Annotated in this window: 117 protein-coding genes, 1 tRNA gene, 1 other RNA gene and 1 pseudogene (1 of these 120 running past the window's edge); 41 read left to right on the forward strand and 79 right to left on the reverse strand. The window is 68.9% G+C overall.

The window, feature by feature from the left end; all coding sequences use genetic code 11:
* Positions 1-506: 506 nt before the first annotated feature.
* On the reverse strand, positions 507-1,253 hold the full coding sequence (locus ABZW60_RS08480; RefSeq protein WP_355475095.1) for an SDR family oxidoreductase: 747 nt from the start codon (positions 1,251-1,253) through the stop codon (positions 507-509).
* Positions 1,254-1,355: 102 nt separating this feature from the next.
* On the opposite strand from ABZW60_RS08480, the gene ABZW60_RS08485 reads away from it, so the two are divergent.
* Positions 1,356-1,628: a helix-turn-helix transcriptional regulator gene (locus ABZW60_RS08485; RefSeq protein WP_355475096.1), complete on the forward strand. Its 273-nt coding sequence runs from the start codon at positions 1,356-1,358 to the stop codon at positions 1,626-1,628.
* A 12-nt stretch (positions 1,629-1,640) separates the two neighbouring features.
* Positions 1,641-2,210, forward strand: a complete 570-nt coding sequence (locus ABZW60_RS08490) for a hypothetical protein (protein WP_355475097.1) — start codon at positions 1,641-1,643, stop codon at positions 2,208-2,210.
* On the opposite strand, the gene ABZW60_RS08495 is transcribed toward ABZW60_RS08490, so the two are convergent.
* Positions 2,159-3,049 (reverse strand): hypothetical protein, encoded by an 891-nt coding sequence (locus ABZW60_RS08495; protein ID WP_355475098.1) that lies wholly within the window; start codon positions 3,047-3,049, stop codon positions 2,159-2,161. The genes ABZW60_RS08490 and ABZW60_RS08495 overlap by 52 nt on opposite strands.
* A complete protein-coding gene (locus tag ABZW60_RS08500; RefSeq protein ID WP_355475099.1) occupies positions 3,049-4,020 on the reverse strand; it encodes a hypothetical protein in 972 nt (323 codons plus the stop codon). Before ABZW60_RS08500 ends, ABZW60_RS08495 begins: the two co-directional genes overlap by 1 nt.
* Positions 4,021-4,169: 149 nt before the next feature.
* Between ABZW60_RS08500 and ABZW60_RS08505 the strand changes: the two genes are divergently transcribed.
* Positions 4,170-6,071: a CocE/NonD family hydrolase gene (locus ABZW60_RS08505; RefSeq protein WP_355475100.1), complete on the forward strand. Its 1,902-nt coding sequence runs from the start codon at positions 4,170-4,172 to the stop codon at positions 6,069-6,071.
* 126 nt (positions 6,072-6,197) lie between these two features.
* Here ABZW60_RS08505 and ABZW60_RS08510 read toward each other — a convergent pair whose 3' ends face one another.
* The 14 genes from ABZW60_RS08510 to ABZW60_RS08575 form a co-directional block, all read right to left on the reverse strand.
* Complete coding sequence (locus ABZW60_RS08510; protein WP_355475101.1) at positions 6,198-7,343, reverse strand: glycosyltransferase; 1,146 nt, start codon at positions 7,341-7,343, stop codon at positions 6,198-6,200.
* 12 nt (positions 7,344-7,355) lie between these two features.
* Entirely contained in the window at positions 7,356-9,980 is a 2,625-nt protein-coding gene (locus ABZW60_RS08515) for a glycosyltransferase (RefSeq protein ID WP_355475102.1), read from the reverse strand.
* Positions 9,977-11,278, reverse strand: coding sequence for a nucleotide sugar dehydrogenase (locus tag ABZW60_RS08520; protein ID WP_355475103.1), 1,302 nt, complete (start codon positions 11,276-11,278; stop codon positions 9,977-9,979). The genes ABZW60_RS08515 and ABZW60_RS08520 overlap by 4 nt, the downstream gene beginning before the upstream one ends.
* 25 nt (positions 11,279-11,303) lie before the next feature.
* Positions 11,304-12,368: an acyltransferase gene (locus ABZW60_RS08525; protein ID WP_355475104.1), complete on the reverse strand. Its 1,065-nt coding sequence runs from the start codon at positions 12,366-12,368 to the stop codon at positions 11,304-11,306.
* A gap of 145 nt (positions 12,369-12,513) precedes the next feature.
* Positions 12,514-13,566: a UDP-N-acetylglucosamine 2-epimerase (non-hydrolyzing) gene (gene wecB, locus ABZW60_RS08530; protein WP_355475105.1), complete on the reverse strand. Its 1,053-nt coding sequence runs from the start codon at positions 13,564-13,566 to the stop codon at positions 12,514-12,516.
* 2 nt (positions 13,567-13,568) lie between these two features.
* Positions 13,569-14,570 (reverse strand): Gfo/Idh/MocA family oxidoreductase, encoded by a 1,002-nt coding sequence (locus ABZW60_RS08535; protein WP_131292813.1) that lies wholly within the window; start codon positions 14,568-14,570, stop codon positions 13,569-13,571.
* Between the two features lie 2 nt (positions 14,571-14,572).
* Entirely contained in the window at positions 14,573-15,664 is a 1,092-nt protein-coding gene (locus ABZW60_RS08540; protein WP_355475861.1) for a DegT/DnrJ/EryC1/StrS family aminotransferase, read from the reverse strand.
* Complete coding sequence (locus tag ABZW60_RS08545; RefSeq protein ID WP_355475863.1) at positions 15,661-16,296, reverse strand: acyltransferase; 636 nt, start codon at positions 16,294-16,296, stop codon at positions 15,661-15,663. The genes ABZW60_RS08540 and ABZW60_RS08545 overlap by 4 nt, the downstream gene beginning before the upstream one ends.
* The gene (locus tag ABZW60_RS08550) at positions 16,269-17,450 is read right to left on the reverse strand and encodes a hypothetical protein (RefSeq protein WP_355475106.1); all 1,182 of its coding nucleotides are present in this window, start codon (positions 17,448-17,450) and stop codon (positions 16,269-16,271) included. Before ABZW60_RS08550 ends, ABZW60_RS08545 begins: the two co-directional genes overlap by 28 nt.
* 17 nt (positions 17,451-17,467) lie before the next feature.
* A complete protein-coding gene (locus tag ABZW60_RS08555; RefSeq protein ID WP_355475107.1) occupies positions 17,468-18,286 on the reverse strand; it encodes a hypothetical protein in 819 nt (272 codons plus the stop codon).
* Positions 18,283-19,605, reverse strand: a complete 1,323-nt coding sequence (locus tag ABZW60_RS08560) for a glycosyltransferase (RefSeq protein WP_355475108.1) — start codon at positions 19,603-19,605, stop codon at positions 18,283-18,285. Before ABZW60_RS08560 ends, ABZW60_RS08555 begins: the two co-directional genes overlap by 4 nt.
* Complete coding sequence (locus tag ABZW60_RS08565) at positions 19,602-20,696, reverse strand: glycosyltransferase (RefSeq protein ID WP_355475109.1); 1,095 nt, start codon at positions 20,694-20,696, stop codon at positions 19,602-19,604. The genes ABZW60_RS08560 and ABZW60_RS08565 overlap by 4 nt, the downstream gene beginning before the upstream one ends.
* Before the next feature lie 3 nt (positions 20,697-20,699).
* Entirely contained in the window at positions 20,700-21,488 is a 789-nt protein-coding gene (locus ABZW60_RS08570) for an ABC transporter ATP-binding protein (protein ID WP_355475110.1), read from the reverse strand.
* Between the two features lie 16 nt (positions 21,489-21,504).
* Positions 21,505-22,371, reverse strand: a complete 867-nt coding sequence (locus ABZW60_RS08575) for an ABC transporter permease (protein WP_355475111.1) — start codon at positions 22,369-22,371, stop codon at positions 21,505-21,507.
* Positions 22,372-23,557: 1,186 nt separating this feature from the next.
* On the opposite strand from ABZW60_RS08575, the gene ABZW60_RS08580 reads away from it, so the two are divergent.
* The gene (locus ABZW60_RS08580; RefSeq protein WP_355475112.1) at positions 23,558-24,547 is read left to right on the forward strand and encodes a helix-turn-helix domain-containing protein; all 990 of its coding nucleotides are present in this window, start codon (positions 23,558-23,560) and stop codon (positions 24,545-24,547) included.
* 52 nt (positions 24,548-24,599) lie between these two features.
* On the opposite strand, the gene ABZW60_RS08585 is transcribed toward ABZW60_RS08580, so the two are convergent.
* Positions 24,600-25,706: an aspartate-semialdehyde dehydrogenase gene (locus ABZW60_RS08585; RefSeq protein ID WP_355475113.1), complete on the reverse strand. Its 1,107-nt coding sequence runs from the start codon at positions 25,704-25,706 to the stop codon at positions 24,600-24,602.
* The gene (locus ABZW60_RS08590; protein WP_355475114.1) at positions 25,703-26,971 is read right to left on the reverse strand and encodes an aspartate kinase; all 1,269 of its coding nucleotides are present in this window, start codon (positions 26,969-26,971) and stop codon (positions 25,703-25,705) included. Before ABZW60_RS08590 ends, ABZW60_RS08585 begins: the two co-directional genes overlap by 4 nt.
* 230 nt (positions 26,972-27,201) lie before the next feature.
* Here ABZW60_RS08590 and ABZW60_RS08595 point away from each other — a divergent pair, with 230 nt between their 5' ends.
* The gene (locus ABZW60_RS08595) at positions 27,202-27,522 is read left to right on the forward strand and encodes a metalloregulator ArsR/SmtB family transcription factor (RefSeq protein WP_355475115.1); all 321 of its coding nucleotides are present in this window, start codon (positions 27,202-27,204) and stop codon (positions 27,520-27,522) included.
* A 31-nt stretch (positions 27,523-27,553) separates the two neighbouring features.
* Complete coding sequence (locus ABZW60_RS08600; RefSeq protein WP_355475116.1) at positions 27,554-28,135, forward strand: dihydrofolate reductase family protein; 582 nt, start codon at positions 27,554-27,556, stop codon at positions 28,133-28,135.
* Here ABZW60_RS08600 and ABZW60_RS08605 read toward each other — a convergent pair.
* Positions 28,018-29,229: an MFS transporter gene (locus ABZW60_RS08605; RefSeq protein ID WP_355475117.1), complete on the reverse strand. Its 1,212-nt coding sequence runs from the start codon at positions 29,227-29,229 to the stop codon at positions 28,018-28,020. The genes ABZW60_RS08600 and ABZW60_RS08605 overlap by 118 nt on opposite strands.
* Before the next feature lie 81 nt (positions 29,230-29,310).
* Between ABZW60_RS08605 and dinB the strand changes: the two genes are divergently transcribed.
* On the forward strand, positions 29,311-30,507 hold the full coding sequence (dinB, locus tag ABZW60_RS08610) for a DNA polymerase IV (RefSeq protein ID WP_355475118.1): 1,197 nt from the start codon (positions 29,311-29,313) through the stop codon (positions 30,505-30,507).
* Here the strand turns inward: dinB and ABZW60_RS08615 are convergent.
* From ABZW60_RS08615 to ABZW60_RS08640, 6 genes are all read right to left on the reverse strand, one after another.
* Complete coding sequence (locus tag ABZW60_RS08615) at positions 30,504-31,931, reverse strand: serine/threonine-protein kinase (RefSeq protein WP_355475119.1); 1,428 nt, start codon at positions 31,929-31,931, stop codon at positions 30,504-30,506. The genes dinB and ABZW60_RS08615 overlap by 4 nt on opposite strands.
* Before the next feature lie 21 nt (positions 31,932-31,952).
* Positions 31,953-32,606 (reverse strand): hypothetical protein, encoded by a 654-nt coding sequence (locus ABZW60_RS08620; RefSeq protein ID WP_355475120.1) that lies wholly within the window; start codon positions 32,604-32,606, stop codon positions 31,953-31,955.
* Between the two features lie 79 nt (positions 32,607-32,685).
* Positions 32,686-33,330 (reverse strand): DUF5063 domain-containing protein, encoded by a 645-nt coding sequence (locus ABZW60_RS08625; RefSeq protein ID WP_355475121.1) that lies wholly within the window; start codon positions 33,328-33,330, stop codon positions 32,686-32,688.
* Positions 33,323-33,922: a recombination mediator RecR gene (gene recR / locus ABZW60_RS08630; RefSeq protein ID WP_132149383.1), complete on the reverse strand. Its 600-nt coding sequence runs from the start codon at positions 33,920-33,922 to the stop codon at positions 33,323-33,325. The genes ABZW60_RS08625 and recR overlap by 8 nt, the downstream gene beginning before the upstream one ends.
* Position 33,923: 1 nt before the next feature.
* Positions 33,924-34,619, reverse strand: coding sequence for a YbaB/EbfC family nucleoid-associated protein (locus tag ABZW60_RS08635; protein WP_355475122.1), 696 nt, complete (start codon positions 34,617-34,619; stop codon positions 33,924-33,926).
* Positions 34,620-34,867: 248 nt separating this feature from the next.
* Positions 34,868-37,819, reverse strand: a complete 2,952-nt coding sequence (locus ABZW60_RS08640) for a DNA polymerase III subunit gamma and tau (protein WP_355475123.1) — start codon at positions 37,817-37,819, stop codon at positions 34,868-34,870.
* Between the two features lie 71 nt (positions 37,820-37,890).
* Here ABZW60_RS08640 and ABZW60_RS08645 point away from each other — a divergent pair, with 71 nt between their 5' ends.
* Positions 37,891-38,706 carry a nucleotidyltransferase domain-containing protein gene (locus ABZW60_RS08645; protein WP_355475124.1) on the forward strand — a complete coding sequence of 272 codons (816 nt, stop codon included), beginning with the start codon at positions 37,891-37,893 and terminating at the stop codon, positions 38,704-38,706.
* Positions 38,707-38,755: 49 nt separating this feature from the next.
* Here the strand turns inward: ABZW60_RS08645 and ABZW60_RS08650 are convergent, their stop codons facing one another.
* Positions 38,756-40,381 (reverse strand): long-chain fatty acid--CoA ligase, encoded by a 1,626-nt coding sequence (locus ABZW60_RS08650; protein ID WP_355475125.1) that lies wholly within the window; start codon positions 40,379-40,381, stop codon positions 38,756-38,758.
* Positions 40,382-40,545: 164 nt separating this feature from the next.
* On the opposite strand from ABZW60_RS08650, the gene ABZW60_RS08655 reads away from it, so the two are divergent.
* From ABZW60_RS08655 to ABZW60_RS08665, 3 genes are read left to right on the forward strand one after another with little or no spacing between them, the layout of a single operon-like run.
* Positions 40,546-41,022, forward strand: a complete 477-nt coding sequence (locus ABZW60_RS08655) for a MarR family transcriptional regulator (protein ID WP_355475126.1) — start codon at positions 40,546-40,548, stop codon at positions 41,020-41,022.
* 2 nt (positions 41,023-41,024) lie between these two features.
* The gene (locus ABZW60_RS08660) at positions 41,025-41,429 is read left to right on the forward strand and encodes an SRPBCC family protein (RefSeq protein ID WP_355475127.1); all 405 of its coding nucleotides are present in this window, start codon (positions 41,025-41,027) and stop codon (positions 41,427-41,429) included.
* A gap of 25 nt (positions 41,430-41,454) precedes the next feature.
* Positions 41,455-42,303 carry an alpha/beta hydrolase gene (locus tag ABZW60_RS08665; RefSeq protein ID WP_355475128.1) on the forward strand — a complete coding sequence of 283 codons (849 nt, stop codon included), beginning with the start codon at positions 41,455-41,457 and terminating at the stop codon, positions 42,301-42,303.
* Here ABZW60_RS08665 and nadE read toward each other — a convergent pair.
* A complete protein-coding gene (gene nadE, locus ABZW60_RS08670; protein ID WP_355475129.1) occupies positions 42,296-43,114 on the reverse strand; it encodes an ammonia-dependent NAD(+) synthetase in 819 nt (272 codons plus the stop codon). The genes ABZW60_RS08665 and nadE overlap by 8 nt on opposite strands.
* 47 nt (positions 43,115-43,161) lie before the next feature.
* An RNA gene (gene ffs / locus ABZW60_RS08675) (signal recognition particle sRNA small type) lies at positions 43,162-43,258 on the reverse strand.
* Positions 43,259-43,370: 112 nt separating this feature from the next.
* On the opposite strand from ffs, the gene ABZW60_RS08680 reads away from it, so the two are divergent.
* Positions 43,371-43,706, forward strand: coding sequence for a DUF3140 domain-containing protein (locus ABZW60_RS08680; protein ID WP_355475130.1), 336 nt, complete (start codon positions 43,371-43,373; stop codon positions 43,704-43,706).
* A gap of 46 nt (positions 43,707-43,752) precedes the next feature.
* Entirely contained in the window at positions 43,753-44,568 is an 816-nt protein-coding gene (locus ABZW60_RS08685; protein ID WP_355475131.1) for a TIGR03620 family F420-dependent LLM class oxidoreductase, read from the forward strand.
* Here ABZW60_RS08685 and ABZW60_RS08690 read toward each other — a convergent pair.
* The 3 genes from ABZW60_RS08690 to ABZW60_RS08700 all read right to left on the reverse strand — a co-directional run bounded on the left by ABZW60_RS08690 (position 44,545) and on the right by ABZW60_RS08700 (position 46,087).
* A complete protein-coding gene (locus ABZW60_RS08690) occupies positions 44,545-44,934 on the reverse strand; it encodes a GNAT family N-acetyltransferase (RefSeq protein WP_355475132.1) in 390 nt (129 codons plus the stop codon). The genes ABZW60_RS08685 and ABZW60_RS08690 overlap by 24 nt on opposite strands.
* A 239-nt stretch (positions 44,935-45,173) precedes the next feature.
* Entirely contained in the window at positions 45,174-45,581 is a 408-nt protein-coding gene (locus ABZW60_RS08695) for a hypothetical protein (RefSeq protein ID WP_355475133.1), read from the reverse strand.
* Entirely contained in the window at positions 45,578-46,087 is a 510-nt protein-coding gene (locus ABZW60_RS08700) for a sigma-70 family RNA polymerase sigma factor (protein WP_355475134.1), read from the reverse strand. Before ABZW60_RS08700 ends, ABZW60_RS08695 begins: the two co-directional genes overlap by 4 nt.
* Positions 46,088-46,183: 96 nt before the next feature.
* Here ABZW60_RS08700 and ABZW60_RS08705 point away from each other — a divergent pair.
* Positions 46,184-46,271 (forward strand) — tRNA-Ser (locus tag ABZW60_RS08705).
* A gap of 136 nt (positions 46,272-46,407) precedes the next feature.
* Here ABZW60_RS08705 and ABZW60_RS08710 read toward each other — a convergent pair.
* The 14 genes and pseudogenes from ABZW60_RS08710 to ABZW60_RS08775 form a co-directional block, all read right to left on the reverse strand.
* Entirely contained in the window at positions 46,408-47,703 is a 1,296-nt protein-coding gene (locus ABZW60_RS08710; RefSeq protein ID WP_355475135.1) for a site-specific integrase, read from the reverse strand.
* Positions 47,704-47,715: 12 nt separating this feature from the next.
* Complete coding sequence (locus ABZW60_RS08715) at positions 47,716-47,943, reverse strand: helix-turn-helix domain-containing protein (protein WP_355475136.1); 228 nt, start codon at positions 47,941-47,943, stop codon at positions 47,716-47,718.
* A gap of 38 nt (positions 47,944-47,981) precedes the next feature.
* On the reverse strand, positions 47,982-49,334 hold the full coding sequence (locus ABZW60_RS08720) for a DUF3631 domain-containing protein (protein ID WP_355475137.1): 1,353 nt from the start codon (positions 49,332-49,334) through the stop codon (positions 47,982-47,984).
* Positions 49,331-50,212 carry a bifunctional DNA primase/polymerase gene (locus tag ABZW60_RS08725; RefSeq protein WP_355475138.1) on the reverse strand — a complete coding sequence of 294 codons (882 nt, stop codon included), beginning with the start codon at positions 50,210-50,212 and terminating at the stop codon, positions 49,331-49,333. The genes ABZW60_RS08720 and ABZW60_RS08725 overlap by 4 nt, the downstream gene beginning before the upstream one ends.
* Entirely contained in the window at positions 50,209-50,451 is a 243-nt protein-coding gene (locus ABZW60_RS08730) for a hypothetical protein (RefSeq protein WP_355475139.1), read from the reverse strand. Before ABZW60_RS08730 ends, ABZW60_RS08725 begins: the two co-directional genes overlap by 4 nt.
* A gap of 24 nt (positions 50,452-50,475) precedes the next feature.
* Positions 50,476-50,910 carry an RRQRL motif-containing zinc-binding protein gene (locus ABZW60_RS08735; protein WP_355475140.1) on the reverse strand — a complete coding sequence of 145 codons (435 nt, stop codon included), beginning with the start codon at positions 50,908-50,910 and terminating at the stop codon, positions 50,476-50,478.
* Entirely contained in the window at positions 50,907-51,215 is a 309-nt protein-coding gene (locus ABZW60_RS08740) for a DNA cytosine methyltransferase (protein WP_355475865.1), read from the reverse strand. Before ABZW60_RS08740 ends, ABZW60_RS08735 begins: the two co-directional genes overlap by 4 nt.
* Positions 51,216-51,422: 207 nt before the next feature.
* Positions 51,423-51,911 (reverse strand): annotated as a pseudogene (dcm, locus tag ABZW60_RS08745) (DNA (cytosine-5-)-methyltransferase); the annotation flags it as partial.
* A gap of 16 nt (positions 51,912-51,927) precedes the next feature.
* Entirely contained in the window at positions 51,928-52,254 is a 327-nt protein-coding gene (locus ABZW60_RS08750; RefSeq protein WP_355475141.1) for a hypothetical protein, read from the reverse strand.
* 248 nt (positions 52,255-52,502) lie between these two features.
* A complete protein-coding gene (locus tag ABZW60_RS08755; RefSeq protein ID WP_355475142.1) occupies positions 52,503-54,770 on the reverse strand; it encodes a cell division protein FtsK in 2,268 nt (755 codons plus the stop codon).
* Between the two features lie 20 nt (positions 54,771-54,790).
* Positions 54,791-55,786, reverse strand: coding sequence for a hypothetical protein (locus ABZW60_RS08760; RefSeq protein WP_355475143.1), 996 nt, complete (start codon positions 55,784-55,786; stop codon positions 54,791-54,793).
* Positions 55,783-56,019: a hypothetical protein gene (locus ABZW60_RS08765; protein ID WP_355475144.1), complete on the reverse strand. Its 237-nt coding sequence runs from the start codon at positions 56,017-56,019 to the stop codon at positions 55,783-55,785. Before ABZW60_RS08765 ends, ABZW60_RS08760 begins: the two co-directional genes overlap by 4 nt.
* Positions 56,019-56,660 (reverse strand): Pycsar system effector family protein, encoded by a 642-nt coding sequence (locus ABZW60_RS08770; protein ID WP_355475145.1) that lies wholly within the window; start codon positions 56,658-56,660, stop codon positions 56,019-56,021. The genes ABZW60_RS08765 and ABZW60_RS08770 overlap by 1 nt, the downstream gene beginning before the upstream one ends.
* Positions 56,657-56,905 carry a DUF6284 family protein gene (locus ABZW60_RS08775; RefSeq protein ID WP_355475146.1) on the reverse strand — a complete coding sequence of 83 codons (249 nt, stop codon included), beginning with the start codon at positions 56,903-56,905 and terminating at the stop codon, positions 56,657-56,659. Before ABZW60_RS08775 ends, ABZW60_RS08770 begins: the two co-directional genes overlap by 4 nt.
* Before the next feature lie 197 nt (positions 56,906-57,102).
* Here ABZW60_RS08775 and ABZW60_RS08780 point away from each other — a divergent pair, with 197 nt between their 5' ends.
* The 3 genes from ABZW60_RS08780 to ABZW60_RS08790 all read left to right on the forward strand — a co-directional run bounded on the left by ABZW60_RS08780 (position 57,103) and on the right by ABZW60_RS08790 (position 59,938).
* On the forward strand, positions 57,103-57,957 hold the full coding sequence (locus ABZW60_RS08780) for a winged helix-turn-helix domain-containing protein (protein ID WP_355475147.1): 855 nt from the start codon (positions 57,103-57,105) through the stop codon (positions 57,955-57,957).
* Positions 57,954-58,631, forward strand: coding sequence for an HAD family phosphatase (locus ABZW60_RS08785; protein WP_355475148.1), 678 nt, complete (start codon positions 57,954-57,956; stop codon positions 58,629-58,631). The genes ABZW60_RS08780 and ABZW60_RS08785 overlap by 4 nt, the downstream gene beginning before the upstream one ends.
* A 257-nt stretch (positions 58,632-58,888) precedes the next feature.
* Positions 58,889-59,938, forward strand: a complete 1,050-nt coding sequence (locus ABZW60_RS08790) for an LPO_1073/Vpar_1526 family protein (RefSeq protein WP_355475149.1) — start codon at positions 58,889-58,891, stop codon at positions 59,936-59,938.
* A 162-nt stretch (positions 59,939-60,100) separates the two neighbouring features.
* On the opposite strand, the gene ABZW60_RS08795 is transcribed toward ABZW60_RS08790, so the two are convergent.
* From ABZW60_RS08795 to ABZW60_RS08805, 3 genes are all read right to left on the reverse strand, one after another.
* Positions 60,101-60,499 carry a hypothetical protein gene (locus tag ABZW60_RS08795; protein ID WP_355475150.1) on the reverse strand — a complete coding sequence of 133 codons (399 nt, stop codon included), beginning with the start codon at positions 60,497-60,499 and terminating at the stop codon, positions 60,101-60,103.
* A gap of 209 nt (positions 60,500-60,708) precedes the next feature.
* Positions 60,709-61,098 (reverse strand): hypothetical protein, encoded by a 390-nt coding sequence (locus ABZW60_RS08800; protein WP_355475151.1) that lies wholly within the window; start codon positions 61,096-61,098, stop codon positions 60,709-60,711.
* A complete protein-coding gene (locus ABZW60_RS08805) occupies positions 61,095-63,131 on the reverse strand; it encodes a hypothetical protein (RefSeq protein WP_355475152.1) in 2,037 nt (678 codons plus the stop codon). The genes ABZW60_RS08800 and ABZW60_RS08805 overlap by 4 nt, the downstream gene beginning before the upstream one ends.
* A 1,014-nt stretch (positions 63,132-64,145) precedes the next feature.
* On the opposite strand from ABZW60_RS08805, the gene ABZW60_RS08810 reads away from it, so the two are divergent.
* Positions 64,146-64,628: a hypothetical protein gene (locus ABZW60_RS08810; protein WP_355475153.1), complete on the forward strand. Its 483-nt coding sequence runs from the start codon at positions 64,146-64,148 to the stop codon at positions 64,626-64,628.
* 321 nt (positions 64,629-64,949) lie between these two features.
* A complete protein-coding gene (locus ABZW60_RS08815; RefSeq protein ID WP_355475154.1) occupies positions 64,950-65,336 on the forward strand; it encodes a hypothetical protein in 387 nt (128 codons plus the stop codon).
* Between the two features lie 247 nt (positions 65,337-65,583).
* On the opposite strand, the gene ABZW60_RS08820 is transcribed toward ABZW60_RS08815, so the two are convergent.
* Positions 65,584-66,534 (reverse strand): CHRD domain-containing protein, encoded by a 951-nt coding sequence (locus tag ABZW60_RS08820; RefSeq protein ID WP_355475155.1) that lies wholly within the window; start codon positions 66,532-66,534, stop codon positions 65,584-65,586.
* Between the two features lie 253 nt (positions 66,535-66,787).
* Between ABZW60_RS08820 and ABZW60_RS08825 the strand changes: the two genes are divergently transcribed.
* The gene (locus ABZW60_RS08825) at positions 66,788-66,979 is read left to right on the forward strand and encodes a hypothetical protein (protein ID WP_355475156.1); all 192 of its coding nucleotides are present in this window, start codon (positions 66,788-66,790) and stop codon (positions 66,977-66,979) included.
* A 166-nt stretch (positions 66,980-67,145) separates the two neighbouring features.
* A complete protein-coding gene (locus ABZW60_RS08830; RefSeq protein WP_355475157.1) occupies positions 67,146-67,640 on the forward strand; it encodes a hypothetical protein in 495 nt (164 codons plus the stop codon).
* 54 nt (positions 67,641-67,694) lie between these two features.
* Here ABZW60_RS08830 and ABZW60_RS08835 read toward each other — a convergent pair whose 3' ends face one another.
* Positions 67,695-68,321 (reverse strand): TetR/AcrR family transcriptional regulator, encoded by a 627-nt coding sequence (locus tag ABZW60_RS08835; protein ID WP_355475158.1) that lies wholly within the window; start codon positions 68,319-68,321, stop codon positions 67,695-67,697.
* Between the two features lie 63 nt (positions 68,322-68,384).
* Here ABZW60_RS08835 and ABZW60_RS08840 point away from each other — a divergent pair, with 63 nt between their 5' ends.
* Together ABZW60_RS08840 and ABZW60_RS08845 are read left to right on the forward strand one after the other, a co-directional pair.
* Positions 68,385-69,065 (forward strand): molybdopterin-dependent oxidoreductase, encoded by a 681-nt coding sequence (locus ABZW60_RS08840; RefSeq protein ID WP_355475159.1) that lies wholly within the window; start codon positions 68,385-68,387, stop codon positions 69,063-69,065.
* Positions 69,062-69,670, forward strand: coding sequence for a DUF2867 domain-containing protein (locus ABZW60_RS08845; RefSeq protein WP_355475160.1), 609 nt, complete (start codon positions 69,062-69,064; stop codon positions 69,668-69,670). The genes ABZW60_RS08840 and ABZW60_RS08845 overlap by 4 nt, the downstream gene beginning before the upstream one ends.
* A gap of 54 nt (positions 69,671-69,724) precedes the next feature.
* On the opposite strand, the gene ABZW60_RS08850 is transcribed toward ABZW60_RS08845, so the two are convergent.
* The 3 genes from ABZW60_RS08850 to ABZW60_RS08860 are packed head-to-tail and all read right to left on the reverse strand — an operon-like array spanning position 69,725 to position 72,024.
* Positions 69,725-70,564 (reverse strand): aminoglycoside phosphotransferase family protein, encoded by an 840-nt coding sequence (locus tag ABZW60_RS08850; protein WP_355475161.1) that lies wholly within the window; start codon positions 70,562-70,564, stop codon positions 69,725-69,727.
* A gap of 18 nt (positions 70,565-70,582) precedes the next feature.
* A complete protein-coding gene (locus tag ABZW60_RS08855; RefSeq protein ID WP_355475162.1) occupies positions 70,583-71,230 on the reverse strand; it encodes a response regulator transcription factor in 648 nt (215 codons plus the stop codon).
* Positions 71,227-72,024: a histidine kinase gene (locus ABZW60_RS08860; RefSeq protein ID WP_355475163.1), complete on the reverse strand. Its 798-nt coding sequence runs from the start codon at positions 72,022-72,024 to the stop codon at positions 71,227-71,229. The genes ABZW60_RS08855 and ABZW60_RS08860 overlap by 4 nt, the downstream gene beginning before the upstream one ends.
* 108 nt (positions 72,025-72,132) lie before the next feature.
* Here ABZW60_RS08860 and ABZW60_RS08865 point away from each other — a divergent pair, with 108 nt between their 5' ends.
* From ABZW60_RS08865 to ABZW60_RS08880, 4 genes are read left to right on the forward strand one after another with little or no spacing between them, the layout of a single operon-like run.
* Positions 72,133-72,834 carry an ABC transporter ATP-binding protein gene (locus ABZW60_RS08865; RefSeq protein ID WP_355475164.1) on the forward strand — a complete coding sequence of 234 codons (702 nt, stop codon included), beginning with the start codon at positions 72,133-72,135 and terminating at the stop codon, positions 72,832-72,834.
* Positions 72,831-75,149, forward strand: a complete 2,319-nt coding sequence (locus ABZW60_RS08870; RefSeq protein ID WP_355475165.1) for an FtsX-like permease family protein — start codon at positions 72,831-72,833, stop codon at positions 75,147-75,149. Before ABZW60_RS08865 ends, ABZW60_RS08870 begins: the two co-directional genes overlap by 4 nt.
* A 16-nt stretch (positions 75,150-75,165) precedes the next feature.
* Positions 75,166-75,633 carry a nucleotidyltransferase family protein gene (locus tag ABZW60_RS08875; protein WP_355475166.1) on the forward strand — a complete coding sequence of 156 codons (468 nt, stop codon included), beginning with the start codon at positions 75,166-75,168 and terminating at the stop codon, positions 75,631-75,633.
* An 8-nt stretch (positions 75,634-75,641) separates the two neighbouring features.
* Entirely contained in the window at positions 75,642-76,397 is a 756-nt protein-coding gene (locus ABZW60_RS08880; protein ID WP_355475167.1) for a class I SAM-dependent methyltransferase, read from the forward strand.
* Here ABZW60_RS08880 and ABZW60_RS08885 read toward each other — a convergent pair.
* Positions 76,392-77,237, reverse strand: coding sequence for a nitroreductase/quinone reductase family protein (locus ABZW60_RS08885; RefSeq protein ID WP_355475168.1), 846 nt, complete (start codon positions 77,235-77,237; stop codon positions 76,392-76,394). The two genes, ABZW60_RS08880 and ABZW60_RS08885, sit on opposite strands and share 6 nt — an antisense overlap.
* Positions 77,238-77,343: 106 nt before the next feature.
* Between ABZW60_RS08885 and ABZW60_RS08890 the strand changes: the two genes are divergently transcribed.
* Positions 77,344-77,880 carry a TetR/AcrR family transcriptional regulator gene (locus ABZW60_RS08890; RefSeq protein ID WP_355475169.1) on the forward strand — a complete coding sequence of 179 codons (537 nt, stop codon included), beginning with the start codon at positions 77,344-77,346 and terminating at the stop codon, positions 77,878-77,880.
* Between the two features lie 224 nt (positions 77,881-78,104).
* Here ABZW60_RS08890 and ABZW60_RS08895 read toward each other — a convergent pair whose 3' ends face one another.
* From ABZW60_RS08895 to ABZW60_RS08925, 7 genes are all read right to left on the reverse strand, one after another.
* A complete protein-coding gene (locus ABZW60_RS08895) occupies positions 78,105-79,007 on the reverse strand; it encodes a carbohydrate ABC transporter permease (RefSeq protein ID WP_355475170.1) in 903 nt (300 codons plus the stop codon).
* Entirely contained in the window at positions 79,000-79,938 is a 939-nt protein-coding gene (locus ABZW60_RS08900) for a sugar ABC transporter permease (protein ID WP_355475171.1), read from the reverse strand. Before ABZW60_RS08900 ends, ABZW60_RS08895 begins: the two co-directional genes overlap by 8 nt.
* On the reverse strand, positions 79,935-81,209 hold the full coding sequence (locus tag ABZW60_RS08905) for an extracellular solute-binding protein (RefSeq protein WP_355475172.1): 1,275 nt from the start codon (positions 81,207-81,209) through the stop codon (positions 79,935-79,937). The genes ABZW60_RS08900 and ABZW60_RS08905 overlap by 4 nt, the downstream gene beginning before the upstream one ends.
* A gap of 160 nt (positions 81,210-81,369) precedes the next feature.
* Positions 81,370-82,623: a hypothetical protein gene (locus tag ABZW60_RS08910; protein ID WP_355475173.1), complete on the reverse strand. Its 1,254-nt coding sequence runs from the start codon at positions 82,621-82,623 to the stop codon at positions 81,370-81,372.
* Positions 82,620-83,030 carry a hypothetical protein gene (locus ABZW60_RS08915; RefSeq protein ID WP_355475174.1) on the reverse strand — a complete coding sequence of 137 codons (411 nt, stop codon included), beginning with the start codon at positions 83,028-83,030 and terminating at the stop codon, positions 82,620-82,622. Before ABZW60_RS08915 ends, ABZW60_RS08910 begins: the two co-directional genes overlap by 4 nt.
* A 99-nt stretch (positions 83,031-83,129) precedes the next feature.
* Positions 83,130-83,321, reverse strand: coding sequence for a hypothetical protein (locus tag ABZW60_RS08920; protein WP_355475175.1), 192 nt, complete (start codon positions 83,319-83,321; stop codon positions 83,130-83,132).
* A 9-nt stretch (positions 83,322-83,330) separates the two neighbouring features.
* Positions 83,331-84,386, reverse strand: coding sequence for a substrate-binding domain-containing protein (locus ABZW60_RS08925; protein WP_355475176.1), 1,056 nt, complete (start codon positions 84,384-84,386; stop codon positions 83,331-83,333).
* Positions 84,387-84,462: 76 nt separating this feature from the next.
* Between ABZW60_RS08925 and ABZW60_RS08930 the strand changes: the two genes are divergently transcribed.
* On the forward strand, positions 84,463-85,080 hold the full coding sequence (locus ABZW60_RS08930) for a DUF624 domain-containing protein (RefSeq protein ID WP_355475177.1): 618 nt from the start codon (positions 84,463-84,465) through the stop codon (positions 85,078-85,080).
* A 60-nt stretch (positions 85,081-85,140) separates the two neighbouring features.
* The gene (locus ABZW60_RS08935; RefSeq protein ID WP_355475178.1) at positions 85,141-86,628 is read left to right on the forward strand and encodes a DHA2 family efflux MFS transporter permease subunit; all 1,488 of its coding nucleotides are present in this window, start codon (positions 85,141-85,143) and stop codon (positions 86,626-86,628) included.
* Positions 86,629-86,634: 6 nt separating this feature from the next.
* Here ABZW60_RS08935 and ABZW60_RS08940 read toward each other — a convergent pair whose 3' ends face one another.
* Positions 86,635-87,051, reverse strand: coding sequence for a hypothetical protein (locus ABZW60_RS08940; protein WP_355475179.1), 417 nt, complete (start codon positions 87,049-87,051; stop codon positions 86,635-86,637).
* Between the two features lie 153 nt (positions 87,052-87,204).
* On the opposite strand from ABZW60_RS08940, the gene ABZW60_RS08945 reads away from it, so the two are divergent.
* Both ABZW60_RS08945 and ABZW60_RS08950 read left to right on the forward strand, forming a co-directional pair.
* Positions 87,205-89,691 (forward strand): Tex family protein, encoded by a 2,487-nt coding sequence (locus ABZW60_RS08945; RefSeq protein ID WP_355475180.1) that lies wholly within the window; start codon positions 87,205-87,207, stop codon positions 89,689-89,691.
* A 58-nt stretch (positions 89,692-89,749) separates the two neighbouring features.
* Entirely contained in the window at positions 89,750-90,295 is a 546-nt protein-coding gene (locus ABZW60_RS08950) for a dihydrofolate reductase family protein (RefSeq protein ID WP_355475181.1), read from the forward strand.
* On the opposite strand, the gene ABZW60_RS08955 is transcribed toward ABZW60_RS08950, so the two are convergent.
* Together ABZW60_RS08955 and ABZW60_RS08960 are read right to left on the reverse strand one after the other, a co-directional pair.
* On the reverse strand, positions 90,271-90,477 hold the full coding sequence (locus ABZW60_RS08955) for a heavy metal-associated domain-containing protein (protein ID WP_355475182.1): 207 nt from the start codon (positions 90,475-90,477) through the stop codon (positions 90,271-90,273). The genes ABZW60_RS08950 and ABZW60_RS08955 overlap by 25 nt on opposite strands.
* Complete coding sequence (locus tag ABZW60_RS08960; protein WP_355475183.1) at positions 90,474-90,803, reverse strand: nuclear transport factor 2 family protein; 330 nt, start codon at positions 90,801-90,803, stop codon at positions 90,474-90,476. The genes ABZW60_RS08955 and ABZW60_RS08960 overlap by 4 nt, the downstream gene beginning before the upstream one ends.
* A 105-nt stretch (positions 90,804-90,908) precedes the next feature.
* Between ABZW60_RS08960 and ABZW60_RS08965 the strand changes: the two genes are divergently transcribed.
* Positions 90,909-91,328: a TetR/AcrR family transcriptional regulator gene (locus tag ABZW60_RS08965; protein ID WP_355475886.1), complete on the forward strand. Its 420-nt coding sequence runs from the start codon at positions 90,909-90,911 to the stop codon at positions 91,326-91,328.
* A 5-nt stretch (positions 91,329-91,333) separates the two neighbouring features.
* Here the strand turns inward: ABZW60_RS08965 and ABZW60_RS08970 are convergent, their stop codons facing one another.
* The gene (locus ABZW60_RS08970) at positions 91,334-91,987 is read right to left on the reverse strand and encodes a GNAT family N-acetyltransferase (RefSeq protein ID WP_355475184.1); all 654 of its coding nucleotides are present in this window, start codon (positions 91,985-91,987) and stop codon (positions 91,334-91,336) included.
* Positions 91,988-92,152: 165 nt separating this feature from the next.
* Positions 92,153-92,557, reverse strand: a complete 405-nt coding sequence (locus ABZW60_RS08975; protein WP_355475185.1) for a helix-turn-helix transcriptional regulator — start codon at positions 92,555-92,557, stop codon at positions 92,153-92,155.
* A gap of 62 nt (positions 92,558-92,619) precedes the next feature.
* Here ABZW60_RS08975 and ABZW60_RS08980 point away from each other — a divergent pair, with 62 nt between their 5' ends.
* From ABZW60_RS08980 to ABZW60_RS08990, 3 genes are all read left to right on the forward strand, one after another.
* Entirely contained in the window at positions 92,620-93,816 is a 1,197-nt protein-coding gene (locus ABZW60_RS08980) for an MFS transporter (protein ID WP_355475186.1), read from the forward strand.
* Positions 93,817-94,093: 277 nt separating this feature from the next.
* Positions 94,094-94,288 (forward strand): hypothetical protein, encoded by a 195-nt coding sequence (locus tag ABZW60_RS08985; RefSeq protein WP_355475187.1) that lies wholly within the window; start codon positions 94,094-94,096, stop codon positions 94,286-94,288.
* The gene (locus ABZW60_RS08990; protein WP_355475188.1) at positions 94,285-94,620 is read left to right on the forward strand and encodes a hypothetical protein; all 336 of its coding nucleotides are present in this window, start codon (positions 94,285-94,287) and stop codon (positions 94,618-94,620) included. Before ABZW60_RS08985 ends, ABZW60_RS08990 begins: the two co-directional genes overlap by 4 nt.
* A gap of 146 nt (positions 94,621-94,766) precedes the next feature.
* Here the strand turns inward: ABZW60_RS08990 and ABZW60_RS08995 are convergent, their stop codons facing one another.
* Both ABZW60_RS08995 and ABZW60_RS09000 read right to left on the reverse strand, forming a co-directional pair.
* The gene (locus ABZW60_RS08995; RefSeq protein WP_355475189.1) at positions 94,767-95,519 is read right to left on the reverse strand and encodes a hypothetical protein; all 753 of its coding nucleotides are present in this window, start codon (positions 95,517-95,519) and stop codon (positions 94,767-94,769) included.
* Positions 95,520-95,932: 413 nt separating this feature from the next.
* Positions 95,933-96,733 (reverse strand): methyltransferase domain-containing protein, encoded by an 801-nt coding sequence (locus ABZW60_RS09000; RefSeq protein ID WP_355475190.1) that lies wholly within the window; start codon positions 96,731-96,733, stop codon positions 95,933-95,935.
* 78 nt (positions 96,734-96,811) lie between these two features.
* Here ABZW60_RS09000 and ABZW60_RS09005 point away from each other — a divergent pair, with 78 nt between their 5' ends.
* Positions 96,812-97,675 (forward strand): aminoglycoside phosphotransferase family protein, encoded by an 864-nt coding sequence (locus ABZW60_RS09005; RefSeq protein WP_355475191.1) that lies wholly within the window; start codon positions 96,812-96,814, stop codon positions 97,673-97,675.
* Here the strand turns inward: ABZW60_RS09005 and ABZW60_RS09010 are convergent.
* The 4 genes from ABZW60_RS09010 to ABZW60_RS09025 form a co-directional block, all read right to left on the reverse strand.
* On the reverse strand, positions 97,656-98,393 hold the full coding sequence (locus ABZW60_RS09010) for a phytanoyl-CoA dioxygenase family protein (RefSeq protein WP_355475192.1): 738 nt from the start codon (positions 98,391-98,393) through the stop codon (positions 97,656-97,658). The genes ABZW60_RS09005 and ABZW60_RS09010 overlap by 20 nt on opposite strands.
* Positions 98,394-98,433: 40 nt before the next feature.
* On the reverse strand, positions 98,434-98,646 hold the full coding sequence (locus ABZW60_RS09015) for an alpha/beta hydrolase (RefSeq protein WP_355475193.1): 213 nt from the start codon (positions 98,644-98,646) through the stop codon (positions 98,434-98,436).
* Positions 98,622-99,863 carry an alpha/beta fold hydrolase gene (locus tag ABZW60_RS09020; protein ID WP_355475194.1) on the reverse strand — a complete coding sequence of 414 codons (1,242 nt, stop codon included), beginning with the start codon at positions 99,861-99,863 and terminating at the stop codon, positions 98,622-98,624. The genes ABZW60_RS09015 and ABZW60_RS09020 overlap by 25 nt, the downstream gene beginning before the upstream one ends.
* 87 nt (positions 99,864-99,950) lie before the next feature.
* Entirely contained in the window at positions 99,951-100,313 is a 363-nt protein-coding gene (locus ABZW60_RS09025) for a nuclear transport factor 2 family protein (RefSeq protein ID WP_355475195.1), read from the reverse strand.
* A gap of 113 nt (positions 100,314-100,426) precedes the next feature.
* Here ABZW60_RS09025 and ABZW60_RS09030 point away from each other — a divergent pair, with 113 nt between their 5' ends.
* Complete coding sequence (locus tag ABZW60_RS09030; protein ID WP_355475196.1) at positions 100,427-101,221, forward strand: helix-turn-helix transcriptional regulator; 795 nt, start codon at positions 100,427-100,429, stop codon at positions 101,219-101,221.
* A complete protein-coding gene (locus ABZW60_RS09035) occupies positions 101,218-101,721 on the forward strand; it encodes a DinB family protein (RefSeq protein WP_355475197.1) in 504 nt (167 codons plus the stop codon). The genes ABZW60_RS09030 and ABZW60_RS09035 overlap by 4 nt, the downstream gene beginning before the upstream one ends.
* Positions 101,722-101,757: 36 nt before the next feature.
* Here ABZW60_RS09035 and ABZW60_RS09040 read toward each other — a convergent pair whose 3' ends face one another.
* Positions 101,758-102,789, reverse strand: a complete 1,032-nt coding sequence (locus ABZW60_RS09040) for a hypothetical protein (protein WP_355475198.1) — start codon at positions 102,787-102,789, stop codon at positions 101,758-101,760.
* Positions 102,789-103,304 carry a SigE family RNA polymerase sigma factor gene (locus ABZW60_RS09045; RefSeq protein ID WP_355475199.1) on the reverse strand — a complete coding sequence of 172 codons (516 nt, stop codon included), beginning with the start codon at positions 103,302-103,304 and terminating at the stop codon, positions 102,789-102,791. Before ABZW60_RS09045 ends, ABZW60_RS09040 begins: the two co-directional genes overlap by 1 nt.
* A 156-nt stretch (positions 103,305-103,460) precedes the next feature.
* Between ABZW60_RS09045 and ABZW60_RS09050 the strand changes: the two genes are divergently transcribed.
* Together ABZW60_RS09050 and ABZW60_RS09055 are read left to right on the forward strand one after the other, a co-directional pair.
* Positions 103,461-104,660: a hypothetical protein gene (locus ABZW60_RS09050; protein ID WP_355475200.1), complete on the forward strand. Its 1,200-nt coding sequence runs from the start codon at positions 103,461-103,463 to the stop codon at positions 104,658-104,660.
* 85 nt (positions 104,661-104,745) lie between these two features.
* Positions 104,746-105,459 carry a hypothetical protein gene (locus tag ABZW60_RS09055; RefSeq protein WP_355475201.1) on the forward strand — a complete coding sequence of 238 codons (714 nt, stop codon included), beginning with the start codon at positions 104,746-104,748 and terminating at the stop codon, positions 105,457-105,459.
* A gap of 57 nt (positions 105,460-105,516) precedes the next feature.
* Here ABZW60_RS09055 and ABZW60_RS09060 read toward each other — a convergent pair whose 3' ends face one another.
* From ABZW60_RS09060 to ABZW60_RS09075, 4 genes are all read right to left on the reverse strand, one after another.
* Positions 105,517-105,981 carry a hypothetical protein gene (locus ABZW60_RS09060; protein WP_355475202.1) on the reverse strand — a complete coding sequence of 155 codons (465 nt, stop codon included), beginning with the start codon at positions 105,979-105,981 and terminating at the stop codon, positions 105,517-105,519.
* On the reverse strand, positions 105,978-106,502 hold the full coding sequence (locus ABZW60_RS09065; RefSeq protein WP_355475203.1) for a SigE family RNA polymerase sigma factor: 525 nt from the start codon (positions 106,500-106,502) through the stop codon (positions 105,978-105,980). Before ABZW60_RS09065 ends, ABZW60_RS09060 begins: the two co-directional genes overlap by 4 nt.
* A gap of 21 nt (positions 106,503-106,523) precedes the next feature.
* Positions 106,524-107,864, reverse strand: a complete 1,341-nt coding sequence (locus ABZW60_RS09070) for a GGDEF domain-containing protein (RefSeq protein WP_355475204.1) — start codon at positions 107,862-107,864, stop codon at positions 106,524-106,526.
* Positions 107,865-108,020: 156 nt separating this feature from the next.
* Positions 108,021-109,482, reverse strand: partial view of a helicase HerA-like domain-containing protein gene (locus ABZW60_RS09075; protein ID WP_355475205.1) — the 3' portion only. It continues 86 nt past the right edge of the window; only the last 1,462 of its 1,548 coding nucleotides appear in the window; the start codon falls outside the window, past its right edge; it ends in the stop codon at positions 108,021-108,023.

A 109,482-nucleotide genomic window follows, 5' to 3' on the forward strand; every position in this document is an offset into this window, starting at 1 on the left:
CCGCCGGCGGAGCCAGCCCAAAAAGACAGCCACGCCGAAGGCGTGACCGCTCGCCAGCCAACCAGCCCGACCACCACCTGCCGCACCGACATGCCCCGCACACCACACCACCCGAGCACACACCACGCCGCCGGCGGAGCCAGCCCAAAAAGACAGCCACGCCGAAGGCGTGACCGCTCGCCAGCCAACCAGCCCGACCACCACCTGCCGCACCGACATGCCCCACGCACCACACCACCCGAGCACACACCACGCCGCCGGCGGAGCCGGCCCAAAAAGACAGCCACGCCGAAGGCGTGAGCGATCGCCAGGCAACCAGCCCGACCACGACCTGCCACCCCACGACCGCATTCCCCGCGCACCACACCAGCTGCGCGCCTGGCAGGGCTGGGTGATTGTCTGCACGTCGACAGGTAGTGCACCGGTGAGACGCTGTACGCAGGGGCGGGCTCACGCTCAGGTGTACTACCCGACCGACCGACACCTCCTGTCGAGCTGCACGCCGGCTAGTTCTCTCTCGACGGTTGGATGATGAGGTGGGGGAGGTTTACCTCGCGGGGGCGGCTGGTGACGTAGGCGATCAGGTCGGCGACCTCTGTGGGTGGGACGGCGGGCAGGGCGGACCGGAGGTCGTTGACCATCGACTGGAGGTCGGGCGGGAAGCTGTCGGCGAGTTCGGTGCCGTCGATCATGCCGGGTTCGAGGTCGGTGACGCGGATGCCGTCGGCGGACAGTTCGGCGCGGAGGGTTCGGGTCAGGTGGCTCACGGCGGCCTTCGACGCGCCGTACACAGCCATCCCGGGGTTGATCCGCTCGCCCGCCAGCGACGACACGTTGATCAGGTCGGTCGTGCGCGTCGCCGCTGACCGACGCAGTGCCGGCAGGAACGCGTGGGTGACGTTGATGACGCCGGTGAGATTGACGTCGACCGTACGCCGCCACGCGTCGACCGGCCCGTCCGCGAACGGGATCACGTCCATGACCCCCGCATTGTTCACCAGCAGGTCGACGTCGCCCAGCCGGTCCTGCACCAGCGCCGCAGCCTCGGCGACGGCCTGCTCGGAGGTGACATCGGCCGGTACGACGAGCGCCGTGCCGCCGGCCTCGGCGATCTCCGCGGCGAGCTTCTCCAGCCGGTCACGGCGCCGCGCCAGCAGTGCGACGGACGCTCCGTCGGCGGCGAGACGAGTGGCGACGGCGGCGCCGATCCCGCTGGCGGCGCCGGTGACGAGTGCGATGCGTGAGGTTGTCATGGCTCAACATTCGTCCGCACAGCGCGGGCTCAGAAGATCCGCTTCGACCATAGGTCTGGCAGTACCACCCAGTCGTTCGGAGCGCTCAGCGATACTGGTGCGGTGAGCGCGCGACCGCAACTGGGAGACTTCCTGCAGAGCCGCCGGGCCCGGGTCCGGCCGGAGGACGTCGGGCTGCGATCCGGTCACGACCGACGGGTCGCCGGGCTACGCCGCGAAGAGGTCGCGCTGCTGGCGAACGTCAGCGTCGACTACTACATCCGCCTGGAGCAGGGCCGCGCCGGCAACCCGTCCACCGCCGTACTGACCGCGGTCGCCGATGCGCTGCGGCTGGACCGGGCCGAGCGGGATCACCTGCGTCAGCTCGCCTGCTAGGCGCCACCCCCGGTGCCGCCGGCAACCGCCGTACGGCCGCAGCTGAAGGCGATGATCGACGCGATGCACGACCTGCCCGCGATCGTCGTCGACCGGCTCGGCAACGTACTCGCCTGGAACGCCGCGGCGCTGGATGTCGTCGCGGACTTCGAGGGCTCGGCTCACCGGAACCTGGCGCGCCTGTACTTCCTCGACCCCAGCTCGCGGGAGTACTACGCCGATTGGCAGACCGTGGCGCAAGACGCGGTCGCACTCCTCCAGCGGGCCTCGGCGGAGTACGCCGACGACGCGGAGCTCACCGACCTGGTCGACGAGCTCCGCACCGCCAGCCCCGACTTCGAGCGGTTCTGGACCTCCCAGAACGTCCAGAACCGCGCCCACTGCCCCAAATCCCTGAACCACCCATCCGGCGGCCGGCTGACCTTCAGCCTGGAATCACTACAACTCCCCGGCGACGACGCCCAGTACGTCGTCACCTACACGCCCGCCGACCCGACGACCACAGCCTGGCTGGCCGACCGCAGCTGGGTTCAGTCGCCGTTGGCGGTGTCGAGGTCGGGGCGGGAGACCCAGCGGAAGTAGACGGGGTCGGCGAAGGTGGCCGGGACCTTTCCGCGGGACTGGATCAGCGTGGACAGGCCGTTCGCATGCCCGACGGCGTACAGGTAGGCGGTCTTGGTGTCGCTGTCGATGCCCAGCAGGAGCGTGCTGTTGCGGCCACACGATGCCGCGGACAGGGTCTCGAAGGTCTGCCAGGTTCGCGTTCGGATCGGGGTCACGATCGGCTTGGCGGTGCCGGCGGGGATCCGGATCGTGTAGAGCGCCCCGCCGCGCGTGTTGGCGAGGAACGTGTCGTACGTCGTCGTCTTCGCGATCAGCGTCATCGACTTCACCGCCGCGAAGCAGGCGTACGAGCCGGCGGCCCGCCACGTCCCGTTGTCGATCCGCCAGCGCAGGAGCGTGCCGTCGTTCCGGAGGGCGTACGCCGCCTCGCGGTGGACCTTGCCCGGGTACGGCTCCTGGTACTGCGACACCTCGAGTGCCCGGAAGCCGCTCCAGCCGCCGCCGACCCGGCGGAGTATCGGCTCGTCGACGATCTGCCCGTTGGACGTCACATAGACGCTCCAGTAGAGCGCGTCGCCGATCACGACATACCCACCGCGTTGCATCCCCTGCGGCGCCGGCTCCTCGCTCTGGCGCGCACTGAACCGGACCTGCCCGGGCCAGTACACGATCGGCGCCTGATCGTTCACAATGCTCGTCGGCACCGTCGCCTGCACGCCGACCTTCCCATGCGCACCTGACGCGGTGACAGACCCCTGCCACACGGTGCAGACCTCACTTGCGGCCTGAGCGTGCGTCGGGACCAGCGCGGCCAGGGCCAGCCCGGCCGCCGCTGTCAATCCTGCTGCTCTTCTCATCAGTCACCGTTCGCGACGTCGTAGACGGGGATCGGGACCCAGCGGAAGTCGACCGGGTCGTCGAACGTCCCGGGGACCTCGCCGCGCGACTGGATCACCGTCGACAGGCCGTTCGCGTGCCCGACGGCGTACAGGTAGCCCTTCTTGGTGTCCTTGTCGATGCCGAGCAGCAGCGTGCCGTACCGACCGCAGCCCATCGCCGACAGCGTCTCGAAGCCCTGCCAGCTCCGGGTCCGGACGGGCTTGACGATCGGCTTCGCCGAGCCGACCGTGAGCCGGATCGTGTACAACGCCCCACCCCGCGTGTTGGCCAGGAAGGTGTCGTACGTCGGGGTCTTCGCGATCAGCGTCATCGTCTTGACCGCGGACAGGCCCGCGAACGACCCGGTCGATCGCCAGACGCCCTTGTCGCTGACGGTCCAGCGGTACAGGACGTCGCCCTTCAACCCGTACGCGGCGTTGCGGTAGATCTTGTTGTCCGGGCTCTGATACTCCGCAGCCTCCAGGAACCTGAACGTGCTCCAGCCGCCGCCGACCCGCGTCAGCGAGACCGGACCGTCGGTGGTCCCGTCCTCGTACCCGGTGTAGCCGCTGAAGTAGAGCGCGTCGCCGATCACGAGGTACCCGTAGCGGTCGGTCCCGGAGATGTTCGGCTCGATGGTCTGCCGGGCGCTCAACCGGACCTGTCCGGGCTTGTACACCTTGGGCGTCTGCCAGTCGTTCGGCACCTGCGGCGGAACGGTGGCGGTCGGGTCCTTGAAGTGGTGCGAACCGTCGGCGGTGACGCCGCCCTGCCAGACGAAACAGGCCTGGGCCTGCGCGGCGGTGATCGTCCTGCTCGTGCCGGGCACCTTCGCGCCGGGCTTGGTCGGGTCGGGCTTGGCCGATCCCTGGGCGTGTGCGGCGGCCGGCGTCAACGCGGTGAGCGCGAGCACGGCGGCCCCGGCAAGGGCAGTGAGTCGTGGATTCATGTCGCCCCCTCTCACCAGGCTTGATACGAGGCGGACACAGAAAGTTGCGGGCGAAGTATTACCCGTGTTGTTCACGAAAGGTGAGCGCGCGAGTGAGTTCTGTGCACAGAATGGAGTCTCACCTACCGCCCATAGGGGGAGATCCACGTATGCGCAGAACTCGGTTACGTGCCGGGACCGCCCTGGTGATCGCGGCCGTGCTGGCTCCGGTCGCCTCGCTCACCGCGGTCGCCGGCCCGACCGCCGTACCTTCCAGGCCCTTCGTCCAGGGCACCGAGACGGTGCCCGCCTACGACTACGACAACGCGATCCGCGAGCGGGTACAGGTCGACGTACCGCAGCTCGACGGGGACGCGAACGGGATCACCGACCAGATCACCGTGGACATCATCCGGCCGGGCGAGGCGGCCCAGGCCGGGATCGACGTACCGGTGATCATCCAGGCCTCGCCGTACTACGCGGGCGACCCGTCGAGCTACTTCGACGGGAACGGCGTCCGGCAGGTGTACGGGAGCTGGCTGGACAACTACTTCGTGCCGCGCGGGTACGCCGTCGCGTTCGTCGACATGCCCGGCACCTTCCGCTCCACCGGGTGCAGCGACGTCGGCGCCGACCTCGAGGTGCTCGGCACCAAGGCGGTCATCGACTGGCTGAACAACCGCACCACCGGACACAAGGCGGACGGCAGCGCCGCGACGGCCGACTGGTCGACCGGCAAGGCCGGCATGATCGGGGTGTCCTGGAACGGGACGATCGCGAACTCGGTCGCGAGCACCGGCGTCCGCGGGCTGGAGACGATCGTGCCGATCGCGGCGATCTCCAGCTGGTACGACTACACCCGCGGGTTCGGTGTGCCGTTCTACGACGAGTACATGGGCTTCCTGCACGACTACGTCAGCAACGACGCGTCCCCGCGGTGCGTCGAGATGACGAACGAGATCGAGCAGGACTCCGACACCCGGACGGGGTCCTACAGCAGGTGGTGGGACCCGCGGAACTACCGGCTCGACGCGTCGAAGGTCCGGGCGAGCGTGTACGTCGTGCACGGGCTCGGCGACGAGAACGTCAAGACCCGGCAGTTCGGCGAGTGGTGGGACGAGCTCGCGAAGCGGGACGTGCCGCGGAAGATCTTCCTGCACCAGGGCGTGCACCTGGACGGGTTCAGCTTCCGCGACGAGTGGGTCGGGAAGCTGCACCCCTGGTTCGACTACTGGCTGCAGGGGCTGAAGAACGGTGTGATGGACACGCCGCAGGCCACCATCCAGCGCGAGGACGGGTCGTTCGTGGACGAGGCGACGTGGCCGGCCGCGGGCGCGAAGCAGACGGCGCTCAAGCTCAGCAACCTGTCCGGCGCGAGCGGGCCGGTGAGCTTCACCGGGACCGACAAGGAGTCTTTGGACACTGTCGTCCTGGATCCAACCGCTGCCCGGACGGATCGGGCGGTGTTCCTCAGTGACGAGCTGAGCAAGGCGGTCCGGGTCAGCGGCACCGGGAAGGTGTCGGTGCGGGTCAAGGTCAACAAGGTTGCCGCAGGCATCAAAGCCCGGCTGGTCGACTACGGTACGGCGAACCGGTACGTGAACGTCACCAATGTGCCCGACACACGCGTGTGCTGGGGCGACGGGAACGCACTCGACACCGGGTGCTACGCGGACACGCAGATCAACACCGCGGTCTCCGACACGTCCGTGGTCGTACGAACGCTGGCGGACGTCGGGCACTACAAGTCCCCGTACACAAAGGAATCGCTGCGGTCGGACCGCTGGTACGACCTGTCGTTCGAGCTGAACGCGGACGACGTCGTGTTCGCCGCCGGCCACCGCCTCGGCCTGGTCCTGACAGTCGAGCCCGACAACCCGTCCGTACCGTTCACCGGCGCGACGATCACCCTCGACCCGACGCGTTCCTCCCTCACCCTCCCCTTGACCAGCTACACCTCATCCCTCCAAACGGCCGAGCAAGCCCGAGTCCCCTCCACCCGTCTGGCCCAGCCGGAACCGGAGAAGGACCCGGTGGACCTGATGCGCCAGATGGTCGAAGCCTCCCGCTGACCACCGGTCGTTTGCGGGGTTGACCCCTGAGTTGGCCGGTTGCCCACTGAGATTCTCGGGAGGCAACCGTCCATCTTGGGGGTTGACCCCTGAGATGGACGGTGGACGGTGCGGGTGCGGGCGGCGTCAGCCGGCCAGGTCGGTGTAGGCGGCGACCAGGGTGGCGGCGTCGTGTTCCCAGTTGAGTTCTGTGGCGGCTGAGCGGACGCCGTCGGTGTAGGTGCTGTAGTTGTCGATCACCGAGCGGACAGCGGTGGTCAGGGACTGCGGGTTTCCGGGCTCGTACAGCCCGCCCAGCTTGTACTGGGTCACGACCGCGCGGAGTTCGGGGAGGTCGGCGGCGACCACGGGGACGCCGGCGCGGACGGCGTGGAAGAGTTTGTTCGGGAGCGCCAGGCGGTGGTTCTCGCAGGTGTTGGTCAACGTCACCAGCGAGATGCCGTACGAGCGCAGCGTGTCGTCGACCTCGTCGATCGGGCGTTCCGGGACGGTCTCGACAGGGCCGAGGTCCAAGCGGTAGTTGGGATCGACCGACCCCATCAGCACCGTACGGAACGGCGCCAGCTCGCGGGCAGCCGCGACAACGGTCGGCAGATCCCGACCCGCGCCAACACGTCCGGCGTACAGCAAGCCTTCAGGCTGCGCGGGAGCAGCTGGTACGTCGTCAGCGCGCGGGAACGTGTTCCGTACGACGCGCACGTCCTTCAGACCGCGCGACCGCAGCCGTGCGGCGATCCCGTCCGACACGGTGAAGACCACCCGCGCACGAGACGCCAGCGAGACCTCGTACCGCCGGCCGCGCGCACGCCACAGCGGCGTCGGCCGCCCGGGCAGTGCGCGGTCGAACCACAGCTCGTGGCTGTCGTACACGAGCTGTGCAGACCATCGGGAGGCGTACTCCGCGGCGAGCTCCAGCGTGTTGAAGTCGTGCGCGTGCACGACGTCCACCGGACCGGCCGCCGCCACCACCGGCGCCGCGGCGATCCGCCACTGCTTCTCGGTGCGCAACCGGTGCTCGGGCAGCAGCAACCACCGCCCGAACCGCTTCGCCAGCACCTTCGGACCGGTGTGCCCGTGCCCGACCGTCAGCCCGCCGTTGCCGGTCCGGAGACCGGACGAGCGCGAGACCGACTCCACCGTGATCCCGGGGCCCACGACGAAGCCCTCGGGAACGTCGCGGCCGATCACGTGCAGCGTGTGACCGGCCGCGGCGAGCGCTGTCGCCTCCCGCAGGATCCGCGAGTCCCCGGCGATCGGGGACTGCGCGATCATGAGAATCCGCACCTACTCGCTCTCGTCCTGTTCCGGCAGCTCGTTGTTCAGGAACGGCAGCAGCATCTCGACCGACTTCCGGCCGTCGTGCAGGTCGCGGACGAACGACGGGCCCGCGTCGGCGATCTTCCGGGCGGTGTCGCGCTCGGCGACCAGCCGCTCGATCACCTCGGCCAGGTCGTCCGGGTTCGCCTCGGCGATCGGCAGGTCGGTCGGCAGCAGGTCCCGGACCGGGTCCGCGATATGCCCGACGGTGACCCGGCCGGCCGCCATCGCCTCGCACGCGAACACGCCGTACGAGCCGAGCAGCAACTGGTCGACCACGATGTCGGCGCTCTTCACCATCTCGGCGAGCTCCGCATGCGGCACACCCTGGACGCGGTTGTACTTGATCAGCCCGCGCGCATCCAGATCGGTCAGCACCGGGTCGACGTACGCCGATCCCTTCAGCGCGGAGGCCGACGGCGCGTGCAGCACCACCGGGACCTCACGCTCGAGCACCGGCTGGGTCGACACGAAGCCCTCGACGTCGACGGCCAGCGGCAGCCAGATGCCGTTGTCGACGAACTCCAGCAGGTCCGGCGTGGTGACGAAGACCGGGCCTTTGTACCCCTCGAGGTGGTGCCGCATCAGGTTGTTCGCGGCCTGCAGGCGCACCGTCAGCTCGTCGTCCGGGTTGCGGAACGGCGAGTAGCGGTACTGCTCGCGGTGCAGGGCGGGATCGCGGATCTCCGACCCGTGGAACACCAGGCCGTGCTTGATCCCGGCCTGGTCCAGCATCGGGACGTCGGTCGTCCACATCTGCCCGCGCTGCTGACCGAACATCGGCCGGCCGGCCTCGAACAGCACGTGGGTGACCTCGCGCAACGCGTACGCCGTGAGCTCGAGCTGCCAGCGCAGGTCCGACCGGTACTGGCGGTAGGTGCCCGTGCGGTGCACGCGGAAGTCGAACGCCCCGCTGCCCGTGGTGAGCGACTCCGCCTTGACGTCCGGCACCTCGCGCTCCAGCGCGGTGGCCCACAGCCACGCCTGGCCGGCGCTGTTGACCGGCCCGAGCAGCAGGTGCCGCCCGGTCTTGGTGATCTTGCCGCCCGGCCGGGTGATCTCGAGCTGCCGCCCGGTCAGTTCGCCGTACAGCGCGCGCAGCTTGGTCGCCTGACCGGCCCAGGACACCTCCTGCTGGTACGCCGGGTCGGCGACCCGCTCGCGGTAGGAGTCCAGGTCGCCGAGGACCGTGCGGACCTTCGACGCCAGGTCGTGCGCGTCGGCCGCGGTGAAGACCTCGCCGATCCGGGTGCGGTCGACGAACTCCTTCATGCTCGGCATGTCGCTGACCACCACCGGCAGCCCTGCGAAGGCGTACTCGAACAGCTTGTTCGGCAGCGCCATCTCGTGGCTCGGGTAGCGCAAGATCGGGATCAGCCCGACGTCCGCGGTGCGCAGGAACGCGACCACCTCGTCCGGCTTCACCGGGTCCAGACAGTGCAGACGGTCCTGCACCTCCAGCTGCACGGCCTGCGCCTGCAGCTCGCGGACAGCGTCCGTCGCCACACCGGGAACACACACCACGGCCAGATGCGCGTCGGGCAGGTCCACCAGCGCCTGGACGGCGGTGTGGATGCCGCGCGCCCGCGTCACACCACCGCTGTAGACCAGCAGCGGTACATCGGAGGCCAGGCCGATCTGGCTGCGAATGTCGGACACCTCGACCGACACGTCAGCAGGGTTCGGCGTGTTCATCACCACGGTCGGCTCGTCGCGGAGATTGTGCTCGCGCCGCAACCGGGTCGCGATCGCCGGGCTGACGGTGATCACCCGGTCCGCCTGACCGATGTACTCGCGCTCGTGGTTGGCCCAGGCCGCGATCGACCGCCGGGTGCGGGCGCCGTACTGCGAGAGTCCGGCGACGTACTCGTGCGCGTCGTACACGACCTTCAGCGAGCGGCCGCGCAGCTTCGCCCGGCCGGCGGCGCGGGTCGCGACGCCGATCACGTGCATGTCGTGCGCGTGCACGACGTCAGGCTCGAGACGGTCGATCAGGTCGCCGAACGCGATCTCCAGGTCGAGCGCCTCCGGGTGCAGCTTGCGCCACGGCGCCGGCCACGGCAGCCGGTGCAGCACCCCGTCGTACGCCCGCCAGCTGAACTTGAACGGGACGTCCGCCTTGTTGCCGACACCCTTGCGCACCCAGGTCGCCCGCTCGGCGGCCTTCCAGCGGGCGCGACGAACCAGCCGGGTGGCGACTCCGGCCTTGAACTTGAGCGGATTCCCCTGGCCCGCCTTGGCCCGCGCGATCGCGTGCCCGGAGTCGGCCTTGAGCTCCTTGAGCTCGGCCGCGATCCGCTGGCTCCGCGCCACGTAGGTCGCGCGGTACCGGTACCCCACCATCGGCGGCCGCCAGTTGCGGCGCGCCGTCCGGCTTCGTTTCCGTTCCTCACGCAGTGCGAAAGGCACCGCCACCCGGACGATCAGCGCACCGTCGAGCATCTCCCTCGACGGGAGGCCGCTGGCCGAGACCCCGAGCACAGTCACCTCTGCTCCGGTCTCGGCCAGTGCTGCGGCCTCTTTGCGGACCCGGCTGTCGTTGGTGACGTCGTTGGCGACCATCATCACGACCCGCAGGCCGGCATCTGTCACTGGCTGACCGACCTTCCGATCACAATCCTCCGCACGCCCGCCCACTTGGCCGCGTCGGTGCGGTCCCGACCGTCGACGAGCACCTTCACACCCGGCAGGTCCGCCGGGCCCAGCTGCGCGTACTCCGCGTGGTCCGCCTGCAGGACTGCCGCGTCCACCGGCGCGCCCAGGGTGTACGGCGTGAAGCCGAGGCCCTTGAGCTCGTCGTCGGTGTACATCGGGTCGTGCACGGACACCTCGGCGCCGCGCGCCTTCAGCGCCTCCACGGCCGGGAAGACCCCGGAGAACGCCGTCTCCTTGACACCACCACGGTACGACGCGCCGAGCACGACGACCTTGGCGCCCTTGAGGTCGCCGAACGCGCCCTCGAGCAGACCGATGGTGTAGTCGGGCATACCGGCGTTCGCCTCGCGGGCGGCCCGGACGACGGTGGCGTCGGGGTCGGTGTACAGGTACAGCCGCGGGTAGACCGGGATGCAGTGCCCGCCGACCGCGATACCCGGCCGGTGGATGTGGCTGTACGGCTGCGAGTTCGACGCCTCGATGACGGCGTTCACGTCGATGCCGTTCTGGCCGGCGAACCGGGCGAACTGGTTCGCCAGGCCGATGTTCACGTCGCGGTAGGTGGTCTCGGCCAGCTTGGCCAGCTCGGCCGCCTCGGCCGAACCCAGGTCCCAGACGCCGTTCGCGCGCTCCAGGTCCGGGCGCTCGTCGAAGTCCAGCACGGCCTCGTAGAACGCGGTGGCGCGCTTCGCGCCCTCCTCGGACAGGCCGCCGACCAGCTTCGGGTACTTGCGCAGGTCCGCGAAGACCCGGCCGGTGAGCACCCGCTCCGGCGAGAACACCAGGTGGAAGTCGGTGCCCTCGGTCAGGCCGGAGATCTCCTCGATCATCGGCTTCCACCGGTTCCGGGTGGTGCCGACCGGGAGGGTGGTCTCGTAGCTGACCAGGGTGCCCGGGGTGAGGTGCTCGGCCAGCGAACGGGTCGCGTTCTCCATCCAGCCGAACTCCGGCTGACCGGTCTGCTCGTCCACGAACAGCGGCACGACCACGACGACGGCGTCGCTGTTCGGGATCGCGTCCGCGTAGTCCGTGGTCGCCCGCAGGCGGCCGTCGGCCACGGTCTCGGACAGCAGCTCCTGCAGGTGGGCCTCACCCGGGAACGGCTCCTGGCCGGCGTTCACCAGCTCGACGAACTTCTCGTTGATGTCGACGCCGACGACCTGATGGCCCTTGGCCGCGAACTGGACCGCCAGCGGCAGTCCGATCTTGCCTAAGGCAACTACACTGACACGCACAGCAACTCCACTAGGTAGTGATTCTTCATCGGGGGCCTCGGAGCTTCCGTTCCAGCGGGTGCTCGACGAACTCGTAGAGCAGCGCCGAGGCGAAGATCGAGAGGGCACAGACACCGGCGTACCAAGTCAGGTTGGACCAGCCGATCGGGCCGGCGATCCCGTGGTACTCCTTGATCGCATACATGATCGTGGCGTGCACCAGGTAGAACGCGTACGACCACTGGCCGAGCTTGACCAGCGGCTTGCTGCGCAGCAGCGACCGGCCGCCGCGCATGTCGCGGGCGGCGACCGCCAGGATCAGGAAGCCGTACAGGAAGGTGAGGATCTCCTTCTGGCACAGGCCCATGGTGATCGCGCCCGGGACCTTTGCCGGGTGCAAACCGGAGTAATAGAGCAGGTACAGGCCGCCGCCGGTGACCAGGAACGCGAACCACACCGGGATCCGCGGCTTCCAGCCGGAGCGCAGCGCGATCGCCAGACCGATGCCGAACAGGAACGCCACCGAGTGCAGGACCGGCTGCGGCAGCACCGGTACGGCGTCCTTGTAGTGGAACAGCGCCAGCCGGTACGCACCGCCCGCGACGACCACCGTGACGCACAACAGCAGGCCGCCGACGGTCTTCAGCCGCTGCGTGGCCCGCCAGACGAACGGGAAGTACGCGTAGAAGAACGCCTCCACCGACAGCGTCCAGCCGGCCGGGTTCCCGCCGTACAGGACGGTCGGGTTGTTCGACCAGCCCTGCAGTAGGAGCCCGGACAGCACCAGCACGGTCACCGAGACCGGCTTGATCCAGGACATCCCGGCCGGCGGCTCGAACCGGTAGAAGACGAAGATCGCCGCCACCAGCGTGAGGAAGTACAGCGGGAAGATCCGCGCGAACCGGCGCCGGTAGAAGGTGCTGATCTTCGTGCCCGGCCGGGACGACCAGGTGAGCACAAATCCGGACAGTACGAAGAAGAACGTGACGCCGGACGTACCGTACTTCAGGAATTTCCAGACCGGCAGCGGCGCCAGCTGGGTCATGTGGTGGCAGAACACGAAGAAGGCCGCCCACCAGCGCAGACCGGTGAGCGACTCGACTCGTGGCAACCTTCCACTGGGCGCGGCCGCCGGTGCGGCCTCCCCCGGGAAGGCACTGACCGGCGCGCCGGGAGGTGGGGTACCGACATCGGCCGACCCAGGGGCGTCCTGGGTCGGCGGAGTCTGGTTCTCTTCGGCGGCCTTTGTCATGTGGTTACTCCGCGAGAGTGGCGACGACACGCTCCGCAGCGTGCCCGTCGCCGTACGGCATCGGGCGGTCCCCCGTGGGCGCCGGCCGGGCGGCCAACTGGGGCAGCTTACTCACGTCGGATGTCAACACGTTCCATCCGTCGTCCAGCGTCTCGACCCATTCGGTCTCGGTGCGCAGCGTGGTGCACACCCGGCCGAGCAGGAAGGCCTCCTTCTGCAGGCCCCCGGAGTCGGTCACCACACCGGCCGAACCGAGCACGGCCTGGACCATCTCGGGGTAGGCCAGCGGCTCGCGGACGTGCAGCGAACCGTCGGGGCGCTCGAGCTTGATGCCGTGCTCGGCGCACTTCGCGACCAGGCGCGGGTGGGCGAGCAGCAGCACCGGCGTACCGGTCGCGGCGAGACCGTCGACGATCGCGGCCAGCCGCTCCGGGTCGTCGGTGTTCTCGGCCCGGTGGATCGTCGAGACGACGTACTCCCCGCGCTTGAACGGCCCGCCCAGCTCGTTGTCCTTGACAGCGTCGCGGACCCGGAAGCACACGTCGGTCATGACATCGCCGACCAGCCGCGACTTGCCCGCCAGACCCTCGGTGGCCAGGTGGTCCATCGCCACCTGGGTCGGGGCCAGCAGCAGGTCCGCCGCGTGGTCGGTGAGCACCCGGTTGTGCTCCTCCGGCATCAGCCGGTTGAAGGAGCGCAGCCCGGCCTCCAGGTGCGCCACCGGCAGGTGCATCTTCACCGCGGACAGCGCGCCGGCCAGGGTCGAGTTGGTGTCGCCGTACACCAGCACCCAGTCCGGCTTGTGCTCGTCCAGGACGGCGTCCATCGCGGCCAGCATCGCACCGGTCTGGACACCGTGGCTGCCGGACCCGACGCCCAGGTGGACGTCCGGGTCCGGGATCCGCAGGTCGGCGAAGAACACGTCGGACATGTTCTTGTCGTAGTGCTGGCCGGTGTGCACGATCACGTGCTGGTGCTCGGTGGCGGCAAAAGCCTCCGCCACCGGCGCCAGCTTCACGAACTGCGGGCGGGCACCGACAACGCTCAGAACCTTCATGACTACAGGGTCTCCCCGGCGACAGCGACAGTCCGGTCCTCGGTCGCCGACTGCAGAACGGCCTCGGCCACCCGAACGGTGGTCAGACCCTGCTGCAGCGTGACGATGTCCGCCTCCTTGCCGAGCACCGCGTCGCGGAACTGCTCGTGCTCGGTCTTCAGCGGCTCCGGCTTGCTGATCGCGTACCGGACCATGTCGCCCTCGCTGACACCACGGAAGTGCGCCACGTCGTCCCACGCGGTCTGCACGGTGCCGTTCGCGTGGAAGGTCAGGTCGGCGGTCAGGGTGTCGGCGATGAACGCGCCCTTCTCACCGGTGACGACGGTGAGCCGCTCCTTCATCGGGGACAGCCAGTTGACCAGGTGGCTGGTGACGGTGCCGTTGGCCAGCTTGCCGGTCACCGCGATCAGGTCCTCGTACTGCCGGCCGGACTTGTGGGCGCTCTGCGCGGCCACCGTGACGAACGGCGACTGGGTCACCCACGCGGTCAGGTCGATGTCGTGGGTGGCCAGGTCGAGCACCACGCCGACGTCGGCGATCCGGGCCGGGAACGGGCCCTGGCGGCGGGTGGTGATCTGGTAGATGTCGCCCAGCTCGCCGGCCTCCAGCCGCACCCGCAGCGCCTGCAGCGCCGGGTTGTACCGCTCGATGTGGCCGACCGCGCCGACCAGACCGGCCGCCTCGAACGCCTTCGCGATCTCGGTCGCCTCGGCCGAGGAGCCGGCCAGCGGCTTCTCGATCATCGCGTGCACGCCGGCCTCGGCCAGCGCCTTCGCGATCTCGGCGTGGTACTGCGTCGGTACGGCGACCATGCAGTAGTCGATCTTCTCGGCGATCAGCTGCTCGATGTTCTCGTGCACCGGACGGCCGCCGGCGACACCGAACTTGTCACCACCCGGGTCGGCGACCGCGACCAGGTCGACGCCCTCGAGGGACGCCAGGACCCGGGCGTGGTGCCGGCCCATCATGCCCAGGCCGATCAGGCCCGCACGCAGGTTCGCCATGCTCACGCACCCGCCTTCGCCACGGTGTTCACCGCGGCCACGATCCGGTTCAGGTCGTCCTCGGACAGCGAGGGGTGGACCGGCAGCGAGAGCACCTCGGCCGCGGCCTTCTCGGTCTCCGGCAGGTCCAGCTCACGCTGGAACGACGGGAGCCGGTGGTTCGGGATCGGGTAGTAGACGCCGCAGCCGACGCCGTACTCGGTCCGCAGCGCGTTCGCGAAGCCGTCGCGGTCCTCGGTCACCCGGATCGTGTACTGGTGGTACACGTGGGTCGCCTCGGCGGCCACCGCCGGGACGCCGACACCCTGCAGGTTCGCGTCCAGGAAGGCCGCGTTCTCCTGCCGCTGCTTGGTCCAGCCGCCGATCTTGGTGAGCTGCACCCGGCCGATCGCCGCGTGCAGGTCGGTCATCCGGTTGTTCAGGCCGACGACCTCGTTCTCGTACTGCTTGAGCATGCCCTGGTTGCGGAACAGCCGCATCCGGCGCTCGAGGTCGGCGTTCGCGACCGAGTTCATGCCGCCCTCACCGGACGTCATGTTCTTGGTCGGGTACAGGCTGAACATCGCGAACTCGCCGAAGGTACCGACGGGGGCGCCGTTCCAGGTGGCGCCGTGCGCCTGCGCGGCGTCCTCGTAGATCTGGATGCCGTGCTTGTCGGCGATCGCCTGCAGCGCGGTCATGTTCGCCGGGTGACCGAACAGGTGCACCGGCATGACGGCCTTGGTCTTCTCGGTGATCGCGGCCTCGACGGCGGCCGGGTCCAGGCAGAAGTACGTCGGCTCGATGTCGGCGAACACCGGGGTGGCGCCGGTCAGCGCGACGCTGTTCGCGGTGGCGGCGAAGGTGAAGGACGGGACGATGACCTCGTCACCCGGACCGACACCCGCGGCCAGCAGGCCCAGGTGCAGACCCGAGGTGCCCGAGTTGGTCGCGACGCACGCCCGGCCGGAGACCAGCGCTGCGCCGAACTCCTGCTCGAACGCCGCAACCTCGGGGCCCTGCGCCAGCATCCCGGACTGCATGACCCGGTCGACGGCTTCGCGCTCCTCCTTCCCGATGATCGGCTTCGCGGCCGGAATCGGCTGCACCATCAGTTCTCCTCCTGGTTTTCGTCGGCCGGCCGCAGCCGTCCGTCGGTTTCGATGTACATCTCGCCCGTGTTCGGGCACTTCCACTCGCCGTTCCCGACGTCGAGCAGCGGAACCCCGGCCTTGCCGACCCACTTGAGCCGGCGCGCCGGGACTCCGGCGACCAGCGCGAAGTCTGGCACGTCCTTGGTCACCACCGCACCCGCGGCGACGGTGGCCCAGCGGCCGATGGTGACCGGCGCCACGCACACGCTGCGCGCTCCGAGCGAGCAGCCTTCCTTCATCGTCACCCCGACCGGTTCCCAGTCGTGCCCGCTCTTCGGCGACCCGTCCGGGTTCACCGCGCGCGGGAAGTAGTCGTTGGTGAGCACCACGGCCGGGCCGATGAACACGCCGTCCTCGAGGGACGCGGGCTCGTACACCAGCGCGTAGTTCTGGATCTTGCAGTTGTCGCCCATCCGGACCCCGGTCCCGACGTAGGCGCCGCGGCCGACGATGCAGTTCTTGCCGAGGACCGCGTTCTCGCGGATCTGGGCCAGATGCCACACCGACGATCCGTCGCCGATCTGGGCGCTGTCGTCGACGTCGGCGGATGGCGCGATGCGGGACGTCACAGGGTCTCCTTCGGAATGAGCCAGCTTCTCAGTACTTCGGCCGAGCGGCGTCCGTCGTGCAACTCCGCCACGAACCCGGGGCCGGCGGCCGCCTCCTCGGCGGCGGCGTCACGATCAGCGACCAGACCGTCCACGACGTCACCCAGGGTGTCGGGATCCGCCTCCACGATCGGCACCTCTCGCCCGGCCAGACTACGCACCCGGTGGCGCACGGCGTCACCGACGTACGAAACCACGATGCGCCCGGCGGCCAGGGCCTCCGCCGCCGCCACGCCGTACAGGCCGATCCGGAGCTGGTCGACCACGATGTCGGCGTCGCCGATCACGCTCGGCATCCGCTCGTGCGGGACGCCGGTGATCCGCCGGTACTCGATCCGGCCGCTGTCGTGCAGCCGGGTGAGCACCTCGTCGATCTCCTGGGTGCCCTTGAGCTTCGCGTTCGACGGGACGTGCGCGACGACCGGCTTCGGGCCCGCGAACAACGGCCGCGAGGACTGCTGCCACGGCGCCGGGTCGATCGCGACCGGGAGCCAGGTGGCGTCCGGTACGTCCTCCAGCAGGTCGACCGTGGACACGAAGACCGGCAGCTGCAGCGACTCGACCAGCTCGGCGTGCCGGCGGGCCTGCGGCTCGAGGCGCTCGGTCAGCTCGTCACCCGGCGTGAACGGCGACCAGCGCTCGCGCTTGGCGTGCCGGCTCGGCAGCCGGATGTCGGAGCCGTGGAACAGCAGCGAGACGTCGATGCCCTTGTCCCGCATCGCCTCGATGTCGGCGGCCGCGTCCGAGTAGCCGCGGGCGCCGAACAGCGGACGCAGCGACTCGACCATCACGTGCGTGGAGTTCTCGATGACGTACTGCTGCTGGGCGCGCTGCCAGCGCGGCTGGCCGAACCACGCCAGCGGTACGCCGTAGTCGCTCTTGAACGCGAACTGGCCCTTGCGGTGCAAGGCGAACGAGACGGCGTCGACGTCCGGCAGGGTCTTCGCGGCCTGGGCCCAGGCGTGCCCCTGACCGGCGGAGTTGGTCGGACCGACCAGCATCCGCACCGGCGTCGTCGCTACCGGCGGGAACGCCGGCAGTTGCGCGTACGAGTACCGCAAGCCGCGCAGGCGCCGCCGGACCGCTCCCGCGGTCCGGGCCAACGGCGCCGGCAGGTGCCCGCGGATCGTACGCGTCACCGTCACTGTGTCACCCATTACGTAGTAGGTGCCTTCATCATGTCGAGCTCCCGGCGGGCGGCCGGCAGACCGAGCACCACCGGGGTGCTCGCCTTGCGCTGACCGAGGTTCCAGCCGGCCCAGATCGCGCCCGCGTCCAGCGCGATCACGACGTCGGCCTGGTCGATCGTCGTCAACACGTCACGACGGCTGAGCACACGCTCCCAGTAGGTCTTGCCGAGGTCCTTGCTCGCCCGGTTGCCCCGCAGGAACTTCACCGGCGCGGAGGTCTTAATTGCCTTCGGCAACATCCTCCCCGCCACCTTGCGCGCCCTCCGGGCACGCCACTCCACAGCCTTCACCACACGCTTGGCCCCAGTAGGCCGCGGCTTCGCCGCGGCAGCAGGGGTAGAGGCGGCGGCAGCGCCGGCGCTGGTGGCAGCGGCACCTGCCGCAGAACCGCCTGAACCGGCGTCAGCCGGGGAGCCGGCGGTGCCCGTGGACCCGGCGTCTGACGCGGAGCCCGCGGGACCGGCAGCGGCTACCTCGGCGGCTGCCGGGGCGATCTTTGCCTCGTCGGCTACGACGGCCTCGGGGGCCGCGACCGCCTCGGGGGCGATGACGGCGTCCGGGGCCTCGTCGGTGGACTCGGCCGGCTCGGGTTCGGGGGCCGGTTCGGCCGGCATGCGGCCGGGGCCGATCAGGGTGAAGGTGTTGACCTTGTCGGCCACCCACGCCGACGGCGCGACCCAGCCGACGACGTCGATGGTGATGTTCTGGTCGCCGAGGTCCTCCCGGACCTGGTCGAAGTACGTCGGCGGCAGCCGCCGCGTCGACAGCAGGACGACGTTGCTCATGCGACAGCTCCCTTCACACTCGCGGCCAGCGACTCGATCCGCGGATCCAGCTGCAGGTCCCGCCGGTACGACGCACCGAACTCCCGCGCCTTCGCCCGGATCCCTTCGTCCGCGGTCCGCGCCGCGTGCGCCGCCTCGACCAGCGCCGCCGCGATCGCCTCCGGCGTCACGTCCGCGACCGGGAACCACAACGGATGCCCGCGCAGTACGTCGGACGCCGCGTTCTCCGGGTCGTGCACCGACACCACCGGCAACCCGGTCGCGAGGTACTCGAACACCTTGCCGCTGGTCACGTACCGCCCCTTGCCCAGCATCAGCAGCTGCACGTCGAACTCGTCGTACGCCTTGGCGATCTCGGCCTTGCCGACCGGGCCCTCGTAACTGACACCGGCGTCGGCGGCGCTGTTGATCGTCGCGAGCATGTCGGCCCGCGGCTGCGCGTAGTACCCGAGGTAGCCGTGGATCTTCGCCTTCGCGCCGGCCAGCTCCTCGGACTGCTCCTTGGCGAGCTGCCAGCCCTGCACGAACTCCGTGAGCGGCACCTTCGGCGACACCGTCCCGACATACCCGAAGACGAGCGGCCGGTCGGTGACCGCGCCACGGTCCTGGGTGTCCGGCACCAGATCAGGGTCGAAGCCGTTGGCGACGGTGTGCATCTTGCCCGCGTGCGCCGGGTAGAGCTTCTCGTGCCATTCCTTGATCGGGTCGTTCACGAACCAGACCTCGCGAGCGGAATCGACCAGCTTCTTCTCCCACTTGGCCGCGCGGCTGTTGGGCTCGTGCAGCCGGTCGCCGGTGAAGACGTCCAGCAGCCACGCGTCGCGGTAGTCCATGACGTACGGCACCTGGAACTTCTTGTGCAGGTGGTACGCCGCGGTGAACGCGACGTGCGGGTTGGCGGTGGCGACGGTGAGGTCGACCTTGTGCGCCTTGTGGATGCGCTCCGCGGCCTTCTCGATCACCGAGCGCCAGGGTCCGTACCCGCTCTCCGGGAACGGGATCTGGTCCTGCTTGGTGCGCCACTTGCTCCACAGCTTCGGGTTCTGCGCCCGGCGCTTGGACCACTTGCGCAGGTCGGCCTCGAGGATCGGCCACTCGAACGGGACCCGGACGACCTCGACGGACGGGTCGACCCGCTCCTCGAGGGTCAGGTCCGCGCCGGTGAAGCGGAAGAACGTGTCGCGGTCGGCCGTCAGCACGGTCACCTTCCAGCCGAGCGCGGCGAACCGGTTGGCCGTGGCCAGGGCCCGGTAGACACCGCCGCCACGGCAGGGCGGGAAGCCCCAGGCGACGTACAACAGGTGTGGGCGGTCGGTCATGCAGTTCCTCTTAAGAGATTGAGAATCGCGTCGGCCAGGTCGTCGTAGGGCGTGTTCGTGGGCAGATGGTCGGCCGCCCACTGCAGCGCGTGGTCGCGCAGTTTCTCCAGCTCGCCGGGATCCGCGGACCAGCGCCGCAGGGTCTCGGACGCCTCCGCCACCGAGTCCACCAGTACTCCGCCACCGGACTCCTCGATCACCTTCGACTGCCGGGGCAGGCGGGTGGACAGCACGGGAAGGCCGCTGGCGAGGTACTCGTAGATCTTGGACGGCATCGCTTCCACGAACGCCGGGGTGGGCTGCAGCATCGCCAGGCCGGTCCAGGCGCCGTGCGCGATCCGCCAGGCGTCGGCGGGTGGCTGCCGCCCGTGCAGCCGGACCCGGCCGTCCAGGTCGGGCTGCGTGATCCGGGATTCGAGCCGGTCCCGGTCCGCCTGCGCGACCGGGCCGACCAGATCGAGAGACCAGTCCGGCGCCGCGGCGACGGTCTCGACCATGTCGAACAGACCCCGGCTGGCGCGCAGGTCCCCGACGTACACCGCGCGCGGTGTGCCGATCGGCGGGGACGGTGCCAGGAAGCCGTGGTCCGGGAGGTTCTGCACCACCAGGCGGTGCTTGGCCTGGTGCGGGGCGAGGTGCGAGTCGGCGACCACGGTGAGATCGGCGCCCGCGGCCAGCTTCGACCCCGCGCGGACGATCAGCCGGGCCGGCAGTCCCGCCGGCCCCTGCGCCCAGGCGCGGTCGGCCAGCAACCGCTCGTAGTCCTCGTGCACGTCGACGACGAACTTGCGCCGCCGCATCGTGGTGACCAGCCGGGTGACCGGGATCATGTCCGGGTCGACCGTCATCACCACCTTGGCCTTGGTCCGCCAGGGCAGGACGGCGGTCCGTGCCAGCCGCTGCACCATGTTGCCGCGCGGCCCGGCGTGCACCACCGCGCCGGCCGGTCCGCCGTCCGCATCACCGAGGCCCCACAGCTCGACCGTGAGGTCGCGGTGCTGCAGGGCCGCGGTGATCTTGTGCAGGCGCGCATCGGCCACGTCGTGGCCGGTCGTGATGATCCCCACGTCCGGCGCCGTGCTGCGTGACATTGGTCAGAGGTCCTCGAGTGAGACGGATTCCGCTTCGCCGACCTGCAGGAACTTGGTGTAGGCCTGGATGACCTCGTTGGGCTCGCCACGCATCATCAGCTTGCCCTTGTGCAGCCAGATGCAGTCGTTGCACAGCTCGCGGACGCTGCTCATCGCGTGGCTGACCAGGAACATGGTGCGGCTGTTGGTGACCAGCTCGCTCATCTTCGCCGCGGCCTTGGTCTTGAACGACGCGTCACCGGCGGACAGTGCCTCGTCGATCAGCAGGATGTCGGGGTCCATGTGCACCGCGACGGAGAACGCCAGCCGGCTGAACATGCCGGAGGAGTAGGTCCGCATCGGCATCTCCATGAAGTCACCGAGCTCGGCGAAGTCGGCGATCTCCTCGTACTTCGCCTCGATCTCCTTGCGGCTCAGCCCGGAGGCCAGACCGCCGAGGACGACGTTCTCCCGGCCCGACAGCGCCGCGTTGAAGCCGACGCCCAGGGCCAGCAGCGTGGACACCCGGCCGTGCACCTCGATCCGGCCCGACGTCGGCGGCAGGATGCCGGCGATCGACCGCATCAGCGTCGACTTGCCGGCGCCGTTCGCGCCGATGATGCCGATCGTGGTGCCGTGGTCGACGTCGAAGGACACGTTCTGGACGGCCTTGACCTCGCGCACCGCGCGCTCGCCGCGGCCGAGCCGGACGATCGCGCTCTTGAACGTCGGCACCCGCTCGAACGTGGTCCGGTAGGTGATCGAGACGTCCTGCACCTTGACGGCCGGAATGCCCGTCGGGGTCTTCTGCATGGGCTTCTTCTCGGTCTCAGAGACGGACAACGAACTCACGCTCCCTCGACATGAAGAACAACGAGCCGACCACGAAGGCCAGGATCGCCCAGAACCCGGCACCGGCCCACATCTGCCACTTCGGGATGTCGCCGCGGACCAGCAGGTCGGTCCAGCCGCCGATCAGCGAGTAGAGCGGGTTGTACTGGATGAAGCCCTTGAACTTCGCCGGGGCCTGCTCGGCGAACCACAGCACCGGCGACAGGTACAGCCAGATCCGCACGAAGTACGGCAGGAAGCTGGTGGTGTCGCGGAAGTAGACCTGCAGGGCCGCGAAGATCATGCCCATGCCGGCGGCGAACACCGTCAGCATGACCAGGAACGCCGGGGCCAGCAGCATCTGCCACTTCAGCGGCTGCCGCATCGCGATGTGGATGATCAGGTACACGACGAGGGTCGGCAGGAACCGGAAGAACGCCGTCCGCACCGCCGACAACGGCAGCAGCATCCGCGGGAACGACATGTTCATCAGCAGCTTGCCGCCGCCGACCACGCTGGCCGCACCGGCCGTCATCGCACCGGAGAAGTAATAGAAAGCGAAGAGACCGCCGCACATGTGCGCGAACCGCTCGGCCGCGTCCACCTTGGTGCTGCCGCCGGCGATGATGTCGACCAGCAGGTAGTACACCGCGGCCAGGAGCAGCGGGTTCAGCACCAGCCAGACCTGTCCGAAGAAGGTGTTCGTGTTGGCCGCCCGGATGTTCGTCCGGGACATCTCCGCCGCGAACTCCCGCCGCTGCCACAGCGCCTTGAAGTACGGGCGCAGTGCCGGCAGTCCGACCTTGTGTGGTTCGTACACGTGCACCGACGGGTTGAACTCCTCGTCGACGCTAGTCGCGTTCATTCAGGCGATGCCTCTCTCTGCCGGAAAGTTGGATCCACCATGGCCGATCACCTGGGTTTCGGCGGTTGCCGCCCGGGGTACGGCGACGTGCCACGCGGACCGGGAAGCAGAGTAGCGGATCGGCACGGACGCCGACGACACAGCGGTCCTCCTTAGTGAGCAACGACGTACGGACGGCTACCAAACGTCGTACCCCGCTGCGTCCACAACACCTGCGTCGTCCTTCGCCGATCGTTATCCGGAATATACATTTGACAGCCAGCGACGACCAAAACGCCTTGCGGGCAAGTCAAATCGCCGTCAATTCACGATGTACGACGCTACGCACCCGTGCCAAGTTGACGTGACCTGGCCCACCGGTCACGGGACAGCAGACGACGGGTGTTACGGGCGGGACCCCAGGAGACGCGTCCTGGCCGGGGCGAACCGGGCGGCGGACGTGACACGCAACATCACATCCGTGCTCCCCATGGACAGCCTCACCATCCATGGAGCACCCTTCGGCACCTCCTGGGGTTCCACCGTCGATCCGGGCCGCGGTCCGCGATGGGCGGATGCGGACACGACCGGATCGGTCGGCACGATGACCAGGGCGGCGGTCATCGCGCCTCGAGTCCGTCCCCAGACGTGCTGCGTACGCCGGCAGGTGCGCGCAGCAGGTGTGGGGACGGACCGGAGGCCGGGGAAGGACAGCGCACACCGGGATCCCGGCATGGACACCCGGGCGCTGGGGACGGCAGCCACGACGCGAGGGGCGGCGGTACACGGCGGAACCGGTCGCATCGGGCACTCCTCCTCATCGGCCTCACGATTGGAGATGCCACAGTTTGTACACCCTCCGGCACAGCGGGTGATGGCACGGAAGTGCGAGGGCACCGATGCGCCGGGATCGAGACCCAACCGAAACAGGCTCCGCTGACGAGACAGCCAACTCGGGCCAGAATTGGAACAGCAGCCCGGCGGCGCTCAGGTGGTCCGTCGCCGGGCTGCTGGACCTCAATTCTCGCTCACGACTGCGCGGAAATGGTGGCCAGATGGTGACACGGCACAAGAATGCTGACAGGACAACAAATATCGCTGCGTGTTTACGCGTCGACACGGACCGTGCCGACGGCGCTGGATCGCCCCGTCTACGCTGGAGGGGCGGTTGCGGACGGTGACAGCAGTCGGAAGGGAGGGAAGCGTCGTGAGTGCAACGGACACGGAGCGTGTCGGTCATCTGAGGGTGCTCGGGCTCAACGACGACGAGATCAGGGTCTACCAGCACCTGCTGCGGACCGGCCCCTCGTCGGTGAGCGAGCTGGACGACGCGGTCCCGGACCGGGAGCACTCGATCGATTCCGCTCTCGGCGGACTGGTGCAGGCCGGCCTGGCCCGCCGGTCCGGTTCGGACCACTCCCGGTACCTGCCGGTCCCGCCGGACGCGGGCCTGGAGGCGATGACGCTGCGCCGCGAGTCCGAGCTCAAGCAGGCCCGGATCGAGGTCCTGAACGCGTACGACGAGTTCCGCCGGACCGTGCACAACGAGTCGACGACGCACCTGATCGAGGTGGTCACCGGGAGCGCGATCGTCGAGCGGATCCACCAGATCAAGGGCGGCGTCCAGCGCGAGATCCTGGCCATCGACTCCCCGCCGTACTACATCGGCGGGCCGAACCAGGAGGAGATCGACCAGCTCAAGCGGGGTGTGTCCTACCGGGTCGTGTACTCGCCGGAGTCGGTCGAGGTGCCCGGGTACCTGACCGAGAACATCCTGCCGTGCGTGGAGGCGGGTGAGCAGGCGCGCGTGCTGCCCGACGTACCGGCGAAGCTGACGATCATCGACGGCTCGATCGCGTTCGTGTCGATGTCGGCGCGCGACACCGACGTGAACCGGTCGCTGCTGATCATCCGCCCGAGCAGCCTGCTGACCGCGCTGATCGGGATGTTCGAGCTGTGCTGGCGCAACGCGCTGCCGCTGCACGCGTCGGTAGGCGCCGAGGACGACCGCCTGGAGCCGATCGAACGTCGTCTCCTGGCCCTACTGGCCACCGGCGCCGCCGACGACACCATCGCCCGCACCCTGGGCATCAGCCGCCGCACCTTCTTCCGCTACCTGGAACGCCTGATGAACCGCACAGGCGCCAGCACCCGCTTCCAACTAGCCCTCCACGCCGCCCGCGAGAACTGGCTCTGAGAAGCGCAGAAGGGCCCGCACACCAGCGTGTGCGGGCCCATCTGCGTTCCGATCAGGCTTCGGCCGGGATGAACTCCTTGGCCACGACCTCGGCGATCTGGGCGGTGTTCAGTGCCGCGCCCTTGCGGAGGTTGTCGCCGCAGACGAACAGTTCCAGTGCGTTCGGGTCGTCGAGGGACTTGCGGATGCGGCCGACCCAGGTCGGGTCGGTGCCGACGACATCGGCCGGCGTCGGGAACTCGCCCTCGGCCGGATTGTCGAACAGCAGCACCCCGGGCGCGTCCCGCAGCACCTCCCGGGCCCCGTCTGCGTCGACCTCCTGCACGAACCGGGCGTGCACCGACAGCGAGTGCGTCGTGACGACCGGGACCCGCACACAGGTCGCGGACACCTTCAGATCCGGCAGGCCGAGGATCTTGCGGGACTCGTTGCGGACCTTCAGCTCCTCCGACGACCAGCCGTCGTCCTTGAGCGACCCGGCCCACGGTACGACGTTCAGCGCCAGCGGAGCCGGGAACGGGCCGAGGTCGTTGCCGACCAGCCGCCGCACGTCACCAGGCGTGCTGCCCAGCTCGCGATTCCCGGCGACCTTGGTGAGCTGGTCGTAGAGCGCGTCGATCCCGGACTGCCCAGCGCCGGACGCCGCCTGGTACGACGCCACCACGAGCTGCTCGAGCTCGTAGCGGTGGTGCAGCGCGCCCATCGCGACGATCATCGACAGCGTCGTGCAGTTCGGGTTGGCGATGATGCCCTTCGGCCGGTTCCGGGCCGCCTCGGCATTCACCTCCGGGACCACCAGCGGGACGTCCGGGTCCATCCGGAACGCGCCCGAGTTGTCCACCACGACGGCGCCCTTGGCGGCCGCGATCGGCGCCCACTGCGCCGACACCTCGTCCGGTACGTCGAACATCGCCACGTCGATCCCGTCGAAGGCGGCCTCGCTGAGCGCGACCACCTCGACCTCCTCGCCGCGGACCTGCAACAGCTTGCCCGCGGAGCGCTCGGAGGCGATCAGCCGGATCTCTCCCCAGACGTTCTGCCTGGTCGAGAGCAGGGTCAGCATCACCGACCCGACGGCCCCGGTCGCACCGACCACCGCCAGCGAAGGCAGGCCCTTCCGGTCCTCGATCGTGTTCTCCACAGCGCTCACAGGGGTCACCGTCCAGTTCCTCCGTACACGACAGCCTGGGTGTGCTCGTCGTCCAGATCGAATGCGGTGTGCGCCGCGGTCACGGCGGCGTCCACCAGGTTCTCGTCCACGACCACCGAGATCCGGATCTCCGAGGTGGAGATCATCTCGATGTTCACGCCGGCGTCGGCGAGCGCGGAGAAGAACTTCGCGGAAACGCCCGGGTGCGAGCGCATTCCGACTCCGACGACGGAGACCTTTCCGATCTGGTCGTCGTACAGCAACTGCTCGTAGCCCACCTCGTCCTTCATCCGCGCCAGCGCGGACATCGCCCGGGCGCCGTCGGCGCGGGGCAGCGTGAACGAGATGTCGGTCCGGTTCGTGGCGACCGCCGACACGTTCTGCACGATCATGTCGATGTTCGTGTCGGCACCGGCGACCGTCTCGAAGATCCGGGCCGCCTCGCCCGGCTTGTCGGGCACGCCGACCACTGTGATCTTTGCCTCGCCGCGGTCGTGGGCCACGCCGGAGATGATCGCCTGTTCCATCTGATCCAGTTCCTTCGCATCGACGACCCAGGTGCCTTCCTTCTGCGAGAAGGAGGAACGCACGTGGACGGGGACGTTGTAACGGCGCGCGTACTCGACGCAGCGCAGGTGCAGCACCTTGGCGCCGCAGGCGGCCATCTCGAGCATCTCCTCGTAGGAGATCCTCGAGATCTGCTTGGCGGCCGGCACGATCCGCGGGTCCGCGGTGAAGATGCCGTCCACGTCGGTGTAGATCTCGCAGTAGTCCGCCTCCAGCGCGGCGGCCAGCGCGACCGCGGTGGTGTCGGAGGCACCGCGGCCCATCGTGGTGATGTCCTTGGTGTCCTGGGCGACGCCCTGGAAACCGGCGACGATCGCGATGTGGCCCTCACCGAGCGCTTCCTCGATCCGGCCCGGCGTGATGTCGATGATCCGCGCGTTGCCGTGCGCGGAGGTGGTGATCACGCCGGCCTGCGAGCCGGTGAAGCTGCGTGCCTCGTACCCCAGGTTCGCGATCGCCATCGCCAGCAGCGCGGCCGAGATCCGCTCACCCGAGGTGAGCAGCATGTCGAGCTCGCGCGGCGGCGGCAGCGGAGAGACCTGCTGGGCCAGGTCCATCAGTTCGTCGGTGGTGTCGCCCATCGCGGAGATGACGACCACCACGTCGTTCCCGGCCTTCTTCGTCGCGACGATCCGTTGGGCCACGCGCTTGATGCAATCGGCGTCGGCGACCGAAGAACCGCCGTACTTGTGTACGACGCGTCCCACAGTGTTTCTCCTCAAACCACTGGTTGCGGTACGCCGTGCGGCGTTGCACCAGGCGTAGTCGATCGCCTCATTCTAGCCGTGACCTGACCGTTGCCTACCGGCTGACCAGCACCCGGTCCGGCCGTCCGGCCGATCGCGACCCCGGCCGGAAGGTTCCCCGGCCGGGGTCGGTACCGGCGGAAACCGTTCGGCCACTTGTTCATATAAGTCATCGCTGAAATACTTGGCCGGTGCACGCGTTCGACATCCTCGGCGATCCGGTCCGGCGCCGGATCCTGGAGCTGCTGGCCGACGGCGAGCTCCCGGCCGGCAGCATCGCCGGGACCATCGGCGCGGAGTTCGGCATCAGCCAGCCCGCCGTGTCCCAGCACCTGCGGGTGCTGCGCGACAACGGCTTCGCCACCGTGACCGTCGACGGGACCCGGAGGCTGTACGCCGTGGATCCCGAGCCGCTGCGCGAGATCGACACCTGGCTGGACCGGTACCGCGGGTTCTGGACCAACCGGCTCGACGCCCTGGAGACCGAACTGCAGCGCGGCCGCCGGACATAACCTTCGCGGCCCCGGCTGCATCAGAGTTGGTATGCGAAACATCGTGGCCAGGCTCTGCATGTCCGAGGACGGCGTCGTCGAGCGCCCCGAGCAATGGCTGCCGAACCTCGGCGACCTGATGCCCGCGAGCGGGACCGTGCTGTTCGGCCGCCGGACCTTCGAGCGGTACGCCGGTTCGCTCGGCGGACTCGAGCACACCCGGAACCTCGTGATCGGTTCACGCCCCGTCGTCGCCCGCGCGGGCACCGAGATGCTGCAGGGCGACACGCGCCGGGTGCTGACCGCGCTGAAGTCCGTCCCGGGCGAGGACCTGCAGGTGATCGGCAGCCTGATGCTCGTGCGTTCACTGATGCGGTGGCGCCTGGTCGACGAGATCTCGCTGCTGATCCACCCGGTCGCCGCGGGCCGGGGAATGATCCTGGACCGGCGCCACCTGCAGCTGATCTCGATGTGCGCCCGCGACGGCGGCGTCCTCGAGGCGAACTACCGCATGCGCTACGCCGCGACCGCCGTACCCTCGACGGCGCTCGTGTCGACCGGCCGGTGGGGCGGGACCCGGAGCAAGGACAGGGTCGCCAGTACGCCGAGAGCGGCTGCCAGGACCCACGCGTAGCGCACGCCGAACGCTTCGACCACGGCGCCGGCGACGGCCGAGCCGACCGCGGAGCCGACCATGCCGCCGCTCTGCGCCCAGCCGAAGATCTCGGTGTGCGCGGAGTTCGGCGTCAGTTCGCCGATGCGCTCGTACACGGCCGCGATCGTCGGCGCGATCAGGCAGCCGGCCGCGAACATCATGATCGCCAGCGCGACCACCGACGACGTCACGAAGACGCAGGCGGTGACCAGGACGGTGAGCGACAGCATCCGCCGCCAGACATAGGAGTCCCGGCCGCCGGGCAGGGCGCCGTTGACGATGCCGCCGGTCACGCTGCCGATCGCGGCGACCATCTCGAGGATGCCCGCGATCAGGCGGTTCCCGTGCTGGTCGGCGACCGCGACCATGCCGAGCGACATCGCTGCGAACCCCATGACGAGGCAGGCCCAGGCGATCAACAACGCCGCTCGGTGCTGATGGAACAGGAGCTGGCGCGCCGTCGGTCGTGGCTCGGCGTTCTCGTCGTGATGGGCCCTCGAGCGCTGGCTCAGCCCGAACCACCAGATGCTGGCAGCCGCCGCGATCGCACAGGCCAGGAGACCGGCGCGCGGACTGGCGAAACTGACGATCACGGCGCCGGTCATCGGGCCGAGCACGAACAGGAACTCCTGTGCGGTCGCGTCCAGCGAATAGACGGCCCGGAGCCGCGAGCCGTGCACGATCCGCGGCCAGTTGGCGCGCAGCGCCGAGGTGACCGGGGCCACGCAGCCGCCGGCGATGAGCGCCGCGACCGGGAGCAGCCGGTACCAGCTGTCCGGCAGCAACGCGACGACGGCCATCGAGACACCCCAGGCCATCCCGGTGCCGATCACGACGTTGCGTGCGCCTTTGCGGTCCGCCATCCGGGACCAGACGACGCTCGCGACCGCCGTACCGATCGAGTAGGCGCCCGCGACGACACCGGCCCAGCCGAAGTTGCCGGCCGCGTCCTTGGCCAGGAACGCGAGCGGGACCATCGTCGCCAGCACCGGCAGCCGCGCGACCAGGGCGGAGGCGAGCAACGCCATCACGCCCTGGGTCCTCCAGAGGTCGCGGTACGCGGTCAGGTCCATGGACCTCATTCTGTCCTGACATCGATGTCTGCCGCGTCAGGAATTCTCCCTATCTCATTTGTCGGCGGTCTATGCGAACATATGTTCGTGCCCGAGCTGGCGACGATCCTGCATGCCGACCTGGACGCGTTCTACGCGTCGGTCGAGCAACGGGACGACCCGCGCCTGCGCGGTCGCCCGGTGATCGTCGGCGCGGGCGTGGTCCTCGCCTGCAGCTACGAGGCCAAGGCGTACGGCGTGCGCACCGCGATGAACGGCGGACAGGCCCTGCGCCGCTGCCCGGGCGCGATCGTGGTCGAGCCGCGGATGTCGGCGTACTCCGAGGCCAGCAAGGCGGTGTTCAAGGTCTTCGAGGACACCACCCCGCTGGTCGAGGGCCTGTCGATCGACGAGGCGTTCCTCGATGTCGGCGGGTTGCGGAAGATCCGCGGGACGCCGGTGGAGATCGCTGTCCGGCTACGCGCCGAGGTGATGTCGCGGGTCGGGCTGCCGATCACGGTCGGCGTGGCGCGCACCAAGTTCCTGGCGAAGGTCGCGAGCGGCGTCGCCAAGCCGAACGGCCTGCTCGAGGTGGCGCCGGACCGGGAGCTGGACTTCCTGCATCCGCTGGACGTTTCGCGGTTGTGGGGCGTCGGCGAGGTGACCGCGGAGAAGCTGCGGACCCGCGGGCTGACCAAGGTCGGCGACGTCGCGATGCTGCCCGAGGCGGCGCTGGTCGCGATGCTCGGCCGGGCCTCCGGGCGGCACCTGCACGCGCTCGCGCACAACCGGGATCCGCGGCCGATCGAGGTCGGCCGGCGGCGGCGCTCGATCGGATCCCAACGAGCGCTGGGCCGCTCGCCGAAGTCACCCGCGACGCTGGACGCGGTGCTCGCGGGACTGGTCGACCGCGTCAGCCGGCGGATGCGGTCCGCCGGGCGCTCCGGCCGGACGGTGACGTTGCGGCTGCGCTTCGACGACTTCAGCCGCGCCACCCGGTCCCATACGTTGCCTCAAGCAACAGATCAGACGCGCGCGATCCTGATCACCGCCCGCGCGTTGCTGCGCACGGCACAGCCGCTGATCTCGACCCAGGGCCTCACCATGATCGGCATCTCGGTCGGCAACCTGGAGAACGAGGCCGCCCTGCAGTTGGCCCTCCCGTTCGACAAGGCCGCCAACAACGAGCTCGACAGCGCCCTCGACCAGGTCAAGGACAGGTTCGGCACCAACGCCATCACCCGCGGCATCCTCCTCGGCAAGTCCCCGGGACTCGAGATGCCGATGCTGCCCGACTAGTAGGACGTGTCGTGGATGCGGGCGGCGTACCAGTTGAGGGCGGCGCGGAGTTCGTTGACCTGGGTGCGGCGGCTGTTCTGGGACGCGCCGTGCGCGATCGGGTAGATCCGGAGACCGCCGTTGTGGCGGCGGGCGATCGGGAGCTGATTCTGGTGCGGCGACTCGAGCCAGGCGTCCAGCCACGGGCGCTTCATGTCACCGCCGATGCGCAGGCGCGTGACGCCGGACCACGGGACGGTGGCCTGCCGGCGCCTGCGGGTGACCGTCAGTCCGTCGGGTGACAGGCGCACGACGACCTTCGGCCGGAGGACGAGGAGCCAGTGCCGGACGGCGAAGTAGAGAAAGGTGAGCGAGATCAGGGCGGAGAGCGTCGACAGGACCGGGTGCAGGGCCTTCACCTGCGGGTCGGCGGGTATGAACGCGAGCCAGCCGAAGGTAGTGAGCGCGGCGAGAACACCCGGCCGCCTCCGGCTCGTAGTGAAGGTCGCACCTGCCACCTGAGGTGCAGCTGGGACGGGCGGTACAGGCAGGGGAACAGCCCCCGCCGGGCCACTCCGTGTGAACCTCTCCGGCACTCCCTCAGCTGGCATCACCTTGGTCGGCGAGGGCAGGCCGGGCGGCTGGTTGGTTGCGGGGCCGAGGGTGCGCAGTACTTCCGCCGGCGTCGGCCGTTGGGCGGGGTCGCGGGCCAGGCATCGCCGTACGACGTCGTGCAGCGGCCCGGGGAGCGGCGGGATGTGCGGCTGCTCGTTGACGATCCGGTGCAGCAACGACGCCGGGCTCCCGCTCGCGTACGGGCCGCGCCCTGACGCCGCGAACACCAGCACCGCACCGAGCGCGAACACGTCACTCGCCGGCCCGACCCCGGTGCCGGTGATCTGCTCCGGCGACAGGTACCCGGGCGTGCCGATCACCATCCCGGTCGCGGTCAGGCTCGCCTCCTCCAGCGCCCGCGCGATCCCGAAGTCGATCACCCGCGGCCCGTTGCCGCTCAGCACGATGTTCGACGGTTTGAGATCGCGATGCACCAGACCGCTCGCGTGGATCGCCGCCAGCGCCTCGGCCAGCCCGCTCGCCAGCGACCGCACCGCGTCCGGCGGCAACGGCCCGGACGTCTCGATCGCCTTCTGCAGCGTGGGTCCCGGGAGGTACTCGGTCGCCAGCCACGGCCGATCCGCCGACGGATCGGCGTCGACGACCGCCGCGGTGAAGGCACCGCTGACCCGCCGCGCCGCATCGATCTCCCGCGCGAACCGGGCCCGGAACCCCGAGTCGCCGGCGAGTTCGTCGCGCACCACCTTGACCGCGACCAGCCGCCCGCCGGGCGAGCGCGCGAGGTACACCGCACCCATCGCTCCACGGCCGAGCCGGCCCTGGATCGCGAACGGTCCGACCGCGGCCGGATCCTGCGCATGCGTTGTCATCGGGCGTCACGCTAACGCGCGTCAGGACCGCGGGTAACCGATCTCGGCGATCCCTTCCTTGAGATCGTCCAACCGCCGCTCGCGGTTCAGCGACGTGACGATGTACTCCGTCAGCGGCATCAGCGCGTACACATGCCGTACAGCCTCAAGATCCAGCGCGCGCTCGTAGTAGTCCTCGGCGAAGGTCAGGTAGGCCTCGGGCCGCCCGTCCGCCACCAGCTCGAACAACCAGTCCGCCCCGTCGGTGTCTACGTTGTGCACCGGGCCGCATCGCCAGGCCAAGTCCTTCGTCGTGCGCCAGAAACACACTGTCGCCTGCGGCACTCCGTTCGGTTCCGCGAACGCCTTGTCGTCCCGCGCCGAGTGGAAGACCTCTGGCACACCATCCAGCAAACCGGGCCAGAGCCTTCCCGTGCTCCACGGCGACATCGGCGACTCGTGGTCGAACCCGTACGCGAACGCACCGTCCGGCGAGAACACGATCGAGTACTCGTTCCCCGACCCGTCCCGCATCAACGCGGCCTCCTCCGTCGGCGACCAGCGCGCGTCGAAGGAGTAGAAGTTGAGGATGTCCTGGTCATCGTTCAGCACCAGGTCGAGCACCGCGAGCGCCCGGCTCACCCGCCGGACCGCACCGATCTCCGGTAGCCGCCGAATCACCTCGAAAACCGACACCGCAGCATTCAACCGGATCTACCCGGTCACGCCCAACGGCCGGTCGGGAAGCTGTGGACAACTACGCCCGAGGTTCGGATCAGCGGCGCTGAACCACTTCCTCGGCGACCTCGACCAGCTCGCGGTCGGTCGCCTCGGTCTCCGCGTCGTGCGCCGGCTCGAGCCGGTCGTGCGCGATCAGCGACTGGATCGCCCGCAGTACGGCGCTCGCCGCGGCGCCCCAGGTGGACACGTACGAGAACTGCCACCACCACAGCGCCTCGACGATCCGGCCGTCCTCGTAGTGCGCGAGGCCGTGCACCAGGTCGGTCGCGATCGCGGTCAGGTCGTCGGAGAGCCGGTTGACGGTGATCTCCGGCGGCGCGGCGTACGGGTCGAAGACCTCGGCGTACTCGTCCAGGCCCTCGAACAGCACCGCGAGCCGGTCCCGCATCGCATCCAGGTCCGGGTCCGGACCGGCGTCGCTCTCGAAGCGCTCCTCCGGCACGAAGTCCTCGAACGCGCCCAGCCGGCCGCCCGCGAGCAGCAGCTGGCTCACCTCGAGCAGCAGGTACGGCAGCGAGGCGAGGCCCTCGTCGACACCGTCCTCGTCCGGCTGCGCGGCGATGTCGCGCACCGAGATCAGGAAGCTCCGGACCTGGTCGGCGATCTGCTCCGCGAACTCGGTCAGGTCCTCGTTGTCGGTGCCCAAAGCGCGTTCCGCAATATCTGTTGGTTCAGTCATCGATCGATCGTCGCCCTTCAAATGCCCGTCCGAGAGTGACCTCGTCGGCGTACTCGAGGTCACCGCCTACTGGAAGTCCACTAGCCAATCGGGTGACGCGCAACCCCATGGGCCGCAGCAGGCGGCTCAGGTAGGTCGCGGTCGCCTCGCCTTCGAGGTTCGGATCGGTGGCCAGAATGATCTCGGTCACCTCACCGCTGGCGAGCCGCTGCATGAGTTCCTTGATCCGCAGCTCGTCCGGACCGATGCCCTCGATCGGCGAGATCGCCCCGCCGAGCACGTGGTACCGGCCGCGGAACTCGCGGGTGCGCTCGATGGCGACCACGTCCTTGGCCTCTTCGACCACGCAGATCAGGCTCAGGTCGCGGCGCGGGTCACGGCAGATCCGGCACTGCGTCTCCTCCGCGACATTGCCGCAGATCTCGCAGAACTTGACCTTCTCCTTCACCTGGACGAGCACGTGCGCGAGCCGCCGTACGTCGGTCTCGTCGGCCGCGAGCAGGTGGAACGCGATCCGCTGCGCGGACTTCGGCCCCACACCCGGCAGCCGCCCGAGCTCGTCGATGAGATCCTGAACGGCCCCCTCGTACACGTCAGCCCGGGTTCTGGCCGGACTCGCCGACCGCGCTCCCCGGGTTCACGAACCCGACCCCACCCCGACCGCTCTCACCCACACCACGACTGCCACCGGACACCTGCCCACCGCTCCCACCGAACGCCTGGCCCTCCGCGGACGCCTGCCCATCGCTCCCGCCGGACGCCTGCCCGCCGCTCTCGCTGGACGACTGTCCACCGTGGCTCTCGCCGCCGGACGGTTCACCGCCGCGGTCGTCGCCGGGTGCGCTCGCGGTGCCGTCGTCGCCGGGTCCGACCGCGGGCGGCGCACTGGGCAGCCCGAACCCGGCGGGCGCCGACTGCGCCGGCGCACCACCACCGAACCCGGGGAAACCACCCTCGCCGCCGAACGCACCACCCAGCCCACCGGCCAGCGGTCCCATCGCGGCGGCCGCAGCCTGCTTCGCGTTCTCCGAGGCATCCCGAACCGCGGCGACCACCAGGTCGGCCAGCGTCTCGGTGTCGTCCGGGTCGACGGCTTCCTTCTTGATGTTCAAGCTGAGCAGCTCACCCGTGCCGGACACCAGAGCAGTCACCAGCCCACCACCGGCCGACCCCTCGATCTCCTGACCTTCCAGGTCGGCCTGCGCTTCCATCAGCTGGTTCTGCATCGCCTGCGCCTGCGCGAGCAGGTCGGACATGTCGAAGCCCCCAGCACCGCCACCGTCGAACACCGCGATCTCCTCGTCCGAACCGCTCTCCCGAGCCCCGAGCTTGCCTGCCCGGCCAGCCGGCGAACACGCCGCCGACCACCGGAGCCTCAACACTAGCCGGTCGCCCGGACAACCCCGGGAACACCCAGAAACCGACCAGTCTCCCCATGGTTGCCCACAACCTTGTGGACAACCTTATCCACAGCCCTGTGGATTATGTGGACGGGGAGTGTGCAGGTCTGCGCCTGCGTGTGGACGGGACCTGTGGCTCAGTTCGGCTCTTCGGTGATGATCTGCGCACCGAGGGTCTCGCGCAGCAGATCGGTGTGCGAACGGGAGTCCTCTTCCAGGACCACATCGTCCTCACCGATCGAGTCGGCCTCTTCCTCGGGCGTCAGCGGTACGTCGGGAGCTGCCGCCGCGGACGCCTGCCGCGCCTGCTCGGCCGCAACAGCAGCCTCGGCCGCCCGCCGCTTGCTGGCCGCCTGCTCGCGACGATCCGCCACCGGCCGGGTCTGCTGCGGCACCGCCGGCTGACGCGCGATCGGCCCGTCCTCCCACGGATCTTCCGGAGGCACCTCGTACTCGTCCGGCGGCTCCTGCAAAGCCACTGCGGCGCCGGCCCCGTCGCTCCATTGCCCGGTCCGGAGGCCGGCCCCCGATCCGCCCGTTCCAGGACCGCCCGCTCGCGAACCTCCGGCGGAACCTGCTGTTCCAACGCCTGAGTCCGGGCCAGCCAGCTCGCCGACACCACCAGCCGAACTACCGGTAGCACCACCTGCGGCACCACCGGCCGCACCGGTGGTGGCGGTCGGCGATCCAGTTCCTGGTCCGCCGGCCGAGCCACCCGGTCCACCAGCGGTCGAGCCACCAGCCACCGAGCTACCTGAAGCACCCGAACCCGAGGCTTGCGACCCAGCCGCGCCGACGTCGCCGGCACCAGGACCAGCCGCGCCGACGTCGCCGGCACCAGAGCCAGCCGCGCCGGCTTTGCCGCCCAGGCCAACCGCGCCGCCGACACCCGGGGTGCTGCCGGGCTGGGTGCCAGAACCTCCAGGACCGGACCCGCCGGGCTGCGGACCTGAACCGCCCGAGTGCCCGGGGCCGCCGACCTGCGGACCTGGGCGGCCCGCGGAGCCGCCTCCGGCGCCCGGATCGGTCGACGGGTCGACGACGGCCTCGACACGCCGGTTGACGCCGATGGTGTCGATCATGGCCTGGCGAAGAATCTCGTCGCTGCCGGACCGCGCGAAGCTCTCTCGCGCACCGGCGTTGACCAGACCGAGCGTCAGCGTTTGGTCGTCGATCGCGATGACCTGCGCATTCTGACTCAACATGATCCAGGCGAATCGCCGCTGCGCCTTGACGGCCTCCAACACCTCAGGCCACAACCGCCGGATATCAGCCAGCCCAACAGCTCCAGCTGTCCCAGCCGAGGCCGCTACAGCCTGCCCACCTGACGCCGCCTGCCCAAGCGTGCCGGTCTGCCCGGGCTGCGCGGTTGAGCCGGGCTGCGCGCTTGAGCCGGGCTGCGCGCTTGAGCCGGGCTGCGCGGTTGAGCCGGACTGCGCGGTTGAGCCGGACTGCGCGGCCGAGGCGGCCGGGGCCGACGGTTCGTCGCCCCAGTCACCCGTACGCGCCCCACCGGCCGCTCGTCCGCCTACAGACGCGTCGCTCACACCCGTGAGCGCCGGGGACGAGTCGCCCTGTCCAGCGCTCCCTGCAGCGCCCTCGCGCACGGCAGGACCCCCAGCCACGGTCGCGGCGGTCTCAGCAGTGGCGCCTTCGTTGGCACGACTGCCAGTACCGCCCGAGCCGCCGGCGGGAGAACCCGGCCGAGCCGAGCCCTCTGAGGTGCCGGCTGGGGGTCCAGCGGGTGGCGGGGTGCTCGCGGCGGGCCGGTTGCCGCCGGCAGCCGCCCGAGCAGCTGCTCTGCTGGTAGCGGCAGCCGTCGGCGCGTCGCCGTACGAGTCCCCTACGGCGACACCCGACGTACCAGCGCCTCCAGCCGGACCAGCGGCGGGCGCGGACTCCGGCGTACCGCCTGGGACTCCGATGGCGAGGCGGCGTTCCATGCGGTCGAGGCGGGCCTGGATGCCGTTGGTGGAGTCGTCGGCGCCGGGGAGGAGGACCTTGGCGCAGATGAGTTCGAGCTGCAGGCGCGGGGCGGTCGCGCCGCGCATCTCCAGCAGACCCGCCGCAACGATGTCCGCGGCCCGTGTCAGCTCTGCCGGGCCGATCCCGGCGGCCTGTGTCTGCAGCCGCTCGGCCTGGTCATCGGCGGCCTCGATCAGACCGGACGTCACAGCAGTCGGCACGGCGGACAGCACGACGAGGTCCCGCAGCCGGCGCAGCAGGTCCTCGGCGAACCGCTTCGGGTCCTGGCCGGTCTCGATGACCTTCTCGACCGTCTCGAACACGGCCGCGCTGTCGTGCGCCGCGAACCCGTCCACGCACGCGTCGAGCAGCGAGTCGGGCGTGAACCCGAGCAACGCGACCGCCAGCTCGTACGTCACCCCGGCCGGGCCCGCTCCACCGATCAGCTGGTCGAGCACGCTCAGCGAGTCACGCACCGACCCGGCGCCGGCCCGCACGACCAGCGGCAACGCGGCGGACTCGATCGACACGCCCTCGGACTGGCACAGGGTCGCCATGTAGTCGGCGAGCACCTTCGGCGGCACCAGGCGGAACGGGTAGTGGTGCGTCCGGGACCGGATCGTCCCGATCACCTTGTCGGGCTCGGTGGTGGCGAAGATGAACTTGAGGTGCGGCGGCGGCTCCTCGACCAGCTTCAGCAGGGCGTTGAAGCCCTGCGTGGTCACCATGTGCGCCTCGTCGATGATGTAGATCTTGTAGCGGCTCTCGACGGGCGCGAAGAACGCCCGCTCGCGCAGGTCACGGGCGTCGTCCACACCACCGTGGGAGGCCGCGTCGATCTCGATCACGTCGATGCTGCCCGGCCCGCCGCGAGCGAGGTCGGTGCACGACTTGCACACCCCGCACGGCTCGGCGATCGGGCCTTTCTCACAGTTGATCGCCCGGGCGAGGATCCGGGCGCTGGTGGTCTTCCCACAGCCGCGCGGCCCGGAGAACAGGTAGGCGTGATTGACCCGGTTGTTGCTCAACGCGTTCCGCAGCGGTGCCGTGACATGGTCCTGCCCGATCACCTCCGCGAACGTCTCCGGGCGGTACCGGCGATACAAGGCAAGGGGCGCTTCCACGCGGCAACCCTAGCGCCGCCCGCGGACAATTCCCCGCCCCCGGGCCCGGCACGCGACCTAGGCTGGTGCGGGTGACGACTGGGGACGAGCGGCAGCAGACAGTGATCACGCGGGCGGGCGAGGTCCTGCGCGGCGACGAGCGGGTGCTGGGCGTGTACCTGATCGGCAGCTACGGGACGGGCGCCGCCGACCGGTTCAGCGACGTCGACGTACACCTCGTGGTGACCGACGACAGCATCGGGTGGTTCGAGGAGCACTGGGCCGACGTGCTGCGGGAGCTCGCCGGGCCGACCGTGCTGGCGGATCGGCTGCCGGGGCTGATCGGCGGTCTCGGGATCACGGCTGACTGGCTGCATGTGGATCTGATCGTGCACCCGCTGGCGTCGTTCGACCGGTTCCAGTACGACGGGGCGCGGGTGCTGTTCGACCGGGACGGCACGCTGTTCCCGGAGGGCGATATCGCACCTCGGGGCGGCCGGCCCGGTGAACCGTACTGGCCGGACCGCGCCGTGAACCTGTTCTTCTACTTCCTGGGCAACCTGGTCACGGTCCTCGGGCGGAACGAACGGGTCGTCGCCAACCAGGGCATCGGCGCCGTACGCGACCAACTCATCGCGCTGATGCTCGCCGAACGCGGCGTGCGCCGGACCAGCGGAGCCAAGCGCTTGAACGCACTCCTGTCCGACGAACAACGCACAGCCCTGGAGTCGATCCCAGCCGCCGGCACTGATCCGGCCGACATCATCGCGGCCAACCAGTACATCTGCCGTCAGTTCATCACCCGCGGCACCGCCCTGGCCAAACTCACCGGCAACCCCTGGCCCACCGCCTTCGTCGACGCGACCCTCGAGCACCTCCGGAACCACTTCCACACCAGCTTCGACTGACCACGGTCTCCGTGGGCACCAACCGCTGCGTGCCCACGGCAACAACTGCCTACTCCAGGTGGTACTTGGCGAAGCGGGTGCGAAGGTCCTTCTTCGAGAACTTGCCGACCGACGTCTTCGGGACCTCGTCGATGAACTCGACCGCGTCCGGCAGCCACCACTTCGCGACCAGCGGCTGGAGATACTCGAGGATCTCCTCGCTGGTCGCGCTCGTGCCCTCCTGCAGGACGACGCAGGCCAGCGGCCGCTCGTCCCACTTCGGATGCGGGACGCCGATCACCGCGGCCTCCTTCACCGCGGGATGCGCCATCAGCAGGTTTTCCAGCTCCACCGAGCTGATCCACTCGCCGCCGGACTTCACCAGGTCCTTGGTCCGGTCGACGATCCGCACCGACCCGAACTGGTCGATGGCGGCGACGTCGCCCGTCTTCATCCAGCCGTCCTCGGTGTTCAGCTGGGCGCCGTCGTCCGGTCGGTAGTACTCCGCCGCGATCCACGGGCCGCGGACCTGCAGCTCGCCGGTCACCTCGTCGTCCCACGGCAGTGGGGTGATCGACCCGGGCTCGACGATCCGGACCTCGACTCCGGGCAGCGGCAGGCCGGCCCGGGCCCGCAGGTGCGCCTGCTCCTCCTCGGGGAGGTCCGTGCTGCGCGAGGGAACGTGGGCCGCGGTCGCGACCGGGCTCGTCTCCGTCATGCCCCAGGCCTGGAGGATCGGCCGGCCGAGCTTGGCGCGGAACGCCTCCGACAGCGCCTCCGGCACCGCGGAGCCGCCGCACGGGATCCGCCGCAGCTTCGGCAACTCCACGCCGTCGAGCAGCGGCAGCAGCCCCTGCCAGATCGTCGGCACACCGGCGGACAGGGTGACCTCCTGCTCCTGGAGCAGTTTGAGGATCCCCTGCGGGCTCATGTCCGGGCCGGGGAACACCAGCGACGCGCCGGCCATCGGGGCCGCGTGCGCCAGGCCCCACGCGTTCGCGTGGAACATCGGCACGACCGGCATCACGGTGTCGGTCTCGGCGAGCCCGATCCCGGCGTTGGTCAGGACGCCGATCGAGTGCAGCCAGGTGGACCGGTGCGAGTAGACGACGCCCTTGGGGTTCCCCGTCGTGCCGCTCGTGTAGCACATCGCGGCGGCCTGGTTCTCGTCCTCGACGTGGAATTCCAACGGCTCCGCGCCGCTGAGCAACTCCTCGTAGTCGTGGAACCTCGGGTCGTCAGGGATCTCTGCCGCCGGCGCTCCCGCCGGCAGATCGTCCATCACGACGACATGGCGCAGCTGCGGCAGGCGCTCGAGCAACGGCAGGAACAGACCGAGCAGCGACCGGTCGACGAACACGACCTCGTCCTCGGCATGGTTCGCGATGTAGACGACCTGGTCCGGGAAGAGTCTGATGTTCAGCGTGTGCAGCACCCGGCCGGTGCAGGGGGCAGCGAAGTAGAGCTCGAGGTGACGCCCCGAGTTCCACGCGAAGGTCGCGACGCGGCCGTCGGGGCTGATCCCGAGCGTGTCGAGGACGCCGCCCAGGCGTCTGGTGCGCTCCGCCCACTCGCCGTACGTCATCTTCGTCGGCGCCGGACCGCCGGTGTAGACGGTCTTGTCCGGGTAGAACTGCTCGGCCCGGCGGAAGATCGTGTCGAGCGACAGCTGGTAACTCTGCATCAGACCCTTCATGAAGACACTGTGCCAGCCGCGGTGTCACCTTGACCATGACCTCAACCGGACTTTCTCCGGCACTCTTCCGGAACCCGGCCGGAATCGTCGCCTCCGGCAACAGCTCCGGAAAACAATCACGCCAAACAGATGACACGACATACGTGTCGTGTAATATATCTGCCATGAAGGTTGTCGAGGAGCTTCGCTATCTGGTGCTGGCGATCCAGCGCGAGGGCAATCGCCTGCTCGCCGCGGAGCTGCGGCCGCTCGGCATCACCCCTTCACAGGCAGAGGTTCTGCGAGTCCTTCGCGACCACGGCCCGATGACGCTCAACGCCCTCGGCGGGCTGCTCGTCTGCGAGACCGGCAACAGCCCGAGCCGGCTGGTCGACCGGCTCGTCGCGCAGGGCCTGGTGAAACGCGGCATCGACAAGGTCGACCGGCGCTACCTCACGCTGAGCCTGACCCCCCAGGGCCGCGCACTGCACCGCCGCATCATCACCGCGGAGAACCGGCTGCACCGCACCATGCACGACCGTCTCGCCGGCCAGGCGCTCGACGAGACGATCAGCACGCTCCGCTCGCTCGCCGACGCCTTCCCGACCGGGGCCGCCCTGGCCCGCCGCCGGGGTCCCGAACTCGCCCATCAGGAGAACTAGTCATGGAAAAGGCCACCGAGACCATCCACGCCGGCCAGGCAGCGATCCGGCAGGTGCTGCTCGACGCCCTCGGCCTGCCGGAGTGGAACGAGGCGTTCCTCGCCATCGACGGCCCCCGCGAGACCAACCCGGGGACCCGCTACGCGCTCCGCGTCCGGCCGGGCTTCTCCGGCGAGCTGCAGTACACGGTGGTCGAGGCGGACCGCGTCGAGATCGTCTGGCAGGTCCCCGGCTTCCGCGAGGTCGGCACGTGGACGATCGGGGCGGACAGCCGGGTCACCCACACGTTCGAGCAGTCGGGACCGCTCGCGACCGTCCTCCGCCCGGCGTACCGGAACATCGCCACTATCCGCCTGGCCCGCCTCGCCAACCGCGTCCGCCAGGTCCAGCTGGCCCACACCGCCTGAGCCCGGCGCGCACTACGCTCCGGCCATGCTGACGGAGGTGCGCGACACCAGGCTGTACGTCGACCAGCGCGGCCGTTCGGACGCACCGCCCCTGCTGTTCGTCCACGGCGGCCCGGGCGCGGGATCGTACGACTTCATGAGGTTCCAGGGCGACCGGCTCGCGCGCGACTTCCACCTGATCGGCGTCGACCAGCGCGGCGTACAGCGGTCAGACCCGCTCACTGGGCCGGTCAGCGAGCAGGACCTGATCGCTGACTACGAGGCGCTCCGTGAACAGCTCGGCATCGAGCAGTGGTCGCTGCTTGGCCACTCGTACGGCGGCCGCGTGGCCCTGCGGTACGCCGCGGCCCACCCGAGCTCGGTCAGCCGGGCGGTGTTCGAGAACCCCGCCTGGGACATGGTGCTCGCCACCGACACCCTGCTCCACGCTGCGCTGCCCCTGCTCCCGGGAGCCGAGCTCCCGCCCCACACCGGGCCGGCGACGAAGCAGATGTGGGACGAGCGGATCGCACTGCTCGCTCAGCTCGGCGACCGCCGCATGGAGATCTACCTCGGCCCGGACTCCCGAGACCTGCAGCTGCCGGCCGACACCGAGCTGCCCGCCGAGTGCCACCAACGCTCCGGGACGTTCTCAGCTGAGATCACCAAGTCAGCCAGCTTCGGCGAGACCGTCCTGCAGCAATTCGCGCAGCTCACACAGCCTGCTCTCTTGATCAAGGGCGAGTACGACCCGGCCACCAGTCCGCGAGAGATCGAGCTGTTCCGGTCCGACGTACCGAACGGCACCTATTACTACGCGACCGGCGCCGGCCACTTCGTACATGCCGAGCAGCCGGACCTCTTCGCCCGGCTGCTGACCGGGTTCCTCAGCTGAAGGCGAGGGGTACGGCGCGCTTGTGAGCGGTGCGGCGGTGGGTGGCGATGATCGTGGCGGCAGCCTTGTCGTCGACGTCGCGGCCCTCGAGGAAGTCGTCGATCTCGTCGTACGTCACGCCCAGCACCGCCTCGTCCGGCACGCCAGGGTTGTTCGTCTCCAGGTCGGCGGTCGGCACCTTGCCGGTGATCTCCGGTGAGGCGCCGAGCCATTCGCCGACCGCACGGACGCGGCGCTTGGTCAGGCCGGACAGCGGTGTCAGGTCGCAGGCGCCGTCGCCGTACTTGGTGAAGAAGCCCATCACTGCCTCGGCCGCGTGGTCCGTGCCGACCACGAGCCCGCCGCGGGCGCCGGCCACGAGGTACTGCGCGACCATGCGCTGGCGGGCCTTGATGTTGCCGACATGGAAGTCCTCACGGTCACCGAGCCCGCCGTGCCGCACAGCCTCGACCATGGCGTCAGTGGCCGGCTTCACGTCGACCACGAGGGTCTCGTCGGGCTTGATGAAGTCCAGCGAGCGCTGGGCGTCGGCCTCGTCGGCCTGCACGCCGTACGGCAGCCGCATCGCGACGAACGTCGCCTGACCGCCCTCCGACCGCACCCGCTCGACCGCGAGCTGGCACAGCCGGCCCGCCGTGGCGGAGTCGACCCCGCCGCTGATCCCGAGCACGTACGCCGTCGCGCCGGTCCGCCGGATCCGGTCGGCCAGGAACTCCACCCGCTGCTCGACCTCGCCGGCCACGTCGAACGCCGCGGGCACGTCCAGCTCGGCGATGATCAGTTCCTGCAGGTAACGGCTCTCGACGTTCATCGGTCTCCTTGGTCTCGGGAAGACGTCTCCGGGAGACCAAGCCTAGACATAAGGATTCCCCGCGCACCCGGAAGAGCTCACTTACCCTTGCTGCCTTCCGGCCCTGGGGGGATTGGGCGAGATACCGCCACGCGGGGAACCAGCCATGAGTGTACGGGATCACCTCACCACGTCCGAAATCCACCCGGCAGATGCGAGCGAGTGACTCTGATTTCAGGCCGGCTCCGTGGGTACCGCGCTGGGCGAGGAGGTAGTCATGGCCGAGAGCCGAGTCAACGACGAACTGTGGGACGAGTTCCACCACCTGGTGAACATGACGTCGAGGGAGCTCGAGGAGTGGCTGCGCACCGACGCCGCGGGCGAGGTGACCGAGCCGACGCCCGGCGAGACCGGGCACGAACTCGGCGAGCACGTCGTCCACGTCCTCGGCAAGCGGCGGGCCGATCTGACCGGTGACGACATCGCCGCGATGGAGCGTGTCGTCCGGCGGATCCGGCAGCAGCGCGGCGACGAGCCGGAGCCGACGGCAGGGGACGCGCACTGGCGGCACCGGCTGATGTCGGTCGGCCACGACCCGCTGCGAACGCTCTGAGCGAACATGGTGGCCGGCGGAGCGTCGGCGGGGCGAGACTTGTTTGGTGACGGATCATCGATTCGGGCCGTTCGGCATCACGACCGGGCTCGACAGCAGTGCGGAATCGATCGCGGCGGCCCGAGCGGCCGAGGAGTTCGGGTACCCGGTGATCTGGCTGTCCGGCGGGCCGCTGCCCGGGCTGCAGACGATCACCGACCTGGTGCACGCGACAACGACGATCAACTTCGTCAGCGGGATCCTGGCGGTCGTGAAGTACAGCGCGGCCGACGTCAGTGCGACGTACGCCGCGCTGCAGGCAGCCGCACCGGGACGGTTCACAGTCGGTCTGGGTGGAGCGCACGGCGCCAAGCCGATCGCCACGCTCAACGCGTACCTGGATCAGCTGGACGTGCCAGTGGAGCATCGCGTGCTTGCGGCGCTCGGTCCGAAGATGCTCAAGCTGGCTGCGGAGCGGTCGGCCGGTGCTTACCCGTTCCTGACTCGTGCGGAGTACTCCGCCGAGGCGCGGAAGGTCCTCGGTCCGGACAAGCTCCTGGCCGTCAGCCACCTTGTCGTACTGGAGACGGACGCGGACCGGGCTCGGGCGATCGCACGGGACACCATCGGCTTCTTCACGACGATCCCCGGGTACGCCAGCTCGCTCAAGCGGCAGGGGTTCAGCCAGAGCGACCTGTCTTCGCTGCCGGATCACATGGTCGACGCACTCGCCGCCTGGGGCAGTCCGGCAGGCATCAAAGCCAAGCTCACCGAGCACCTTGACGCCGGCGCCGACCACGTCGCGGTCAATGTGATCACCGGGGTGACCGGGCCGCAGCCGATTGAGCAGTGGCGTGCGCTAGCTCCTGCTCTGCTCGGGTAGCTGCTTCTCGTACAGGCGGGCGCTCGACTCCAGCTTGTCGTACCGGTACGGGCGTACCTCACCGGTCGGCTGGAACCCCTGCCGCTGCCAGAAGCCGGTGGCGACCTGTGCGTTCGTGTCGACGACAGCCAGCCGCATGGTGCGTACCTCGGGCCAGGTGCTCTCGACGTACCGCTGGACGAGTCCGTAGGTCGACCCGCCGTACCCGCGGCCCTGGTGATGCGAGTGGACCTCGAGGAGCCCGATGAACGCCGTGTGCTCGTTCGGGAACCCCCTGAGCAGATCGACAACGGCGACGAGTTGGCCGTCGTCGAACGCTCCCAGGACGATCTTCGACTCCGCCGGCAGACCCTCCGGGCGCATCATCAGCAGGCGTCTGACTCACCCGGTGGATAGCCCGTGATCCGCTCCGTGTACCCCGGATCGGACTCGATCAGCTCCTGCACCGCGTCGACGTCTGCATGGGTGACGGGGCGCAGCTCCATACTGTGGACCTTAGATGAGGAGCCCTACCACCAGCAGCACGCCTAGCAACGCCGCGAGCACCAGGCCGGTCCGCTTGGTCCCGAAACGTTTGAGGGCGATCGCCAACGGTCCGATCGGTTTCATCGTCGCTCCAGTCGTCTCTTCGCTCGATGGGTGAACAAGAGGTAGGCGACCGCCGCCAGTACGAACGGTGCGCCTAGTCCGATGTGGCCGGCGAGCGCGAGTCCGATCGCCAGCAGCACTGCGCAGCCGGAGGCGATCCAGCCGGCGATCACCTTGTCTTTGGCGAACAGGTGGCCGCGCTGGCGCAGTACATAGACCGCTCTGGCCATAACGGCGAGCCCTGCGAGTACGACGGCTGTGAAGCCGACCTGTGTCCGGACCGGCAGCCCGTCTTCAGTCAGCCAGAGCACAGCGACCAGTGCGACCACCGCACCGGCACCACTGAGCTGGACCACCGACCGGACGCGACGCCGGAGCGACAGGGCGTCGTTCAGACCCGCAATGGTGTCCTCCGCCGAGATCACGAGCCCGCCTCCTCTCTCAGCAGCCGGCGGGCCCGATGTAGACGGGACTTGACCGTCCCCACTGGTACGCCGAGCACCTCTGCGCACTCCTCCAGGCTGAGGTCCTCCAGGTGAAACAGCACCAACACCTCCCGCTCCATGACCGGCACCCCGCCGAGCAGCCGCCGTACGTCGACCCTGTCGACCACCTGATCCGCCGGGTCGGGCTCCTCGTCCACGTCGACGCGCGGCTGGTCGGCGTACCGCTGCCGCAGGTGGTTGACCACGCTGCGCCGGGCGATGGTGAACAGCCACGCCGCAAACCGCTCCGGCTCCTTGAGCCGCGGCAGCCCCCGTACGACGGCCAGCCAGACCTCCTGCGAGACGTCATCAGCCAGGTCGTCACGGCCGAGCATGTGCCGCACATACCCCCAGACAGCCTCGTGCCACCCCCGCACCAGCTCAGCAACCGCCTCCCGCTCCCCTACCTGAGCCCGCACCACCACAGCCACCCAACCCGACTCCACCCGCCACCTCCCTCACCCCCACAGTCGCCCCACACCCTCACCAGGTTCACGCCCCGATTTCGGATTCCCCTCCCCCCTTCGGTATCCTCTCGGCTTGGAGGATTCGCCTAGAGGCCTAGGGCGCACGCTTGGAAAGCGTGTTGGGGGCAACCCCTCACGAGTTCGAATCTCGTATCCTCCGCCAGTCTCCCGGGATTGAAGAAACCGCAGGTCAAGGCCTGGTTTCGGACTCCGGAGGCGTGAACTACAGAGGGGCCGGGCGCTCAGCGTCCGGCCCCTCTTCATGTCCCGGGGTCTCAACGAGGGTCTCAACAGCCCTCTCAGGCAGGCACGAGAACCCCGCCGGCCGCCTCGTCCGGGTCGTCGTCCTCCCCCTCATCCGTGGCCGCCCAGAGCAAGCCGCCGACGCGTTCGGCAATGTCCATCCGAACTGGCGCGGTGACGTGCTGATACCGCTTGACCATCGATGAGGAGGACCAGCCCATCACGTCCATGACGGCCCGCTCGGGCACACCGAGCAGCAGCAGAACCGTCGCGGCCGTGTGTCGGGCATCGTGCAATCGACCGTCACGAATCCCGGCCGCCGCCAGCATCGCTTTCCACTCCCGGTAGTCCATGTTCGGGCTCAGCGCTTCGCCGGTTCGCTTGGCGAACACCCACCCCTCGTCCTTCCAGAGCTGCCGGGCGAGCGTCCTTTCGGCAGCCTGCTCTTTCCAGTGCGCCTGCAGAATCTTCGTCAGCTCCTTCGGTAGGCCGATCGTCCGACGACCGGCCCGCGATTTCGTCGGCGCGGTGTCCAGCCGGGCTTTCTGGCGCTTCGGACAGAATCCGGGCTTTCGGCCGCACGGCTCCCCTTCACAGCCGTGCTTGTACTTCGGCCGATTCAGGCTCCGCCGTACCCGCAGAACTCCGGCCTTCATGTCGAGGTCCGACCACTTCAGCCCGAGCGCCTCGCCCTGGCGCAATCCGAGCGCCAAGGCGATTGCCCACCGCGCACTGTTCCGGTGCTTGTTCGCCTCGGCCAAGATCGCCTTGATCTCGTCCACGGTGTACGGCTCGATCTCGTCCTCTTCCTCCAGATCTAGGCGCGGCGGAATCGCCAACTCGGCAGGGTTGTCCGCTGTCAGAGCGCCGCGTTTCTCGGCTTCTCCCAGCGCTCTTCGAATGGTTCGGTGCGCCTGGTGAGCCGTCCCTGCTGCCGATCCGTTCTCCTGCATCTTCGTGTAGAAGCGTTCCAGGTGTTCGGGCAGCAACTTGTTCAGCTTGTGTGCTCCGAGACCGGGAATGAGGTGCACCCGCACGGCCACCTCATACGCTTCGTACGCGCCGTCTCGCAGCGTCGGCCGGGCGATCGTCAACCAATGCGTGAGCCAATCCGCAACCGTCCACTTCTTCGGCCCGCCCCGGCGAACCTTGCCGCTGTCGCGTTGTTTCTCCAGCTCCTTGACGCGGTTCACCACGTCTTCCTTACGCCTGCGCTTGACGTGCGGGCGGTCAGGCTTCCCGTTGTCCTTTACGCCCATCGTCACGCGGCCGTGCCAGTAACCGTCCGCGCCCAGGTAGATCGAGGACCGGCCGTCAGGGTTCTTGTGACGCTTCGCTTTCTCTTCGCTCATTGGCATTCCCTCCTAGGCGGCCTGTCGGCCGTCGCGGGCAGCAGCCCGGAGACGATCGATGTACTCGGTGATGCACTCGGCTGGGATTCGCCGTAGGCGACCGAGCGGTACAGATTCGAGTTCGCCGGACTTCAGCAGGGCGAACACGGTCGTCCGGCCGATGCCGAGCTGCTGCGCGGCCTGCTCCACGGTCAGCAACAGCGGCGCGGCGGTCGTGATCGAGTCTTCAGCGATGCTCATCGGGAAGAGATCTCCTTCAGTCAGTCGGTCGCGTTCGCTCATGCGCAGTTGGGGTGTACGTGAGTTCCGTCGTCGTTCGACAGGGGCTGTCGGCAACGGATGCAGATCGGCTTTCCGGGTTGGTGAGCGGGATCCGTCCCATCCGTCCCAAGCGTCCCTTCCCAGGTCAGAGCGGGGACGCTTTGTTCGTTGGGACGGATCGATCCGTCCCACGGGGTAGATCCGTCCCCGGCGTGACCTGCGATGGGACGCTTGGGACGCTTGGGACGGATCTCCCTCCCGGACTCATCGGCGGGCTCGATGTTGGGGCAGTACCGGGCCCATGCGTCCGCGAAATCGTCGCGGGCGTAGCCCTTGGACTGGGTGCCGTCTTCCCAGCGATGGTTCTTCGAGGAGATGTCGAATTCCCTCAGCAGGATCGCTAGCCGCCGAACGCTCAGACCTGTCGGGGCGGGCAGTTCCTGCCAGGGTGACTCGGCATCGGCTCGCAGCCGCTGGACAAGGACAGTTGACGGCAACGCGGCGGCGGCACCGAACGCGATTCGGCAGTCGCTCAGCAGCCGTACGGACTGCGAATCCTCGGTGGAGTCCTGCAGCTCGGCTAGCAGCGTCAGCGCTGCTGCACGGGCCGCTTGTGGCCAGGGACCGCCTGCCAGGTCGGCGACCGCGATCAGCGGTTCCCAGGTGTCCGCGGCACGGTCTTCCAGAGGCATGTCCGGTTCCGCGCTCGTCAGCTCGTCCAGGTGCTGGCTAGCCCAGATCCCGAGCCGGTCGCGGAGGTCTGCGAGTATCGGGCCGTCGCGGCGTACCCGGTAGGGCTGCACTTCCTCACCAGCCGCGCGGCGGCGCATGCGGATGACGGCGGCCCGGTCCTCGATCGTGTCGGGCATGACACCGATTCCCGCGAGTGCGGCCATGGCGAACGTCTCGATGTGGTCGACGCTGTTGGTGGCGGCGTCGTAGCGGATGGTCGGGCGGCCACGCTGATGACCGGCGTTCAGCAGTCCCCGTAGGGCTTCGTTGTCGCCCGCCTTGGGGCCAAAGATCGTGTCGGCCTCATCGATGAGCAGCGTGGGCGGGTTCGACGGCAACAGTCCGATGGACCGGTAGACGGCAGCCGGGGATGCGTTGGTGGTCATCAGCGGGCGGTGCACCATGCCGTCTGCCATATCCAGTAGCCGGGATTTGCCGCACCGCTTCTCGGGTCCACGGATCACGAGCCGGGGCGCGCAATTCCAGGCCGGTACGGCGTGCGTCGCGGCGATCCACAGCACCACCGCGGTCAACGCGGCCGGACTGGGCAGTACGACGTAGCGCCTGATCGTTGCGGCCACGTCCTCCAGCAGTTGCGCGCCGTCGATCTGCTCGGGTGCGGCGTCTGGGGTGGTCATGCGGCGATCCCTTCGTCATGGAAGCCACCGGTGATTGCGGCTCGAATGTCGCGGGCGGTCTGGTCGACCTGCTGTCCCACGTCGGTGAGTGCGGCGATCGCGTCGTCTCGGCTGATCGCACCGGCCGCGACCATCCGCGCAACGCCTCGTGCGGCGCCGTAGAGGGTGGTTCGGCGCTTGCCCTCGGGTGCGTTGCGTACGGCGTTGAGGGTGGAGGTGAGCAGGCTCTGCGGGTTCGAGATACCCCCCGTTCGGGTGGTCCGGATCGGCCCGGCTGGGCGAGTGGGGGTGTCGGCCGGCGCGGGCGGTAGGCAGGCGTCGATCAGCGCGAGGGGCATCTCGCTCGGTTCGCTCAACCGGTCGCCCCACTGGTAGGGCTGGTGGGTGCGGTGGTGGAGCGAGGGCGGGAGTACGACGTACCCGCCGTCAGCCTTCACGTCGATCCCGGCCCGGCCCGGCATCGGCCGGGACCCGATCTCGCGGCCGGGGTAGCGGTAGTACAGGTGCACTCCACCGGACCCGGTGCGGACCCAGAGCGTGCGGGGCACCAGCTGGTGCGCGACCAGCTCGGCAAGGCTGACGCTTCCGCCGTGTGCGGGGTCCACGTCGACCACGACCAGCCCGGAGACAGCGCCTGTCCGTACGGCGAGCTGTCCGGCCGGCACGGCAGTGACGATCTGTGCGACGCGTTCGGGGTCGGTGGTGGCTGCGTAGAACCCGTGGCAGGTCAGGTGCCCGCAGGTCGCCGGGTCGTGCGCGTCTCGCGGGCAGTCGTCGCAGTTGGCGACCGGCCGCTTGGAACGACCGAGCATGAACACCGGCCACCCCCGTCCGGCCGCGTCCAGCGCGGCAGTCAGGATCGCTACCGGGGCGTTCACTGGCTGCTCCACTGGTCGCCGGTCTTGGCGTGCTTCCACTTGGCGCGCGAGCTGCAGGCGGTGTGTGTCTTGCCGTCGCTGTCGCGGAACTTCACCCACCAACACGGCCGGTACTGGGCCTTGCCGTTCACCACGACCTGATCGATCCGGTAGCCCTTGTCCACCACGGTTCCCGTCGCGCATCCAGTGGTCAGGCAGAGCAGGACGGTCGCGATGACGGACGCAAAGAGTCGCTGCATCGGGTGGTCTCCTCTCGAGTTCGGTCAGGCCGCGGCCGGGTAGCCGGTCGGGTGGTTGGCGGCGTCGATGCAGTCAATGCAGCGGCCGTCAGAGGTGGGGATGCAGTAGCTCGCGACGGCCCCGCAGAGTCCGCAGGTACGGCGGGCCTGCATCGCCTTGTCCAGCGCGTTCAGCTGTGCCGGCGACGGCACGCGGGCCGGTCGGGCGAGGTCGAGCCGGTACAGCCACGCCCACCGCTTGCCGTTGCGCCAGACCAGCAGCGCGTACGGCTCCTGACCGCCCGGACACATCCGCATCGCCCGGAGCTGACGGCGGGTGGCGAGCCCGGCCGGGGCCCATCGGAACCGGAACACGGGGGTTCCGTGGTGGTCCCAACCGAGGGCCTGTTGGCCGTTCCACAGCTCGATCCATCGCGACGCGGCCGGGTGCAACGTGGCGCGGTCCAGTGCCGTGCTCATGCCGTCACCCCCGCGCCCGCGTTGGCGTGGTGTACGGCGTTGGTGCGGCGAGCGACCCACTCGAACACCGGGACGGCGACGCTGTTGCCGAGTTGGGCGTACCGGTCACGATCGGACTGTGGGATGCCGTGGGAGGTGGCGGTCCAGCCGTCCGGAAACCCTTGCAGACGTTCGGATTCCAGCGGGGTCAGCCGGCGCGGCCCGGTGTGGGACTGAACCACGTAGGTGACCATCGACGGGTCCTGTTTGTCGTTCCCGCCGTGGCTGACCAGCGAGTGCGCATGCGCCGGTGCCCAGGTCGTCATGCCGCCTCGGTCGGCTGTGTCGTCGCGGTCGCTGCGACCTGTTCCAGCGCCTCCCGCAGTGGCGGTGGCAGGTTGCGGCGTCGGCGCGCGGTGCGGGTGAGGATGCCCCGGCAGACGGTCGGGTTCAAGGAGTACGCGGACAGGTGCGGTCCGGTCTCCACAATGTCCAACAAGGACGAGGCGACGGCGTCGGTGGGGTACTCCGAAACCGCGACCGTCCAGTACCCGCCAGGCACTTTCCATCCCGAGCTCGGCCAGGTCCGCGAGGACACGTCCGAAGTCGCGGCCGTCGTTGACCGACAGAAGGCCAGGGACGTTTTCGCCGACGAACCAACGGGGACGAAGGTCCGCCAGCAGTCGCGCGACGTGCACCCACAAACCTGAGCGTGGGTCGTCCAGGCCGCCACGACGGCCGCGAGATGAGTTTCCTTGGCAGGGCCACCCGGCGGCGAGGACAGTACGGCCGGGAACAACTCCAACTGAGATGAGGTCATCAGCGGTCACCTTCGTGAGGTCTTCGAACAGATGCGTCGCGGGGAACCGGTCGGCCAGCACGCCACGTGCCCGCTGGTCGATCTCGACAGCGGCCACGGTGGGGATGCCGGCGCGGTGGAACCCGAGGTCGATGCCGCCGATTCCGGCGCACAGCGACACCAGATGCAGGGGCCCGGCGGCTTGCTCGACAGGTGCAGTCACGACGTTCTCCCTTCTGTCAGCGGTGCTTGTTGGTGTGGTTGAGCAGGCGGCGCCCGATGCGCTCGCGGCGACCGAGGCCCTTGCAGCGCGGGCAGTTGCGGAACGTCCGGCCGGACGGGGACCGGGACTTGCCGGACCCGTCGCAGCGGTCGCAGTTCGCGTACGGCCAAACCGCACACGCCAGCAGGTAAAGCCCGAGGATCACGAGTCCGCCGACGACCAGGACGGCGATCCGTTCGGTTTGACTGAGGGCGGCGGCCGCGGCGGTGTCGCCGAACCTGGCGAGCGCGGTGAGGATCAGCGCGGCCCCGCCAGCCACGACCGATTGGACAGAGTCAGCCATGATGATCACTTTCTGTAGTCGATTGCGGGTGTGACGGGCCGGGCCGACGACCCTGTGGGTGTCTGCCTGGTTCGGTGAGGTGGGACGGTTAGGTGCCGGGGATCGGGTTAGGTTCCTAACTCCGACCGCCCGACGGGGCTAATGTGGCCGTGACCTGCGGAAAGTTAGCGAGTGAGCCGAGTTAACCGGGGGCCGGAAACTGCTGGTCAGAGCCCGATTCCGGGCAGTTTCCGACCCTCGAACTGGGGCTAACTCGCCAGGCCGCCGGTCTCGCCTCCGCTCTCGTCCGCATCCCCGCCGCACTGCTCGCGGCGCACGATCGCGTCACGGACGGTTACCGGGTCGAGGGGGTAGCGGTTCCCCGTCGAGGGGACCTTGATGCCGTGCTCGCGCTCCAGCAGCTCCCGCAGCGCCTTGCCGGTCAGGCCCTGGTACGGCGTCCAGGTCGGCGCGTGCCGCTTGAGCAGGGCGGGCACGTCCGCGATCGGGCGCGGGTCGTCCCCAAGCACCTCATCGAGGTCTGCGAGCAGGTCGCGGGTCTCGATCGGCACCGGCTTGCTGTCCGGGATGGTCTTGCCGAGCTTGGCGATCGCGTCCAGGGACCGCTGGATCAGCGGCGTGACCTGATCATGGCCCTTGGCGACGTCGAGGTAGTACCACTGCAAGATCTCCGACCGTTCGCCGCTGAAGCCCTTGACGACAGCGGTGCCCTTGTCGGTGCCGGGGATCAGCTCGGTCGCCCGGTGGCCGGCCGCGTACGCGCCCTGACCCAACAGGGCGTCGTTGGCGACGTGGTCACCGACCGCGAACGCGATCCCGTTGGAACAGTTCCGGGTCACGTCCCGCGGCATCGAGTCCCGCGTGGGTGCCTGCGTAGACACGATCATGTGAATGCCGCGCTTGCGTCCGAGCTTCACGATCTCCACCAGCAGTTTCGAGATCTCCTTGCCGTAGGTGTCGTCGGTGATCGCCACGTGCGCCTCTTCGAGCAGGCAGATCAACGGGTGCAGCCCGACACTCGCGCTCGCGAGTTCACGGTTCACCGCGGGCTGCTCGTAGCGGATCAGCAGCTCACCGCGCCGCTGAACTTCTTCATGAACGTTCACGAGCTGGTCGCGGATAGCTTTCATGGAATCGTCGTCCGCGCCCATGATGTAGCTGGCGCATCGGGGCTTGAACACCTCGAAGTCGAAGTTCGTGTCTGGCACCCAGATCCGCAGTTCCGCGGTCGGGTCCAGCGCACACCCGGCCATGATCGCCCGCGCCGCGCTCGACTTGCCCTGACCCGGCATGCCGCCAGTCATCGTGTTGCGTTCCATGATCGGCGCGAGCAGCGCGTCACCGCGCAGCGTCTTCCCGGACGGGACACCCTTGAACACGTCCACCAGGCCACCGGACAGCAGCGGGTACTCACCCGCACCTTCGGCCAGCGCGCCCTTGTCCGCGATCCACACGTCCAGGATCCCGGCCTCGCTGCCGGTCGTCGGCCACACCTCCTTCGCCGCCCGATGCAGCCCCGTCGCGAGGTCGCCACGACGACGCGCGATCTTCTCGGCCGTGACACCGGCAGGCAGCCTCACCACCGCGTGCGTGCCGCGACCATCAACGCGGGCGGGGGTGATGAACTGGAGCTTCAGACCGGCTTTCAGATACTGCGTGATCGCCGGGATCCGCAGCGCCTCCAGCGCCCGCGCGATCGTGGTTTCATCGATCGCCGCGTCCCACTCCGCATCGGCGGTCGTGACCAGCCACGCCGGCGGCTCCGCGCGCCGCTTACCTTCCCGCCAGGCCGCGAGCACGATCAGGAACGGTGCCGCGATCGACAACGCCGACCACGCGAACGCACCCGCCGCGATCACGAGCCCGATCAGCGCGAAGAACCCCAACCACACTCCGGTGAACGAGCCGTGCCCGGTCATCTTCGTGAGGACCGCGATCACGAACACCAGCAGGGGCACCCCGATCGTCAACGCCACCGAGACCTTCAAGACACCCCACGCCAGCTTCGGCAGGTCCATCAGACGCCGATGCCGGCGGTCGGTCGCGGACTCCTTCCGGTCGGTCCACTGCTTCAGTTCCTCGCGGTCCCCGACCGCCTCGGCGGCCTTGATCTGGCGCCGGTAGACACCCATCGTGGACGCGTCCCACGCCCGCTTCGCCCACGACTCCAGACCCTGCACGACCGTGAACGACTCCCGCAGCACGGCCTTGCTCGCAGTCTTCGTGCGGTCATGCGTCGCGACCGTCTTCGACGCCCGCGCCACCACCTGTGTCGTCGTCACCGCACGCCGTACCAGCGCGCCACGATTGGCCAGACGCTGATCCAGCGCAGCCGACTCCTCGTCGGTCAGGATCTCACCCTCGATCACCTCGACGTCGACCACATCGTCGGTGGTGTCGACGCGTTCGGCGGACTCGTGAACGATGCCCTGCGCAACGTCCTGCACGTCGTCCTGTACCGAGTCCTGCGGGCGGTTGTCGTCGTTGTCGGGGTGAAGCTTGTGCACGTTGTCCATGCCTGCTCGCTCCTATCGATTCAGGCCGCGACCGGGGCGATCTCGCCCGCCGCGTCCGTGTCGTTCGAGGTGGCCTCAGAGGTGTGCTGCGGGGTGGTGGTCAGCTCGTCGCGGACAGCCGCGGCGACCTTCGCGGACAGGCCGGTTGAGCAACCGGTCGTGTGCCGCGCCCACGCCGGTGTGATCTCGTCGGCCGCCGTACCCGGCTCGATCGCAGCCAGGGCCTCGGTCACGTAGTCGGCCAGCAGCTTGCGGCCCTGCTTCGCGGGCTTGGCGGGCTTCCTGCGCGACCGGGAGGTCTTCGGCTTGGAGTCGGTGTCCGCAGCCGTCTCGGCGCGCTCTGCGGGGCTCTCCGGGCTGTCGCCAACCGCGGGCAGCTCAGGGGTCTCCGGGTCGGAGTCGCCCCGGTGAGATGCCCCCGCCGCGGTCGCCGCGCCAGCCAGGGCCGCGGTGCGTTCGGCGCGCAGCACGGCTTCGGTCAGCCGGTCCCGCAGGACCGGCGCGGTCTCGGCAGCGCAGAACACCAGCAGCGGCGGAACCGAATGCAGCACGATCCCGGCCACGTCCTTGTGCACGATCGAGGACCAGGTGTTCATCACATACGTGGCGGCGAACGCGAACCGCTTCGTCCACGCGATCCAGCCGGTGCCGTCAAAGACCTGATACCGGGCGGTGATCTGCTCGGCGCGCAGGACCGCGATCAGCACCAGCGACACCATCGGATCCAGCAGCCAGGCCGCGAACCACGGCAGCGACCACAACGCGGCGCCCTGCGCGGCGAACGCCTGAACGTTGACCATCGTGAACGCCAACCCGAGCACGATCCCGACCCACATGCAGCGGTCAACCTGCATACGGATCGACTCCACCCGCAGCGCCACCACGTCAGGGTGAATGGACAGCGCCCGCACCTGCGACGCCTCAGCGGCAGCCGTCCGCAGCCGCTCAACGCTGTTCGGCTTGGACCCGGCAGCCAGTGCCGGCGCGGTGGCCGGGGTTTGTACGGGCGCGGTCATCGCACGTCACCTCCGCCGAGCTGCGTAATGACCCACTCGCCCGCGTCCGGCAGCGTGTTGGCGGTGTGCAAGACGTGATCGCCGCGCCATACGATCCACGCCGTCCCGAGCGCTGTACGCGGCGAGACCACCTGCATCAGGTCGTAACCCGCGACCTTCCACCAGCCCAGATCGACCCGGACGAGATCCGGGAGGGGCATCTCGACAACCTGCGCAGTCATGAGCGCGGTCATCACGCACCCCCGCCCAGCAGCAGTGGCCAAACGATCAGGTTCGCACCCGCGATCGTGGCCAGCATCGAGACCTGCAACAGCCGGTGCTTCAGCCAGCTCAACCGGCTCAGCACGACCGCCTGAGCGCACACCGCGTCCACGGTGTCCTCGCTCGCGATCCGGGCCAGCAGACGTGCCGTGGACAGCTGCCGCACCGTGCCGAAGTACAGCAAACTTCCGCTGTTGTGCTTGGTCTTCCGAGCCCGCAGGACCGGAAGCACCACCGCGACTGCGAACATGAGCGCGATCACAAGCAGAACCGCGCCGATGGTTACGAACACACGCGCCGCCGTGCCGATCCGGTCCAGGTGGGTCAGGGTGAACACACCGGCCAGAACGGCGGTGTTCAGCGTGGTCACGAACGCGGCCTTCGTGTCGGCCTTGCCGATCGATCCGCCGACCTCGCCCAGGACCCGCCACGCCATATCGAGGCGGTCGGCGTCTTCGGCGTCACGGCCGTCGATCTGCGCGAGCGTCGCCTCAACCTGCGCCCGGCGCAGTCGCGCCGTCTCGGTCGCGTCCGATGATGCCCGGTCGGCGGCGTCCAGGCTGTCCAACGCCGCGTCGTACTGCTTGCCCCTGCCGGTCAGGTTGACGCTCATGCCGCGCCCTCCGACTCCGGGTCACGGTCGGCCAGCTCCCGGCCAACCTCCAACACCCGGCGCTCCGCACGCCGCTTCCTCCGCGTCACCAGCTCCGACGCGTTCGGGCCAGCCGTGATCACCGCGATCTGCGCATCCAAGAGGTCCAGCTCGGCCTCGATCAACGGCCACTCCGCCTCGATACCGGCCAGATCCGCAGCTGTCGGCTCCTCGCCGCTGACGGCCGTCAGGTGGATGATGCTCATGGGTTGTGCTCCTGTTCAGACGGTTAGTACGACCCAGGCGTCTCGGCGGGTGCCACCGCCGGGACGCCACCTGACTAGTCGGACTAGCCTGCCTAGCCAGGTTCCGGTAGACAGAAAGCTACATAGGCTGGCTAGTCAGGTCAAGCATCTGGACATGATTGCCCTAGCCTGCCTAGTCAGCTAGTACGATTGGCGGCATGGAGCAGCAGCTAGATCCGTCTGACCCGCGACCGCCGTTCAAGCAGGTCGCCAACGCTCTGCGCGCGGCGATCCTGACGAAGAAGGTGAAGGCGGGAGAAAAGCTCCCGTCTCAAAACGAGCTGGCGACGCAGTACGGCGTTGCTCGGATGACCATCCAGCAGGCGCTACGGATCTTGCGCGACGAGGGCCTGATCGTCTCTCGCGTCGGCAGCGGCGTGTACGTTCGCGAGCAGGCGGACCAGGCGGTCGGTCTGCGTCCGCACATCGAAAAGGCATTCGAGCAGGACGCCGTACGTATCGACTTCGCCGGACTGACCGGTGAAACGCTGCTTGGTGCCCTTGAGGAACCGATCGACCGCATTCGACGTGGCCGCCTGACTCCCCAGTCGATCAATATCCGCATGCTCCTGCCGGATCTCAATCAGCCGATTGCGGTGCCGTCGCGTGCTGGAGAAAATCCGGGGGATGATCCCAGCGTTAGGGCGCGCGTGGCAGGCATCGCGCACCGCTCAGCGGGAGAGATCATCCAATCTGTCCGCGAGCTCGGGGAACTGGGACTCGTCCCGAAAACCACAGTGGAAGCGCGTGTGGTTGTTGGGCTTCCGATGATGTTCAAGCTCTACGCACTGAACGATGAAGAGATCTTCTTCGGGTTCTACCCAGTCGTAGAGCGAGAGGTTGAGATCGAAGGAAAGACAGTCTCGATATTTGATGCCGTCGGCAAAGACACGGTCCTTTTTCACCACTCGACTAGCGACAACGACCAGGCCACAGGATCGCAGTACGTCGATCAGGCGAGGCGATGGTTCGAAAGTCTTTGGAGCACGCTTGGGCAGGTTCGTGAACTGTGACTGTTGATCCACTCAGGCAGTTGTTTGCATCGGCCGAAGCGGTCCTCTTCGACTTCGACGGGCCGATCTGCTCCGTGTTCGACGGATATCCTGCCCAGCGCATCACCGGCGAGCTTCGCGACTTGGCCGGCACTCATCCGCACGACCTAGACGAGGCACTGCGAAAGGCCTCCGGTCCTCACGAGTTGCTGCTGGCAGCCGCCGATGATCCGCAGCTCGCCACCCGGCTCGAGAAGGCTTTGCAGGCTGCCGAGCTGACAGCTGTGGAGTCGGCGCTGCCCACTCCAGGCGCGGCGGAGTCGCTAGCCGCCTGCCAGCGCAGCGGGAAGCTGGTCGCGATCGTGAGCAACAACTATGCCGAAGCCGTCATGCGCTACCTCGCCCGCACCGGCCTAGCTGACCAAGTGGCGCACGTCGAGGGACGCGATCCCTCGGACCCGACGCTGATGAAGCCCAGCCCGCACCTGATCGAGAACGCCACGAGAGCACTCAGGGTCCACACAGCCGCCTGCGTGTTCATCGGAGACCAGAGCAGCGACATAGAGGCAGGCAAGACAGCGGGCGCACACACGATCGGCTACGCCAACAAGCCCGGCAAGGCTGACGCCCTCGCGGTAGCTGGTGCCGAAGTGATCGTGCAGACAATGACCGAGGTGGCCGGCGCGCTGCAGTGATGTTCGGCCTACGCGACCTCCGGATCCTCTTGCAATCGATTGCTTGAGTGCAACCGGGGTCGGATCTGGCAGACTTTGGCCATGAAATGGCTAAGCGAGAACCTGCAATACGTCGTCCCAGTGATAGTCGGAATTCTGACGATCTTCGCGGGATTTAGGATCATCACTCGCCGTCAGAGACAAACCCAAACTGGCGGCGACAAGAGCCGCAACATCCAAGCCGGGCGTGACATCACGATCAGACGGGGCGATGAGGATTGAAAGACCAGTCACAGCACGGCGGCGATGACTCAGTCAACGTACAAGCGGGTGGAGCTGTCAATATCGAGATCCGAAGCGGTGTCACGGCCGCCGAGGTAACCGATATCGCACTGAGCATTGCCCGTGACAACATGGTGCAGCTTAGGGGTTACACGCAGGAACTCGTGGATGCTCGAATCGAGCACTTTGTCGATCTGTTCATCAAACGAATTAGCGAGCATCCGCGAGCCCACCTTGATGCCGTCAAAGATCCCGACGTCCAATATTCCTTACTCGTCGCCGAGAAGGAATATGCGCGCTCGGGTGACGGGCGCACCGCGGAACTATTGGTGGACTTGCTCGTCAATCGCTGCACCTTGGAGGAACGCGGCCTCCAAGCTCTCGTGCTCAATGAAGCGATCGACACTGTCGGCCGCCTGACAGCCCGACAGATTCGCACACTCACGGCCAGTTGGCTTGTCACGCGAGTCGTCGGACCACAGGTTGACGACGCAGCCACTTACTCTCAATGGTTGACCGAGTCAATAGGCCCATTCTTCGATATTGGGGAGCACATTTCTGAGTACCAACATCTTGCATTCCTTGGCTGCGTATCCTTCGACGGACCAAATCGGGCGATCGGCTATGTCGTTGGCCAACTCCACCCGTGGGCGTTTGCCAAAGGCTTCAATCGCGAAACCATAGTTCCATCGCTGAGGAGTTTCAACAGCCTATTCAAGCCTTGCGTCAACGATCCGAGTCTTCTGCAGGTTAATGTCGGGAAGCGCACCTCGCTGGATGAATTGGCTGAGCTGAACCGTCTCGACGTCAACGAGGCAGCCACATTGCGAAATCTCTTTACCTCGAACATCATGTCGGAGTGGGAGGTTCAGGAGAGATTGGTGGCTGCGCATCCGCCCGCCGACCAGTTCATCGAACGCTGGAACAACAGCAAGATGCTGCAGGTCAATGTGACTTCCGTGGGTCTCGCGATCGCCTATGCAAACTGGACGCGTTTGCTCCATGCAGGTGGGGAACTCTCGGTGTGGATACCAGAGAGCATCTAGAGGGCTCCAGGTGTTCCTGTCCCAGGCGAGACCAGTCTCCAGGGAGGGCCTGAAAGGCAACGAGGTACGGCGAGCCGTGCTTACGAGGCCGCCACCGGGTTCCACGGTTCAGTCCCGCTCGCGACGATCAAGAATGTAGTCCCTGGACTTGCTGACGCGGTGTCACGGGGCCGACGGTGGGCGTTCACAAAGACCCGCGGCAACGGCTGTCACCGTCGCATCGACGACGCCCGCGTCCAAGGCTCGATCGGCTGCGTCGCTGGCGGCTGCCTCAGCGCGATCGGGCAACGAATCCGCCGCGTAGCCGACGGCACAGGCAGTCAGAACTGCGCAGCTATTTACCAGCCCCTCAGGACTTTCGTGCTGCGAATCCTCGGCTCCATGATTTCTCATGACCCCTGTCAGGCAGTCGAGCGCCGCCTTGACGGTGGACTCGTCCTTGATCGATGGACAGGCCCTCAACGATCCCGCTTCCTCAACCCTGCCAACGACTTCCAACGCGCGTGGTAGGCAATATCGAAGCGTCCAATCCGCCCACATGTACCCGACCTCGTCTGTCATGATCGCAGCATAGCGATCAGGCAGAGCTTGGCTCCCTCATCGCCACGACCGGTTGTGCGCGTCCTAATCGAGCAAATGCCTGGCCGGTTTGCACCGCGCACAAACCGGACCGAGCGGCCACACCGCCGAGTCCCAGCCCTGGTCATAGGTTGCTGGAACTCGACGGCTGGATGGGCCAACGTAGGCCCCAGTTGCCCGCCGGGGTGGCGCTACGCGATGCGCCGGCCGCCTGGCACTCGCTGGCACCAGCGCGGAACGCCAAGGACGCGGGCGATCGCTCCTTCGATTCGTCGTACGTCGGACACCGGCAGATCGCGGCGAAGGGGCAACATCACCTGGCAGGTGAACCGCTCCTTCTTGTCGAGGTCCCTGAGGTGCTCACGGGTCCGGTCGCCGGCGTCCGACTTCGGCCGGTAGGCGCTACCGACGTAGTCGACGATGAAGCCGTTGGTGATCGGGTCTCGGTGGCCGAGTAGGTAGACCGCGATGGGCCAGCCGAAGGCCGAGCCGGCGCGGCGGATGGTAGGACTCGGATGATCGAGTGCCTTGCCTGCGACAGCGCAGAGATCGCGGTACCGCGGGGCGGTGAGTCGGGTCACTCGTCGTCCCCGTCGTCCCCGTCATCCTCGGCGTCCCACTCCTCTTCCTCGTCGAACGCCTCGTCGTCCTCGGCGTCGTCCTCGGCGCTGGCCTCGTCCTCGGCGTCGGGGAGTTCGTCCTCGTTGAAGCTCGCCAGCAGGTCGTCCTCCTTGACGTACCGCGCGTACAGCTTCGACAGGGTGTCAGGGAGCTTGTCGTAGACCTCCGCTGTGGTCATTCCGAGCTTGGCCATCAGCATGGCCCCGCTGGCATCCTTGGCGGCCACCATGTCCCGGAGGCTCGTCTGCGCGGCCACGAGGAGTTCGAGAAGACGCGCCTCGGTGGCCTTGTACTTGTCCTCCGGCGTCAGGTAGACCGTTGGCGCTTCCCCGGTCGAAGTCGACTCAGGCGTGGGGATGGTCCCGCCGGTGAACGCCAGCGCGCGCACACCCATGTTCCCGTTCTCCCACGCAGGCGAGAAATGGATCGGGTCCCCGTTCTTGTCGAACACCTGGGAACCTTCCACGTCGAACTTGCGCGGCCGTTCGAGGCGTTCGCCGTCGGCCCACGCCACCGCGTCAGCGAGGACGTTGACACCACCGGCGGTCTTCGCCAGCTCCTCGATCACCTTCTCCACGCTGCCACGGAGCGACGAGATGCCCTTCACCGTCGAACCCTGGTCACCCAGCAGAAGTCCCGAAGCGCACAGCGCCGGACCGCCGCGAGCCATGAGCTCGGCCAGCGCCGAGGACTCGAACACGCCAGCGAGGACGTCGTCCAGGCACGTCTTGCGGAGGGACTCGCTGTCCACGCCGGTGATGGTCCACATCTCCATCAGCCGGTCGGGCGTGAAAGCACGCATCAGAGAGCGTTCCGCGGAGTCGTCGGCCTTGTCGAACTGCCGCACGATCAACGGCCCGACGAGCTTGGCGCGCTTGACCTTGGTGAGGCGGGCCCCGTCTTCGGTGATGAGGAAGTCCCGAAGCAGACGGTCGTTCGCATCGTCGCACACGGCGTGAACCAGCTTGGCGGCGCGGATCGACGGCTTGCCATCGACGTCGGCGACGCGACCGAGGATCGCCTCGCCGTCCCCGGACGACATGCTCCCTTCCTTCATCAGCGTCAGGACGAACCGCTCACCGATGACGTTGCTCTGCGCAACCGCACTGAACGGCCGCGGCTGCACGTGGACGCTCTCCACGTAGTCGTTGATGATCGCCGGGAAGTTGTCGGTGATCGGGGTGACCATGTCGCCCTCGACGGCGGCAACCACGATCAGCGCCGGCATCATCGCCGCGCGCGCCGCGCCGAGCGCCTTCAGGGAGGTGGGCGTGGTCTCGAACCGCTCGATCAGACGCTCGTGGGTGTCCCGCAGGTGCTTCAGCGGCGACTCGCTGTGCTCGAGCGGGGCCCCGGGGTCGACCTCGGTCAGTTCGTGGCAGGCTTCGGCGCGAGTGCTGCCCTCCACCGTGTGCAGGAACCAGTGCTCCTTGACGGAGCCGTCAGTCGCCTTGACGTATGCGCGGGCGAGCACGACCACCGGCGGGTTCCAGATACCGCGCGGGTTGCGCGCGATCTGGGTAATCAGGTCCTGGGACCGGATCTCCTCGGCGCTCAGGCGCACGGCTGCTGTCATGTCCGCCAGCGACGCCGGATGGTAGTCGACGATTGCTGGCTTGTGGTGGCGACCGATCGGCCACGGCCGGGGGCGGGCACCCTTGGTGGAAGAGGTCTGGATCGCGTAGCGGCTACGTCCGTTTCCTCCGTCGCCGGAGACCAGCGAGGTCCACACCGGGGTCGGCTGAGCGAGCAGGATGTAACCGTCGGGGGTCTGGATCTCCTGCAGGTGACCGAGCGGCGACTTCGAGTCGATCTGAGTACGTACGTCGGCCGGGTCTACCATGGCGGCCGCCATGACGAACGCGGCGTCCGGCGGCAGGTTGAACGCGGTCTCGAACCGCTTCGCGGCGTTCTTGATCGCGGTGCCGTTGGCGATCTCCGGGAAGTCGATCGACTGGCCGGCGATCGTGAACGAAGTCGTGTTGTACGACATTGGACGAGTTTCCTCTCAAGCGGGTGACATGGCGCCAAATCCGGGCGCAGTCCGCGAGAACTCGTCCCAGGGGCCCTTCCAACAAGTGGCGTGGGTCCGATCCGGCGACCGAGCTAACTCAGGAGCCCACCTTGAGGTGTTCGGGCTGACGATCGAGGCCCGGCGGGACAGCCGCGTACGGCAGCTTCTCGTCGGGACTCGACCCAGAGGCCCACTCAGAAGTGGTCCCGACGAGGTCGGTCGTGGATCAGGGTACCAGTCGAATGACTGTCCGTGTCCAGCAAGATGGCCTGAGCGAGCCCATGCAGGGAGGGTCTCAAAGCGGGTCTCATCCGCCACCGTTCGGGACCGTTCACCGACGGCCGGGGCATCTCTGATCCTGGCTCCCGACGAGCTGCTGAACCTCTCTGAACAGTGAATTGCGGTCTTGGAAAGCGTGTTGGGGGCAACCCCTCACGAGTTCGAATCTCGTATCCTCCGCCACTCTCCGAGCGGCCGACCGACCAGCTTTCCACCTGGTCAGAGCAGCATTCGGCCGCGCAGAGGGAATGAAGTGAGAACGACCCGGCCGCATCAGCGACCGGGTCGTTCTCGTTCGTAGTCCCAACAGGCTCGCTCAGGCCGGTACTTTGACCCCTGCAGCTCAGCGCCGATCTGGAGAAGGTCTAAGACCGGCCCCGGTCAGACGCGCCTGGCCGGGGAAGGCGCGGAGCCAGCTGGACCGCTGACTCCGCGCACAATGCTGGCCCCTGAGTCCTGACGCGAGCATGGATCGAGGACAAGAAGCCCTCCGGCGCCGCACTCGCCCGGCACGCAGGCGTACGCCTTCCTCGGCCGCCTCTGGCGCCGCGACTGGGAGGCCGAGCTGGTCCCCGCATGACAGGCAAGACAAGGGCCGCGCGCGGTACGGGTGCGGTACGGGCAGAGAGATGGCAGCGACAACGCCTACCGTTCGGGACGCATTCAGCGGGCGGGCACGAGCCTGCTCGGGGGACATCTCGTTGGAGGGTATCGATGAAGGCAAGCATTCTGAGGGCCACGGTAGGGCTCGTAGCGGTGCTGGGCGGGTTGTTGGTCGCAAGTCCTGCGCAGGCAGCCGACGGAGCGGATTCTGTTCGCGTGCGCTACCCGAGTTGGACCTCCGTCAGTGGTGGGCTCGCCACCGCGAATCTCGACTTCGTCGGGCAGAAAACCGTCGTCTTTCGCAACTTCACGGTGCGCGACATTTGTCCCGGTGACGGCCGTCCGGTGCGGGCCTACATGACGATGTGGGGGACCAACGGAGTCCGCAGGACTTGGGCCTCCCCGAAAGCCGACACCAATGGCTGCGGCCCCAACGGCACGAACTTCGGGACTGTCACCCTCAAGACCAGCTTGACCGTGGCGCGAGCAGGCCTGACGGTGTGCGTCTACACAAACTCCGCCGGCAACCTGCGCTGTGTGTACAGCGGCGGCCGAGACAACCCGTACGTCAGCGCGCCGGGAACGGGCCGTTAGGCGGCCCGCTGTCTGAATAATCTGCAAGCCGTTCACACGCCTCAGCGGTGGAACACCGGGAAGGCTTGCGGGCCCCGAGAGCCGCTCTGACGGCGGCTAGGAACAGCTCAGAGCGCGGTTGTCGCTTGTGCGACCGGCCCTCTGATCGTTCAGGGTCTTAACGGGTCTCCACAGCCCCCTCAAGCCGACTCGGCAGAACCCTCACTTCCGTCCACGTGCGTTGACACGCCCGGGCCACCGGCGTAGGACGGTAGAAGGCCGGTCTGGTCGGAGGGGGGCTCCGAAATCACCAGCGGCACCTGTCGGGAGGGGGAGTAAGCCATGTTCAAGCGCATCTGCGCAGTATTCGGCACAGCGATCATCGCGATGACAGCCATCGCCACCACTGCGGCAGCCGACCCGAAAGGAGACATCATCCCGCTGAGGTGTGACAACGGACAGACGGTCGAAGTTGCAGTCAACGGCAATGGGGACTTCACGCCTGGTCATCTCGTGGGGGGTACCGCGGTCTATGTCGTGCAGTCCTTGGATGCGACCTTTACGTTCACCCCGCCAGGAGGGCCGACGGAGACCCAGCACTTCGTGAGGTCCAAGGCCAACCTCCACGGGGACCTCGTCAACTGCACCTTCGACTTCACCGATACGTCGCCAGAGGGGACCTTCCACGCATTCGGGACCGTCGTCGTCTTCATCACGCCGGCGTCATAACGAACGCGCTCCCTGAACGGAGAACAACGCTCGCGCACGAAGGCTGCGACGCAGCCTCGGTGATTGTTGCGCGCTGCCGCTCAATTAGTCGCTTCTCGTGTTTCAGCACTCGACCGAAGAGCGGCTGGAACACGAGGGTGGGCAGACCTGGCCCTGAGGACTCCCCCGGCACAAGCCGGGGCGGCTCCCTGGTCTGGGAGCCGCCTCGGAGTCGTTCCGTCTCGGTTGGGCCTTCAGATCGAACTGGCTAGCCGTTGATGAACACGTAGTCAGCCTCGTAGGGAACGTTGACGATCGGCGTGGCCTGCGGGTCGCAGTGGCCGGTCGGGGCGACGCCGCCGACCGTGTTGAGGCGCAGCACCTCGACGGCGTTCGACAGCAGTCCGGAGGAGTCACCGATCTGGGTGGCGTCGAGGTCCAGTTCGGCGATGTTGCCCGCGCCGTTGGCGTTCCTGGTGACGACCTTGCCGGTGACAGCGCTGCCGTCGGCGGCCTGCCACTGCGGCGGGCCGGCGGTCGGCTGGACGAAGGTGTGGTGGATGCCACCGGTGAGGCGCGCCTCGACGTTGTTCTGCGTGAAGGCGAACGAGCCGTCGAGTTGCATGGTGCAGGCATAGATCTGGCTGCCGAACACCACCGACTCCTGCAGTGCGGCCACTCCGGTCGTGCTGACCGCGTGACTGAGCAGGTGCAACTGGGCACGTACGGCGCCGTTCGGGAAGTCATTGTTGCGCAGGTCGGTGTAGAAGCCGCTCGGGTCGGAGCGCAACGCGTCAAGCACGGTCGGGTCGGTGACGGTGACGCTGCCGGAGGCGAAGCTACCCCTTGGGCGCGGCGTGGTGAACAGAGGCACGACGACGGGGCCGTCCGCTCCTGTGCCGGCGGCGTGGATGGCTGCCTCGGTCGGGGTGCTGATGCCGCGCCAAGACACCGAGTAGCTGAGCGTGTTGCCCTGGATGCCGATGAGTTCCAGCGCCTGCCCGTCCGGATCGCCGCCGGCGACCTCGTTGCGGCCCTCCAGGCTCGCGACGAGGACGGCGGGTGCTGCGGCCGGGGTGCCCGGCACGGTGATTCCCGCCAGCGGTGTCACCTGGGTGCTCGCTCCCGCCGAGCCGACGGCAAGGGTGGCGGAAGCGGCGGTCGCGACGAGGGCGGCGCCGATGCCGCGGGCCACGCGGCGTCTTGTGCTGTGAGACATGGTGCTTGTCCTTCCGGATCTGCGGCCGACGCTTGTGCACGGCCCGCATCGGGTAGCACGTCGATTTGCCGGTTTGGGCCCAGCCGGAAGGTGCGACAAAGCTCACTGCCGGCCGCCTGAACCGAATCAATGCCGCATGCGTGTCCCCACCAACCTGGCGAACGAGGATGAGTAGCAGGCGAACAACCTCGCGGGGGAACTGGAAAGCGTGTGGGGCGACCCTCACGAGTTCGAATCTCGTATCCTCCGCCAGGTGGAGCACGTCGGTAAGTTCAGCTCGGTCAAGGAGCAGGGGACGGCGATCTGGATCGGCGTCCGCGACGCCGAGCATCCGTGCGGTTTCGCCGAGTTCAGCGTCGACCCGGGCCGTCACCCCGGTGACATGACCCGCATCTACGTCACCTACTACAACATCATCACGCCCACCGGCGAGCCCCCGGAGTAAGGAAACCGCAGGTCAGAGGGTGGTTTCGGGCTCTACAGGGATGAGCTGTGAAGAAGGCCGGTCGCAGCCGCGATCGGCATTCTTCTCGTTTCGGTGTCCTGTCAGTCCGCAGCCATACCTGCGAGCCTGGGACCGCACGAGACCTCGAGCACCAGGAGGAGGAGCGATGTCCGAGGAAACGTTGGAGCGCGTGGTTCAGGAGGCTCTGACTCGCGACGGGATCACCGATGAGGTGATCGCCGCAGGCCAGTTCAACCCCCGCGGCCAGACCGGCTCGCTCTTCGCCGGCGGTTTGGTGGGCGGCAGCTTGGGCGAAGTCGGTGGCTCGGTAGGCAAGGCCGTCGGTAACGTCGCGGGCGGGATCGGTGGCATGCGCGCGAACGCGGCCGCCCACGGGATGCCCGAGTTCATGCTGGTCGGAGTGACCGCCGACGGGGTGTACGGCTTCGAGGGCCGGTCGCGCAGCAAGGAACCCGGCGCGATGGTCTTCAAGGTCTCGAGGGCAGGGCTGGAGGTGAAGGTCCACCAGCGAGTGAACGTCAGGGTGCTCGAGCTGATCCATCCCGAGACCAACTCGCGGATCGAACTCGAGGGCGGCAGGCTGCCGCTGACCCACTCCAAGGACGTGATCGAAGAACTGGTTCACAGCGACACCGACTAGCTGGGAGGCGCAGAGGACACGCCTGAACACTATTCCGAGAACATGGAAACCGTGTCACGAGTTCGGATGAGGGTCGCCTGTGGTGTTTGCCGCCCGTACGCCGCGCAGGATGACGTCCAGCACCACGTCGGCCTCGGCGCGGGCGGCCTCGGGATCTGCGGCACGGGCGATGTAGAGGGCTGAGCCGTAGAGACCGCCAAGTGCGACGTGCGCCAGTACGTCGAGTCCGACGCCAGGCAAGACGTCGCTGTCGACCAGCGGCGTCAGCACGGTCCGCAGCATCGGTAGCTCGACGCCTTCCGTGCCGCTGTCCCACGCGCGGGCGGCCAGCACGGTCACGCTGTCGATGATCACGATCCGCCGGAACGCCGGGAGCAGGCAGGCATCGAGGAACGCGGACAGGCCAGCTCGAACCGCCGCCCACGGATCCTCCTCGGCCAGGGCCGCGGCCATCACCGCCCCCGCGGTCTCCTCCAGCACCACGTCGTAGACCGCCTTGAACAGCGCGTCCTTACCGCTGAAGTGGTGGTAAAGAGCGCCCTTCGCGAGACCCGCGCGCTGGACGATGTCGTCCATCGCGGTCGCCGCGTAGCCCTGCTCGACGAACCGCTCGCGCGCGATCCCGACCAGCAGCTCCCGGGTTGCCTCCGCCTGCCGTTCCCGCAGCTTCTTGACAGTCACCCGATCAGCATAAAGACTGACTGTCGGTCGGTGACCGACCGTCGGTCTGTGAAGGAGGTCGTCATGTCGCCACTTCCGCCCGGACAACGCCGGGTCGAGGGGTTCCCGCGCTTCGGCACCCACCTGCATCGGCCGCCGCCCGCGGTGCCGGACGATCCGCAGATCGCGATCAGCGGCGTCGTGCGCAAGCCGTCGGAGGTGCGGCTGCCGGAGCTCGCCACACTGCCGCGGCACGAGATCGTCGCCGACTTCCACTGCGTCTCCGGCTGGACGGCGACCGACCTGCGGTGGGAGGGGGTGCGGTTCGCCGACTTCTTTCGCACCTTCGTCGAGCCGGCGCTCGACGCCGAGGTCTCCGTCAGCCACCTGGCGTTCGTGGGTCTGGACGGGATCAGCTCCGTGGTCGAGTCACAGGACGCGCTGGCCGCCGACGTCCTGCTCGCGGACCGTGTGAACGGGCACCCGCTCGGCGGCGATCACGGCGCGCCGATCCGGCTGGTCAGCCCGGCACAGTACGGCTACATGAGCATCAAGCACCTGTGCGGGATCGAAGTGTGTTCCACGCTCCCGGCAGATCGCCTCGATCGAGGCATCATCGGCCGGCTGATCGAGGCCCATCCGCGGGCTCGGGTCCGAAACGAAGAGCGCCACGGCCACATCCCGGGATGGCTGATCCGGCCGTTCTACCGGCCGCTGATCCGCCCCATCCGCGCCCTCTGCGCGAAAGGAACGCAGGACCGATGAGACTCCCCGACGACGTGCTGAAGACTCAGGACTGGATCATCGACGACATCGTGCCCGACTTCGAGGTCGAGGACGTCTGGGCCCTCCCGGTCGAGGGCGGCGCGGACGACTTTCCAGCTGTCGTCGAGAGGCAGCAATCCCTCGACTTTCCGGCGTCCGGGCCGCTGCCGGTGCGCTTGCTGTGGGGCATTCGCGACCTGCTCGGACGCGCATTCGGACTCGGACGCATTTCGACGTCCGCGGACGCCGCCGGCGCCTGGCCACCCGTTCCCGGCACCGGCGAACCGTCGCTGCTCGCGCGGGTCCCCGAGGACCTCCGCGACAAGTCCCCGGCAACGCATTTCACCGACAAGCCGTTCCGTCCCCTGTACCGCACCCACACCGAACTCGCCGATGAAATCTCCAACCGGACCATGTACGGCGTGATGCACCTGGCCTGGGCGGATCAGGGAAACGGCTGCTACCGCGCGCAGATGACCGTCTACGTCAAGCCGCGCGGCACCTTCGGCAAGGCGTACATGGCGTTCATCAAGCCGTTCCGCTATGCGATCGTCTATCCGGCGCTCATGCGGCACTTCGAACGAATCTGGTCCCAACAGCACTGACGAGCGAATCTCTGCCCCCGTCAGCGCGCGACATGAGGGCCTCCCTGGTGTTTGTCAGGGGAGTTGTTGGAGGGCCTGGCGTAGGAAGTTGTTGCGGCGGGTGGTGGCTGTGGGGTTGTAGAGGGTAGTGGGGGTGTTCAGGGCGGCTACTGCGTCCCAGTAGGCGACATGGTGGGCTGGGGTGTCGGCTGCTTGTTGCCAGCCGGTCAGGACGTGGGTGGGGGCTTCGGGGCCGAAGCTGATGGCTGCTTGTTTGCGGAGTTCGGAGAGGTCTACTCCGGGGGCGCCTACGCCGGCTGTCTTCCAGTCGATGAAGGCTCCGACGCGGTTGTCGGTCCAGACGAGATTGCCGGGCCACACGTCTCCGTGGAGGAAGACGGTGGTCGCGACGGGTCGGCCGTGGGCCGTGATCAGGGTGTCGGCCTGGGAGAGCAGCGGTGTGGTCGGCATACGGCCTGTGCGCCGGTCGAGGGCGAAGTCGTCTACGGCTATCGGTCGTGGGCGGAACGGGAGGTGCTCCTGCGGGTCCAGTTCCAGGCTGTGGAGTTGAGCCAGGGCGGCTCCGGCGGCGCGGAGGCTTTCGGGGGTTCCGGCTGACCAGGTGGACGTGCCGGGTACGAGGGTCTCGACGGTGGCCGGGACTCCAGCTTCGGAGCCGGATAGATCCGCAGCGATGAGTCGTGGGGCGGGTAGGTGGTGTTGGGCGGCTACCTGTAGAGCGGCGGCGGCCGTCGCGATCATGGGCGCCTCGATGCGTGGCGTCGGTGCGCGCAGGACGTACTGGGCGCCGGCGGCGGTGACGCGCCACGGGCCCTGGTCGTCGTGGAGTGGATGGACCTCGAGCACAGAGCCGATCGCTGCGGCGGCCCAGGTCAGCAGTTGGCTTTCCCTCATGGCCGAGCTTACGTCGGGTCAGTGGTCGCCTGGGGTTATCAGGCCGGTTTCGTAGGCGAGGACTACGGCTTGGGAGCGGTCTCTGAGGGTTAGTTTGGCGAAGATTCGGGCGGCGTGGGTTTTGACGGTGGCTTCGCTGAGGGTGAGGGCGGTGGCTATTTCGGCGTTGGAGAGGCCTTGGCCCATCAGGGTGAGGACTTCCAGTTCGCGGGGCGTGAGGGTCGACAGGTCGCGGTGAAGGGTAGGGGCGGGGGTGGCGAAGCGTTCTACCAGGCGACGAGTGATGGAGGGGGCGAGGAGGGCGTCGCCGGTGGTGACCAGGCGGACGGCGGATGCCAGGTGTTCGGGGGTCACGTCCTTGAGCAGGAAGCCGCTGGCGCCGGCGGCGAGGGCTGCGTAGACGTACTGGTCCAGGTCGAAGGTCGTGAGGATCAGGATCCGGCAGGTGGTCGGGGTGGAGAGGATGCGGCGGGTGGCCTCCAGGCCGTCCATGGTCGGCATGCGGATGTCCATCAGGACGACGTCGGGGTGCAGGCGGCGGACGGCGTCCACGGCTTCGACACCGTTCGCGGCCTCGCCGACGACCTCGATGCCGCGGGCGGAGAGGATCATCCGGAAGCCGGTCCGGACCAGGGCCTGGTCGTCCGCGATCACCACCCGCGTCACGGGCGCTCCAGCGGGAGCTTGGCGCGGACGCGGAATCCGCCGCCGAGGCGTCGGCGGGCGTCGAGTTGGCCGCCGTACACGGCGACGCGTTGCTTGAGCCCCAGGAGCCCGCGCCCTTCGCCATCGGACGCGACCGGGCGGCCCCCGGTGAGGACGCTCGGACCGGTGTTGAGGATCTCGACCCGGAGCGCGTGAGGCGCGTAGCGGACGGTCACCTCGGCCGTGTGCCCTTCGCCGTGCTTGAGCGCGTTGGTGAGCGCCTCCTGGATGATGCGGTACGCCGTGACGTCGACGCCGGCCGGCAGCGGGACCGGGTCGCCGGAGATCCGCACCTCGACGGGCAGGCCGGCAAATGCGATGCGGTCGATCAGCTCGCTCAGACGGGTCAGGCTCGGCTGCGGCGACAGGGCGTCCTCCTCGACCCCGTCCGCCTTCGGTGCGAGTACGCCGAGCAGATGCCGCAGCTCGGCCATGGTGTCGCGGCCCGCGGCTTCAACCGCGAGCAGAGCGGCCTCCGCCTCGTCCGGTGAGGTCGCCAGCACCTGCCGAGCGGCGCCGGTCTGGATGACCATGACGCTGACGTTGTGGCTGACGATGTCGTGCAGGTCGTGGGCTATCCGCGCCCGCTCGGCGTCGACCGCCTTCCGCGCCGCGGTCTCCCGTTCCCGCTCCAGCAACCACCCACGCTCCTCCAACGCACGGGTGTGAGCACGCCGAGCGCGTAAGCAGAAGAACGCGAGCACACCAGCCACCACAGCCAGCAGCGCCACCAGCAACCACATCACGAGATCCACTGTCCCAAAGAATGCCCAGCAGGCCGTACATCTCCAGGATGACAAGGCCCGCACTTTAGCCCGGCAGGCTGACGTCAGCGACCGTTCGGCGGCTCTAGCGTGAGGAGCATGACGGAGGACAACGGACAGGCGGTCGTACAGCTCACGGCCGTACGCAAGGAGTACGGCGAATCCGCCGCGCTCGACGGGGTGTCGCTGGAGATCCACGCCGGTGAGGCGGTCGCGGTGATGGGACCGTCCGGCAGCGGCAAGTCGACACTGCTCAGCATGGTCGCCGGGCTGGACCGGCCGACATCGGGATCCGTCGTGGTGCACGGCGACGACCTGGGCACGCTGGACGAGAAAGGGCTGGCGCTGTTCCGGCGCCGGCGGATCGGGATGATCTTCCAGTTCTTCAACCTGCTGGACGACCTGTCCGCCCTCGACAACGTCGCGCTGGCCGCACAGCTCACCGGTACGTCGGCCGCGCACGCCCGGAAGCGTGCGCTCGAGCTGTTCGAGGAGCTGGGCATCGCCGGCCGCCGCAACACCTACCCCGCGCAGCTGAGTGGTGGTGAGCGCCAACGAGTAGCAGTCGCCCGCGCACTCATGAACCGCCCGGCCATACTGCTCGCCGACGAGCCGACAGGCGCTCTCGACACCAAGGCGGGTGAGCAGGTGATGGACCTGCTCCTGGACCTCAACCAGATCGGTCAGACGCTCCTGCTGGTGACACACGACCAGCAGCTCGCAACACGCTGCGCCAGCCGGGTCATCGACTTCGTCGACGGACAGATCGCCGGAGAACGCAGCCTGGAGCGTACGCCGTGAGCGCCGTCTGGCCGGTCGCCCGAGCAGCGGTACGACGGCGGCGCGTGCAGACCCTGGTGATCGCCGTGGTCGTGCTGCTCTCCACAACGATGATCGTGGTCGCACTGGGCCTCCTGGCCGCGTCGAGCGGGCCGTTCGACCGCGCGTACTCGAAGCAGAGCGGGGCGCAGCTCACAGCGTCGTACGACCGCAGCAAGGTGACCGACGCGCGACTGACCGAGGCGGCGCGGAGTGCGGCCGCTGTCGCCGGGCCGTTCGCACAGGCAACGCTTGAACTCGACCGCTCCCAGATGATGGATTCCCTGGCGACAGTGGGTCGCGCTGACCCAGGTGGTCCGGTAGACCGGCTCAACGTGTGGCAGGGGCGCTGGGCAACCAAGCCGGGCGAGATCGTGCTCAACCGAAACCCGATCAACAAAGAGGGCCGCGGGGCCCCGCAACTGAACGGCACTGTGACCGCGGGCGGCCAGACGCTGACCATTGTCGGGTTCGCGTACAGCGTGAGTCAGTCGGCCGAAGCGTGGGTCACACCCGAACAGATGAACTCACTGCACCCAACTGCGACGCAGATGCTCTACCGCTTCGCACACGCTGCGACCAACGCCGACGTCACGGCGGGGCAGCAGGGCGTGACGGCAGGTCTGCCCGCCGATGCTCTCATCGGCACGCAGTCGTACCTGGCGTTGCGGGCGATGGCAGCGGGCGAGCCCAACACGTTCGTACCCTTCTTGATGGTGTTCGGCTGGCTGGGGCTCGCTGTCGCCGTACTGATCGTGGCCAACGTGGTCAGCGGTGCAGTGGTCGCAGGGTTCAAGCACATCGGCGTGTTGAAGTCACTGGGCTTCACGCCGACGCAGGTCATGACGGTGTACCTGGGGATGATCTCCATCCCGGCCGTCGTCGGTTGCGCCGGCGGTGTCGTCCTCGGCAACGTCCTCGCAACGTCCCTGCTGACAAGGGCTTTCGAGAACTACGGCGCCGGTGGCCTGGGCGTACCGATCTGGGTCGACGTGGCCACGCTCCTCGGCGTACCTGCTCTGGTTGCATTGTCGGCCTTGTTGCCGGCCCTGCGAGCACGCAGCCTGTCGGCAGCTCAGGCCATCAGTGCGGGCAGCGCGCCACGGGCTGGACGAGCGCTGCGGGTGCAGCGGTCGCTGAGTGGGACCCGGCTGCCGCGAGCCGTCAGTCTCGGGCTGGGGCTGCCCTTCGCTCGTCCTGGACGTACGGCGCTGACACTGGCGGCTGTGGTGCTCGGGGTGACCAGCGTGACGCTGGCTGTGGGGCTGGGGAAGTCACTGACGACCTACCAAACCGCTGCGAGTCGAGCGGGAGCTGTTGACCTGACAATGATCGCCGGCCCGAACAGCACCGAGGGCGAGCCGCCACCGGGTGCACCCCCTGGCGCCAAGCTGACTGACGCCGAGGACGAGGCCGTACTGCGGGCGGCGCCCGGTGTGACATCCGTGGCGGCCAGCACGGACCTGGGTATGCGGCTGCCGGGCGCGCAGGCCGACGTACGGGTCTCGTTCTACCGCGGGGACTTCGATCAGCTCGGCTTCAGGATCCTGGCCGGCCGCTGGTTCGACGGTCCGGGACAAGTCGTCGTGTCGGAGCGGTTCCTGCGCCAGCGTGGGCTGGCTGTCGGCGACACGATCACCCTGCAGTCGAAGGGCAAGAGTGTCCGGGCGCAGATCGTCGGCAAGGCGATGTACAACTCCGGCGACGAGGTGCTGTCCAACTGGGCGACGCTCGCGTTGATCGCACCTGAACTCCGGGCCAACGTGTACGAGGTCAACGTGAAGCCGGGGACCGACCTGGACGCCGTCGTCCAAGCGGTGCTGGCGAAAGACTCAGGTCTGGCGGAGGGAGAAGGTCAGGACCCAGGCACGTTCGTGGCCGTCGTTCTGGCGACGGTAGTACTGCTCACGCTGATGCTGGGAACCGTTGCGGCGCTTGGTGTGTTCAACACGGTCGTCCTCAACACCCGCGAACGCCGTCGCGACCTGGGCATGCTCAAGTCGATCGGTATGACGCCCGCGCAGGTGACGGTGATGGTCGTGACGTCGATGACCGCACTGGGCGCCGTCGGTGGTCTGCTCGGCATCCCACTGGGTGTCCTCGCGCACCGCCTGGTCGTTCCTGCCATGGCGAACGGCGCCCAAATCGAGCTGCCGGACTTCATGCTCGAGGTATACCCTGCGGGACTGCTCGCCCTGCTGGTCCTCGCCGGCATCGTGATCTCCGCGGCCGGCGCCTACTTCCCGGCCCGCGCCGCCGCCCGCACCACGATCGCCGAGGTCCTCCACAACGAGTAGGACTGGAGATCGCGCAATGACACCGGAACGGGTACTGAGGCTCCTCGACGCACTGGACCCACTGGACGTCTGGGTGGACGGCGGCTGGGGCGTCGACGCGCTGGTCGGGCGACAGACCCGGCCGCACGGGGACCTCGACCTAGGAGTGGCCAGGCCGCAGCTGGATCAGGCCGTCGAGGTGCTGGAAGGTCTGGGGTACGCCGTGACCGACGCCCGCTTCGTGCAGGTCACCGTGCAGCTGACGCATGCAGCTGAAGGGCATCGGGTGGACCTGCATCCGAGTACGCCGGTCGACGGCGGCACCGAGCAGCTCGACTTCGACGGGAACACGTACCTCATCCCACGGGCCGTCGAAGGGCGGATCGGCGGGCGCCCGGTGCGCTGTATGCCGCTCAGTGCGCAGCTCCGGTCGCACCAGGGCTACGAGCTCAGGCCGGTGGACCTGCACGATATGCGGTTGCTCGAAGAGCTCGGGTCGGGCTGACTTAGGGCATGGACGAGGTCGTCGCGGGCAATCGGGTGGTGTGGGAGCGGGCTTCTCAGAAGCACGTCCACGAGTACGACGAGTTGCTGGAGGAGGCCCGAGGGGACGAGCAACTGTTCGCGCGGGAGCGAGAGTTGCTGGCGCCGGTGCTGGCGCACAGCCCTGTGGTGGTGCACTTCCAGAGTGGCCACGGGCTCGACGACGTGGCGCTGGTGAAGGCGGGCGCCGAACGCGTCGTCAGTGTCGACTACAGCTCTGTGGCCGCCGGCGCTGCGCAGCGGCGAGCCCATGACCTGGGCGTGAACTGCCGGTACGTCGTGGCCGAGGTGCCCGGCGTACCGCTCAAGGACGCGTCGGCCGATCTCGTGTACACCGGCAAGGGCGCGCTGATCTGGATGCGCGACATCGACGCGTGGGCACGGGACGCGGCCCGGGTGGTACGGCCGGGTGGCCACCTCTTCGTGTACGAGGCGCACCCAGCCGTACCACTGTGGACCTGGGACCAGGACGAGCCGCGGATCCGACCCGACCGGAGCTACTTCGCCGAGTCGCACATCAACGACACGTTCCCGGGCAACGGGGCCCAGGAGTGGCAGTGGACACTCGGCCAGATCGTCACTGCGATCAGCAAAGCCGGTCTACAGCTCCAGGTCCTCGAGGAGTACGCCGAACCCTTCTGGCGGCCGCAGGACGACACAACGGCCGCTGCGTGGTCCGGCCGGCTCCCCAACTCCTACGCGCTGCTGGCCCAACGACCGCTATAGGTACGGCAGGAGCTCCGCCTCCTCGCGGTCCAGGTGCGCGTTGAGCTGAGCGATCAGCTCGTCCACCTGGGCCAGCACATCCGGAGCACCGACCAGACGCTTCAGCTCGTCGAGCAGTACGGCGATCTGGTCGTGCTCCGCCTGGAGTACGGCGATCACGTCGGCCAACTCCGGGTGCTGCTCCACCAGCGACGGGAACAGCATCGTCGACTCGCCGGTGTGGTGGTAGTGCAGGCCGTGGCAGACGGTCAGGCAGTTGATGCGCAGCTGCGCGCCCAGCGTGCCCGAGGTTGCGACCTCATGCCGGATCAGAGCCAGCTCGCGCCGGAACGCCGCGTGGATGGTCTTCAACGCCTCGGCGAACGAGCCTCCGGCGTGCGGCGGCGGCCCCGGCTGCTGGACCAGCGCGACGACCGGGATGGTCCTGGTCGTGCGCTGCTGGTACTCGCCCCAGCCGGCGTCCGCCTCGACGAGTCGCGCGAACACCTCGTCGCGCTCCGCGTCCCGCAGTACGACCGCCGTGGCCGGATAGGCGAACAGCCCCAGGTCGATGTGGACCTCGGGGTTGGCCAGCAGGTTGTGGTACCAGTCCGGATGCTTCGGACTGCCGCCGGCCGAGCCGACGACCAGGACGCGGTCGCCGTCCGGGTAGTACCCGAGGATCGCGGTGCGCGATTGGCCGGTGCGCGCGCCGGTGGTTGTCAGGAGCAACAACCGGGAGTTCTCGAAAGGGCCGCCGACCAAGCCGTCGTTGGCCTTGAACTCCGCGATGAGTTGTGCGGTGAAATCGTTCAGGATGAGCTTCTCTCTGGTGTCGTGAAAGGGGGTTGTCGCAGACATCAGAGAAGCGGGGCGGGGCCCGCGCGGCGCTCAGAACGCAGCCGGGGACCCAACTCGGTAATGGCTCGAAGCCGACCCGGCAGTCACGTCGGCGATACTACCGTACGTGTCCTTGCCCGATCGGCTCGTCCAGGCCGGGGTCGAACTCCTCGAGGAGGACGGCCTCTCCGAGCTCACGCTGCGCGCGATCGCGCGCCGGACGGGGGTCTCGCACGGGGCACCCCGCCGGTACTTCCCGACCCACAACGCGCTGCTGGCCGCCATCGCCGCGACCGGCCTGCAGGATCTGGCCGCCCGGCTCGAGCCCGACGGCGACGGACCGCCCGAGGAACAACTGGTGGTCGCCGCGCGCAAGTACCTGGAGTTCGCCGCCGAGCGGCCCGGCATGTTCGACCTGATCTTCCGGCACGACCTGCTGGCCGGGGCCGGCAGCAACCTCCGAGCGACCTCGCTGCCGCTGTTCCGGACCTTCGTCGAGCTGGTCGCGCAGCTGCGCCCGACCGACGCCGAACTCCGCGCCACCGCCCTGTGGACGAACCTCCACGGCCTCGCCACGCTCCGCGCGACGAACGCCCTGGAGCTGCTCGGCACGACCGATCTCGAGCCGATGATCAGGTACGTCGTCCACAGCCACGTGCACTGATTCGTTCACGGACCGTCGCCGGACGCATGCGAAAGGAAATCGTCGCGCGAATCGGCGAAAAAACCTCATGATTGTTGTAACGAGGGCCACACTCCGCCGATAAACGGGTGAGCGACCCGGCGGGGGGACCGAGTGGGAAGCTCCGGTGCTTCTTCGGGATCACCGCATGTGGAGGGGGCCTCGCAGGTGCTCACCCGGGGCGGGGTGAGCACCTGATCGAGGATTCAGCCCTTGATGCCCACGTTCGCCATTCCTTCGACGAACCGCTTCTGGGCGAACACGAACAGCACGATCATCGGCAGCGTCGCGAGCGCCGTACCGGCCATCAGGTACGGCCACTGGATCTCCGCCGGGTTCTGGGAGAAGATCGCCAGCCCGAGCTGCAGCGGCCGCAGCTCGTCGGACGTGGTGATCATCAACGGCCAGAGGAACCCGTTCCAGGCGGCCTCGATCTGGAACACCGCGATCGTGATCAGGGCCGGCTTGATCAGCGGCGTCATGATCCGCCAGAAGATGCCGAACTCACCCAACCCGTCCACCCGGGCGGCCTGCGCCAGCTGGTCCGGCAGCGACACGTAGAACTGCCGCGCCAGGAACGTGAACAGCGGCGCCGCGCCGAGCGGGATGATCAGGCCCCACCACGAGTTCAGCCAGCCGATCCCGCCCTGGCCGATGATGTTGTTGCCGCCGAACAACGGGATCGACTTCACGATCAGGAACAGCGGCACCAGGATGATCTGGAACGGCACCAGCAGCAGCACGATGAAGTAGTTCAGCAGCGCCTTGCCGCCCCGCAGCGGCAGCTTCGCCAGCGCGTACCCGGCCGTCGTACAGACCGCCAGCGTGAACGCCGTCTCGCCGACCGCGATGAACAGGCTGTTGCGGAAATACCGCAGGAACGGCGCGGTCTGCATCGCGTCGACGAAGTTCCGCCAGCGCAGCTCGCCCGGTAACCAGCCGAACTTCGCGATCTCCAGGTTGCTCTTGAACGCGGTCAGCAGCATCCACACGAACGGCGTGATCATCAGGATCGCGCCGACCGTCAGGACGACGTACAGCAGGATCCGGCCGGGCCGGAGCGCCGACGGCTTCGCCGAGCGCACGGCCGGCAACGAAACGCTAGTCATTGGCATCCGCCTTCTGGAGCAGGCGCCCGACGCCGATGAAGAGCGCGATCACGATCATCATGATCACGGTCTCGGCGGACGCGTAGCCGAGTTTCAGGTCCTGGAAAGCGTTCTGGTAGATGTCCATCACCAGCACCCGGGTCTCCGAACCGGGCCCGCCCTGCGTCATCACGTACACCAGGTCGAACACCTGGAAGGTACCGACGATCGACGTGATCAGGACGAAGAACTGGACCGGGCCGATGGCCGGCCAGGTGACGTTCACGAACCGTTGCCAGCGGCCCGCGCCGTCCAGCTCGGCCGACTCGACCAGGTCCCGGGACACGCCCTGGAGCGCGGCCAGGTAGATGATGATCTTGGTCCCGAGGCCCTGCCAGATGCCGACCACCATCAGCGACGGCAGCGCCGTGGCCGGGTCCGCCAGCCAGCGGTTCGGCGCGAAACCGAACAGGCTGAGGAACCCGTTCGCCAGGCCCGAGCCCGGGTTGTAGATCCACAGCCAGATCGTGGCCACCGCGACGGTCGCGGTCACGGTCGGGATGTAGAACGCCGTCCGGAAGAAGCCGAGGCCGCGGATCTTCTGGTTCAGGCCGATCGCGACCGCCAGCGAGATCGCCATCGAGACCGGGATCACGACGATCGCGTACAGCACCGTGTGCCACAGCGAGGCCAGGAAGTCGACGTCGCGGAACAGGTCGGCGTAGTTGCCGAAACCGACCCAGGCCCAGGTGTCACCGAAGCTGTAGTCGGTGAGGCTGAGCACCAGCACCGCGATCACCGGGATCACGATGAAGACGCCGGAGTGCAGCAGCGCGGGCGCGAGCAGGGCCCAGCCCGCACGGGCCTGGCTGCGGAGCAGCGTGCGACTGTCCTTCGACGGGCTCACCTTGCGCGGCGTGGCGAGTGCGGGACGTTCAAGAGTTGTACTCATCGGGACTGTCCTGCCAGGTTGTGCAGCACCTTGGCGGGATCCTTCTGTCCGAGGACCGCCTGGGTGAGCTGGATGTCGAAGTTGCCGCGCATCTCGAGCCAGTTCGACGGCACTTCGTTCTCGTTGACCGCGTGGACCAGGCCGTCGGCGACGAACTGGCTGAGCGGGTTGGACTTCGCCTGCGGCGAGTTGCTCGCGTCCTTGTAGGCCGGGATCTTCTTGTTCAGCTTGGCCAGCGCGTCCAGCGTCGCCGGCTTGGTCAGCGTCTGGATGAACGACCAGGCCGCGTCCTTGTGCCGGCTCCGGGACCCGATCGACGCCAGGTCACCACCGACGTACTCGATCTCCTTGCCGCTGTTGAAGCGGAAGAACCTCAGGTCGTCACAGTTCTTCTGGCCGATGCCGTCCGCGGAGCAGTCCACACCGCCGTTGACGATCCCCATCGCGGCCTCACCAGTGAGCACGAGTGGTTGCTGGGCCGCGTTCGCCTGGCCGTACGGCTGCACGTTGTTGATCATCGACTTGATCCACAGCAGCGTGTCGAGGCCCTTCTGGTTGTCGAAGTTCGGCTCGCCGTTGACGTACAGCGGCGTACCGGTCGAGGCCAGGAAGGTCGTGAACGACTGCCGGAAACCGGTCGCGGACGCGAGATCGAACCCGCTGCGGGTGATGTTGCCGTCCTTGTCCCGCTTGGTGAGCTTCTCGGCCGCCACCTTGAGCTCGTCCAGCGAAGCCGGCGGCTTGTCCGGATCCAGGCCGGCCTCGCGGAACGCGCTCTTGCGCAGCGCGACCGCCCGGGCGTCCGCGATCAGCGGGTACGCGTACAGCTTCTTGTCGTACGTCACCGCCGGGATCAGCGCCGGGGTGCTCTTCTCCTTGATGTAGTCGGGCGTCACGCCGTACTTGCCGAGGTCCTCGAAGATGTTCTTCGACGCGAACGGCTGCACCCAGCCGACGCCGGTCACCATCACGTCGTACGGGATGCCGGCCGCGATCGAGGTGGACATCTTCTCGTTGAGGTTCTTGTAGGTCGCGAAGTCCGGCTCGACCTTCATCTTCGGATAGGCCTTGTGGAAGTCGTCGACGACCTTCTGGAACTCCGCCTTGCCCTTCGCACTGGGCGGAAAGGACGGGAGCAGCACCCGCAGCGTCCCGGTCGCCTCGGCCGGGGGCACGCCGTCCGTGCTCTTGTCGATCACCCCGCTGCCACAACTACTGACCACCACGCTGAGCGCGGCGGCCAGCAGGGTCAGTCCCACTCCACGTCTCACAGGGGAACTCCTTCGCTGACTGGTTCAGCCGGGGCCCACGACCCCTAAGTGCAGCGAAAGTATGGGAAAGGGCTTTCCTCGTCAATACCCAAGCGCTCGAATGATCACATTCGATCAAGACTGGAACGAGACCGATCAAAGTTCCGGCTGGCAGCCCTCATCAGCGCCGCGCCTCAGGCCCCTGCCGCTCAACACCGGCCGCAGCCGCCCCCGCGCCCCGAGCCCCCTGCCGATCAACACTCAACCGCCCAGCCACCCGCAACGGAGGCCCAGACAACCCGACCCGCGCCGCCGCGGCAATATCCGGCGGCAACTCAGGAGCCGCCGGACCACCTTGAGCGCCCGAGGCCGCGGGCGACGTTTTGGCGGTCGGCCCGGCCGGACCAGCTTGAGCCGCGGGGGCCACGGGAGTGGCTTGAGGAGTTGGACCCGTTTGCACGTCCGAGGCCGGCGAAGCCGTGCCTGCCGTTGCCGCCGACGCTGTCTGAGCGGCCGGGGCAGCCGCGGGAGGGTGTGGTCCGCCACCGCGGCCCGGCTGCGTGGTGCGCTGCTGCCCGGCCTGCACCCCCCGCTGAACCTGACGATCCGGCGACGGCATCTGCCACTGCTGCTTCAGCCGGCTCATCACCTTCGAACCCTCGACCGCAGCTTCCAGACCGATCGCTCGCCGCGCGTCCGCGTCCGCGCTCTTGGGCAGCTTCTCCACTCGACCGAACCCGGCGCTCATCGCGTTCGCTATCTGCCCGATGGCTTGCTCCCGCTGGTCTTCCGGGATCATCCCGGGCAGGCGGCTGTTGTCGTACATCGCCGCAGCGGCCACCTTGAACTTCTGATCGGCAGGTACGACGGCCAGCCGGCCAATGAGCTCATCGCGCTGCACTCCGGACTTACGCTCGATCGTCTCGGCGAAGGCCTCCACCGCGGGCGTGTACTCCTTGTAAACCTTCGGGCTCTTGACGTCCTTGATTCCCGGCGCGATCTGGTCGACCCCGAGCTCGTCGATGTAGTCGTCGAGAACCTGGTGCGAGTAGAGCTCGGTCACACCCTCCTCGAGCGGGCGAACACCGGGACGGGTTGCCATCGCGTTGTACGACTGCGAATGCTCGCGGCCCTCCGACGCGAGGAGATGCACGTTCTCGTGCAAGACGACCCGCAGGGCGTCGCGGTACCCGACGAGGTCAGCACGATCCTGCATGTGCACCCGCGCGTTGCGAAACATGTCTTTGAGGCGCTCGTCCACGTGGCGCGGGTTGTACGAGATCGAGTTGTCCCAGTTGGCCGTACCGCCGAGGTCACTCTGGCGCGCGATCGGCGCTCCGTAACGCCCATTCCATGACGAGTGATGAGCACCCGAGATCCGCACGGCAGCATTCGCCTGCTCGCGCATCAGCTCCTGAAAGCTGGTGACCTTCATTGCATGAGTCGCAAAGCGCCGATCTGCATGTGGAGTGTGTGCTCGTAGTCCCCGATCGCCACCTTCTCGTCCGGATTGGCGCCAGGTGAGAGTCGCTCGAGGGCCCGCATCCCCTCCTCGGCACGGGCCAGGCGTTCGGCTACTGTGCCGTCGTCGCGGACAGCCTCGGCGTACACCTCGCGCGCCAGCACGATGATCTCCGACGGAGGTTCGGCGGGCTCTCGGGCGAGGATGCTTTCGATTCCCGTGACTTCCAGGAGGGCGTCTTCCCGGTCGTCCTCGTCGTCGATCTGGGCAGCCAAGGCGTGCAAGCGGGCGACGTCGGCGGTCAGGTCCCGGTCGCCTCGGCCGTTGAGGATCACCTCGAACACCCGCTTGTACTCGGGCTTGAACTCGGCGTACTCCATCGATTCCTCCCCGTGGCGCAGTCCTCTGACTTTACCCGCCGGCGGTGCAGGCATGCTTCGCACGATCCACAGGGCTGCGTATCAGCTCCCGGAAGCTCGTCACCTTTGTTGCATGAGGTGCACAGCGCCGGCCTGCATCCGGAGAGTGTTTTCGCGGTCGTCCTCGTCGTCGATCTGGGCTGCCAGGGCCGAGAGTCGTGCGGCGTCCTCGGTCAAGTTCCGGTCTCCGCGAGCGTTGAGGATTGCCTCGTAGACCTGCTTGTACTCGACCTCGAACTCGGCGTACTCCATCGCCCTTCCCTATCTGTCGGCGGTGCCGCAGGAGGTGCGGATGTTGAGGGTGGGGAGGAGGCTTAGGTGCTGGATGGGGGTGGTGGGGGACTGGAGTTTGCGGAGGAGGAGGTCGCAGGCGGTTTCGCCGAGGGCGCGGCGGGGTGGGGAGATGGCGGTGAGGGGGACTACGGCCAGGGAGGCGGTGACGTCGTTGTAGGCGATGACTGCCAGGTCCTCGGGGACGCGGAGGCCTAGCTCCATGGCGCGTTCGACCAGGCGGGCGCCGTGTTCGTCGGAGTGGACGAGGACGGCGCGGCTGCCGAAGGACTCGCATTCGGCGAGGAACGCGTCGAGCTGGGCGATCGCGCCGGGGTCGTCGCCGCGCATCGGCAGGTCGACCGGGGAGAGGAACACGTCGACGCCGAGCGCCTTCGCGGCCGACTCGATGCCGCGGCGCAGCCAGTACGCCGTGACCGTGGCCTGCAGGTTGATCGCGATCCGGCGGTGGCCGAGCGCCAGGAAGTGCCGCAGCGCCAGCATCGCGCCGTACGCGTGGTCGGTGCGGACGTGGTCGTACTCGCGGGCCGCGTGCGGGAACCCGAACGCGCGCTCCATCAGCACCACCGGTACGTCGATGTCGTCGAGGCGGCGGTCCAGCCGCTCCGCGTCGCCGTCGCCGAGCGCGGTGCTGATCAGCAGCCCGGCGACGCCGATCCCGAGCACCTTGTCGAGCCGCTCACGCTCGGTCGCCACGTCGTACCCGGAGACGCCGAGCACCAGCCGCGCGCCGTACCGGTCGGCGATCGCCTCGGCGCCGCGGATCACCTCGGAGTAGTACGACGTGGCGCTCGGCACGACGATGCCGATCGTCAGGCGGCTGCCGTGCGTGCCCTGCTCCGCGGTCCCGACGCCGATCGCGCCGCCGTGCACCCGGCGGAGCAGTCCGGCGGAGTCCAGTTCGGCCAGGTCCCGGCGTACTGTGATCGCGGAGACGCCCAGCTCGTCGACCAGGTCGGCCACCCGGAGCCGGCCGTGCCGGCGCAGGCTCCGCAGGATCAGCTCGTGGCGCTCCTGTGCAAGCATGTGATCCCCTGGTCTGTCCGTGATTGTTCGTGATCATACGATCAGGACCCGCCCGTACGGAACGAGGAGGCGATCGGTGGAGAAGGCCGGCCGGACGAGCACCGTGTTGGGAAAGCTGGCGGTCGTCGGCGACCTGCTGATGCTGCAGCTCGTGTTCGTGGTGATCAGCCTGGGGATCCTGACGCTGTTCCCGGCCGCGTTCGCGATGCAGCGGGTGGTGCCGGACGCGATCAGCCAGGAGAAGCCGAAGCTGATGCGGCGGTTCTTCCGGGAGTTCGGCTGGGCGATGAAGCGGTTCTGGCTGCCCGCGTTCGGGCTGTGGGTCGGCGCCGTGATGCTGGCGTTCGGTATCTCGTTCTGGGCGTACGCCGACGGTCCGGTGCGGATCTTCGCGCTCGCGGTGCTGATCCCGCTGACCGGCATGATCCTCGGGCTCTACCTGAGCGGCCTGGCGATCCTGCCGGAGGCGCCGGAGAACGCCACGTTCAAGTCGCTGTTCCGGTCCGCCAACCTGTTCCTGCTGCGCCGGCCGCTCCCGGTGGCCGGCGGGGTCGTCGTCCTGCTCACCTGGTTCGCGCTGGCGTCGCAGCTGCCCACCCTGCTCGTTGTGGGGTCCGGACTGGTGCCCGCGTTGACGGCCTACGCCCTGTCTCGGCCGCGTCGCGAAAAAACTTCTGAAGACGTGTCAATCTGAGTCCTCCTGGTTCGACGTAGAGGTGTAAGGCCCCTACGACGGACTGCAAGGAGAACCGGAATGTACGCGACGACCGACACCCTGGCGACGACGCCGGCCGCGCAGGGCGGCCGCTCGCGCTGGCTGGCCCTCTACACCCTGTGCGCGGGCATGTTGATGATCGTGCTCGACGTGACCGTGGTGAACGTGGCCCTGCCGGCCATCCAGGACGACCTCGGCTTCACCAGCTCCTCCCTCGCGTGGGTGGTGAACGCGTACCTGATCGCGTTCGGCGGCCTCCTGCTGCTGGCGGGACGGCTGGGCGACCTCCTCGGACGGCGGAACGTCTTCACCGCCGGACTGATCGTTTTCACCGCCGCCTCCGTGCTGTGCGGTCTGGCCGGGTCGCAGGAGGTGCTGGTCATCGCGCGGTTCATCCAGGGCGTCGGTGGCGCGCTGACCTCCGCGGTGATCCTCGGCATGATCGTGACGCTGTTCCCCGAGCCGCGGGAGCAGGCCAAGGCGATCGGCATGTACGCGTTCGTCGCGTCGGCCGGCGGGTCGATCGGCCTGCTGGCGGGCGGCGTCCTGACGCAGGCGATCAGCTGGCACTGGATCTTCTTCGTGAACCTGCCGATCGGCGTGCTGACCGTCGTACTGGCCGTGAAGCTGATCGAGAAGGACAAGGGCCTGGGCATCGGCAAGGGCACCGACGTACCGGGTGCGGTGCTGATCACCGCGGCGCTGATGGTCGGCGTGTTCACGATCGTGAAGCCGGCCGCCGAGCTGGGCTGGACCGCTCCGCGGACGCTGGTACTGGCCGCGGTGACGCTGGTGCTGCTGGCCGGATTCGTCGTCCGCGAGGCGACTGCCGCGAACCCGCTGGTGCCGCTGCGGATCTTCCGCTCCCGCACCCTCACGGGAGCGAACCTGGTCCAGGCGCTGTCCGCCTCCGGGATGTTCGGCATCTTCTTCCTCGGCTCGCTGTACCTGCAGCGCGTGCTCGGGTACGACGCGCTGGAGATCGGGCTGGCCTTCCTGCCGACGACCGTGGTGATGGGGCTGCTGTCGGTGAAGTACTCCGAGAAGCTGGTGATGCGCTTCGGCCCGCGGCGGCCGCTGATCGCCGGACTGGCGCTGATCGTCGTCGGGCTGGCCCTGTTCACGCAGGCTCCCGTCGGCGGCAACTACTTCATCCACGTCCTGCCGGTGCTGGCGCTGCTGGGCCTGGGCGGCGGCATCTGCTTCCCGGCGCTGATGGGCCTGTCGATGTCGGACGTGAAGCCCGAGGACGCGGGCCTGGCCTCCGGTCTGATCGGCACCATGGGTGAGGTCGGCGCGGCCCTGGGCCTGGCAGTCCTGGCCACCCTGTCCGCGACCCGCACCGCTTCGGTCGCCGACACCAAGCCGGCCCTGGACGCCCTGACCGACGGCTACCACCTCTCCTTCGCCGTCGCCGCCGCCATCGTCGCCGCTGCCGTAGTCATCGCCGCCACCATCATGCGCCCGGCGAAGCAGCCGACCACGGAGCAGACCGACGACGACAACCTGGTCCTCGAAGCCGCCTGACCTGCCTTACAGAGGCTCCCCGCGTCCATCAGGTCGCGGGGAGCCTGCTGTACGTCGGCGACGACCGACCCGAGCGGCCATCACGACCAGCGCCGCCAACCCGAGAGCTGCCAGGAGGCTTGCCTGACGAGGCAGGAGGTAGCTGAAGAACGCCACGCCGCCGCATGTGAACACCAGGAACATGTAGACCGAGCCGAGCACACGCCGCGACTCTAGGCCCGCAGCCACCTGCGCTGAGCCTCCCGGCGCGATTCCTGCGGGCAGCATGATGCCGACCAGAAACACGGCCAGCAGGATCTCTTCCAGGCGGCGCGTAACGCACGCCTGAACAACCGCGACCAGCGGCAGGACCACGTTGACGATCCTGAGCGCCACCGCCGGCGGTTGGGCGTCGGCCTCCATGAACTTGCTGAGCTGCCCCATGCGTCCCCTCCCCGACGCGATGATCCCACGGGTTGTCCACAGGTGGGGGTGGGACGGGTTTCGGGGTGGGGGGTGGGATGGGGAAGGATATGGGGCCTGGCCGGGGCAGACGGCTCGGTGGTTGTTGGGCGTAGAGGGGAACGGACAGTGGTGGTGCAGTCGATCGAGCAGCGGATCGCCGAGGAGCTGGAGGTCGGTGAGAACCAGGTGCGGGCAGCGGTGGCGCTGCTGGACGAGGGGTCGACGGTCCCGTTCATCGCGCGGTACCGCAAAGAGGTCACCGGGATGCTGGACGATGCCCAGCTGCGCACCCTCGAGGAGCGCCTGCGGTATCTGCGGGAGCTGGAGGAGCGCCGGCAGACCGTGCTGGAGTCGATCGAGAGCCAGGGCAAGCTGGACGACGCCCTGAAAGCCTCGATCCTGGCGGCGGACACCAAGTCCCGCCTGGAGGACATCTACCTCCCGTTCAAGCCGAAGCGCCGGACCAAGGCGATGATCGCCCGGGAGAACGGTCTCGAGCCGCTCGCCGACGGGCTGATGGCCGACCCGGACGTCGAGCCGATCGCCGCGGCCGCGGTGTTCGTGAATGCCGAGGTCCCGGACCCGCAGGCGGCGCTGGACGGCGCCCGGGCGATCCTGGTCGAGCGGTTCGCCGAGGACGCCGACCTGATCGGCGAGCTGCGCGAGCGGCTCTGGGACCAGGGCCGGCTGGCCTCGGCGGTGCGTGAGGGCAAGGAGACCGAGGGCGCGAAGTTCTCGGACTACTTCGAGTTCGACGAGCCGTTCACGAAGATGCCGTCGCACCGGATCCTCGCGCTGTTCCGCGGCGAGAAGGAGGACGTGCTGACGGTCACCGTCGAGCCGCTGCCGGCGGGCGTCGAGGTCGACGGCCCGACGGAGTACGAGACCACGATCGCCCGCAAGGTCGGCATCGAGAACCAGGGCCGCCCGGCCGACAAGTGGCTGGTCGAGACGGTCCGCTGGGCCTGGCGGACGAAGATCCTGGTGCACCTCGGCATCGACCTGCGGATGCGGCTGCGGCAGGTCGCCGAGGACGAGGCGATCCGGGTGTTCGCGGCCAACCTGCGCGACCTGCTGCTGGCCGCCCCGGCCGGCACCCGCGCGACGATGGGCCTCGACCCGGGCTTCCGGACCGGCGTGAAGGTCGCCGTCGTGGACGCGACCGGCAAGGTCGTCAACACCGGCGTCATCTACCCGCACGTCCCGCAGAACCAGTGGGACAAGTCGATCGCCACGCTGGCCGCGCTGGCGGCCGCGCACAACGTCGAGCTGATTGCCATCGGCAACGGTACGGCGTCGCGCGAGACCGACAAGCTGGCGGCCGAGCTGATCGTGAAGCACCCGGAGCTCAAGCTCACCAAGGCGGTCGTGTCGGAGGCCGGCGCCTCGGTGTACTCGGCGTCGGCGTTCGCCTCCCAGGAGCTGCCGGGCATGGACGTCTCGCTGCGCGGCGCGGTCTCGATCGCCCGCCGCCTGCAGGACCCGCTGGCCGAGCTGGTGAAGATCGACCCGAAGTCGATCGGCGTCGGCCAGTACCAGCACGACCTGCCGGAGAACTCGCTGTCCCGCTCGCTCGACGCGGTCGTCGAGGACTGTGTGAACGCGGTCGGCGTGGATCTGAACACGGCGTCCGCGCCGCTGCTCACCCGGGTCTCCGGCATCACGCCCGGGCTGGCGGACAACATCGTCCAGCACCGGGACGTGAACGGGCCGTTCACGTCCCGGACGGCGCTGAAGGACGTGGCGCGGCTTGGCCCGAAGGCATTCGAGCAGGCGGCCGGGTTCCTCCGGATCCCCGACGGCGACGATCCGCTCGACGCGTCCAGCGTGCACCCGGAGTCGTATCCCGTCGTCCGCCGGATCCTGGACGCGACCGGCTCCGACGTGAAGTCGCTGATCGGGTCGTCGGAGCTGAAGCGGCTGAAGGCGGCGGACTTCGTCGACGACATGTTCGGCCTGCCGACGGTGACCGACATCCTGGCCGAGCTGGAGAAGCCGGGCCGGGACCCGCGGCCGGCGTTCAAGACCGCGGTGTTCGCCGAGGGCGTGGACAAGATCGCGGACCTGAAGCCGGGGATGCGCCTGGAGGGCCAGGTCACGAACGTGGCCGCGTTCGGCGCGTTCATCGACATCGGCGTGCACCAGGATGGTCTGGCGCACGTGTCGGCACTGTCGAAGACCTTCGTCAAGGACCCGCGCGAGGTGGTCAAGCCGGGTGACATCGTCATGGTGAAGGTGCTCGAGGTCGACATCCCGCGGCAGCGGATCTCGCTCACGCTGCGCCTGGACGACGAGGTCGGCTCGGGCGGCCAGGGCAACCGCGGCCAGGGCCGTGGCCAGGGAGGCGGCCAGGGCGGTCAAGGCGGCCAAGGTCAGGGCGGTCAAGGTCGTGGCCCCGGCGGCCGCGGTGGTCAGGGCCGTGGCCCGGGCGGTCAAGGCGGTCGCGGTCCCGGCGGTCAGGGCGGCCGCGGTGGCTCCGGCGGTCAGGGCGGTCAGGGCGGCCAGGGCGGTCGTGGCGGCAACCGGGGCTCCGGCGGTCGTGGCAACCAGTCCGAGACGCCGATGGACGAGACCTCGCTCGCCGACGCGTTCCGCAAGGCGGGTTTCACCGTCCGCTGACGTCGAAGGGTGACGATCGGCTCCGACGTAGCCGGTGAATCCAGCGAGGAGGATCCTGATGCGCGACCTGATCGTCACCCAGAACGTCACCGTCGACGGCGTGATCGAGACCGGTGACTGGTTCGGACCGGCCGACGGCGGCCCGGAGGTGCTGGACGCGCTGCGCGACCAGATGCTGCGCGCGGACGCGTTCCTGACCGGCCGCGTGACGTTCGAGCAACTGCGGGGCTACTGGCCCGCCCAGACCGACGACCCGAGCGGCATAGCGGCGTACCTCAACCAGGTCCAGAAGTACGTCGTGAGCTCGACACTGCACGATCCGGCCTGGACGCCGACCACGATCCTCCGCGGCCTCGACGACGTACGCCGCCTGAAGGACACCGCCGGCGGCGACATCGTGTGCACCGGCAGCATCGACGTCACCCACCAACTGATCGCAGCCGGCCTGGTCGACGAGTACCGCCTCTTCGTCTACCCCACCGTCGTCGGCACCGGCCGCCGTCTCTTCCCGGACGACTCACCGCACCCGCTGACGTTGACCGGCTCCAGGTCCTTCCCGAGCGGCGTCGTCCTCCTCACCTACCGCGGCTCCTCGAGCTCGTAGCCGGCCTGCTCCAACGCGGCGCGGATCGCGGCGGGGTCGACCGGCCGATCCGCGACCAGCGCAACTGTCCCGGTCGGTAGGTCGACCTCGACCGACCGGACACCGGGCAACGCTTCGAGTTCCTCGGTCACGAACCCGACGCAATGGCTGCAGGTCATCCCGAGCACCTTGAACGTCGTCATGCCGCGGTCACGTCCCTCGTGGCCTGCGTCGTCCGGCGCATCCGCCCGTCCGGCGCGAGCTCACCGAACAGGTACACCTCGGTCGCGATCGTCCGCCCGCGGCGCAGTTCCGCGTGGATCGTGAACCGCGCGGCCACCCGGTCCCCGGTGCGGATCGCCTCATGTACCTCGTACGAGAAGGAGACCAGGTTCTTCCGTACCGGGCGGAGGTGGTTGATCAGCCGCTGCCGGTCGAGCGTCACACCGTCGGCGATCTGCACGATGTCGGGCGTGTAGTACCGGTCCACGATCGCGGCCGCGTCGGCCCCCGCGAGCACCTCGCCCACCGCAGCCGTACGGCGATCCTCGACGCGGCTGTCGCCCTGCTCGACGAGCAACCCGACGCCGGACTGGAACGCATCGCCGAGGCGGCCGGCGTCACCCGGCAAACGGTGTACGCACACTTCTCGTCGCGCGGTGCCCTACTGGACGCCGTACTCGACCGACTCACCGACGAAACGCTGACAGCGATCGACGCGCTCGACCTCGACGAAGCGCCCACGCTGACCGGCGTGCTGCGCCTGATCGACCTCGCCTGGCGAGCCTTCGAGCGGCATCCACTCCTGCTGCACCTGCCACCGACCGGCACCCGCGACGAGCGCCACGACCCTGTGACCGAGCGCTTCGACCGCCTGATCCGCCGTGGTCAACGGGCGGGCGAGATCACCCGAGAGCTCCCCGCCGACTGGCTGGTCACCACCCTGATCGCCCTGGGCCACGCGGCCGGCGAATCCGTGGCCGCGGGCCGTCTGACGACGAGAGCCGCCGGCAGGACGTTGCACACGTCCATTACTCGCATCCTCCAGCCCTGAGGCAGCTAGCGCAGGTCGGCCAGGTGGCCGCCGGGGTCGCCGAGGTGGATGGCGGTGGCCTTGGGTGCGTAGCCGAGGCGGCGGTACACGCGGTCCGCGCCGTCGTCACCCGGCGTCAGCCAGGCCAGCGTCGCGCCGCCGAGCTCGAACGCTTTCAGCGTCGCGTACGCGGTTGCGATCCCACCCAGCCCGCGGCGCCGCTGGGTGTGGATCGTGCCGACACCGGCGACCTCCGTGACGCCGTCGGCCACCGCGGTCCAGGACGCGGTTGCGGCCGGTACGTCGTCGGCGTACACGAGGACCGCTCCGCCGTCGGCCGGGTCGGGCTTGAACGCGAAGTCAGCGCCGTCCATCTCGTACGCCTCGGCCGCCACCGCGTTCGCCACCTTCTGGTCCTCGTCGGACGCGACGACCCGCACCGTGACGCCGGCCGGCAGCTCAGGTACGAGCAGGTCGTCGGGTTCCACCACGAGCAGCGGGAGGCGCGAAACCAGCGTCATCCCGTTGGCCGCGAGCGCCTCGGCCAGGCCGGGGCTCGCCTCGTCGACGAGCTCGGCGCTCAGCCAGCGGTCCTCGGCGGCGAAGGCCTGGCGGATGACAGCCAGCGCGGTCGGGACCTCCTCGGGCGTGAACGGCTGCCCGGGTTCGGCGGCGACCATCGTCGACAGGTACTACTCGTCCTGGTCGTGCAGCATTCCCGTCAGCGGCCCGGCGACGATCTGCCGCCGCGACCTCGCCAACCCGTCCACCTGCGCTCGCGCGATGCGCGCCCCGATCTCCATGCCGCGGACCCTACGGCGTCCCGCTCCCGCCGCGCGACCCAGTTACGCGAGCTGCAGGAGGTCGAGCAGACGGTTGAGGTCGGCAGCCGTCGGGGGACGCCCCAGGAGCAGGGCCAGCGAGTCGAGGGTCGCGATCAACTGGCGGCGTGTGGCCGCGCGGGACCGGCCGTTGGCGACGACGGTGACGACAGCGTCGGTCCGGTCGGACGCGGCCAGCAGGTCGGCGGCGCCCGAGGGCGGGGGCGACGGTTCCTCGTCGTCGATGCGCACCTCGAGCCGCGCGCCGAGGGCCGTCGCGAGCCGGTCGAGCGCGGCGAGGGTCGGATTGCCGCGACCGTTCTCCAGGTTCGCGATGTAGGGCACGGACAGACCGGCGTCGACGGCCACCGACGCGATGGTCCGCCCGGCCGCCTTCCGACGGTCGCGCAGGACGTCGCCAAGCTCCATGCGACCTATCTTCACAGAACACTATTGCCGATGTCTATCCCGACAAGATAGATTCCGGCGCCGTGAGGGACTTCCGACGACTGTGGCTCAGCGGCGCGATCTCCGGCATCGGGTCGTGGCTGCTGGTGGTCGCGATCCCGTTCCATGTGTTCGCGCTCACCGGATCCGCGGTCGCCACCGGCCTGACGCTGGCGCTGGAGGCGCTTCCGCCGCTCCTGATCGGGCCATGGGCCGGCGCACTGCTGAACCGCTGGGACCTGGCGCGGGCGATGTGGATCGCGGACCTCGTCAGCGCGGCCGCGGTCGGGCTGATCCTGACCGCGGATCACGACCGGATCTGGCCGATCTACGTCGCGATCCTGCTCGAGAACACCGCGACGACCGTGTTCCGGCCGGCGGCCCGCGCCCTGCTCCCGGCGGTCGTCGGGACCGGCAAGGAGCTGGCCAGGGCGAACGCGATCAACGCCGGCACGGGGAGCGCAATCCGCCTGGCGGCACCGCCGCTCGGCGCCCTGCTCCTGGCCGGGCCCGGCATCGAGTTCGTCCTCGCCGTCGACATCGCCAGCTATTTGTTGTCAGCGGCAATTATCGCGACGGTCCGTACCCGCAGACACCCCACCACCGGCGAGCCGCCACGGGCGCTCGAAGGACTCCGGGCAGCGATCGAGCATCGAGCCCTGCGCGGCATCCTGATCGGCCAGACGGCCTTCCTCACCGCCAACGCCGGCCTGACCGCGCTGCTCGTACCGTTCACCGTCGACCGCCTGCACGCCCCCGGGTACGTCGTGGGCTACCTGATCTCCGGCCTCGGCGCCGGGTACCTCGCAGGCGCCGCACTGAGCACGACAGCCGCCAGGCTGCTGGGAACCCGCGAGCTGCTCACACTGACCCAACTCGCCACCGCAGCAGCATTCTTCGGGCTCTTCAACGCCCCGAACATCCCGGTGGCGATCGCCGCCGCGGCCCTGATCGGCCTGCCTGGCAGCATTCTGCTCATCACGGCCCAGACCACGATCCAGCGCGCCGCACCGCCGGAGATACTCCCCGGCGTCGGCGCGATCTTCTTCGCCGCGGACTCGCTGGCACTGCTGATCGGAGCGTTGGCGGCACCAACGGCGACGCTCGCCCTGGGTCTGCCGCTCACGCTGAACATCCTCGCGGCCCTCGCCGTCGGCGCCGCGGGCGTCACGCTGCTGGTCGTCCCGCGACACCCCGCGCACCTGTTGCCGGTCCGTAAGCAGCCGCGCGCAAAGGGTTAGCAGGACGTCATAGATTTCTATCGCCGTCGAATAAGCAGCGGACGCCGAATCGTTATCTGCAAATACCTGCAGCCTTTCTTGACACGCTTTCCGGCCGCCCCGACGATGCCGCGCAGAGGGCGTTGACCTGCACGTTCGTAGGGTTTCCCTACTCTGCGTTAGGCCTCTGTAAAGGTCCCTTCAGAAGTGTTCCGAAGGTCGGTGCCGGTGAGGTTTCTTTATCTCAACGCCGGACAAAGCCGTCCGGGGTGAGACCGAGACTGCCGAAGGAACCGCGATGACCGAGACGCTCGAAACCCCCGCAACGCACCGTCGGGTGCGGGTCTGGTTCGGCGCGAACACCATCGCGGACCACACCGCCACGGCGGAGCAGGCAGCGCAGTACGAGGAAGCCATGCGTCGCCGCTTCGCCTCCCTCCGGGTGACGAGCGAGCCGGTGCTGGTGGACACCCAAGCGGTGCCTGGGCGATGACCACCCGGCCGACGCTGCTCGGGTACGTACGGGCCGACGCGCTGAGCTGCGCGGAGGAGCTGGCCGCGGCGACCGATTCCCTGGTCGCGTTCGCCAGCGCCGAGGGGTTCACCCTCGGCACCGTCTACACCGAGCGCGATGCGGCCGAGTCCGCGGCGTTCCACGCACTGCTCGACGAGGTGAAGCGGTCCGACGTGCACGCCGTCGTCGTACCGACCATGAACCACCTCGGGTTCGGCAGCACCGCCGGTACTCCGGCGGCGATGCGGCAACACCTCGAGTTCCACCAGGCGCAGGTCTGGGCGGCCGACTCGAGGGTGACAACTCCATAGACAAGCGGAGCTGACGTCTTGACCCCTGCATCGGCGTCGGTTCCGCTCTCCACCTCCACAGCTGCACCGGGGATGCCCGGGCGGTAGTGGACCACCAAGGCCCCACCGGCTGCTACCGGTGGGGCCTTGCCGATGGTCGGGCCGGTTCAGGCGACGATCGTGTAGCCGTACCGCTTCATCTCGCCGGCCACCGCAGTGTTGAAGATCCCGGTGACCTCGAGCTTGAAGTGCAGCTGCACCTTGCGGATCACCCGCTGGAAGTGCAGGTGCCACGGCACGCCGGCCGCCGGCACCGTCTCGGCCTTCGTGATCGCGCCGACGCGGGGATGCGCCGCCCAGGCGATCACCCGGGCCCGGTCGGCGCCCCAGACGCCGGTCATCGCGTCGTGCGTCCGGGCGTACTCCATCGCGGCCAGCGAAATGGTCGAGTCCGGAACCGGCTCCTTCGGCGGGTGCGCCTTCAGGTACAGCTCCCAGGTCATCCCGTAGTACCCGGGCGGTCCGTCGTCCTTGCCGCGGTTCGCCAGCCCGTTGAGCTTGCGGTGGTACTCCGCGACCTGGACGGCCGCGCCGCGCGACAGCTCCTTGTCGCCGACCGCGATCGCGTGCACGTGGTACGGCCAGTTGCCCTGCGCCGGCGTCCGCAGCCACGCGGCGAACCCGACCTGCCGGAGCGCCTTCACCACCGCGACCCGCTGCGCGGCGCTCTTGGTCCGGACGTCGACGTCGACCGCGCCGCCGCCGTCGTGGGTGCCGGCCGAGGCGTCCACGCCGCCGGCGTTGTACGAGCCCTGCAGGATCGCGAACTTCGAGTCGTACAGCCGCTCCGCGGCCTCGACCATCGCCACGGTCCGCCGGTTCATCGTGAACCCGCGCCAGGAAATCCTTGCCTCAGGCATCTTTTTCTCCCGCCGCGCCGAGGATCAGGTCCGCATCCTCGGCCGCACCGAGCGCCTCCAGTTCGTCCAGCACGTCCTCGGTCAACTCGTCGTCGAACAGTTCCGGCATCGCCGTTCCTTCCCCCTGGGTGTCCGCGCACCGACCCCGGGTGCACGAAATCGCGGACCAGACTAGGCCGCTGTCAGGTCAGCTACTACCGGTGAAGGTTTGAGGAACGTCAAGTTTTCCGTCCGATACGCGTGCCGGAGTGGTTGCCGGGAGGCGATCTGGGGTACCTCTAGGTGGTCCCGCGGTTCGGTCAGTGCCATTCGGGCATGGGTGGTGTTCACCGAGCCGCGAGTTCTCCCACTGAGGGGCGGGAGAACGACCGGCCGGCGGGTGTGTCTCTCCCAGGACGCACCCGCCCGGCACGTCACAGCGCGGACGCGACGAACAGGTACCTGTTCAGGCTGAAGAAGTAGCTCGCGCCGAGACCGCGCAGGTCGTCCGCCCAGGCCGTCGCCTCGTCCTGCGTCACGTCGCCGTGCCCCGGCACGAAGTCCGACACGATGTCGATCAGTCCGCCGCTGTAGGTGCGCTGGTCGTAGCCGAGGTTGAGGATCGGCACCACCTGCTGGTGCGTCGGCGTGAAACCGGTCTTCACCAGTACGTCGGGCAGCGTCCGCGGCAGATGCGGATCGGCCAGGTGGTCCTCGAACGCGGTCAGCACCCGCGCCATCCGCTCGTCGTCGCTCGACCGCCACACCACCGAGCCCCAGTCGGTGTCCAGCAGGACGACGCGTCCCGCGGGCCGGAGCACCCGGCGTACCTCCTCCAGGGCCGCCGCGACGTCGTCGACGTACTCGAAGACCTGCGTGGAGACGACCACGTCGAAGCTCTCCGCCGGATGCGGGATCCGCTCGACCGAGGCGAGCTCGAACTCCGGCGCGGGCCCGTCGGGGACGTCGGCGTGCGTCCGGGCGATCGCCAGCATGCTGTCGCTGATGTCGATCCCGCAGATCCGTCCGTCCGGCCCGACCTCGGCGGCCATCTCCGCGGCCAGCAGTCCGGGCCCCGAGCCGACGTCGAGCACCCGGTCACCGGGCCGCAACGCGAGCGCCGCCCGCACCGCCCGCCGTTGCTCGACGACGTCCGGCGTCCGGTACACCGCCTCGATCTGCCGCGAGACCTCCGCGTCGAACCGCAACCCGTCCACATCAACCTCTCCGCCCATGGCCACATCATGGACCTCGATCTCGCCGCTGGGGAGGCCATCGGTCCTGCCCCGGGTTGCCCCGGTTACGGTGACCGGATGATCGATCTGCCCGAGGAATTCCTGCGAATGCCCCGGTGGTGGACGGAGGGTGCCGACTGGTTGCGCGAGCTGCCGAGTGTGGTGCAGCGACAGTTCGATCGGTGGGATCTGACAAGTGTGGGAGCGATTGCCCACGGGTCGAACGCGATTGTCATCCCGGTCCGGCGAGGATCGGACGAGTTCGTACTGCGGATGTCGCCGCCCGGAACCGAGGTCGCGGAGCAGGTCTGGGCGCTGCGCTGGTGGGCAGGCCGGGGCATGGCCCACCTGTTCGACGCGGACGTCGACGCCGGTGCGATGCTGCTCGAGCGGTTGTCCACACCGTTGACGACCCGGCCTGTGGACGAGGCGGTCGCCGTCCTCGGGCGGCTGATGCGCAGACTCGCCGTACCAGGACCCGACGAGGCTCTGTCGACCGACCAGATCGTCGCCGACCGCACTGCGGAGCTGGAAGCGCACTGGAGCGGGCTCGGCCGGCCCTTTCCGGAGGGCGTACTGCGTGCGGCGCTCGACGTCGCTCCGGCGCTGTCGCGGACCAGCTCGACCCTCGCGGTCAACGGCGACTTCCACTCCGACCAGGTCCTGGCCGGCCGGCGCGAGGAATGGCTCACGGTCGACCCGGTCCTGTACCGCGGCGACATCGAGTTCGACCTCGGGCGCGTCCTCTGGACCCGGCTCGACGAGATGACGGATATCGTCCGGTACTTCGACAGCGCGGTCCGCGAAGCCGGTCTGGACCGGGACCGTGCGCGTGACTGGGTGATCTGGCGGACCGTCGACTACTGGCTGTGGGGTCTGTCCGCCGGCCTCACCGAGGACCCGGTCCGTTGCGCCCGGCTGGTCAGCGCGCTTTCCAGATGAAGCGGCTGCGCATCATCCGCGGCACGTCGCCCGCGTTCGGCGCGATCGAGTGCAGGATCCACGGATGGGTCAGGTACACGTCGCCGGCCTGACCGGTGAGCTCGACGACCCGGACCGGCACACCGTCGATGACGGCGGGCGCCAGAGGGTCCACACCGCGCTGCTCGGAGGTCAGGTTGCGGAGCCACGGATCGGACCGCAGCACCTGGTCGCGGACCGCCTTGAACTCGCGCTCGTCCGTCGTGGTCAGGAACCGCTCGATGACCCGGTGCGAGCCCGCGACCTGCGGAGTCCCACCGCCGCCGGGCTCCAGGTCCCCGAGCAACGCCCACATCTTCACGGCCTCGGTCGGCGTCTCGAAGCCGACATCGGTGTGCCACTGCCGATGCGGCACCGACCACGGCACACCTTCCGGCATGGTGACCAGCACCTGGCCGGCATGCTTCGGCTCGGTCCACTCGCCGAGCAGACCGTCGAGCGCCGAACGCACCGTCGGGCTGAGCACCCCGAGGGCCGGGCGACTGGACTTGGTGGTCTTCAAGCCGGTCGGCCGCAGCGGCGTCCAGGTGGAACGGTCCTCGCGATCCATCCCGTGCCGCGCGGACAGCTCGTCCCACAGCACGTCCCGCATCCGCGCGGCGGCATCGGTGGAGAACGCGGACGGGATCTTCACGATCCCGTCGCGCTGGAAAACGTCGTGCTCCTCAGCGGTGAGCATCCGTCCATGCTGCGCCGACCGCCGCGGAGCTTCCACTCAATTAACAGCCGGCCGCCGGCAGTTCGCCGTCCAGGAGGTACGTCGCGATCCGGTCCCGCGCACAGGCCGAGTTGAAGTACGCCGTGTGGCCGTAGACGTCGGCCGTCAGCAGCCGGCTGTTGTCGATCTGCCGTGCCAGGCTGCGCGCGTTGGTGACCGGAGTCGACGGGTCGTGCAGCGTCGACGTGATCAGGATGGGCGCCGTACCGTGCACCGGCGTGGCTGCCCACGGGTTGCTCGGCGGGATCGGCCAGCCGGCGCAGGCCGCCGTGACCGCCCAGCCCTCGACCGCCGCGCCGACCCGCGGCGCCACCGCCTTCGCGAGCGCGAGCCGGGCGCGCGCATCGGCGTACCCGCGCAGCTCACCCGGGAGGTCCATGCACGCCACCGCGGCGTACGCGGTCTCGGGATCGCCGACGTAGCTGAGGTTCGCGAAGTCGGTGCCGTCACCCGTGACCGCCTTGGCCAGCGCGGTGGCGAGCGCCGCCAGTTGTCCGAGACCATCGAGGTCAGCGGCAGCAACGTCGGCAGCGCCATCCGCAGTACGTCGCCGTTGACCGGGCCGTGCGGTCCGCTCAGCGGAGTCTTGTCGGCCTTGCGCACGGTCGCGTCCCAGACCGCGCCGCCGTCCTGCCCGTGCAGGGCGCACGATGTGTCCTTCGTGCACCACTTGGCGAAGCGGTTGAAGCCGTCCTCCATCGCCTTCGCCTCGTCCAGCATGAACTTCAGCGCACCCTGCTTGTGGTCGACGATCCCGTCGAGCACCATCCGGCCGACGCGCTGCGGGAACTGCTGCGCGTAGAGCGTGCCCAGGTACGACCCGTAGGACAGCCCGAGGTAGTTGAACTTCGACTCGCCGAGCGCGGCCCGGATCGCGTCCATGTCGCGGGCCACCGTGCGGGTGTCCAGGTTGCGCATCAGATCGCCGTGCTGCTTCAGGCACTGCTCGCCGGTCGCCCGGCTCGACGCCACCAACGCGTCGTACTGCGCCTTGGACTTCGGGAACACCGGTACGCCGCGACGCAGCACCGGACCGCAGTCCAGCTGGCTGCTGCTCCCGGTCCCGCGGGGGTCGAAGCTGACCAGGTCATACCTGTCCCGGTACTGCGCCAGCACCGCATCGGCGAGCCCTGCCGCGAAGATCGAGCCACCCGCGCCGCCCGGTCCGCCAGGGTTGAAGAACAGGGCGCCGAGCTTGTGCTTCTGGTCCTTGGCCGGGACCTTGGCCACGAAGACGTTCGTGGTCGGGCCGGATGGTTTCGACCAGTCGAGTGGCACGGTCAGCATCGCGCACTGCTCGACCGCGCCGGGTTTACAGGCTTTCCAGTCCAGGGGCTCCGCGGCGGCCGCCGCACTCACCGGAACGGCGGCCGCCAGCACGGCCCCAGCTATCGATGCCCTTGTGATTGCCGCTGTCAACGATCTCCGCATGACAGTCAACCTAGGCGGCGGATGTGGCACCGGGCATCCGCCGATCGGCCATCGTGATGCAGCCGGAAGTCGGACCTGCCCGAAGGTTCAGTGCTCCGGGGCGAAGTCGTGGAAGCCGATCAGCTTCTCGATCTTCCCGTCGGCGGCCAGGACGACGATGTCGGTGCCACCCGCCACCGGCTCCTGCCCGTCGGCCTGCAGGTGCCAGGTCCAGCGCAGGTAGCCGTGGTGCTCGTCGATGTCGCCGATCCGGACGAACGACAGGCCCGGGAACATCTGCTGCGCGGCGCCGACCAGCTTGTTCAGCTCGTCGTGGCCGGTGGTCTCGAAGCTCGGGTCCTGGAAGGTCGCGTCCGCGGTCCAGTTGCTCGCGATCAGCTCGGCCCGACGGTCGGCGTCGGCGGCGTTCCACATCGCGAAGTACTGGTCGGCGAGAGCGGTTGCGTTCATGGTGTTTCCTCCTCGGTTCGTGGTGATGACCAGAACCTTGCCGCCGCGCCCGGCGTACCGTCGATGACGTCAGAGGTAATGGAGCTGTCTACGCGAACCGCTACGGTCGGGGTATGGCAGCCACGATCGAGGAGACGTTCCAGCGCCCGGTGGGCGAGCTGCTGCGCGGCTGGCGGGAACGCCGGCGGCTCAGTCAGCTCGAGCTCGCGAACCGGGTCGAGGTGTCCACGCGGCATGTGAGCTTCGTCGAGACCGGGCGGTCGCGGCCGAGTCGCGACATGGTGCTGCGGCTGGCCGAGCAGCTCGACGTACCGCTGCGGGACCGCAACCAGCTGCTGCTGGCCGGCGGGTTCGCGCCGATCTACAGCGAGGCGTCGCTGCACTCGCCGTCGATGCTCGCGATCCGTACCACGCTGCGCCGCCTGCTCGCGGCCCACGAACCGTACCCGGCGCTGGTCGTCGACCGCTGGTGGAACATCGTCGAGTCGAACGCCGGGATCGCGCTCTTCACCGCGGACGTCGACGAGAAGTTGCTGCAGGCACCGATCAACGCGCTCCGGCTGACCCTGCACCCGGACGGCCTGGCGCGCCGGATCGGCAACATCGCCGAGGTCCGCGCCGCCGCGCTGGGGAGCCTGCAACGCCAGGTGGCCGGCACCGCGGACCCCGAGCTCCAGGACCTGTACGACGAGCTGCGCGGGTACGCCGTCCACGACAAGCCGGCGCCGCCCGGACCGGCGGAGGTGGTCGTACCGTTCCAGCTCACCCACGACGGCCACCAGCTGTCGCTGCTCACCACCATCGCGACGTTCGGCACGCCGCTCGACGTCACGGTGTCCGAGCTGATGATCGAGTCGTTCTACCCCGCGGACGACCAGACCGCCGACTACCTGAGGGCACTGTCGTGAAGCCGGCCCGCGATCTCGCCGACACGGTCGAGCTGCACCTGCAGTACCTCGACCGCTACCGCAGCATCATCGAGCAGAAGCTGACGGGGATGAGCGATGCCGACTTGCGCGGCAGTCGCCTGCCGTCGGGATGGTCGCCGCTCGAGCTGCTGAAACACCTGGTCTTCATGGAGCGGCGCTGGCTGCGCTGGGGCTTCGTCGCCGAACAGGTCGACCATCCGTGGGGTGACTCCGCGGACGATCCGGACAGCCCGTGGACGCTCGGGCCCGACGACACCCTGGCGGGCCTGCTGGCCGAGCTGCACGCGGGCGGCGAGTTCACCCGCAGCGTCGTCGCCGGCGTGGATCCGGCGACCATCGCGTCGGCCGGCGGCCGTTTCGGGACCGACGACCGGCCGACGCTGAACTGGATCCTCTTCCACGTACTGCAGGAGTACGCACGGCACGCGGGCCACCTGGACGTGGCCCGCGAGCTCGTGGACGGCGCCACCGGCGAGTAGGGCTGCGTGACCCACTCGCCGGTGGCGCGGGGTGCCCTACCGGCTTGAGGAGGGGTGGCCGGTGGGGAACGTCGTCGGGAACGACGGCGTCGGGATGCTGGGCTTCGACGTCGGGAACGCCGGCGTGGTGGTCGGCACCGGCGGCTTGTTCGGTAGGGTCGGCCGGGCGGTCTGCTGGCCCGGGTCGACTGTCACCTCGACACCGCCGGAGACCGTCACCGTCGGCAGGGACGGAGCGGTCGGCTTGCTGGTCGGCTTGCCCGGCAGGGTCGGCAGCGTCGGCACTGTCGGCTTCGGCGCGGTCGGCTTCGTGGTCGGTACGCCGTGCACACAGTTCGGCAGCGTCGGCGTCGGGACCGGCTTGGCGGACGGAACCGTGGTCGGCAGGCTCGGCTTGGCCGTCGGCAGCGAGGGCTTACCCGGCAGCGTCGGCTTGGCCGTCGGCAGGGACGGCAGAGTGGGCTTGCCCGGCAGCGACGGCTTCGTCGTCGGCAGGGACGGCTTGGCGGTCGGCACACTCGGCAGGGACGGCAAAGTCGGCTTCGAGGGCAGCGACGGCTTCGTCGTCGGGATGCTCGGCTTGCCCGTCGGCCAGCTCGGCGTCGTGCTCGGGAGACTCGGCTTGCCCGGCAGGCCGGGCTTTCCGGGCAGCGTCGGCTTCGCGGTCGGGAGACCCGGTTTGCCCGGCACCGTCGGCTTCACCGACGACGGGTTGTTCGGGTCGATGGTCTTGTTCACCGAGACCACGACCTTCGGCAGCTGCGGCTTCTCCGGCTTCTGCGGCAGGCAGGTCGGGTCCACCGACGGCACCTTCGGGGTCTCGGTCGGAACCACCGCCGGCACCGGCGGCTTCCCGCCCCCGGCCAGCAGATTCTTCACCGGCGCCGGTCCGCCGACCGCGGCGGACACCGTCGCGACGGTCCCGGCCAGGGCGGTGACACCGGCGGCGGCCAGCCCCCGGCGTACCCAGGTCAGCCGCTTGCCGCGCCGCATCAGCGCGGCGGTATCCGGCTGCCACGGCTCGATCTCGTACGTGAGAGCGTCGCGTACCCGCTGCTCGTCACTCATCAGTTTCCTCCAACTCCGCTGTCGATCAGGTCGGGTGCCAGACGCAACTTGGCCAGGGCCCGGGAGGCCGTGCTCTTCACGGTCCCGGCCGCCATGCCGAGCAGCTCGGCGGTCTCGGCCTCGGAGAGATCCTGCGAGTAACGCAGCGCGACCACGGCTCTCTCCCGGACGGTCAGGCCGTCGAGGGCCGAGAGCACGGCCTCTCTGGTCTGAACCGCCCCGGCGAAGTCCGCCACCGCTCGCTGGTCCCAGTCGTTCTGCACCGGATCACTGGGTACTTCGTTGTTCCAGTGCCGGCGGGCCTGGGAGAGGAATCGGTTGACCAGCACGCGCCGGACGTACCGCAACGGGTCGCCGGTCAGCTTGTGCCATTTCGGGTAGGACCGCATCAACGCTTGCTGCACCAGGTCCTCGGCGGTGTGCCGATCGCCGCACAACATCTCCGCGAAGCGGAGCAGGGGTGTCGACTGCGCAACGACGAAGCGCTCGAAGTCGGCGTCAGCGGTCCGGGTCATCGATTCTCCTCAGCCTCTGTCACAACGATCCAGACCCGCTGGGTGACCGGTTGGGTTCTGTTCGGTCACGAGAAATTTATTCACGGACTATGCAGAAGAGGTGTTTGTGAGTCACATTGGGTGCACCAAGCCTTCACCGCCCCGGAGGTTCCGCCCATGCGTATCACTCGCTCCACCGCGCTCACCGCCTGTCTGGCGCTGACCGCGGCGATCTTTACCGCGACCTTGCCGAGCACCGCCGCCACCCCGGATCCGGTCGCGATCGCGGCCCGGCCGGTCGCCGGGTCGAGCAACGTCAAGGTCGACGGCCGCCGGATCGTCCTCGGTGACGCCCCGGCCGCGATCGGCTCGACCGAGATCAAGCAACGCTCCGGCCTGGCCGAGCTCGCCCCGGTCCGATTCAGTGCCCCGGCGTCCGCCGTGGTCGTCGGCTACACCTCCGGTACGCCGGACGGCTCGTCGGCGCAGGTCGACGTACGGTCGTGGACCGGCACCAGGTGGTCGGAGTGGACCGCCGCCACGGCAGGTACGCCGACCGCGCTGCCCGCGGCGAGCGACCAGGTCCAGGTCCGCATCATCGTCAGCGCACCGTCGACCGGCGCCGCGCCGTGGGTCGGCGACGTCACCGTGCAGCCCACCGACACGGTCGCCGCGCCGCGGATGACGGTCCAGGCGGCGCCGCTCAAGTCACACGTCTTCGCCACCCGGGAAGGGCTGGTCGGCGGTACGACGGCCAACGGTCACGTGATCGTGAGCCGGGACCACTTCGTCGCCCTGCCGTCACGTCGCGGCCTGTCCGGCAACGGATCCGGCACGTACTCGGTGAAGGTCTGCACCGCCAGCCGGTGCGCCTTCGAGCCGGTGTGGGACGTCGGGCCGTGGAACACCAAGGACGACTACTGGAACCCGAGCGCGACGCGTGAGATGTGGAAGGACCTGCCGCAGGGCAAGCCCGAGGCGCAGGCGGCGTACCAGAGCGGCTACAACGGCGGGAAGGACCAGTTCGGCCGGACCGTTGCGAACCCGGCGGGGATCGACCTCGCGGACGGCGTGTTCTGGGACGCGCTCAAGCTGGCCGACAACTCGTGGGTCGACGTCACCTATCTGTGGACCGGCGACGGCGGGCGCGGCACGGTGTCGATCTCGTCCGGGTACCTGAACGTGCGCAACGCTCCGAACTCGAGTGGCGCGGTGGTCGGGATGGCGGGCAAGTCGGCGCAGGTCACGGTCGAGTGCCAGACCACGGGCGAGAGCGTGACGGGCTCGCAGGGGACGAGCAATGTGTGGCTGCGGGTCAACGCCGGCATGTATGTCGCGAAGGCGTGGGTCTCGGCCGGCACCTTCGGCGCCTGCTGAACCTCCAGCACTCACCAACCTTCAGCAACACCACGGCCGCACGCTCAGCGAGCGTGCGGCCGTGCGACTCATGAGTGGTTGATGGGTGCTGGAGGTCCGCTACTTGCCGGCCGGGAACGCCGTCGGCGGCTGGGCCGGCGTCGCGACCGGCCCGCAGCTCGGCGACGGAACCGCACGACGAGTGGGCGACACCGTCGGCGGAAGGCTCGGCGTAGCGACAGAGCGCCGCGACGGCGTCGCGGCCGGCGGGACGCTCGGCGTCGGGACCGGACGGCGGGACGGCGTCGCGGTCGGCGGAGGGGTCGGGGTGGCCCGCGAACCACGGGCCGAACTCACCGTCGGCGAAGGCGTCGGCGTGGCCCTTGAGCCGCGGGCCGAGCTGACCGTCGGTGTGGGGACTGCGCGGCGCGTGGGGGTGGAGACCGGGCCGGGGGTCTGGGTGGCCGTGCGCGGGAGGGTCGGGGTGGCGACCGGGCCGCGGGTCGGGGTGGACGGGACGGCTGTCGGGCGGCAGGTCGGCATCGTCGGGGGTGGGACGGGACGCGCGGAGGGTGCGCGGGTGGGGGTGGCGATCGCGCTCGGGGTCGCGCGGGACACCGGGTTCTGCGACGTCGACCGGGTCGGCGTTGCCGCGGGACCGCCCTGTGCCACGGTGTCCGCGTTCGGGCCGCCGCTGCGCGCCATCGCCGTTCCGGCGAGCGCGACCCCGACGACGGCCGCGGCCGCGATCCCGCCCACCAGCACCCGGGTCGTCCGCCGCTTCCGGCCTACCTCGTTCATTGTTGCCCTCCGCACCTAAGTGATGTTCGGTCGGGCTGAAGGACGCACCGGGGCAACGAAAAGGTTCTGCGTCGACTCAGTCCGGCGTCCGCGTCGGCGGAGTCGACGGGGTGGCCGGCCGCACCGGCGTCGTACGGTCGCCGCGCGGCCCCGGCGGCGTGCCGAGCGTCGGCACGCTCGTCGGCCCCACCGTCCGCCGGGACGGAAACGTCGGCGTCGCGCTGGGCGGTGGCGTCGGTCGCACCGACGGCGTCCGAACCGGCGCACGAACCGGCGTCGGCGTACTCGGCGTCGGCGTACTCGGCGGCAGCGGCACGGCCGGACCGGGCCCGGCCGGCTGCGGTACGTCGGCCCGCGGCAGCCCGGCGATCACCGTCACGGCGATCACCCCGGCGACGGCGGCCGACGCGGCGGCAGCACCGATCCGGCCCCGGACCCGCCGGCGCCGCGCACCGGCGATCACCCGCGCCGGATCGAGCGGCGCGATCGAGTCGTCCGGCGCCAGCACGGTCCGCAGCAGTTCCGCCCGTTCGTCGTTCATGCCCGCTCCCCCACACCGCTCAGCTCGGGCGCGGCCCGCAGCTTGTCCAGGGCTCGCGCGTTCGCGCTCTTCACCGTCCCGATCGCCACGCCGAGGACCGCGGCCGTCTGCCGCTCGGTCAGGTCCTCGAGGTACCGCAGGACGACGACCGCGCGCTCGCGCCGGCTCAGCGTGGCGAGCGCGGCCCCGACCGCGACCCGCCGGTGCACCCCACCGCTCGGATCGGCGTCCGCCTCGAGGAGCAGCTCGAGCTCGGTCGTGTCACCGCTCGGCCGCTCGCGCCAGGGCCGTCGCCGGACCCACGACAGGTGCTGGTTGACCACCGCCTGCCGCACGTACGCGAACGGGTCCGCCATCTCGATCCGGTCCCAGCGCAGGTACGCCTTCTCCAGCGCGGTCTGCACCAGATCCTCGGCGAGACCGGCATCACCGCAGAGCACCCGCGCGAAATGCACCAGACGCGCGGATCTGGCCAGCACGAATGCCGTGAAGTCGTCGTCACGACTCCCCGTGGCCGCCATCTGAGCTCCGTCCTGCCGTCCTCACCTCACAGGACGCCGGGCAGGAGCCAAAGGTTCTGTCTGTTCCACGAATTGGGTGGAAGCGGTCAGCCGGGGCAGCGGGACGGTGTCGGCGGCGAGGCGGACCCGGTTCCGGCCGGCGGCCTTCGCGGCGTACATCGCGCGGTCGGCGCCCAGCAGCAGGTCGTCGACCGTCGTCCCGTCAGCCGGATACACCGCGACGCCGATGCTGACGGTCAGCTGGAAGGTGTCCGGGTCCAGGTCCGGGTCGTCCAGCACCCCGGCGCACATCGCGGCCAGCGGGCTGTTGGCGACCGCGTTGCGGAGCCGGTCGGCGGTCACCGTGGCCTCGTCGAGCCCGGTGTCCGGGAGCGCGATCACGAACTCCTCGCCGCCGAACCGGCCGATCACGTCCTTGGCCCGGATCGCGCTGCGCAGGATCGTCGCGACCGCGCGCAACGCCTCGTCGCCGACCAGGTGGCCGTGCCGGTCGTTGACCTGCTTGAAGTGGTCGATGTCGATCAGCAGCACCGCCATCGGCTCGTGCTGGTTCCGCGAGCTGCGCAGCATGTGCTCGGTCCGGCGCCGCCACCAGTCGACCCGGGTCAGGCTGGTCTTCGGGTCGGTCTGGGCCTCGGTCTCGAGCTGGCCGAGGAGCAGGGCGCGCTGTGCGGTCAGCGTGATCGGGATCGCGACGAACGCGAACCACGGGGTGATCAGGCAGGCCGCCGCGAGCAGGCAGCCGAAGGTGGCGGCGGTCGCGTCGGTGCACAGGTCGTCCAGGCCGCCGACGGTCTCGCGCCGGTTGCTGCCCGGGATGATCAGCGAGATCGCGAGCCCGCACAGCAAGGTGTCGGTCACCACGTACGCGACGGCGCCGCCGGCCATCGCGACGACCAGGCCGAGGCCGCTGTCACCGGTCATCCCCCGGGCCGAGACGAAGACCGAGTGCGCGGCGCCGACCGCGAGGACGTGCACGGCGGTCGAGAAGGCCCACCGGTACGGGATGCACTTGCCGGCCCGGATCCGCCACCAGATCCGCAGCAGCACCACGACCAGGATCGCCAGCGCCGGGTGCAGGATGACCGACGCGGCGATCATCCAGGCCGGGGAGAGGTCCTTGTGCAGCGCTCCGCCGCGCCGCCGGCGGCTCTCCACCCGGCGCGCGCCCTCGACGGAGATCAGCGCCGAGACGGTCAGCGCGAACACGACGTCGAGGCCGCGCCAGCTCGGGACCTCGGTGAACGCGCGCACGCCGTACCCGATCGCGGCCAGGTCGACGAGCACCACAACGGCGAACGCCGGGACCGTCAGGGTCCAGAGCGCCCAGGAACGCATCGCCCGCCTACTCTGTGCAACCATCACCTCACACGGTACGGCGTGCGGGCGTCAGCTCCCAATCGGTGACGGCGCGGCTGTGGATGACGACTTGGAAACGATCGGCGTCACTGCTCAGTCAGTCGTTTGATCAACAACCAGGCCCGCGTTCTCCCTTGCGGACAAGGGAAATCCGGACCGTCAGCGACGCTTGCGGGCAGCGCCGAACAGACCCCGGACGATCTCCCGGCCGGCCGACCGGGCGAACTGCTTGAAGGCGGACGAGCCGATGACCTGCTCGACCATCGACTTCTCCTGCTTCTGCGCCCGCGGCCGCGGCGCCTCCTGCTGCCTGGCCTCTTCCTGCTGCTGCTTCTCGGCCTCGGCCTGCTCCGCGCCGACCTGCACCTTCGCCGCGAGCAGCTCGTACGCCGATTCGCGGTCGATCGTCTGCGAGTACTTCGCGTTGTTCGCCGAGGCCTGCACGGCCGCGGTCAGCTGCTCCGCGGACGCCGGCGCCATCAGCGACTGCGGCGCCCGCAGCCGCGTCCACGCGACCGGGGTCGGCGCACCCTTCTCGTTCATCACGGTCACGATCGCCTCGCCGATCCCGAGCTGGGTCAGCACCTCGCCCAGGTCGTACGCCGAGCTCGGGAACGTCGACACCGTGGCCTTCAAGGCTTTCGCGTCGTTCGGCGTGTGTGCGCGCAACTGGTGCTGCACCCGCGAGCCGAGCTGCGCCAGCACCGCGTCCGGCACGTCCTTCGGCGTCTGGGTCACGAAGAACACGCCGACACCCTTCGACCGGATCAGCCGGACGGTCTGCGCGATCGCGTCCAGGAACGCCTTGGACGCGTCGTTGAACAGCAGGTGCGCCTCGTCGAAGAAGAACACCAGCTTGGGCTTGTCCACGTCGCCGACCTCGGGCAGGTCGTGGAACAAGTCGGCGAGCAGCCACATCAGGAACGTCGAGAACAGCGCCGGCCGGTCCTGCAGGTTCGGCAGCTCGAGCAGCGAGACGACACCCTTGCCGTCGCGCTGCTGCAGCAGGTCCGCGGTGTCGAACTCCGGCTCGCCGAAGAACGCCTCGGCGCCCTGGTCGGCGAACCCGATCAGCGCCCGCAGGATCACGCCCGCGGTCGCCGCGGACAGACCGCCGAGCTCTTTCAGGTCGTCCTTGCCCTCGTCGGACGTGAGGTGCTGGATGACCGACCGCAGGTCCTTGAGGTCGAGCAGGGTCAGCCCGGCCTTGTCGGCGTAGTGGAAGATCAGCCCGAGCGACGACTCCTGGACGTCGTTGAGCCCGAGCACCTTGGACAGCAGCACAGGGCCGAACGACGTGATCGTCGCGCGGATCGGGATACCGCTGCCCTGGCCGCCGAGCGCGTAGAACTCGGTCGGGAAGCCGGTCGCCGTCCACTCCTGGCCGATCGTCTTCGTCCGGGCCAGCAGCTTGTCGCTGCTCTCACCGGGCTGCGAGATGCCGGACAGGTCGCCCTTGATGTCGGCGGCGAACACCGCGACACCGGCCGCCGACAACTGCTCAGCCATCAACTGCAGGGTCTTCGTCTTACCGGTACCGGTGGCACCCGCGACCAGGCCGTGCCGGTTCATCATCCCCAGCGGGATCCGGACCGCCGCCTCCGTGTTCGGCTCGCCGTCG

It is taken from the genome of Kribbella sp. NPDC003557 (assembly GCF_040610805.1).
GTDB lineage: Bacteria > Actinomycetota > Actinomycetes > Propionibacteriales > Kribbellaceae > Kribbella.

Excerpts from the sequence above, each read along its gene's own strand:
- ABZW60_RS08480 (WP_355475095.1), bottom strand. The coding sequence starts at position 1,253 with ATGACAACCTCACGCATCGCACTCGTCACCGGCGCCGCCAGCGGGATC.
- ABZW60_RS08495 (WP_355475098.1), bottom strand. The coding sequence starts at position 3,049 with ATGAGAAGAGCAGCAGGATTGACAGCGGCGGCCGGGCTGGCCCTGGCC.
- ABZW60_RS08500 (WP_355475099.1), bottom strand. The coding sequence starts at position 4,020 with ATGAATCCACGACTCACTGCCCTTGCCGGGGCCGCCGTGCTCGCGCTC.
- ABZW60_RS08505 (WP_355475100.1), top strand. The coding sequence starts at position 4,170 with ATGCGCAGAACTCGGTTACGTGCCGGGACCGCCCTGGTGATCGCGGCC.
- ABZW60_RS08510 (WP_355475101.1), bottom strand. The coding sequence starts at position 7,343 with ATGATCGCGCAGTCCCCGATCGCCGGGGACTCGCGGATCCTGCGGGAG.
- wecB (WP_355475105.1), bottom strand. The coding sequence starts at position 13,566 with ATGAAGGTTCTGAGCGTTGTCGGTGCCCGCCCGCAGTTCGTGAAGCTG.
- ABZW60_RS08535 (WP_131292813.1), bottom strand. The coding sequence starts at position 14,570 with ATGGCGAACCTGCGTGCGGGCCTGATCGGCCTGGGCATGATGGGCCGG.
- ABZW60_RS08555 (WP_355475107.1), bottom strand. The coding sequence starts at position 18,286 with ATGAGCAACGTCGTCCTGCTGTCGACGCGGCGGCTGCCGCCGACGTAC.
- ABZW60_RS08560 (WP_355475108.1), bottom strand. The coding sequence starts at position 19,605 with ATGACCGACCGCCCACACCTGTTGTACGTCGCCTGGGGCTTCCCGCCC.
- ABZW60_RS08565 (WP_355475109.1), bottom strand. The coding sequence starts at position 20,696 with ATGTCACGCAGCACGGCGCCGGACGTGGGGATCATCACGACCGGCCAC.
- ABZW60_RS08570 (WP_355475110.1), bottom strand. The coding sequence starts at position 21,488 with ATGCAGAAGACCCCGACGGGCATTCCGGCCGTCAAGGTGCAGGACGTC.
- ABZW60_RS08575 (WP_355475111.1), bottom strand. The coding sequence starts at position 22,371 with ATGAACGCGACTAGCGTCGACGAGGAGTTCAACCCGTCGGTGCACGTG.
- ABZW60_RS08600 (WP_355475116.1), top strand. The coding sequence starts at position 27,554 with ATGCGAAACATCGTGGCCAGGCTCTGCATGTCCGAGGACGGCGTCGTC.
- ABZW60_RS08605 (WP_355475117.1), bottom strand. The coding sequence starts at position 29,229 with ATGGACCTGACCGCGTACCGCGACCTCTGGAGGACCCAGGGCGTGATG.
- dinB (WP_355475118.1), top strand. The coding sequence starts at position 29,311 with ATGTTCGTGCCCGAGCTGGCGACGATCCTGCATGCCGACCTGGACGCG.
- ABZW60_RS08615 (WP_355475119.1), bottom strand. The coding sequence starts at position 31,931 with ATGACAACGCATGCGCAGGATCCGGCCGCGGTCGGACCGTTCGCGATC.
- ABZW60_RS08625 (WP_355475121.1), bottom strand. The coding sequence starts at position 33,330 with ATGACTGAACCAACAGATATTGCGGAACGCGCTTTGGGCACCGACAAC.
- ABZW60_RS08650 (WP_355475125.1), bottom strand. The coding sequence starts at position 40,381 with ATGAAGGGTCTGATGCAGAGTTACCAGCTGTCGCTCGACACGATCTTC.
- ABZW60_RS08655 (WP_355475126.1), top strand. The coding sequence starts at position 40,546 with ATGAAGGTTGTCGAGGAGCTTCGCTATCTGGTGCTGGCGATCCAGCGC.
- ABZW60_RS08660 (WP_355475127.1), top strand. The coding sequence starts at position 41,025 with ATGGAAAAGGCCACCGAGACCATCCACGCCGGCCAGGCAGCGATCCGG.
- ABZW60_RS08665 (WP_355475128.1), top strand. The coding sequence starts at position 41,455 with ATGCTGACGGAGGTGCGCGACACCAGGCTGTACGTCGACCAGCGCGGC.
- nadE (WP_355475129.1), bottom strand. The coding sequence starts at position 43,114 with ATGAACGTCGAGAGCCGTTACCTGCAGGAACTGATCATCGCCGAGCTG.
- ABZW60_RS08680 (WP_355475130.1), top strand. The coding sequence starts at position 43,371 with ATGGCCGAGAGCCGAGTCAACGACGAACTGTGGGACGAGTTCCACCAC.
- ABZW60_RS08690 (WP_355475132.1), bottom strand. The coding sequence starts at position 44,934 with ATGATGCGCCCGGAGGGTCTGCCGGCGGAGTCGAAGATCGTCCTGGGA.
- ABZW60_RS08710 (WP_355475135.1), bottom strand. The coding sequence starts at position 47,703 with ATGAGCGAAGAGAAAGCGAAGCGTCACAAGAACCCTGACGGCCGGTCC.
- ABZW60_RS08715 (WP_355475136.1), bottom strand. The coding sequence starts at position 47,943 with ATGAGCATCGCTGAAGACTCGATCACGACCGCCGCGCCGCTGTTGCTG.
- ABZW60_RS08720 (WP_355475137.1), bottom strand. The coding sequence starts at position 49,334 with ATGACCACCCCAGACGCCGCACCCGAGCAGATCGACGGCGCGCAACTG.
- ABZW60_RS08730 (WP_355475139.1), bottom strand. The coding sequence starts at position 50,451 with ATGCAGCGACTCTTTGCGTCCGTCATCGCGACCGTCCTGCTCTGCCTG.
- ABZW60_RS08735 (WP_355475140.1), bottom strand. The coding sequence starts at position 50,910 with ATGAGCACGGCACTGGACCGCGCCACGTTGCACCCGGCCGCGTCGCGA.
- ABZW60_RS08740 (WP_355475865.1), bottom strand. The coding sequence starts at position 51,215 with ATGACGACCTGGGCACCGGCGCATGCGCACTCGCTGGTCAGCCACGGC.
- ABZW60_RS08750 (WP_355475141.1), bottom strand. The coding sequence starts at position 52,254 with ATGGCTGACTCTGTCCAATCGGTCGTGGCTGGCGGGGCCGCGCTGATC.
- ABZW60_RS08755 (WP_355475142.1), bottom strand. The coding sequence starts at position 54,770 with ATGGACAACGTGCACAAGCTTCACCCCGACAACGACGACAACCGCCCG.
- ABZW60_RS08760 (WP_355475143.1), bottom strand. The coding sequence starts at position 55,786 with ATGACCGCGCCCGTACAAACCCCGGCCACCGCGCCGGCACTGGCTGCC.
- ABZW60_RS08765 (WP_355475144.1), bottom strand. The coding sequence starts at position 56,019 with ATGACCGCGCTCATGACTGCGCAGGTTGTCGAGATGCCCCTCCCGGAT.
- ABZW60_RS08770 (WP_355475145.1), bottom strand. The coding sequence starts at position 56,660 with ATGAGCGTCAACCTGACCGGCAGGGGCAAGCAGTACGACGCGGCGTTG.
- ABZW60_RS08775 (WP_355475146.1), bottom strand. The coding sequence starts at position 56,905 with ATGAGCATCATCCACCTGACGGCCGTCAGCGGCGAGGAGCCGACAGCT.
- ABZW60_RS08780 (WP_355475147.1), top strand. The coding sequence starts at position 57,103 with ATGGAGCAGCAGCTAGATCCGTCTGACCCGCGACCGCCGTTCAAGCAG.
- ABZW60_RS08795 (WP_355475150.1), bottom strand. The coding sequence starts at position 60,499 with ATGACAGACGAGGTCGGGTACATGTGGGCGGATTGGACGCTTCGATAT.
- ABZW60_RS08805 (WP_355475152.1), bottom strand. The coding sequence starts at position 63,131 with ATGTCGTACAACACGACTTCGTTCACGATCGCCGGCCAGTCGATCGAC.
- ABZW60_RS08810 (WP_355475153.1), top strand. The coding sequence starts at position 64,146 with ATGAAGGCAAGCATTCTGAGGGCCACGGTAGGGCTCGTAGCGGTGCTG.
- ABZW60_RS08815 (WP_355475154.1), top strand. The coding sequence starts at position 64,950 with ATGTTCAAGCGCATCTGCGCAGTATTCGGCACAGCGATCATCGCGATG.
- ABZW60_RS08820 (WP_355475155.1), bottom strand. The coding sequence starts at position 66,534 with ATGTCTCACAGCACAAGACGCCGCGTGGCCCGCGGCATCGGCGCCGCC.
- ABZW60_RS08830 (WP_355475157.1), top strand. The coding sequence starts at position 67,146 with ATGTCCGAGGAAACGTTGGAGCGCGTGGTTCAGGAGGCTCTGACTCGC.
- ABZW60_RS08840 (WP_355475159.1), top strand. The coding sequence starts at position 68,385 with ATGTCGCCACTTCCGCCCGGACAACGCCGGGTCGAGGGGTTCCCGCGC.
- ABZW60_RS08845 (WP_355475160.1), top strand. The coding sequence starts at position 69,062 with ATGAGACTCCCCGACGACGTGCTGAAGACTCAGGACTGGATCATCGAC.
- ABZW60_RS08850 (WP_355475161.1), bottom strand. The coding sequence starts at position 70,564 with ATGAGGGAAAGCCAACTGCTGACCTGGGCCGCCGCAGCGATCGGCTCT.
- ABZW60_RS08865 (WP_355475164.1), top strand. The coding sequence starts at position 72,133 with ATGACGGAGGACAACGGACAGGCGGTCGTACAGCTCACGGCCGTACGC.
- ABZW60_RS08875 (WP_355475166.1), top strand. The coding sequence starts at position 75,166 with ATGACACCGGAACGGGTACTGAGGCTCCTCGACGCACTGGACCCACTG.
- ABZW60_RS08880 (WP_355475167.1), top strand. The coding sequence starts at position 75,642 with ATGGACGAGGTCGTCGCGGGCAATCGGGTGGTGTGGGAGCGGGCTTCT.
- ABZW60_RS08885 (WP_355475168.1), bottom strand. The coding sequence starts at position 77,237 with ATGTCTGCGACAACCCCCTTTCACGACACCAGAGAGAAGCTCATCCTG.
- ABZW60_RS08895 (WP_355475170.1), bottom strand. The coding sequence starts at position 79,007 with ATGACTAGCGTTTCGTTGCCGGCCGTGCGCTCGGCGAAGCCGTCGGCG.
- ABZW60_RS08900 (WP_355475171.1), bottom strand. The coding sequence starts at position 79,938 with ATGAGTACAACTCTTGAACGTCCCGCACTCGCCACGCCGCGCAAGGTG.
- ABZW60_RS08910 (WP_355475173.1), bottom strand. The coding sequence starts at position 82,623 with ATGAAGGTCACCAGCTTTCAGGAGCTGATGCGCGAGCAGGCGAATGCT.
- ABZW60_RS08915 (WP_355475174.1), bottom strand. The coding sequence starts at position 83,030 with ATGGAGTACGCCGAGTTCAAGCCCGAGTACAAGCGGGTGTTCGAGGTG.
- ABZW60_RS08920 (WP_355475175.1), bottom strand. The coding sequence starts at position 83,321 with ATGGAGTACGCCGAGTTCGAGGTCGAGTACAAGCAGGTCTACGAGGCA.
- ABZW60_RS08925 (WP_355475176.1), bottom strand. The coding sequence starts at position 84,386 with ATGCTTGCACAGGAGCGCCACGAGCTGATCCTGCGGAGCCTGCGCCGG.
- ABZW60_RS08935 (WP_355475178.1), top strand. The coding sequence starts at position 85,141 with ATGTACGCGACGACCGACACCCTGGCGACGACGCCGGCCGCGCAGGGC.
- ABZW60_RS08940 (WP_355475179.1), bottom strand. The coding sequence starts at position 87,051 with ATGGGGCAGCTCAGCAAGTTCATGGAGGCCGACGCCCAACCGCCGGCG.
- ABZW60_RS08950 (WP_355475181.1), top strand. The coding sequence starts at position 89,750 with ATGCGCGACCTGATCGTCACCCAGAACGTCACCGTCGACGGCGTGATC.
- ABZW60_RS08955 (WP_355475182.1), bottom strand. The coding sequence starts at position 90,477 with ATGACGACGTTCAAGGTGCTCGGGATGACCTGCAGCCATTGCGTCGGG.
- ABZW60_RS08970 (WP_355475184.1), bottom strand. The coding sequence starts at position 91,987 with ATGGTCGCCGCCGAACCCGGGCAGCCGTTCACGCCCGAGGAGGTCCCG.
- ABZW60_RS08975 (WP_355475185.1), bottom strand. The coding sequence starts at position 92,557 with ATGGAGCTTGGCGACGTCCTGCGCGACCGTCGGAAGGCGGCCGGGCGG.
- ABZW60_RS08985 (WP_355475187.1), top strand. The coding sequence starts at position 94,094 with ATGACCGAGACGCTCGAAACCCCCGCAACGCACCGTCGGGTGCGGGTC.
- ABZW60_RS08990 (WP_355475188.1), top strand. The coding sequence starts at position 94,285 with ATGACCACCCGGCCGACGCTGCTCGGGTACGTACGGGCCGACGCGCTG.
- ABZW60_RS08995 (WP_355475189.1), bottom strand. The coding sequence starts at position 95,519 with ATGCCTGAGGCAAGGATTTCCTGGCGCGGGTTCACGATGAACCGGCGG.
- ABZW60_RS09000 (WP_355475190.1), bottom strand. The coding sequence starts at position 96,733 with ATGGGCGGAGAGGTTGATGTGGACGGGTTGCGGTTCGACGCGGAGGTC.
- ABZW60_RS09005 (WP_355475191.1), top strand. The coding sequence starts at position 96,812 with ATGATCGATCTGCCCGAGGAATTCCTGCGAATGCCCCGGTGGTGGACG.
- ABZW60_RS09010 (WP_355475192.1), bottom strand. The coding sequence starts at position 98,393 with ATGCTCACCGCTGAGGAGCACGACGTTTTCCAGCGCGACGGGATCGTG.
- ABZW60_RS09020 (WP_355475194.1), bottom strand. The coding sequence starts at position 99,863 with ATGCGGAGATCGTTGACAGCGGCAATCACAAGGGCATCGATAGCTGGG.
- ABZW60_RS09025 (WP_355475195.1), bottom strand. The coding sequence starts at position 100,313 with ATGAACGCAACCGCTCTCGCCGACCAGTACTTCGCGATGTGGAACGCC.
- ABZW60_RS09030 (WP_355475196.1), top strand. The coding sequence starts at position 100,427 with ATGGCAGCCACGATCGAGGAGACGTTCCAGCGCCCGGTGGGCGAGCTG.
- ABZW60_RS09040 (WP_355475198.1), bottom strand. The coding sequence starts at position 102,789 with ATGAGTGACGAGCAGCGGGTACGCGACGCTCTCACGTACGAGATCGAG.
- ABZW60_RS09045 (WP_355475199.1), bottom strand. The coding sequence starts at position 103,304 with ATGACCCGGACCGCTGACGCCGACTTCGAGCGCTTCGTCGTTGCGCAG.
- ABZW60_RS09050 (WP_355475200.1), top strand. The coding sequence starts at position 103,461 with ATGCGTATCACTCGCTCCACCGCGCTCACCGCCTGTCTGGCGCTGACC.
- ABZW60_RS09060 (WP_355475202.1), bottom strand. The coding sequence starts at position 105,981 with ATGAACGACGAACGGGCGGAACTGCTGCGGACCGTGCTGGCGCCGGAC.
- ABZW60_RS09065 (WP_355475203.1), bottom strand. The coding sequence starts at position 106,502 with ATGGCGGCCACGGGGAGTCGTGACGACGACTTCACGGCATTCGTGCTG.
- ABZW60_RS09070 (WP_355475204.1), bottom strand. The coding sequence starts at position 107,864 with ATGGTTGCACAGAGTAGGCGGGCGATGCGTTCCTGGGCGCTCTGGACC.